Here is a 112929-nt window from a genome sequence, read left to right on the forward strand (position 1 = left end):
CGTTCGGCGGCGATCCGAACCGCGTGATGATCTTCGGCCAGTCGGGCGGCGGCGCCAAGGTGGTGACGCTGATGGCGATGGCGGAGGCCCGGCCGCTGTTCCACGCCGCCGCGACGATGAGCGGCCAGCACGTCACCGCCGCCGGCCCGAACCACGCCACCGCCCGTGCCCGCGCCTGGATGGCGAAGGCCGGCGCCCGCGACGCCGCCGAACTCGCGACGCTGCCGGTCGGCCGGCTGGTCGAGGCGATGGCGATGACCGACCCGCTGGAGGGCAAGGGCGAGATCAGCTTCACCTCGACGCTCGACCACCGGCTGCTCACCCGCCACCCCTTCTTTCCCGATGCCCCGCGCGAGGCGGCACATATCCCGCTGGTCATCGGCAACACGCATGACGAGACGGCGCTGTGGATCGAGCCGATCCTGAAGCGCGGCGACACGACATGGGCGAACCTGCCCGAACGGCTGCTGGCGCAGATGACCAAGGATGTCGGCGTCGACCATGTCATCGCGCGCTATCGCCAGCTGTACCCCGAACGGACGCCGGGCCAGATTCTGCTTGCCGCCTCCACCGCCGGCCGGTCGTGGCCCGGCCATCTCATCCAGGCGGAGGAGCGGGCGAAGATCGGCGCGCCGACGTGGATGTACCAGCTCGACTTCCCCGCGCCGGAAGCGGGCGGCGTGCTCGGCGCCTTCCATTCGCTCGATATCGGCCTCGTGTTCGACAACACCCGGCTGCCCGGCGCCCGCACCGGCAACGACGCCGGTGCGCAGGCGCTTGCCGGCCGGATGGCGGATGCCTTCATCCGCCTCGCCCGCACCGGCGATCCCAATGGCGGCACCCTTCCCGCCTGGCCGCATTACGACCTTGCCCGCCGCCCGACGATGATCTTCGATCGCCGCGTCCGCGTGGAGGACGATCCCCGCCGCGAGGAACGCCTGCTGTTCGCGGTCGCACCCTATATCAAGCCGGGCGGCTGACGATCTTGTCTACCTGACCCGGACGCCATATACTGACACAATTGTCAGTAAGGAATCGAGTCCGATGGCGAAGCTTCCTCCCTTTCCCGGCACCACCGGCAAGCGCGCCTGGCGCACCGCTTTCGGCGCGCTGCGCAAGCTGCTCGCCAATGGCGACGATACGACGCAGGTGTTCCGCATCATGCGCGCGCTCAACGTCGGCGATACCGCGCAAGCCTATGGCCGGCTGCTCGCGACCAGCGACGGCGGGCGCATCGCCTACGAGCGGCAGGAACTGGCGCAGCGTTTCTCCGACCGCGCCTGGGTCGACGGCTTCGCCCCCGGCACGGTCGGCGCCGCCTATCGCGACTTCCTCGACACCACGGGCTATTCCGCCGATGGCCTCGTCGAGGTGAGCCGCATCGACCCGAGCGATACCGACGTCGTCCACCCCTATGCCTGGATGGGCCGGCGGACGCGCGACGTGCACGATATCTGGCATGTCCTCACCGGCTACAAGGCGGACGAGACGATGGGCGAGGCCTGCCTCGTCGCATTTTCCTATGCGCAGACGCGCGGGCTCGGCTGGGCGTTCATCGCCGGCGGTGCGGCGCTGAAATCGCTGCGCGCGACCGGCGGCACGCTGTTCGCCAAGGCGGTGCGCGAAGGCTATCGCAACGGCAAGCGCGCGGCCTGGCTGCTCGGCGAGGATTACGAGGCGCTGATGCACGAACCGCTCGATGCCGCGCGCCGGCGGCTGCGGATCGCCGACCCCGTGCTCTACCGGCAGGCACAGGTCGCGCTCGGCGCGCAACTCGCCTCTTATGCCTCCGCGCAAAAGGAACAGGCGCAGGCGAAGGCGGCACTCGCCTAACCCCTTGCGATGCTGCTAGGCGGAGGCGCAATGCTGTCGCGCCTTCGCCTCACCGATTTCCGCAACCATGCGGGGCTGGTGCTGGCGCCCGGCCCCGGCTTCGTCGTGCTGACCGGCGAGAATGGCGCGGGCAAAACCAACGTGCTGGAGGCGGTGTCGCTGCTCGCGCCCGGCCGCGGGCTGCGCCGGGCGGCGCTGTCGGACATGCAACGGCAGGACGGCCCCGGCGGTTTCGGCATCGCCGCGACGCTGGCGGCGGCTGGCGGCGACGTGGAGATCGCCACCGGCACGCTCGCGGCCGCGCCCGAACGCCGCCAGTTGCGCATCCAGGGCGCGGCCGCCACCGCCAACACGCTCGGCGAATGGCTGACGGTGTTATGGCTGACCCCGGCGATGGATCGGCTGTTCGTCGAACCGGCGGGCGAGCGTCGCCGCTTCCTCGACCGGCTGACGCTGGCGCTGGTGCCGGCGCATGCCCATCATGCCGCCCGCTACGAAGCGGCGATGCGCGCACGCAACCGCCTGCTCGGCGCCGAGGACCCCGCCGACCCCGAATGGCTGACCGCGCTGGAGGCGCAGATGGCCGAGCATGGCGGCGCCATCGAGGCGGCACGGCGCGACACGGTGGCGGCGCTCTCCACCCGGCTCGCCGACCAGCCCGACGGCCCCTTCGCCCGCGCCGCGCTCGCACTGCAGGGATGGAGCGGCGATGCGGCGCGACTGTCCGCCGAACTGCGGCAGAACCGCGCCCGCGACGCCGCCGCCGGCCGCGCGCTCGCCGGACCGCATCGTGCCGATCTCGCCGTCACCCACCTCGGCAAGGGGCAGGCCGCCGCGCTCGCCTCGACCGGCGAACAGAAGGCGCTGCTGCTCGGCATCGTCCTCGCCCATGCCGAACTGGTCGCGGAGCGCACCGGCCACGCCCCCGTCCTGCTCCTCGACGAAGTCGCCGCCCACCTCGACCCGCTGCGCCGCGCCGCCCTGTTCGACCGCCTCGCCGGCCGCGGCCAGGTGTGGATGACCGGCACCGAACCCGCCCTGTTCGCCGCGATCGGCGACGATGCGACGCGGTTGGCGCTGGGCTGACGGTGTTGTAAGACGGCCTGGACAGGCTGCCCATTTCGCTTTCGTTACAGCGTGCCAATCCCTATATCGTGCGCCATGGCAGAACCCCAGAATGCGAACGAATACGGCGCCTCGTCGATCAAGGTGCTGAAGGGCCTCGACGCGGTGCGCAAGCGGCCGGGCATGTATATCGGCGACACCGACGACGGATCGGGCCTCCACCACATGGTGTTCGAGGTCAGCGACAATGCGATCGACGAAGCGCTCGCCGGCCATTGCGACCGGATCGACATCCAGCTGAACGCCGACGGATCGGTCAGCGTCACCGACAACGGCCGCGGCATCCCGACCGGCATCCACCCCGAAGAAGGCGTGTCGGCGGCCGAGGTCATCATGACCCAGCTCCACGCCGGCGGTAAGTTCGAGAACACCAGCGACGACAATGCCTACAAGGTGTCGGGCGGCCTGCACGGCGTCGGCGTGTCGGTGGTCAACGCGCTGTCGGAATTCCTCGACCTCACCATCTGGCGCGATGGCGAGGAGCATTACATGCGCTTCGCCCACGGCGATGCGGTCGCGCCGCTCAAGGTCGTCGGCCAGGCCGAAGGCAAGAAGGGGACGCGCGTCACCTTCCTCCCCTCGCCCGCGACCTTCAAGATCACCGAGTTCGATTTCGACAAGCTCGAACATCGCTATCGCGAGCTCGCCTTCCTCAATTCGGGCGTGCGCCTGTTCCTCACCGACGCGCGGCATGACGAGCCCAAGACGGTCGAACTCTATTACGAGGGCGGCATCGCCGCGTTCGTGAAGTGGCTCGACCGCGCCAAGACGCCGCTGTTCCCTGATCCGATCGCGATCATGGGCCAGCGTGACGAGGTCGGCATCGACGTCGCGCTCGAATGGAACGACAGCTATTACGAAAACGTCCTCGCCTTCACCAACAACATCCCCCAGCGTGACGGCGGCACCCATATCGCCGCGTTCCGCGCGGCGCTGACCCGCACGCTCAACAATTATGCGGAAAAGTCGGGCCTCCTCAAGAAGGAGAAGGTGACGCTGACCGGCGACGACATGCGCGAAGGCCTTACCGCCATCGTCTCGGTCAAGCTGCCCGATCCCAAGTTCAGCAGCCAGACCAAGGACAAATTGGTCAGCTCCGAGGTGCGCCAGCCCCTGGAATCGCTGATGGCGGACAAGCTCGCCGAATGGCTGGAAGAGAATCCGGCGCACGGCAAGGCGATCGTCGGCAAGGTGATCGACGCCGCCGCCGCGCGCGAGGCCGCCAAGAAGGCGCGCGAGCTGACCCGGCGCAAGGGCGTGATGGACATCGCCTCGCTGCCCGGCAAGCTCGCCGACTGCCAGGAAAAGGACCCGGCCAAGTCCGAACTGTTCCTGGTCGAGGGCGATTCGGCCGGCGGCTCGGCCAAGCAGGGCCGCGATCGCCATTTCCAGGCGATCCTTCCCCTGCGCGGCAAGATCCTCAACACCGAACGCGCGCGCTTCGACCGGATGATCTCCAGCCGCGAAATCGGCACGCTGATCCAGGCGATGGGCACCGGCATCGGCCGCGACGACTTCAACGCCGACAAATTGCGCTATCACAAGATCGTCATCATGACCGACGCCGACGTCGACGGCGCGCACATCCGCACGCTGCTGCTGACCTTCTTCTATCGCCAGATGCCCGAGCTGATCGAGCGCGGTCACCTCTTCATCGCCCAGCCGCCGCTCTACAAGGCGACGCGCGGCCGGTCGGAGGTGTATTTGAAGGACGATGCCGCGCTCGACGATTACCTCGTCGAAGCGGGCGTCGGCGCGATGGTGTTCGAGGCACCGGGCGGTCCGCGCTCCGGCGCCGACCTCAAGCACCTCGTCGATCACGCGCGGCGCATGCGCACGCTGATGCGCTACGTGCCGCGCCGCTACGATCCGGTCATCATCGAGGTGCTGGCGCTCGCCGGCGCGCTCGACCCGACCTTCACCCGCGAACAGCGCGCGGCGACGGTGGCGGAGGTGACGCGGCGGCTCGATTCGGGCGACGAGGAGGCACGCTGGACCGCGCGGCTGACCGAAGACGGCGGCATCCACTTCGAGCGGCTGTGGCGCGGCGTCACCGACCACCATATCGTCGAGGCCTCGTTCATCGCCAGCGCCGAGGCGCGCAAGCTGCACGGCCTCGCCGCCGAACAGGCGGACAGCTTCGCCCATGCCGGCAAGCTGATCCCTGCCAAGGGTGCGGCCGCCGAGCCCGACGCGACGCCGGAGGGCGATGGCGCGATCGGCAGCGTCGCCACCACCCCCTCAACTGCCGTCGCGCGCGGCGAGAGCTTGGTCGCACGGCCGTCCCAGCTGCTCGACGCGATCCTCGCCTCGGGCCGCAAGGGCCTCGCGATCCAGCGCTACAAGGGACTGGGCGAGATGAACGCCGAGCAATTGTGGGAAACCACGCTCGATCCCTCGAACCGCACGATGCTGCGCGTCACCAGCGACGACGTCTCGGCCGCCGACATGATCTTCACCCAGCTGATGGGCGAAGTCGTCGAACCGCGCCGCGAGTTCATCCAGGACAATGCGCTGAACGTCGCGAACCTGGACGTGTGATCTTCCTCGTCATCCCGGCGTGCACCGGGATGACGAAGGATTATAGAAACCGTTCCCGGTGCGTCTGCACCACCCCCGTCAGCCATTTCCGCAACGCCCGCACCCGCTGCGACCCGCGCGTGTCCTGGTGCGTCACCAGCCAGAACGAGCGGCGGATCGTCCGTTCGGGCAGCACCCGCCTGAGGCTGCTGTCGGCATCGCCGATGAAGCGCGGCAGCACCCCCAGCCCCGCCCCCGCCGCGATCAGCCGATATTGCGCGTTGATGCTGGAACTGCGGATGCGCGGGACCAGCCCCTCGTCGATCTCGGCGAGGTACCGCAATTCGGGCGCATAGAGCAGGTCGGGGACATAGCCGATCAGCGGATGGTCGCGCACCGCCGCCGCATCGCCCGGCAGCGGATGACGCGCGGCATACAGGTCGGACGCATAGAGGCCGAGCGCATAATCGGTCAGCTTGCTGCTCACCAGCGGCCCGGTCTGCGGCCGGGCGAGCAGCACCGCCACGTCGGCCTCCCGCTTCGACGGGCTCAGGAACCCGCTGCTCGCGACGAGGTCGACGGTGAGGTCGGGATGCGCCGCGGTGAAATCGCGCAGGTGGTGCGCGACGAACCAGGTCCCGAACCCCTCCGACACGCTGACCCGCAGCACGCCCGACAGCCGGTCGGGGTCGGCACCGATCGCGACGATGCCGGACGCCGCCTGCTGCATCGCTTCCGCTGCCGTCAGCAGCGCCTCGCCCGCCGCGGTCAGCGCCTGGCCCTCACGCGATTGCTCGAACAGCGTTTGGCCGAGCGTCGCCTCCAGCCGGCGCAGGTGCCGCGCCATCGTCGTCGGATCGACGCCCGCCGCCGCCGCCGCCCGTGCGATCTGCCCGGCGCGCGCGATGGCGAGGAAATCCTGAAGGTCGTCCCAGCGCAGCTGCATATATGCAGGCCAGCATGGCAATATACGCCCTTGCCTGCAATCCTGATGGCGCCGATCCTCCATATCAAACGGAGAGATTCATGCGCGACATCGACCATTACATCGTCGGCCATGCCGGCGGCGCCGCCGGCCGCTACGGCGACGTGTTCGATCCCAACAGCGGCACGGTGCAGGCGCGCGTCGCGCTCGGCACCGCTGCCGACCTCGATCGTGCGGTCGCCGCCGCGCAGGCCGCGCAGCCCGGCTGGGCCGCGACCAACCCGCAACGCCGCGCCCGCGTGATGTTCCGCTTCAAGGAACTGGTCGAGGCAAACATGGACGCGCTCGCCCACCTGCTCAGTTCCGAGCACGGCAAGGTGATCGCCGATGCCAAGGGCGACATCCAGCGCGGGCTGGAGGTGATCGAATTCTGCTGCGGCATCCCGCACGTGCTGAAGGGCGAATATACGCAGGGCGCCGGCCCCGGCATCGACGTCTATTCGATGCGCCAGCCACTCGGCATCGGCGCCGGCATCACGCCGTTCAACTTCCCCGGCATGATCCCGATGTGGATGTTCGGCGTCGCCATCGCCTGCGGCAACGCCTTCATCCTCAAGCCCTCCGAGCGTGATCCCTCGGTACCGGTCCGCCTCGCCGAGCTGATGCGAGAGGCCGGCGCGCCCGAAGGCATCCTGCAGGTCGTCCATGGCGACAAGGACATGGTCGATGCGATCCTCGATCATCCTGCGATTTCCGCGGTAAGCTTCGTCGGCAGCAGCGACATCGCGCATTACGTCTACCGCCGCGGCGTCGAGGCGGGCAAGCGCGTCCAGGCGATGGGCGGTGCCAAGAACCACGGCATCGTCATGCCCGACGCCGATCTCGACCAGGTCGTCGCCGACCTGTCCGGCGCCGCCTTCGGCTCGGCGGGCGAGCGCTGCATGGCGCTGCCTGTCGTCGTGCCGGTCGGGGACAAGACCGCCGATGCGCTGCGTGCCAAGCTGATCCCGGCGATCGAGGCCCTGCGCGTCGGCGTCTCCACCGATGCGGAGGCGCATTACGGCCCGGTGGTCAACGCCGCGCACAAGCAGCGCGTGGAAAACTGGATCCAGACCGGCGTCGACGAAGGCGCCGAGTTGGTCGTCGACGGCCGCGGCTTCACCCTGCAAGGCCATGAGAACGGCTTCTTCGTCGGCCCGACCCTGTTCGACCGCGTCACCACCGACATGAGCGCGTACAAGGAGGAGATCTTCGGCCCCGTCCTCCAGATCGTCCGCGCACCCGATTTCGAGACGGCGGTGCGCCTGCCGAGCGAGCATCAATATGGCAACGGCGTCGCGATCTTCACCCGCAACGGCCATGCCGCGCGCGAATTCGCCGCGCGCGTCAACGTCGGCATGGTCGGCATCAACGTGCCGATCCCGGTGCCGGTCGCTTATCACACCTTTGGCGGCTGGAAGCGTTCGGCATTCGGCGACACCAACCAGCACGGTATGGAGGGCGTCAAGTTCTGGACCAAGGTCAAGACGGTGACGCAGCGCTGGCCCGACGGCTCCGCCCTCCCCTCCGGCAGCGAGGATGGTGGACCCAGCCGCATCCAGGATGCGTTCGTCATCCCGACCATGGGATGATCTGGGGATATCTGCGATGCGAACGACCGTGACCCTTGCCGCCGCGCTCACCCTCGCCGCCTGTTCTGGCGGCGAGTCGGTCGACAATCAGAGCGGCGGCAGCGCCGCGGTCGAGCCGACGCCGAACAATCTGATGGACAATCCGCAGAATGCGGTGGTGCCGATCCCCGCGCCCAGCCCTTCGCCGATCACGGCGATCCCCGCCGCCTTCCAGGGACGCTGGGGCATGGTCGGCGCCGATTGCGATCCGGCACGCGCCGACAACAAGGGGCTGCTGACGATCGCCGGCGATCGCCTGTCCTTCTACGAATCGCGTGGGCAGGCCGGCAGCATCCGCCAGCTCCGGCCCGCTCAGATCGCCTTCGACCTGCCGATGAGCGGCGAAGGGATGACGTGGAGCGAGCCGACCACGCTCACCCTGCTCGACGACGGCAAGACGCTGGTGCGCGAAGCCAAGGGCTCGCCCGACCGCGCCGGCGCCTTCCGCTACAGCCGCTGCCCCGCCTGAGGACATGATGAACCAGTTCGACCTTACTGACGATCAGCGCGAGATCCAGGACCTCGCGCGCCGCTTCACCGCCGATCGGATCACGCCGTTCGCCGCCGAGTGGGATGAAAAGCACATCTTCCCGCGCGAGACGATCAAGGCGGCGGCCGAACTGGGCTTCGCCGCGATCTACGTGTCGGAAGAGAGCGGCGGCATTGCGCTCGGGCGGCTCGAGGCGGCGCTCATCATGGAGGCGATGGCCTATGGCTGCCCCTCGACCAGCGCGTTCATCTCGATCCACAACATGGCATCGTGGATGATCGACCGCTTCGGGTCGCAAGGGGTGAAGGATACATACCTCCCCAGCCTCGTCACCATGGATCGCCTCGCGAGCTACTGCCTGACCGAGCCCGGCTCCGGCTCGGACGCCGCCGCTCTGAAGACGCGTGCAGTGCGCGATGGCTATCATTACGTCGTCACCGGTTCCAAGCAGTTCATCTCCGGCGGCGGCGAGAACGAGGTGTACGTCACCATGGTCCGCACCGGCGAGGAGGGGCCGAAGGGCATATCCGCGCTGGTGATCGAAAAGGACATGCCCGGCGTGTCCTTCGGCGCCAACGAGCGCAAGCTCGGCTGGCATTCGCAGCCGACGCGGCAGGTGATGTTCGACAACGTCCGCGTGCCGGTGGAGAATCTGGTGGGTGCCGAGGGCGAGGGCTTCCGCATCGCGATGATGGGGTTGGACGGCGGTCGCCTCAACATCGGCGCATGCAGCCTCGGCGGGGCGCAGCGCTGCATCGACGAATCGGTCCGCTATACCAAGGATCGCAAGCAGTTCGGCAAGGCGATCGCCGACTTCCAGAACACGCAGTTCACGCTGGCCGATATGGCCACCGAGCTGGAGGCGGCACGCGCGCTCCTCTACATGGCGGCCGCCAAGGTGACGGCGAATGCGCCGGACAAGACGCGCTTCGCGGCGATGGCAAAGCGGCTCGCCACCGATACCGGATCGGCGGTGGTCGACCGCGCGCTGCAGCTGCACGGCGGCTACGGCTATCTGATGGACTATCCGATCGAGCGCTTCTGGCGCGACCTGCGCGTCCATTCGATCCTGGAGGGCACCAACCAGGTGATGCGGATGATCGTCGGCCGCGACCTGCTGCGGCAATAACAACGAGAGGATTGGGCATGGCACGCGCCGCCTTCATCGGACTGGGCAACATGGGCGGCGGCATGGCCGCGAACCTCGCGCAGAAGGGGCATGACGTCCGCGCCTTCGACCTCAATGCCGAGGCGCTGGACAAGGCGAAGGCGGCCGGCTGCCTGCCCGTTGCCAGTGCGGTGGAGGCGGTGGACGGTGCCGAGGCGATCGTCACCATGCTGCCCGCCGGCAGCCATGTCGAAAGCGTCTATGCCGACGCGGTATTCGGCCGCGCGCCGGCCGGCGCGATCCTGATCGACTGTTCGACGATCGACGTCGCCACCGCCCGCCGCGTTGCCGAGGCCGCCGCCGCACAGGGCCTGGCCGCCGTCGATGCGCCGGTGTCGGGCGGCATCGCCGCCGCCAACGCCGGCACGCTCACCTTCATGGTCGGCGGGCAGCAGGAGGCGTTCGAGCGCGCACAGCCGTTCCTCGCCGACATGGGCAAGGCGGTGATCCACGCCGGCGCCAGCGGCGCGGGCCAGGCGGCGAAGATGGCGAACAACATGCTGCTCGGTGCCACGATGATCGCGACCTGCGAAGCGTTCCGGCTGGCCGAGCGGCTCGGGCTGGATGCCCAGACCTTCTACGACATTTCCTCGGTCAGTTCGGGGCAGAGCTGGTCGATGACCAGCTATTGCCCGGTCCCCGGCGTCGGCCCGGAAACGCCCGCCGACCGCGACTATCAGGGCGGGTTCGCCGCGGCGCTGATGCTGAAGGACCTGCGCCTCGCCATGCAGGCGGCCAAGGATGCCGGCGCCGTCACCCCGCTCGGCCGCCACGCGACCGAGCTGTACGAGGCCTTCGTCGCAGAGGGGCAAGGCACGACGGACTTTTCGGGAATCATCCGGACGCTGTGATGAGCTGATTCGCCGTCTCTTCCTTCTCCCGATGGGAGAGGGAGGGGAGCGCCGCAGGCGCGGAAGGGTGAGGGTGGCCGCGGGCGGGCCGGCGCCCCTCAGGCAGCCCGCATCCGCCGCCGCACCGCCCCGACCGCGCCCGACCAGAGCAGCGTCTCCAGTCCCGCATAGCCGAGCCCCAGATGCGGCGGCCGCGCCGCAAGCACATCGCTCAACCCGACGCTGCCCGAGCGCAAGCCTGCCCGCCCGATCCGCGCCCAGCGCCGCGCGGTTTCCCAGCGGATCAGCTTGCGACTCTCGGCATCGGGTCGCTCCTGCTGCAGGAAAGCGGCCTGCAACGCCGCAATCCCCTCCCCCAGCCGCACCAGCGTCGCGCGATCGGGCACGGGCAGGCCACCCATGTTGTGCAGCACGAGCAGCATGGCGAGGTCGGCCGCGCCAGCCTCCCCCAGCAACGGCGCATGCCGCTCCGCCAGCACCCGCATCGCGGATGCGCGCATCGTATCGGTGAACCGCTTCGACGCGCCGCCCGCGTGCTGGCGGTAGAGCAGCAGCGGCGTGTCGATCCGCGCGATCCGGCCCAAGGGCCGGATGCGATGGTACAGGTCGAAATCCTCGGCGTAGAGGATGTCGGGTCGGGTGAAGGGGTGCAGCATCCGCGCAACGTCGGTGCGAACCATCACCGTCGACCAGACAAGGGGATTCTCGATCCAGCTGAGCCAGGCGATCAGGTCCGGCGTGGTGTGCGGCGCATAGTGCATCGCCGATACCTTGCGTCCGTGCAGCTGGTTCGCCTGCGCCCCCACCAGCACGACGCCGGGATGCGCATCCAGATAGGCGACCTGCCGCGCCAGCCGATCGGGCAGGCACAGGTCGTCCTGGTCGAGCCCCGCGATATAGCGCCCGCGCGCCGCCGCGACGCCGCGGTTGCGCGTCCGCACCGGCCCGCCGTTTTCGGCGTTCTCGATCAGCCGGACGCGGGGATCGCCCCAGCCGCGCACGATCGCCCGCGTATCGTCGGCCGAACAATCGTCGACGACGATCGCCTCCCAGTCGGCCAGCGTCTGCCGTTCGAGCGATCGGAGCGTTTCGCCGATGAAGCCCGCCCCGTTGTATCCGGGGATGACGACCGAGACGGTCGGCGCTGCGCTCATGCCGCCGCCTGTGCCTCCCGGTCGAGCAGCTGGTCGACGATCATCTGGCCGACGTCGTTCTGCCACAGCCACAGCCCATTCGCCTGGCCGCGGAAGCTCGCCTCGCCACCCAGCCGGCCCCAGGGCACGAAGCCCGCCGACAGGCCGATGCCATAGACGCCCGGCACCGGCCGGTCGGCGGCGTCGAGGATCCGGCAATGCCGGTCGACCATCGGCCGCCCGGCATGATGCGCCAGCGCGATGGGCGCGCCGTCCGCGCCGAGCAGCGGCACCGCGCGCGGGCGATAGCCCAGCGCGCCGATCACCAGATCCGCGCCCGCGATGATCCGCTGCGCCGCTTTGTCCACGTCGCCCGCGATCCGGTGCGTCGCAACGCGCGGATCGGGCGTGCGGCCGCCCAGCGCCAGCATCCGCAGCACCAGCTCGCGCGATTCCAGCCGCAGCCCGGCGAGCCGCAGCACGAAGCCGCTGACCGGGCAGATATCGTTCTCGTCGAAATCGTGGAAACCGTCGGCATGCGCGGCGGCGATGGTCGGGTAGAAGGGCTTGAGCGGCTGGCGGTGGAGAATGGTGATTGCCCCTGCCCCGAAGGCGAAGCCGGGCTGGTCCTTCAGCAGCAGCACCGCCGCGGCGATCGCGCTGGTCGATGCGCCGACGATCGCGATGCGGGGCGCCGGCACCGCGCGCAGCCGCGCGTGCACCGCCGCCATGCCGCCCAGCCGCAGCACCGCGTCCGACCGCATCAGCCGCTCGCCCGCCAGCGCGCCGAGCGTCGCACCCGCGACCTGCTTGGCGGCGACCTGTTCGTCGGTCTGGTGGCCGCCCGTCGCCACCACGACATTGGCCGACACCAGCTGGCGCGTCGCGCCGCCGGGGCCCTGCACGATCGTCCGCCAGCGCCCGTCGCCCGTCCGCTGCACGCTCGATGCCTCGTGCCCGGTCAGCACCTCGCCGCCGTGCGCGACGACGATGTCCTGCAACCGGTCGGCGGTCGCCGCGAGCAGCGGCGCGGTATCGACCAGCGGCGCGCCCAGTTCGCCGACATAGCGTTGCATCAGCCGCGCCGCGGGATGATCCTCCAATGCGGCGAGTTCAGGGTGCGGATTGTCCTTCACCGCCGACAGGAACGTCTCGGCCGTCGTATCGGAGCGGATCGCATATTGGCCGAGTTCGCCTGCGCCGAGGCGCGGCCGGCGCTCGACGATCGCCAGCCCCGCGGTCGCGAGCGGCACCAGCCGGCCCTGCTTGCTCGCCGCGGTCAGCATCGCGGTCCCGGCCGGGCCACCGCCGATCACCACCGTCGCCAGATCGTCGCGCACCCGTGCCGCCCCCACGCGCGCCAATGCGCCGTCCGCCACCGTCTCGATCGCGCGGACGAGGCGCCCGGCGATCACCGGCGCATCGGCGGCGGTCATCGCATCGGTGATCGGCAGGCTCAGCATCCGCGCGCCGATCGCATCGGCGACCGGCGTCGGCTCGATCACCGCGGTGTCGCGAAACAGGGGCTGTTCGCCGAGATGCGGGCTGAAATACTGACCCGCGCCCACTCCGTCGGCGGCGAGCGCGGCGATGATCGCCGGGCGATGCGCGGCGAGGTCGCGGGGCAGCAGCACCGGCATGAACTGCGTCGCCTGCCGCCGCCCCCGCACCGCCTGCGTCGTAAAGCCGGCCAGCGCCGTGCGATAGGCGGCGTCGATCGCGGCGCGTGCCTCGCACACCGGTTCGATCCCGCTGAGCTTGGCGCGCGCCATCAGCGCGATCACCTCGGGCAGCTTGGCGTTGATGCCGGGCAGCGTCGCGCTCCGCCCGGCCTCGAAGCCGAAATTGATCATGCCGCGCAAGCCATCGATCAGGCCGGGCTCGCCGCTATAGACGAAGCCGCCCTCCGCCACCGAGAAGGTCTTGGTCGCATGCATCGAATAGACGATCGTGAACGGCGCGCCGGTGCCGAAGCCGCGGCCCGCGTCGTCGATCGTCCCGAGCGAGGCGGCGGCGTCGATCACCACGCCGACGCCATAGTGGCTGGCAAGCCAGGCGTAGCGATCGAGGTCGATCGCCGTGCCGAACGTCGCATAGGGCACGATCACGCCGATGCGATCCCCGTAGCGGGCGAGCAGCGCCTCTTCCTGCGCCGGATCGGCCGTCCAGCCATCGGGCTCGATGTCGCAGACCAGCGGCGTCAATCCCGCCCATAACGCCGCCTGCGCCGTCGCGGCAAAGGTCAGTGCCGGCATCAGCGCCAGCGTCCCCGGCCGCGGATGCAGCCCCGCCGCCTGACGCAGCGCGACCATCAGCCCCAGCGTCGCGTTGCCCACGGCAAGCCCTGCGCCGACGCCGCCGAACATTCGCTCGACCATCTCGGCCTCCAGCGCGCGCACCTCCGGCCCGTTGTTGCTGAACACGCCCGACGCCTCGATGCGACGCAATCCGTCGGTCAGCGCGGACAGCCGCGGCGGATTGGGCGCGATCAGCGGATATTCCATGCAGCGGGCGTCCTGACGAAGTCCAGCCGCCCGCTTAGCCAGCCGCCCCTAAAAACCAGTTAGCGTCCCCCATCCGCCCGCCATCCTCCCCAACACGGGCAGGGCGACCAGCGAAGCTGGTGGAGTGGGCGTCTCCCCACGCACGACATGCGTCGTTTACCTCCCCCTGGCGGCGGCGCCCTTCGCTGGAGCCGATGGCTCAGCCAATATCAGCAACATACAGCAACAAACGATTGACTGCCTCGGCAACAGTTGCCATGGCAACCATATGTCCTTCTACTCCGACTCGAACTTCGACCCCGAGAATTCGATCGGCTATCTCATTCGCCGGTCCGAACAGCTCGGCAGCGCCGCGCTGGAGCCGGTGTTCGCCGCCGCTGATATCACCAAGACGCAATGGAGCGCGCTGGTCGCGCTGCACTTCAACCGCGCGACCACCTGTGCCGAGATCGCCCGCGACCTCGGCCACGACAAGGGCGCGACGACGCGGCTGGTCGACCAGCTGGAGGAGCGCGGCTGGATCACCCGGACTCGCGGCGAAGACGACCGCCGCCTTGTCCGGGTGGCGATCACCCCTGCCGGCAGTGCCATCGCCGCCGGCGTTCGCGACAGCGTGATCCGCGTGTGGAACCGCTGGCTCGACGACTGGAACGACAAGGACATCATCGAGCTGATCCGCCTGCTCGGGCGGCTGCGCGACACCCTGCAACAGGCCCCCGACGAAGGCACAACCGCGTGAAACCAGCCTCTCTTTCCCTGCTCGCCGCGCTGCTGGCGAGCGCCTGCGCCGTGCCGCACAGCCCGCCCGCGGTGGCGCCGGTCGCGCCCGCGACGCTGGGCCTTTCCGGCGCGGTGGCACCGGCGATCCGCGACGATTGGTGGACCGGCTTCGGCGATCCGCAGCTCGACCGCCTGGTCACCGATGCGACCGCGGGCAATCCGACGCTCGACGCCGCGCTCGCCCGTGTCGCCCAGGCGCAAGCGGTGCTCTCCAGCCGCCGCGCCGAGGACGGGCCGGACCTGACGCTCGACGGATCGGGCCAGGTGCAGCGCCTGTCCGGCCGCTACATCATCCCCCCGCCTTATGGGGGCACCGTCCGCTTCGTCGGTCAGGCGCAGGCGAACCTCGCCTGGAATCTCGACCTGTTCGGCCGGCAGAAGGCGGCGATCGCCGGCGCGCGGGCCTCGGCCGAGGCGGCGGGGCTGGACCTGGCGGCCGCGCGGCTCGCCATCGCCGGATCGGTGGTGCAGACCTATGTCGACCTCGCCCGTGCCGAGGCGGAGGCGGCGATCGCCCGCCGTACGATCGCGACGCGCGAGGAATCGCTGCGGCTGGTCAACGTGCGCATCCGCAACCGCCTCGCCAGCAATCTGCAGGCGACCGCCGCGGGCACGCTGCTCGCCCAGGCGCGCACCGCGCTGGTCCGTGCCGAGGGCGCCCGCGCGCTGGCGGTGAACGCACTCGCTGCGCTCGCGGCACGCGGACCGGATTATGCCGCCGGTATCCGGCCGGCGACGCTGCGGTTCGATGCCGCGCTGCCGCTGCCCGCCGCGGTGCCGGCCGACCTCCTCGCCCGCCGGCCGGACATCGCCGCGGCACAGGCGCGGATCGCCGCCGCCGCCGCGGGACGCCAGGTCGCACGCCGCGCCTTCTACCCCAACGTCAACCTGTCGGCGCTCGCCGGCTTCCAGGCGATCGGCCTCGGCAACCTGTTCAGCCTCGATGCCGGGACGGTCGGCGCCGGGCCGGCGATCCACCTGCCGCTGTTCGACAATGGCCGGCTGAAGGCGGATCTCGCCGGCGCCACCGCCGCGCTCGACCTCGCCACCGCCGATTACAACGACCGGGTGATCGGCGCGGTGCGCGAGGCGGCGGACGGCATCGCCCAGGTTCGCAACCTCGCCGACCAGCGCGCACGCACCGCCGAGGTGGTGCGCGGCTTTGCCGAGACCAACCGCCTGAACGCGATCCGAGTCCAGAGCGGCCTCGATAGCAAGCTCGACCTCGTCGACAATGACGTCCGCCTGCTCGACGCCGAGCTGGCGCAAGCCAATCTCGCCGCCGAAGCGGCCCGCCAGCGCGTCGCGCTGGTGCTGGCGCTCGGCGGCGGCTTCTCCTCGCAGGAACCCCGCCGATGACCGACACGCAAGCCCCGACCCCGCAGCCCGCATCGTCGGGGGGCAAGCCCCGGGCGCGCCGCCGCGCCTTCCTGATCCTGGGCGTGATCGTCTTGGTGGCGCTGATCGTGTGGGCGGTCTTCCACTTCCTGCTCGCCAAGCCCGAGCAGGAGACGGACGACGCCTATGTCGCCGGCGACGTCGTCGCGATCACCGCGCGCGACGCCGGGCAGGTCATCGCGATCCACGCCGACAACACCCAGACGGTGAAGGCCGGGCAGCCGCTGATCGATCTCGACCCCGTCACCGCCGATGTCGCGCTGGCATCGGCCGAAGCTGAGCTCGCCCGTGCGGTGCGTGCGACCCGCGCCGATTTCTCCAAGGTTTCCGAAAGCGGCGCCGCCGTCGTCCAGGCGCGCGCGCAACTGAACGCCGCCACCGCCGACTACGCCCGCCGCCAGGGTGCCGCGGCACAGGGCGCGATCTCGGGCGAGGAGCTAGCCCATGCCGCCGACGCGGTGAAGGTGGCACGCGCCAACCTCAACCTCGCGGTCAGCCAGCAGGCGCAGTCGCAATCGGCGGTGGAAGGCACCAGCACCAGCACCAATCCCGCCGTCATGGCCGCGATCGCCGCCTATCGCCGCGCCGCCATCACCCGCAGCCACATGCACATCATCGCCCCCATCGACGGCGTGGTGGCGCAGCGCACGGTGCAGATCGGCCAGCAGGTCGCGGCGGGCACCCCGCTGATGGCGGTGGTGCCGCTCACCCGCGTATGGGTCGACGCCAATTTCCGCGAAACGCAGCTGAAGGACCTGCGCATCGGCCAGCCCGTGCATATCACCGCCGACATGTATGGCGACGATGTGGTGTTTCACGGCCATGTCATGGGCGTCGGCGCCGGATCGGGCAACGCCTTCGCGCTGCTGCCGCCGCAGAACGCCAGCGGCAACTGGATCAAGATCGTCCAGCGCGTGCCGGTGCGTATCGGCCTCGACCCCAACGAACTGGCGAAGAACCCGCTGCGCGTCGGCCTGTCGGTCAACGCCACGGTGGATACGGCCAACCTGTCCGGCGCCCGCCTCGGCCGCCCGGCGGCATCCACCTATGCGCGTCAGCCGACCGACGGCACCGATCCCGCCGTCGAGGCGAAGATCCGCCAGATCATCGCCGCCAACCGCTGATGCTGTCCCCCTCGCCCTCACCCTTCGCCGGCTGCGCCGGAGGGGTGCGGGTGACATCCTGAAGGCATAAGATCATGCCCCCGCAACCTGCCCCCCTCACCGGCGGCAAGCTCGCGCTCATCGCCTTCGCGCTGGCGTTGGGCACGTTCATGATGGTGCTCGACAGCACGATCGCCAACGTGTCGCTGCCGACGATCGCCGGCAATCTCGGCGTCTCCAGCGACAATTCGACCTGGGTCATCACCGCCTTTGCGGTGGCGAATGGCGTCGCTGTGCCGCTGACCGGCTGGCTGATGGGCCGGTTCGGGGTGGTGCGCACCTTCTGCACCGCGGTGGCGGCGTTCACCGTCGCCTCGTTCCTGTGCGGCATCGCCTGGGACCTGCCGTCGCTGATCGTCTTCCGCATCCTCCAGGGCGCGTGTTCGGGGCCGATGATGCCGGGCAGCCAGGCGCTGCTGATCTCGATCTTCCCGCCCGACAAACGGTCGACCGCGCTCGGCGTCTGGTCGATGACGACGCTGGTCGGGCCGGTGATGGGGCCGATCCTGGGCGGCTATATCAGCGACAATTACCACTGGAGCTGGATCTTCCTCATCAACCTGCCCTTCGGCATCTTCACCACCCTCGTCTGCTGGAACGGCCTCAAGAGCCGCGAGACGCCGACGCGCAAGCTGCCGATCGACACCGTCGGGCTGATGCTGCTCGTGCTGTGGGTCGGATCGCTCCAGATCATGCTCGATCTCGGCAAGAATGCCGACTGGTTCAACGATCCGGCGATCTGCGTGCTGGCGGTGGTCGCCGCGGTCGGCTTCGTCGCATGGATCATCTGGGAACTGACCGACGCCAACCCCGCCGTCGACCTGTCGCTGTTCCGCAACCGCAATTTCGCGATCGGCACGCTCGCCTTCTGCCTCGGCTATGCGGTGTTCTTCGCCAACACGCTGATCCTGCCGTTGTGGCTGCAGACCCAGCTCGGCTACACCGCCACCTGGGCGGGGCTGATCGCCGCGCCGAGCGGCGTCGTCGCGGTGCTGATCTCGCCGCTCGCCGCGCGCCTGTCGGGCAAGATCGATGCGCGGCTGCTGGCGACGGTCGCCTTCCTCGCCTTTGCCGTCTCCTACTGGATGCGCTCCAACCTCGTCACCGGCGCCGCGGTGTTCGATTTCATGGCGCCGCTGCTCGTGCAGGGCATCGCGATGAGCATCTTTTTCCTCGCGATGGTCACCATCCTGCTCGACGGCGTGGCGCCACCCCGCATCCCGTCGGCGACGGGCATCTCCAACTTCGCCCGAATCGTGGCGGGCTCGTTCGCCGCGTCGATCATCACCACCGCCTGGGACCGGCGCGAGGCGCTGCACCAGACCCGCCTTGCCGAGGCGATCGGCCAGGGCGTGCCGCTCCAGATGGCGAGCGACACCCTGCAAAAGCTCGGCGCCACCTCGACGCAGGCCGCCGCCGCGATCACCCGGCAGATGGTCGGCCAGGCCTATCTGCTCGCCTCGACCGATCTTTTCCGCGTCTCGGCATGGCTATGCGGGGCGATGGTCGTCATCGTGTGGTTCACCCGCCGGCCCAAGGGTGGCGGCGGCCCGGTCGCCGCGGATTGATCGGCAGGGACCCCCTCCTGCCGGTCAAAGGATGAAGGGAGCCCCTGCCTTGCCGGGAACGACGCGCGAAGGGCGCGCGATGTTCCCGGTCCGGTCGTACCCAAGCCCCCCGCTCGGTTGACCGGCCGGGCGTCCTTGCCTACCCCATGCGGCCATGACCGCGCCCACCATCCTCCTGGTCGAGGACGATCCCGCTCTCCGCACCCTCACCACCCGCGCGCTGCAGGAGAACGGCTACCTCGTCCGCCCCGCCTCCGCCGCGCCCGAAATGTGGCTGGCGCTGGAGGCCGGGCCCGTCGACCTCATCCTGCTCGACATCATGCTGCCCGGCACCAGCGGCATCGACCTGTGCCGCGCGCTCCGGCAGAAGAGCGAGGTGCCGATCATCTTCATCAGCGCCAAGGGCAGCGAGACGGATCGCGTCGTCGGCCTGGAACTCGGCGCCGACGATTATATCGCCAAGCCCTTCGGCAGCCGCGAACTCATCGCCCGCATCCGCGCCGTGCTCCGCCGCGGCACGCTCGAACGCCGCCCGGGCGAGCGGGAGGAGGGCGTGCTGACCTTCGACGATTGGCAGATCACCCTGCCCCGCCGCGAACTCACCTCGCCGACCGGCGCGGTGGTCGACCTGACCGGCGCCGAATTCGACCTGCTGGTCAGCCTGGCCGAACACGCCGGGCGCGTGATCGCGCGCGAACGGCTGATCGAGCTGTCGCGCACGCGGCTGGGCGACAGCTCCGATCGCAGCATCGACGTGCTCATCAGCCGCCTGCGCCGCAAGCTGTCGAGCGCGGGCAAGGACGCGCCGATCATCACCGTGCGCGGCGTCGGCTACATGCTGAATACCGAGGTGACGCGGCGTTGACGCGCGGCCTCGTGCCCGCACATCACGCCGCTCGCCCCGAGCCTGTCGAAGGGCCGGTCGCCGCACGCATCGCCGCGCCGGTCACGACCCGTGCTTCGACACGCTCAGCACAAACGGCGGCGGGGAGGCCTGCGCCTCTCCGACCATGAAGCGCTTCGTCCAGCCCTCGATCGGCCTGCTCGGCCAGATCGTCGCCATCCTGCTCCTCACCATGGTGATCGAGTTCGGCGCCAGCACGCTGCTGTACGAGCGCGCCAGCCAGTTCGCGGTGCGCGACGACGAGGCACGGCGGCTCGCCGAGCATCTGGTCATCGCCCGCCGGCTGATCGCCGAACAGCCGCCCGAGCGGCGCGGCGACATGGCGAACGATCTTACCACCGAACGCTATGCGCTGCACTGGCAGCGCGACCTCGCCGCACCGCCGCCGATCGCGCCCGCGCTCGACAACATGCGCCATCAGGTGGTCGACTGGGAGCCGTCGCTCGGCACCACCGACCTCAGGCTGAAGCTCACCTCGCCCGGCCGCAGCTCGGTGGTCACCGGCGGGTTGCAGCTGACCGATGGCAGCTGGCTCTATTTCCGTACCCTGGAGCCGCTCCAGAACCTCAATCTCGCCACCGAGCGCATCTTCCTCGCGCTCGTGCCCGCCGTTGCGCTGATGGTGATCGGCGGCCTGCTCATCCGCCGCGCGCTGACGCCGATGCGCCAGCTGGCGGTCGCCGCCGATACGTTCGGCGATGCCGAGCACGATCCGGTGCCCGAAGCCGGCCCGCGCGAGGTGCGCCACGTCGTCGCCGCCTTCAACCGCATGGCGGCACGCATCCAGCGCCTGATCGCCGACCGGACGCAGGCGCTCGCCGCGGTCGGCCACGACCTGCGCACGCCGCTCGCCCGCCTGCGGCTGCGCGCCGACGGCGTCGACGATGCGCCGACCCGCGAAGCCATCCAGCGCGACATCGGCGAGATGGAGGCGATGGTCACCTCGCTGCTCGCCTTCCTCGGCGGCGGCAGCGATCCCGAACGCCCGGTGCTGAGCGACGTCGCCGTGCTGTGCGCGACACTGATCGACGATGTCGAGGACCGCGATCTCCCCGGCGTCTACGACGGACCGGCGCATTGCGAGGTCACCGTCCGCGTCTCCGCCCTCAAGCGCGCGCTCGGCAACCTCGTCGAAAATGCGCTGCATTACGCCGGCAACGTCGCCATCCGCCTGACCAGCGCGCAGGCCGGCGTCACCATCGCGGTGGAGGACGACGGCGCCGGCATTCCGGAGGACCAGTTGCGCCGCGTGCTCGAACCGTTCGTCCGGCTCGACACCGCGCGTCCGCGCGACACCGTCGGCTTCGGCTTGGGCCTGCCCATCGTCGCCCGCATCGTCGAGGCGGAGGGCGGCACCCTCACCCTGTCCAACCGCCCCAGCGGCGGCCTGCGCGCCGCCATCTTCCTGCCGCGCTGAACCGCGCCTCCGCGCGTGCCCGCAAAGGCGCGGCGCGGCGCCAGGTTCCTCGCGCCCGGCGCCAGACACACTTTAACACGAAACCGCGGCGCGCCGGCAAAAACGGGTCGGTACACGGGTCCGTTCCAATGCGGCGTCCGCCGCATCCCAGGAGTGTCGTGCCGTGAACGAACCGCTCTGCCTCGATCGCGTAGCCGACCGCTTCCGCCCGATCCGCGAAGGCGCAGCCTTCTCGATCGTCCTCACCGCCTCGTCGCGTCAGGCTGCTGACGTCGTCTTCGCTCAAGCCGCGGAGTAGTCCCCATGTCGGGCGCCTTCAAACTGCCATCGGTCCCGGTCCTCACCCGCGACCTCACCGCCTCGATCGTCGTCTTCCTGGTCGCGATGCCGCTCTGCATGGGCATCGCGGTGGCGTCCGGCGTTCCCCCGGAAAAGGGGCTCATCACCGGCATCATCGGAGGCATCATCGTCGGTGCGCTCGCCGGCTCGCCGTTGCAGGTCAGCGGCCCCGCCGCCGGCCTTGCGGTGGTCGTGTTCGAACTCGTCCGCGACCAGGGCCTCAGCGCGCTCGGCCCCATCCTGGTCCTTGCCGGCCTGATCCAGTTCGTCGCCGGCATCGCCCGGCTGGGCGGCTGGTTCCGCGCGATCAGCCCGGCGGTGGTCCACGGCATGCTCGCCGGCATCGGCGTGCTGATCGTCGTCGGCCAGTTCCACGTCCTGTTCGACGCCAAGCCGCTGCCCAGCGGCCTCCAGAACCTCGCCGCCGCGCCCGGCCGCCTGCTCGGCCTGTCGCCCGGCAACATCGCCGCGGCCGAACTCGCCTTCGGCATCGGCGTGCTGACCATCGCCGCGATGATCGGCTGGGAGAAGTTCCGCCCCGCCTCGCTGAAGCTGGTGCCCGGCGCGCTGATCGGCGTGCTCACCGGCACCGTGGTGGCGCTGGCGTTCGGCCTCGATGTCGCCCGCGTCAACGTGCCGCAGTCGATCACCGCTGCGGTCGCCTTCCCGGGGCCGGAGATGTTCGCCAAGTGGGTCGACCCGTCGATCATCGCCGCGGCGCTCGCCATTGCCTTCATCGCCAGCGCCGAGACGTTGCTGTCGGCGGCGGCGGTGGACCGGATGCACGATGGCGTCCGCACCAACTACAACAAGGAACTGCGCGCGCAGGGCGTCGGCAACTTCCTGTGCGGCCTCGCCGGCGCGCTGCCGATGACCGGCGTCATCGTCCGCTCCTCGGCCAACGTGCAGGCCGGCGCCAAGACGCGCGCGTCGACCATGTTCCACGGCATCTGGATCCTGTCGTTCGTCGCCCTGCTGCCCTGGCTGCTGCGCGAGATCCCGATGGCGGCGCTGGGTGCGATCCTGGTCGTCACCGGCTGGCGCCTCGTCAGCCTCAGCCACGCACGCCACCTGCTGTCGCATTACGGCCCGCTGCCCGCCTTCATCTGGCTGGCGACGCTGGTCACCGTGGTCGCCGAGGACCTGCTCACCGGCGTGCTGGTCGGCATCGGCCTTTCGATGCTGGAACTGGTGCCGCACCTGAAGCGCCTGGGCCTCAAGGTGCAGGAAGGCGAGCTGGCCGGCGCGCATGCGATCAACCTCTCGGGCGCCGCGACCTTCGTGTCGCTGCCCAAGCTGTCCGACACGCTGGAGCGCGCCCCCGCCGGCACGCCGGTGCGGCTCGACGTGAGCAACCTTGCCACCGTCGACCATACCTGCGCCGAGCTCATCAAGGACTGGTTCCAGCGCCGCCGTGCGGCCGGCGATGCCGTCGAGTTGTTCGGCGCGCGTGGCAAGACTGCCGCACTGGCGCACTGATCGACAACCGCCTCACGAAAACGGTTGTTCGGGGCGGAATGCTGCGATAGCGAAGAAGCGTCCGGGATAGATCGGTGCCCCTTCCTTGTGAAGCGAGCGCACCGGCGGCCCGGACGCAGGAGGGACCCTTCCCATTGTTTCGAAAGGGGTCCCATGAAGTATCTGAGCCTGGCCGCGGCGTCGCTCGCGGCATTCGTCGCCCTCCCCGCCTCTGCGCAGGAGACGGCGCCTCCCAAACCGATCACCGTGTCCGGCAGCGTCGCGCTCGTCTCCGACTATCGTCTGCGCGGCGTGTCGCAGACCGACAAGGAAATGGCGGTACAGGGCGGCCTCACCATCGCCCATTCCAGCGGCCTCTACGTCGGCACCTGGGCCTCCAACCTCGCCGGCTGGGGCACGTTCGGCGGGTCCAACATGGAACTCGACCTGATCGGCGGGTACAAGACGCCGATTGGCGGCGGCGCACTGGACGTCGGCCTCACCTGGTACATGTATCCGGGCGGCGCATCGAAGACCGATTTCGCCGAACCCTTTGCCAAGCTGTCCGGCACCGCCGGCCCCGTCTCGCTCCTCGCCGGCGTCGCCTATGCGCCCAAGCAGCAGGCGCTGGGCAAATGGTACAACAGCGGCGCGGCCTATGCGACGGGCGTTCCCAACAATCCCGGCAAGGGCAACGACAACCTCTATCTCTGGGGCGACTTCGCCGCCGCCGTGCCGAATACGCCGCTGACCGCCAAGGCGCATATCGGCCATTCGGACGGCAATTCCGGCCTCGGCCCCAACGGCACCTCCGCGGCACCGACGGGGCATTACTGGGACTGGCTGCTCGGCGCCGATTACGCGATCAAGGGCACCCCGCTGACGCTGAGCGCCTATTATGTCGACACCGACATCACCAAGCGCGAATCGGCCTACCTGCAGCCGAACTTCTCCTCGACCAAGAACGGCAGCTCGATCGCCGCGAGCCAGGTGGTGTTTTCGGTCAGCGCCGCCTTCTGATTCCCAGATCCTCCCCGGCACGGGGAGGGGGACCAGCAAAGCTGGTGGAGGGGGCTCGCCGCGAGCGGTTCGCTTGTGGAGAGCCCCCTCCGTCAGCGCTGGCGCGCTGCCACCTCCCCGTTCCGGGGAGGATTCCGGGGAACCACTGCGCCCCAGCGACGCTAACGCAGGATGCACGATGCGCTGATCTTCACCCCCGACGACGTCGACCTCACCCGTTCGCCGCTGCGCCGCGGGATCGCCGAGCCGACCTATGTCCTCGGCGCGTTCAATCCGGGCTTCACCCGCCTGCCCGGCGGCAACCTGCTGCTGATGGTCCGTATCGCCGAGGCATTGTCCGAGCCGGTGCGCGATGGCCACGTCCGCTCGATCCGCTGGACGCCGGCGGGTTACGTGCTCGACGCATGGCCGCTCGCCGACGTCGACATGACCGATCCGCGCCAGTTCGACCTGAAGGGCAGCCGCCACCGCGTCCTCGCCCTCACCTCCTTGTCCTGGCTGCTGCCGGTCGAACTCGATCCGGCGGGCGAACGGATCGTCGCGGTGCATTACGACGCGGCGATCGAGCCTGCCGCCACCTACCAGGATTATGGCGTCGAGGACGCGCGCATTACCCGCATCGGCGACAGCTGGTACATGACCACCTGCTCGGTCGGCGCGGAGCGGCATTGCACCACGCTCCATACCTCGCGCGATGGCCTCCATTACCGGCTGGAGGGGATCGTGCTCGATCACCAGAACAAGGACATGATCCTGTTCGAAGGTCATGTCGGCGACAAGTTCATAGCGCTCACCCGGCCCCTCGGCGAGGTCTATTTCGCCTATCCGCCCGGCAGCCCCTATCGCGCCGGCCCGTCGATCAACCTCGCCCAGAGCCCCGATGCGCTGCACTGGAAGCCGCTCGACGCCCCCGGCCTGCGCCCGCGCAAGGCGTCGACCTGCTCGGCGAAGATCGGCGGCGGCACCCAGCCGATCCTGACGCCCGAAGGCTGGCTGATGATCTATCACGGCGTCGAGGCGCGCGACACCGTCGGCATCTATCGCAGCTTCTGGGCGCTGCTAGACCGCGACGACCCGTCGCACATCCTGCGGCTGGAGGATGAGACGCCGCTGATGGAGGCGAACCCCGCACTCACGCAGCGGATCGCGCATCAGGTCTATCTGCCGACCCCGGTCGTCTTCTCCACCGGTCTCGTCGACACCGGCGACGACTATCTGGTCGCGAGCGGCGAGGCCGATCTCGCCTGCCGCATGACCCGCCTGCCCAAGGCGCGTTTCGCATGAACTGGTGGCAGACGGGATCGATCTATCAGGTCTATCCGCGCTCGTTCCAGGATAGCGACGGCGACGGCATCGGCGATCTCAAGGGGATCGAGGCGCGGCTCGATCATCTCGTCGCGCTCGGCGTCGATGCGCTGTGGATCTCGCCGATCTTCCCCTCGCCGATGCACGACTTCGGCTATGACGTCGCCGATTATTGCGGCATCGATCCGCGCTTCGGCACGCTTGCCGATTTCGACAGCCTGCTCGCCGCCGCGCACGCGCGCGGATTGAAGCTGCTGCTCGATTTCGTCCCCAACCACAGCTCCACCGACCATCCCTGGTTCCGCGAAAGCCGGTCGTCGCGCGACAATCCGAAGCGCGACTGGTACATCTGGCGCGATCCCGCCCCCGATGCCAACGGTTCTTGGGGCCCGCCCAACAACTGGATCAGCGACTTCGGTGGCTCCGCGTGGGAATATGATGCCACTACCGGCCAATATTACTACCACGCCTTCCTGAAGGAACAGGCCGACCTCAACTGGCGCAATCCCGACCTGCGGCGGGCGATGATGGACGTGCTGCGCTTCTGGTTCGATCGCGGCGTCGACGGATTCCGCATCGACGTGCTCTGGCACATGGTGAAGGACGCCGCGTTTCGCGACAACCCGCCCAACCCCGCTTACCGGCCGGGGATGGGCGAGATGCACAAGGTGCTCCAGCTCCACTCGACCGATCAGCCCGAGGTGCATGCCATCGCCGCCGAAATGCGCAGCATCGCCGACAGTTATCCCGGCGACCGCGTGCTGATCGGCGAGATCTACCTGCCGGTCGACCGGCTGATGCTGTATTACGGCACGGACGTGCCGGAGGTGCATCTGCCCTTCAACTTCCAGCTGATCGACGCGACCTGGGATGCGCGCCATCTTGCCCGGCTGATCGGCGACTATGAAGCGGCGCTGCCGCCGGGCGGCTGGCCCAATTGGGTGCTCGGCAATCATGATCGCCCGCGCATCGCCACCCGCGTCGGCGAGGATCAGGCGCGCGTCGCCGCGGTGCTGCTGCTGACCCTGCGCGGCACGCCGACGATCTATTACGGCGACGAGATCGGCCTGACCGACGTGGCGATCTCCGCCGATCGCGTGCAGGACCCGCGCGAGCTGCGCGAACCCGGCCTCGGCCTGGGCCGCGACCCGGTGCGCACCCCGATGCCGTGGAACGCGAGCGCCCATGCCGGCTTCTCCACCGCCGAGCCATGGCTGCCGCTCAACCCCGATTGGCCGACACGCAACGTCGCCGCGGAGGGCGAAGGGTCGATGCTGGCCTTGTACCGCGCGCTGCTCCACCTGCGCCGCAAGCATGCCGCGCTCGCCATCGGCGACGTCCGCCTGATCGAGGCGGAGGGCGACGTGCTCGCTTACGAACGCCGGCAAGGCGACGAGCGGATCGTCGTCGCGCTCAACATGGGAGCGAACGAGCAGCGCGTGCGGTTACCCGCAGGCGAAACGCTGCTGACCACGCACACGTCCTCTCACCCCAGAGGGGACAGCGAGTTCACCCTGATGCCGAACGAGGCTGTCATCCTGCTCGCCAGCCGCTAAGCCCGCACCCATGAAGATCGCGATGCTCGCCCCCATCTCGTGGCGCACCCCGCCGCGCCACTATGGCCCGTGGGAACTGGTCACCAGCCTGCTGACGGAGGCGCTGGTCGCCCGCGGCGTCGACGTGACGCTGTTCGCGACGCAGGACAGCCTCACCGCCGGCACGCTCGCTGGCGTCGTCCCCGCCCCCTATTCCGAAGATCCCGGCATCGATGCCAAGGTGTGGGAATACCGCCACCTCGCCCATGTCTTCGAACGCGCCGGAGAGTTCGACCTGATCCACAACCAGGCCGATTTCCCCGCCCACGCCTTTGCGCATCTGGTCGCCACGCCGATGGTGACGACGATCCACGGTTTCTCGTCGGACCGCATCCTGCCGATGTACCAGCCCTATCAGGACCGGGTGCATTACGTCGCGATCAGCGATGCCGACCGCTCGGCCCAGCTTCGCTATGCCGCGACGATCCACCACGGCATCGTGCTGGACGATTTCCCCTTCGATGCGCAAGGCAGCGACGACCTGCTGTTCTTCGGCCGCATGCACCCCGACAAGGGCGCGGCGGAAGCGATCGCGGTGGCCGAGGCGACCGGCCGCCGCCTCGCCATGTACGGCATCGTCCAGGACCAGGGCTATTACGAGCGCGCCGTCGCGCCGCACCTGTCGGCCACCATCACCCATCCCGGCGCGGTCGGCGGCGACGAACGGACGCGCGCGCTCGGCGCCGCCGCGGCGCTGCTCCACCTCATCAACTTCGACGAACCCTTCGGCCTGTCGGTGATCGAGGCGATGGCCTGCGGCACGCCGGTGATCGCGATCAACCGCGGCTCGATGCCCGAACTGATCGACGATGGCGTCACCGGCTTCCTGGTCGACAGCGTCGACGAAGCGGTCGCCGCGGTCGCCCGGCTGGGGGAGATCGATCGCGCCGCCTGCCGCCGCGCCGTCGCCGAGCGCTTCTCGGTCGAACGCATGGCCGATTCCTACATCGCGCTCTATCGCACCATCATCGGCGGCTGAACCGGCGGCAGATTTGCGCGTATAGCAGGAACCATGTTCGCCCGGCTCCGCCGCTTCCTGTCCGAAGAACGCTGGGAGTTCCTGCCGCATGAGGTTCCCGCCATCCCCGGCTCGCCGGGATCGGTGGAGCATGCCTTGCGCTACCGCATCGCTTATGGCGCGATTGCGGTGCTGCTCGGCCTCACCGGCGGCCTCGGCAACGCCCTCATCTCGGCCAACACCTATACGCTGCAGGGGGCGCTCGGCCTCGATCCGGCGGAGATTGCCTGGCTGCCGACGATCTATGTAATGACCAACGTCAGCATCAACCTGCTGCTCATCAAGTTCCGCGCGCAATTCGGCCTCAGGCCCTTTGCGCTGATCTTCCTGGGCCTCTACGCCGCCTTCACGCTCGGCCACCTGTTCGTGCGCGAATTCGACACCGCGCTGCTGGTCCGCGCGGCGAGCGGCATGGCGGGTGCCGCCGTCTCCAGCCTGTGCCTCTATTACATGATGCAGGCGCTGCCGCTCAAATGGCGGCTGAAGGCGGTGGTGGTCGGCATCGGCATCCCGCAATGCGCGACGCCGCTCGCCCGGCTGTTCTCGCCCGACCTGCTCGCCATGTCGCAGTGGCGCACCCTCTACCTGTTCGAACTCGGCCTCGCCCTGCTCAGCCTCGCCGCCGTCGCCCTCCTCCGCCTGCCGCCGACGACGCGGTCCAAGGCATTCGAACGGCTGGACTTCGTCACCTTCATCCTGTTCGCCGGATCGATGGCGCTGTTCGCCGCGGTGCTCGGGCTCGGCCGGATCGTCTGGTGGACCAATGCGCCCTGGATCGGCTGGGCGCTGGTCGCGGCGATCCCGATGCTCGCCGCGGCGCTGCTGATCGAGCATCACCGCGCCAACCCGCTGCTCAACACCCGCTGGCTGGGCAGCGCCGACATCGTCCGCTTCGCCGTGGTGACGATCATGGCGCGCATCCTGCTGTCGGAACAGACCTATGCCTCGGTCGGGCTGCTCACCGTGCTGGGGCAGAACAACGATCAGCTGGGGACGTTCTTCGCCATCATCTTCCTCGCCTCCGCGGCGGGCGTGACACTGAGCGCGATCACGCTGGACGTGAACCGGCTGGCGCATCCGATCATGCTGGCGGTCGGCCTCGTCGCGGTCGCCGCCTTCGCCGACAGCCACGCGACCAGCCTCACCCGCGCCCCGCAGATGTACTGGAGCCAGGCGCTGATCGCCTTTGCCGCGACCTATTTCCTCGGTCCTGCGCTCTTGTTCGGCATGACCCGCGCGTTGCAGCAGGGGTCGGGGCATATCATCAGCTTCGTCGCGCTGTTCGGCCTCATCAATTCGATCGGCGGCCTCGCCGGCACCGCGCTGCTCGGCAGCTATCAGGTGATCCGCGAAAAGGCGAACAGCGCCGCGCTGGTCCAGAATATCGACCCGACCGATCCGATCGTCGCGCAACGCCTGCAAGCGGGTGGCGCGGCGGTGTCGCGCGTCGTCGGCGATCCGGCGCTGCGCAGCGCGGAGGGCGGCGCCATTCTGTCGCAGGCCGCGACGCGAGAGGCCAACGTCCTTGCCTATGACGACGTGTTCCGGCTGGTGGCGGTGCTCGCCGCGCTCACCTTCTGCTACCTCGTCTTCCTCATCATCCGCCGTGCCCGCCGCGAACGGCGCGCCGCTTTAGCCGAGACGCCCGCATGACTGACGCCCGCAGCCCTGTCGATCCGGCGCCCGCCACCGAAGAGGCGCTGGCGGAAGCGGCAGCGGACACGCCGCCCGCCGCGCCGGCGAGTTCGGGCTGGCGACCGCAGCCGCCCGGCCGCACCGCGCTGATCGTCATCGTCCTCCTTGCGATCGGCGGCGTCCTCGCGGTGCTCGCCGCATGGCGGATGCCGCCCTTCGCCAACGCCTATCAGTCGACCGACAACGCCTATGTCCGCGGCCGCACCACCGTGATCGCGCCACAGGTATCGGGCTATGTCACGCAAGTGTTCGTCCGCGACTTCGACACGGTCGCTCCCGGTCAGCCGCTGGTGCGGATCGACGACCGCATCTACCGCCAGCGCGTCGACCAGGCGGCGGCGCAGGTCGCGGCGCAGGCGGCGACGCTCGCCAATGCCCAGCAATCGGAGCGCAGCCGCACCGCCAGCTTCGCGGCGCAAACCGCCGCCGTCGCCAATGCCGAGGCGCAGCTGATGCGCGCGCAGGCGGACATGAACCGGGTCAACGACCTCGTCACCGATGGCTCGGTCAGCTTGCGCGAGCGCGACCAGACGCTCGCCGCGCTGCGTCAGGCCCAAGCCGGCGTGCAGCAGGCGCGCGCCGCGCGCGAGATCGCGGCGCAGGATATCCGCACCGTGCAGGTCGGCCGCGGCGGCCAGCGTGCCGGTGTATCCGGCGCCGAAGCCGCCCGCCGCCTCGCCCAGATCGATCTCGCCAACACCGTCATCCGCGCGCCGGAGGGCGGCCGCCTCAGCGAAGTCGGCGTCCGCGTCGGTCAATACGTCACCGCCGGGTCGCAGCTGATGTTCCTCGTGCCGCCCGAAACCTGGGTGATCGCCAATTTCAAGGAGGCGCAGACCGCGCGCATGGCGGTCGGCCAACCGGCGAGCTTCACCGTCGACGGTCTCGCCAACGCGCGCCTCACCGGCCGCGTCGAGCGCATCTCGCCCGCGGCGGGATCGGAATTCGCGGTGCTGAAGGCGGACAACGCCACCGGCAACTTCACCAAGGTGCCGCAACGCATCGCGGTCCGCATCCGCATCGACCCCGGCCAGTCTCTCGCCACCCGCCTGCGCCCCGGCATGTCCGTCCAAGCCCGCATCGACACCGCCACCGGCCCGGTGGTGCGGTGATGACACGCGCAGAGACGCAGAGACACGGAAAGGCGAAGCCCGCGGCGCAGCCGCTCTCCCTCACCGTGTCCTCAACTGGAAGTCCGTCAGCCGCCGAGAGCGCCACACCTCCGCGCCTCCGCGCCTCCGCGCGAACCAAAATCATGCCGTCCTCCACTGCCACGCGAGAGATTCACGCGAAGACGCGAAGACGCGAAGTGGTCGCGCTCGACGCTGCTTTCTGTCACCGATCTCCAAATGATCCGCATCACGGCGGCTTCGCCACAGGCGCGCCCTCTTCGCGTCTTCGCGTCTTCGCGCGCACTCTCATCGCCATCGCCGCCAGTACCACCCTCGCCGCCTGCATTGGCCCCCGCCCCGCGCCGCCCGCCGCCAGTGCCGTCGTGCCGCCGCCGGCATGGCGCACGGCACTCGGCCAGGGGCAGCCGGTGCGGGCGGACTGGTGGAATGCGTTCGGCGATCCGGTGCTGACCGATCTCGTCGCCCGCGCGCTGGCGAACAACGTCGACCTCGCCGCCGCGGCGTCGCGCATCGAGGAGGCACGCGCCGCGCTGCGCCTCGCCCGCGCGCAGCAGACGCCGACGCTCGGCGGCGCGCTGCCCGGCACCACCGGCCAGACGGTCAGCCCGTTCGGCACGCCCAGCGACGCCTTCGGCGCGCAGCCGGCGATCACCGCCAGCTACGATCTCGACCTGTTCGGTCGTTTGCGCCAGGCGAGCCGCGCCGCACAGGCGCAGGCGCTCGCCAGCGAGGGCGCGCGCGACACCGTCCGCCTCGCCATCGCGAGCGGCGTCGCCAGCGGCTACATCACCTTGCGCGCGCTCGACCAGCGACTCGCCGTCGCGCGGCAGACGCTCGCCGCGCGTACAGAAGCGCTGCGCATCGCCCGCCGCCGTGCGGAGGCCGGCTACACCTCCAACCTCGAACTGCATCAGGCGGAGGCGGAATATCGCGCCACGCAGCAACTCGTCCCCGCCGCCGAGCTGGCGATCAGCCGGCAGGAAAATGCATTGAGCCTGCTGCTCGGTGCCAACCCCGGCCCGATCCCGCGCGGCGCATCGCTCGACCGGCTGGCGACGCCCGCCATTCCCGATGGCCTGCCGTCCGACCTCCTGCGCCGCCGGCCCGACCTGTTCCAGGCGGAACAGACGCTGGTCGCCGCCGACCGCACGCTCGACAGCGCGCGCGCGGCGATGTTGCCCAACCTTGCGCTGACCGGCTCGGCTGGCGTGGTGCTCTCGACCGCACTCGCCAATCCGATCGGCGTCTTCTCGATCGGCGCGAGCGTGCTGTCGCCGATCTTCGACGGCGGCCGCCTGCGTGCGCAGAACGATGTCGCGGTCGCCCGTCGCGATCAGGCCGCCTTCGCCTATCGCCGCACCGCGCTTACCGCCTTTCAGGAGGTCGACAATGCGCTCGCCGGCGTACAGCGCTCGGGCGAGCAGGCGACCGCGCTGGGGTTGCAGGTCGATGCGCTCGCCGCCGCGCTGCGCAACGCCAGCAACCGCTATCGCGCGGGCTACACCTCGTACATCGAACAGCTCGATGCGCAGCGCGGCCTGCTCACCGCCGAACTGGCGCTGGTGCAGGCGCGCGCCGACCGGCTGACCGCCTATGTATCGCTCTACCAGGCGATGGGGGGCGGCTGGACGCGCGAGGATGTGGCCGCGACGACACGCTGAACCTCGCTTCGTCGCAGGGGGCAGGATCACTTCGCCGGACGGGACGTTGGCCCTTCCCCGACCCTAATCCATGCTTGTCCCCGCCTCATGAACGACTATGCCCGCTGCCATGGCCGATGAAGACCTGCAGAGCTCCGGCGCGATCAGCGTCGGCAGCTGGGATTGGGACGTGGCGGCCGATCGCATCACCGCCGATCCCGCCTTCGCCGCCCTCTACGGCGTCGATCCGGCGGAGGCACGGGCCGGCACGCAGCTGGAGCGCTTCTTCGGCGCCATGCACCCCGACGACCTGCCGCGGGTGCGCGAGGAGATCGCCGCCGCGATCGCCAGCGGCGCCCCGTTCGAAAGCGACTATCGCCTGCTCCAGCCGGACGGCCGCGCGCGCTGGGTGGCGGCACGCGGCCGTGCGATGCTCGACAAACAGGGCCGCGCCGTCCGCTTCCCCGGCATCAGCTTCGACATCGACACGCGCAAATCGGCCGAGCTGCGCCTCCAGGCGCTGGTCCAGCTCAACGACCGGCTGCGCGATGCCGGCGACCCCGCCGATCTCGCTTATGCCGCGGTCGAGATCCTCGGCCGGCTGTTCGACGTCAGCCGCTGCGGCTATGGCACGATCGACCGCCATGCCGAGACGATCGTCACCGAGCGCCCCTGGTGCGCGCCCGGTATCGAACCGCTGCCCGCGATCCTGCATTTCCGCGACTATGGCTCGTATATCGAGGATCTGAAGCGCGGCGAGACGGTGGCGATCGGCGACGTCTACGACGATCCCCGCACCCGCGACACGGCAGAGGGGCTGAAGAGCCTCGCCGCGCTATCGTTCATCAACATGCCGGTGACCGAGCAGGGCGGCTTCGTCGCGCTTCTCTACCTCAACAACGCCGTTCCGCGCATCTGGCTGCCGGAGGAGGTCGCCTTCGTCCGCGACGTTGCCGAGCGCACCCGCGATGCGGTGGAGCGCCGCCGCGTCGAGCAGGAACTCAGCCAGCTGACCGCCAGCCTGGAACAGCAGGTCGAGGATCGCACCGCCGAGCTGATGATCGCCGAATCCCACTTGAGACAGGCGCAGAAGATGGAGGCGGTCGGCCAGCTCACCGGCGGACTGGCGCATGATTTCAACAACATGCTGACGGGCATCTCCGGCGCGATCGAGATGATGCAGGTCCGCATCCACCAGGGCCGCATCGGCGAGCTCGATCGCTACGCCAATGCTGCTTTGGGCGCCGCCCGCCGCGCGGCGGCGCTGACCCATCGCCTGCTCGCCTTCTCGCGCCGGCAGACGCTCGATCCCAAGCCCACCGACGTCAACCGGCTGATCGACGGCATGCGCGATCTCGTCCAGCGCACCGTCGGTCCGTCCGTCGCCATCGAGGTGGTCGGCGCGGGCGGCCTGTGGCCGGCGATGGTCGATCCCAACCAGCTCGAGAACGCGCTGCTCAACCTGTGCATCAACGCCCGCGACGCGATGCCCGACGGCGGCCGCATCACCATCGAAACGGCGAACCGCTGGCTCGACGCCCGCGCCGGGCGCGAACGCGACCTGGAACCGGGCCAGTATCTGTCGCTCTGCGTCACCGACACCGGCACCGGCATGACGCCGGAGGTGCAGGCCCGCGCCTTCGACCCCTTCTACACCACCAAGCCGATGGGTGAGGGCACCGGCCTCGGCCTGTCGATGATCTACGGCTTCGCGCGCCAGTCGGGTGGGCAGGTGCGCATCTATTCGGAACTCGGCCAGGGCACGACGATGTGCATCTACCTGCCGCGCTATTACGGCGATGCCGCGGATGACGTCGACGCCGATGCCGCCGTGCCCGCCGCCACCGCGGCGGAGGGGCGCCACACGGTGATGGTGGTCGACGACGAACCGACGATCCGCATGCTGGTCGTCGAAATCCTCGAAGAGATGGGCCACACCGTGTTGGAGGCGGGCGACGGCGCCGGCGCGCTGCGCCTGCTCAACACCGGTGCGCACGTCGATCTGCTCGTCACCGACGTCGGCCTGCCGGGGCAGATGAACGGCCGTCAGGTCGCCGACGCAGCGCTGGCCCTGCTGCCCCAGCTGAAGGTGCTGTTCATCACCGGCTATGCCGAGAATGCGGTGATCGGCAACGGCCCGCTCGGCCCCAACATGGCGCTGGTCACCAAACCCTTCGCGATGGACGTGATCGCGGACCGCATCCGCACCATCCTGGAAGGATAAGGCTACCCGGCCAGCGCCAGCAAGCGCTCCGCCTCGGCGAGGTGCAGCCGCTCCACCATCGCGCCGTCCAGCCGGATCGCTCCCAGCCCCGCCGCCTCCGGCGCGGCGAATGCGGCCACCACGCCCCGCGCCCAGGCCAGTTCCTCCGCGCTCGGGCCGAAGGCGGCATTGGCGGCATCGATCTGGCCGGGATGGATCAGCGTCTTGCCGTCGAAGCCCAGCATCGCGCCCTGAGCGCATTCCGCCGCCAGCCGCTCGGGCTCGCCGATGGCGTTGCACACGCCATCGAGCACGACGAGCCCCGCCGCCCGGCCGGCGATGACCAGCTGCGCCAAAGCCGGCACCAGCGGCATGCGATCCGCACCGGGGCGACAGCGCATCTCCTTGGCAAGGTCGTTGGTCCCCGCGATCAGCAGGGTGAGGCCCGTCTCCGCCGCCGCCTCGACGATCTCCGCCAGCCGCAGGACCGCGCCGCACGTCTCGATCATCGCCCAGATCGGCGGTCCATCGGCCCCGAGCAGCCCGCGCAGCGCGACGAGGTCGGCGGCGGCCGCCACCTTGGGCAGCACCACGGCATCGACACCCGGCGCATCGGCCAGCGCCGCCGCATCCGCCACGCCCCATGGCGTATCGAGCGCGTTGATCCGCACCGCGCACGCCCGCCCCCCGAAGCCCTGCGCCGCCGTTGCGACCGCCGCTGCCCGCGCGTCCGCCTTCGCCTCCGGCGCCACCGCATCCTCGAGGTCGAGGATCACCGCGTCGCAGCCGAGCCCCCGCGCCTTGGCCAGCGCGCGCGGGTTGGAGGCGGGCATGAACAGCACGCTGCGGCGGCGGGACGTGGGGCTCGGCTGGGGATCGTCGCTCATCGCTTCGCCTTACCGCGGCGATCAGGCGCTCACCAGCCGGGCCAGGTCGATCAGCGTCCGCGGCATCGCGGCGCCCGGCGGCGTCGCGACATAGCGAGACACCCACGCCGGCGCATATTTCGCCTTGAACGCGCGCAGGCCGGCAAAGCCGTACAGGCGCTCGCCATTGGCGAACACGGCATGGCCCAGCCGCGCCCATACCGGCGCCAGCCGCCCGCTCGGCATGCCGGATAGCGGCGCCATCCCGAGATTGAAGCGCTCGTAGCCCTCGGCACGCGCCCATTCCATCAGGCGCACCATCATCATCTCCATCGTGCCGTACGGCGCCTCGGGATGGTGGCGCATCAGGTCGACCGACGCCTCCTCGCCGTCGCCCGACGTCCAGATGTTGGCAAAGGCGACCACCCGCCCCTCCACCCGCACCAGCGCGATCGGGAAGCGGGACAGATAGGCGGCATCGAACGCCCCCAGGCTGAACCGTTTCTCGCGCCCCGCCTTGTCGGCCAGCCACGCCGCCGACACCGCCTCCAGCTCGGGGATCAGCGCCGGCACCGCCGCGGCGCCTTCGACCGAAAAGGTCGCACCCGCCGCCTCGCTGCGGCGTATCGCGTGGCGCAGCGACTTCGCCCGCGGTCCGCTCGTGCTGAAATCGGCGAGCGCGACATGCGCCTCCTCGCCGTATTTGATCGCCTGCAATCCCAGTTCGACGAACAGCGGCAGCATCCGCTCGCTCGCCTGGTAGAAGCACAGCCGGCCGGCCCGCGCATCGCAGGCGCGCCGGATGCTCCAGGCAAGCTCGCTCCAGGCGGCGACGGGACCGACCGGATCGCCCATCACCACCCAGCTCCTGCCCTGCACGCGGTACATCAGAAAGGCATCGCCCGCCGCCGACACGATGAAGCTCTTGTCGCCGGTGAAGGCCAGCGCCGCATCGGTGCGCGGGCTCGCCGCCAGTGCCGTGGCGATCACCGCCTCGGGCGGCAGCGCATCGGGCACCGATCGGGTGCGGCTGGCGGTGAGCAGCTGCCACGCCGATGCCGCGGTCAACAGCACGCCCGCCGCGAAGCTCGCCCGCAGGAAGCGCGGCGCATTGCCGTCGAGCGCGAACCGCCACCACAGATCGTCGCTGTACGGCGTCCGCTTGTAGGCGAAGAAGCCGGCCCAGATGCTCAGCGCAAGCGCCGCAGCGGCGGCGACCAGCCACGGCCAGCGCGGCCGGTCGGTCAGGATGCCGCCTTCGCGATAGAAGCTCGCCCGGCAATATTGCAGCACGGCGGCGACGATCAGCTGGAGCGAGGCCTCCTCGTAATCCAGCCCCTTCAGCAGCGAGAACACCGCACCGCCGACCAGCAGCAGCCGCGCCGCCGCGAAGCCGGACCGCAGCCGCGCGTTCAGCGCCGGCGCGACCAGCAGCATCGCGGTGCCGATCAGGCTGCCCGCCATGTGCGATCCCTCAATGAACGGCAGCGGCAGCATGTCGTCGAGGTCGGACAGACGGTCCTTCACCCCCGGCAGCGCGCCCGACACCAGCAGCACGAAACCGGCGACGAACACCAGCACCGTCACCGCGCTCGGCGCCAGCCACTGGCCGGCGCGATCGACGTAGGACAGGCCGCGGCGGATCGGATGGCGCAGGCGCCACCCCTCCGCCGCCGCGATGCCAATCGCCGCGACCAGCAGCGGCAACAGGTAATAGATCAGCCGGTACAGCAGCAGCGCCGCGAACAGCGCCGGCCGGTCGCCCGGCACCGTCGCCAGCACCACCGTCTCGAACACCCCCAGCCCGCCCGGCACATGCAGCAGCAACGCAACCACCACCGCCACCGCATAGGCGACGACGAACGCCGGAAAGGCGTGTGCCGACACGGCCGGCGTCAGCACGAACAACGCCGCCGATGCGGCCGTCAGGTCCGCCAGCGACAGCGCGGCGAGTGCGGTCATCCGCGGCAGGCTCGGCAGGGCGACGCGCAGCCGCTCCGGCCCCAGCGACCGGTAGCCGCAGGCACGCAGCACCGGCAGCACGGCGAGCAGCACCAGCAGGCCGACACCGACGGCGCGTGCGATGGCGGCATCGAGCACCACCGGCCCCAGCGCGACCGCGCCGCCCGTCACCAGGCCGATCCCCGCCGCCCCGGCGACCCCCGCCCAAAAGGCGAGGCCGCAGATCGCCGCCACCTGCGCCACCTCGCCAAAGCCGAGGCCGGCGGCACCGTAGAGCCGCAGCCGCGCCGATCCGCCGGTGAGCAGCGACAGGCCCAGATTGTGGCTCAGCGTATAGCTGGTGAACGACCCCGCCGCCGCGATCCGCCACGGCAGCGGCCGGCCGACGACCCGCAGCGCGACCCAGTCGAGCCCGGTCAGCAATAGATAGCTGGTGGCGGTGAGCCCCAGCGCCGCCGCGATCCGCGTCGCATCCACGGCATGCAGCGCCACGCGCACGTCGCGCAGGTGCACCTCGCGCAGCACCAGCCGCAGCGCCTCGAAGCCGATCGCGGCGACCAGCAGCACCGCCGCGACCGTCAGGCTGCGGCGACACCGCGCCGCCAGCATCAGCGCCGCATCGATCCGCCCCGTCGTCACGCTCGCCCCCTCGTGCCCGCAAAAGCGTCCGGTGCGTCCCGCTGGATCGCCGCCAATACCGTTGCGGCCAGTGCGTCGTAATCATCGTCGAGGAAATGTCCGCCGGGCATCGCGATCACCTGCGCGTGCGGCTGGTGGAGAGCGGGGCAGGCGCTGTCCATCTCCTGCCGGCCATAGATGCAGGTGAGCGGTGTCCATGTCAGCCGCGCGAGCGTCCGCGCGGCCAGGCTGTCCGGCGTGCCGCGATAGGCGATGCCGGACGGGTCGGCGCGAAAGAACACGGTGCGGCCCGGCACGATCAGCACCACGCCCGCGACATGCGCCCGCAATGCGGCCGGCAGCCCGGCGAGCCCCGTCTGCAGGACGTCGGCGCCATAGGATTGCCCGACCAGCACCAGCCGCTGCCGGTGCGTCCGTGCCAGCGCGTCGGCCACGCGCTCGGCGATGATCCGCTCTACCTCGGCCAGCGTCCGCTGCGTGCCGAACAGGCCGGGCGTGCTGACCGCGACCACCGGCAGCCCTGCCGCGGCCAGCGCACGCGGCGTGTGCGGATTGGGTCCGAAGCGCAGTCCCATATCGCCCGACAGGTACAGCACGCCCAGGTCGCGCGGCGGCGCGGTCGGCGCCACCATCTCCACAGGGTCCGTGGCGAAGAAGCCGGCCAGCGCGGCGACACCGGTGATCGCCAGCAGCACGCCGGCTGCGATGCCGCCGATCCACGCCAGCCGTCGCCGTGACAATCTGTGCGAATGCAATGCCATGGCTGACGCCATGCGCCGCCGCCTCTGTCCCGCGAATGGCGCAGCCATGAACTTTTCGTCACGCGGATGATTCCGCCGCGCCGCCTCTGCCGCCCTATCGCAACCCTCTTGTGTGTCGGGCATCTTGCGCCATGATACCGCTATCGATCCGCCAGCGATCGAATGGGGGGCCAATGACCGACGCAGAGCTTCATCGCATCGCCGACGATCCACGCTATCGGCACCTGGTGCGGGCGCGCGGGCGGTTCGGCTGGCTGCTGTCGGCGATCATGGTCGCGGCCTATGTCGGCTTCATCCTGCTGGTGGCGTTCGACAAGGCGTTCCTGGCGCAGCCGATCGCCGCGGGCGGTGTCACCTCGCTCGGCATCCTCATCGGCTTCGGGCTGATCCTGCTCGCGATCCTGCTCACCGGCCTCTACGTCCTGCGCGCCAATCGCGACTATGATGCCGCGCTCGCCACCCTGCGTGCGGAGCATGGCGCGTGAGGCGCTGGCTGCTCGCCGGCCCTTGCGCGCTGCTCGCCACCCCGGCCTTCGCCGATGCCATCGCCGGGCAGACCCGGCAGCAACCGACCAACTGGACCGCGATCGCGATGTTCGCCGCCTTCGCCCTGTTCACGCTCGGCATCACCCGCTGGGCGGCGCGGCGGACGCGCACCGCGGCCGATTTCTACACCGCGGGCGGCGGCATCAGCGGCTTTCAGAACGGGCTTGCCATCGCAGGCGACTACATGTCCGCCGCCAGCTTCCTCGGCATCTCGGCGCAGATCTTTGCCGATGGCTATGACGGGCTCATTTATTCGATCGGCTTTCTCGTCGGCTGGCCGATCATCCTGTTCCTGATGGCCGAACGGCTGCGCAACCTCGGCAAATACACCTTTGCCGACGTCGCCGCCTTCCGCTTCGCGCAAGGTCCGGTGCGCAGCTTCGCAGCGACCAGCACGCTCGTCGTCGTCCTCTTCTATCTCATCGCGCAGATGGTCGGGGCGGGGCAGCTCATCAAACTGCTGTTCGGCCTGCGCTACGAATATGCGGTCGGCATCGTCGGCGTGCTGATGACGCTCTACGTCCTGTTCGGCGGGATGACCGCGACCACCTGGGTGCAGATCGTCAAGGCGGTGCTGCTGCTCGGCAGCGCCACCTTCATGGCGCTGATGGTACTCGGCCAGTTCGGCTTCTCGCCCGAGGCGCTGTTCGCCCGCGCCGTGGCGGTCAAGACCGATCTTGCCGCCGCCTCCGGCCTCGCACCGGCGCAGGCGGCGGCCAAGGGCGGCTCGATCATGGGACCGGGCAATTTCATCAAGGACCCGGTGTCGGCGATCTCCTTCGGCCTTGCCCTGATGTTCGGCACCGCCGGGCTGCCGCACATCCTGATGCGCTTCTTCACCGTGCCCAACGCCAAGGCGGCGCGCACCTCCGTGCTGTGGGCGACCGGCTGGATCGGCTATTTCTACATCCTCACCTTCATCATCGGCTTCGGCGCGATCGTGCTGGTGGCGACCGATCCGGGCTATCTCGATGCCGGTGGCACGCTGGCCGGCGGCAGCAATATGGCCGCAATCCACCTCGCCCACGCAGTCGGCGGCAATCTCTTCCTAGGCTTCATCTCAGCAGTCGCCTTCGCGACGATCCTCGCCGTCGTCGCGGGGCTGACGCTGTCGGGCGCCTCCGCGGTCAGCCACGACCTCTACGCAACGGTGTTCCGCAAGGGCCAGGCGGACAGCGCAGCCGAACTCGCCGTGTCGCGGCGCACCGTACTGGTGCTGGCGGCGGTGGCGATCCTGCTCGGCATCGTGTTCGAAAAGCAGAACGTCGCCTTCATGGTCAGCCTCGCCTTTGCGATCGCCGCCTCGGGCAATTTCCCGGTGCTCATCCTGTCGCTGCTCTGGCCGGGCTGCACGACGCGCGGCGTCGTCGCGGGCGGCACCCTTGGCCTGGCGCTCGCGGTAGTGCTGACCGTGTTGTCGCCGGCGGTATGGGTGACCATCCTCGGCCACCCCGCCGCGATCTTCCCCTATTCCTCGCCGGCGATCGTCTCGATGCCGCTCGCCTTCCTGACCATCTGGCTGGTGTCGGTCCTCGACCGCTCGCCGCGCGCCGCGGTCGACCGGGGCGGCTATGCTGCGCAGCGTATCCGGGCGGAGACGGGGATCGGCGCATCGGGAGCGTCGGCGCACTGACGCTCCCTTCCGTCATCCTGAACGGCCGCTACCTGGGCAGTGCATAGGCGATCACCGAATCGCCCAGCTTGGTGCCCAGTGAGCCATGGCCGCCGGCGACGACGACCACGAACTGCCGCCCGCTCGCCGCCGACCGGTACGACATCGGCGTCGCCTGTCCGCCGGCCGGCAGCCGCGCACGCCACAGCACCTTGCCGGTCCGCGTGTCATAGGCGCGGACATAATTGTCGATCGCCGCCGCCATGAACGCGACGCCACCCGCCGTCGTCATCGGCCCGCCGAGCGAGGGGACGCCCAGCTTGAAGGGCAAGGGCAGGATCGTCTCGTCGCGGATGGTGCCGTTCTTGTGCTCCCACACCTTTTTGCCGGTCGTCAGGTCGATGCCCGCGACATAGCCCCAGGGCGGCTGCTGGCACGGCAATCCGGCGAACGACAGGAACGGGTTCATGTCCACCGCGAACGGGGCGCCGGTATTGGGATTGTAGCCCTGCTCGTCCGACCCGCGGCGATCCGATCCGCCCGCCGGGCCGCGTTCGTTCGCGCCGCCGGTATCGTCCTCGCGCGGCACCAGCCGGTCGACGAAGGCGACGTAGTTGGGATGCGCGAAGATCACCTGCCGCACGGGGTCGATCGAGATGCCGCCCCAGTCCATCACCCCGAAATTGCCGGGGAAGACCAGCGAGCCACGCAGCGACGGCGGCGTGAAGGCGCCTTTGTAATCCAACGAGCGGAAACGGATGCGGCACCACAATTGGTCGAGCATCGTCGTCCCCCACATGTCCTTCTCGCGCGCCGGCGCCGGCATCAGCGAGATGGCCGAGAACGGCTGGGTCGGCGCCGTACGATCGCCGGGGGCTGCGCCAGTCGGCACCGGCCGCTCGGGCGCAGGGAAGATCGGCTGTCCGGTGCGCCGGTCGAGCACGAACAGATTGCCGGTCTTGGTCGATTGCACCAGCGCCGGCACCCACCCGCGGCCCGGCAGGTTCAGGTCGACCAGCGCGGGCTGCGCCGGTACGTCCATGTCCCACAGGTCGTGGTGTACCGTCTGATAGACCCAGCGCGGCCGCCCGGTGGCGATGTCCAGCGCCAGCACCGATGTCGCAAAGCGCTCGGTCGTCGCGGGCCGGTTGCCACCCCATTGGTCGACAGCCCCCATCCCCATCGGCAGGTAGACGAGGCCGAGTGCCTCGTCCGCCGCGGGCGTCGACCAGCTGTTGGGCGACGACGGCGTATAATGCCGGCCTGCGCCCAGCGGCGCGGTGTCCGTCGGATTGCCGGGATCGAAATTCCACACCAGCCGCCCGGTCGCCGCGTCATAGCCGCGGATCACGCCCGAGGGCACCTTGGTGGCGATATTGTCGAACACCGCGCCGCCGGTGACGACCAGTCCGCGCGCGACCAGCGGGGCCGAGGTCACCTGATACCAGCCCTGGTTGTAATGCGGCTGGCCCGGCAGCAGGCTCACCGTCCCGCCCTGCCCGAAGCTGCGGCACAGCGCACCGGTACGCGGGTTCAGCGCGATGAGCCGCGAATCATTGGTGGCCAGGAAGATGCGCTGCGGACACTCGCCGAGCGGCGCACTGCCGCCCCGGCCATCCCAATAGGATACGCCGCGGCAGGTCAGGTGCTGCATGTTCTTGGACGAGGTCGCGATCCTGGGGTCGAACCGCCAGCGTTCGCGCCCGGTCTCGGCATCGACGGCGATCACCCAGTTATGCGGCGTGCACAGGTAGACGGTGTCGCCGACCTTGATCGGCGTCATCTCATAGGTCGTCTCGCCGGGATCGCCCTCGCGCTTCACGTCGCCGGTCTGCAACTGCCAGGCGACCTTCAGATTGCCTACATTGGCGGGCGTGATCTGCGCCAGCGGCGAGAATTTGTCGCCGCGCCAGCTGCGCGCATAGGCGTGCCAATCGTCATCGGGCACGCCGCCGGCATTGGCGACCAGCGCGTTGCGCGGCCCCGGCAGGGTGCCGTCGAGATTGTGCACGTCGCGCGCCAGTGACACCGCCCCGAACACCGCCGCCAGCGCCAGCGTAGCGGTCAGCGGCCCGGCGACCTGCGCCCAGCGCCCCCTCGGCACCAGGCGCCGCATCGTCCAGGGCAGTGCCAGCAGGGCGCCGAAGATGAAGATCAGGTCGCCGCGCGGCACCAGCGGCCACCAGTCCGCGCCGATCTCCACCCAGGCCCAGATCACCGTTCCCAGCACCAGCGCGGCGAACAGGTGCAGCGCCGCCGCCCGCCGCCGCCACAGCAGCACCGCCGTTGCCAGCATCACCAGTCCGGCCACCGCATAGAACAGGCTGCCGCCCAGCACCGCCAGCCACGCGCCACCGGCGAGGTTGAGGGCACCGACCGCCCCGATCACGACGGCGAGGATATGGGGCCATCGGGCCGGATGGCGAACGTGGGTCATGCAGCGGCTCCGACTTCGAACTGTCCGAATACCGCCGCGGCGCAGCAATGTTCCGTTACACTGATCCAGGATGGCGCATTTTCAGCGGGATGCGCTCCTCACTCGCCCAGCCATGCCTTGCGGAACGCCAGCTGTCGTGGCGTCACCGTCACCCCCGCCGTTTCGCTGCGCACGATCTCCACCGTCGGGTCGGCAGCGAAGCGCAGCGTCGCCTCGCGTTGGTTGCCCCGCTGCACCCAGCGCAGCGTGACGCGGTCGCCGGCCTTGTGGCCGTCCAGCGCCGCCGTGTCGCCGACCGGCTTGCCATCGACGCTCAGCAGCGTGTCGCCGCGCTCAAGCCCTGCGAGATACGCCGGCGTACCCGGCGCCGGCGCCTCGGCGACCGTCACCGCACCGCCCCCTGCCTGCAGGTTCAGCCCCAGCCAGCCGCTCGACGCATCCGCCGGACGCAGCGTCAGCCCCGCCTGCGCGAGCAGCGGCGCGTAATCGGGCAGGCCGCTCGCATGCACGCTGCCGTCGAAGAACGCCTTGGCGAAGGCAGGATCGCGCGTCACCTCGGCTAGGCCCCGCTCCAGGTCGGCGGGGGTGTAGGGCCGCTCGGTATCACCGCGCGTCTCCCACAGGTGGCGCATGTAGTTGTCGAGCGAGAGGCCGGGATACCGCTGCCGCAACTGCAGGTCGAGCGCCAGCGCCACCACCGCGCCATAGGGGTAATAAGATATGAAGATGTTGGCGTTGGTCTGATCGATCGCCTTGGCTGCATCCACGAACGGCGCGCGCAGGCTCATCTCCTCCGGCCCGCCATACCGCCGCCCGGCGCGGTTCAGAACATAGTCCAGCGTGCCGCCTAGGCTGGCCAGATAGGCATCCACGCTCATCTCGCCGGCGCGGCGGATCATCAGCGGCCCGTAATATTGCGTGAAGCCTTCGGCGAACCACAGGCTCGGGGTCGGATTGGCGCGGGTGAAATCAAACGGTTCTAGCTCGGCGGGGCGCAGCCGCTCGACATTCCAGCTGTGCACGAATTCATGGGACAGCGTGTTGATCTGCGCGAACTTGGCGTCGGCGAGGCTGCGTTTGTCGGTGATGATCGTGGAATTGCGATGCTCCATGCCATCGCCCGCGATCTGCGGCATGTAATCGGCGATGAAGGTATAGGTGCCGTAATCGTAGCGCGGCGCGCGGCCGAACAGGCGGTAATGCTGCGCGATGACCCGCTTTACCTTGGCCGTATAGGTATCGAGGTCCGCGTCCGTGCCGGTATGATGCACCGCCAGCCGCACCACGTAGCGCTTGCCGGTCGGATCGGTGACCGGCCATTCGCGCGTCGCGAAGTCGCTGATCTCCGTCGGGCTATCCATGAAATATTGCAGGTTGGGCGCCCAATAGGTGTCGGTCCCCTTCGCCGCCGGCAATTGCGTCGCGATCCGCCATTTCGGATCGTAGGGGCGGAAGCGGACGCGGATCGCCTTGTCGTCATACCCGGTCGCCCACAGGAAGGTCGCCGGCATGTTGAGATGCGCGTGGGTGGTGTCGATCTGCGCATAGGTGCCATCGCCCCAGTCGCCGAACAGCGTGTAGGTGACGACGACGGTGCCATCGTGCCCGGCGACGCTCCAGCCGTACGGATCGGTGCGGGTCGGCGCCAGCGGCCGCCCGCGCCCGTCCTTTGCCGACACCGCATAGACGTTCTTGGCGAATTCGTGGATCGCGTAGCGGCCGGGCGATGACCGCGCCATCTGCACCCGCAGCGGCCCCGCCGGCACGCCGCGGAACGTGGCGGTCACCTGCGCCTCGTGATGCACTGCGTTGGGGAAGGACACGTCATACTGCACCGGCGCCGCCGCGCCGGGGTCCTGCGCCCGCTGCGCCGCCTCCGCCTCGGCAAAGGTCTGCGCCTGTGCAAGGCCACCCCAGCCGCCCGCGAGCAGGCCCAACGCGATCATTCCGCTTACCATCCGCACGCCGTCATCCCCTGTAGCAAGGCGCGACGATGCCCTTCGCAATCGGCCGAGTGCAAGCGACACCCATAAAAAAAGGGAGGGTCCCGAACCGGAACCCTCCTCCGACACGACCGGCGATCGGCCGATCAGAAGCGGAACGACGCACCCGCGCGATACTGGCGCCCGATCAGCCCGGCGTAATGCCAGGTGGTCAGGAAGTTCGGCGCGCTCGAATAGGCGGCCGGGGCGACCGGAGCCTTGGCGTCGAACACGTTCTTGACGTTGAAGAAGAACGTGAACTTGTCGTTGACCTTCGCCGTCGCGTTGACGTCGACGTTGATGAAGCGGCGCACGTAGCAGAAGGCGAGATCCTGCGGCGAGGAGCGCGTGTAGAGGTTGCCGTTGTCGCAATCGAGCGGCAGTCCCTGATCCTCCGACACCGCCTTGATCCGGCTGACGTAATAAGCGGTCGCCGACAGCGAATAGGGGCCTGCCTCGATCGTGTTCTGCCAGTTGCCGCGCCACGCCGGCGTGCCGTTGCCCGACGACAGGTCGTACGGTCCCATCGTGCCGGCATAATGCTGCGTACCCGCCGAGGTGACAAGGTTGTACTTGATGACGTGGGTCGCCTCGATCCGGCTGGTGAACTTCACGCCGTCGCCGAGCGGCACGGTCGCCGTCGCCGAGAAATCGAGGCCCGAGGTTAGCGCATAGTTCGCGTTCACATACGGCACGTTGATGATGAGCACGCGCGGCAGGGCATTGGGGAACAGCGGATCGACCGCGTCGGTCGTATTGACCGAATAACCCGAGCCGACCGCAGCCACCGCCGCCTGCGCCGCGGCAAGGTTGGCGGCATTGTAATAGGCCGACACCGCCTTGCCGAAGTCGGGGCCGGTGACGATCAGGTTCTTCTTGCGGACGTTGTAATAATCGACCGTCAGGCTCAGCCAGCGCACAGGCTGGAAGATCACGCCGCCGGTAAAGCTGCGCGAGATCTCCGGCTGGAGGTCGGGGTTGCCGGCAAGGCCGCGACCCAGATTGTAGTTGAGGTTGTACGGATTGCCATTCGCCGAGCAGGTCGTCGTGCTGCCGGTGCCGCCGTGCTGCAGGATGAAGTTGCACGGCGGGGTCGTCGACACGAAGCCCGCATATTGGCTGCGCGGACCCGATTCCGCGAAGGTCGGCGCACGGAAGCCCTCGGCATAGGTGCCGCGGATCGCGAGCGCCTGGAACGGCGTGAACTTGACGCCGACCTTCGGCGAGAAGTGGCTGAACCCTTCCGAATAATGGTCGTACCGGCCGGAGACGTTGACGTCGACCTGGTCGAGGATCGGCGCGTCGGCCTCGAAATAGGCGGCCGACACGGTGTGCGCGCCGAATGCCGAGGCGGTGCTGAGGCCGTAGGTGTCGAGCGCGGCGTTCTGGTTGTTGTTCTCCAGCGTTTCGCGCCGCACCTGGCCGCCGACCGCGAATTGCAGCGGGCCGCCGGGCAGGTCGAACAGCCGCGCCGACAGTGAGGCGTCGAGTGCCGCCTGGGTCGAATGCGACGGCGTCGTCTTGTCGGGCGCGATCGCGCTGCGCACGGCGGCCGTGTTCAGCGACGGATTGACGAAATTGTACGCACCCGTGTTGATCGCGCGGGCGAGGCCGGCGATGTTGAGCAGGCCGTGCTGCGTCAGCTCCAGCTCGTCGCGGGCATAGACGCCCTCAACGCGCCAGTCGAAGCGGCCGTCACCGAAATTGCCGTTGAGGCCCGCGGTCGCACGATACACTTCGTTCTTGCGATCGCTGCCGGCCGGAATGTCGCCGAACAGGTAATAGATGCGCGCGGCATTGGCGGCGGCGATCGCCGGCGTCGCTGCGGCGTTGGTCGCATAGGGGTTGTTCGGATTGAGGCGACGATCCGTCGCCGTGGCGCAATTGGTGCCGGCCGAGCAGACGAAATAGGGCAGCACGATGCCCGGGTTGTTCGACGCGACCGCCGGGGCGCCGCCGAACGGCTGCGTATTGCGGATCGCCGACGGCGTGCCGTTGATGCTCACGTCGCTGCGGCTGTAGCTGCCGCTGATATACCCCTCGACATTGTCGGCGATGCGCACGCTGATGCGGCCCTGCAGCGAATAGCGCTCCTGCAGCGGCTGGATCTGGCGGTACAGGTCGACCAGGTCGTACTTGCAGCCCGTACCCTGAGCGGCGCCCGTGGTCACCGCAAAGGTGCCCCCCGCGCAATTGGCGAGGCCCAGCGCGTCGTAGCGCGTGGTCAGCGGGGCGCCGACCTGACCCGACAGCGGGTTGTTGAGGTCAGTCTGGTTGACGCGCGTGACATAGGCGGTCGGCACGTTGACGGTCAGCGACTGGTCGGACGCATTGTTGTCCAGGCCGCCGATCGGGGTCAGGTCCTGCGTGTTGTAGGGAAAGCCGCGGCTGTGATTGGAAACGCGGCCATCACGCTGGTATTCGCCGTTCAGGTAGACGTTGAAGCCCCTGGCCGCATAATCGCCCCAGCCGACGGTCAGCTGCGCGCGCTGGTGGCTCGCATCGCCGCGCTCGGCGACGCCGCCTTCGACCAGGCCGTCGATGCCGACGAACTGCTTCTTGAGGATGACGTTGACCACGCCGCCGATCGCGTCGGCACCGTAGGTGGAGGACGCACCGTCCTTCAGCACCTCGATCCGGTCGACGAGGCTGAAGGGGATCGAGTTGAGGTCGACATAGGCGTTATGGCCGTCGTCGTTCAGCGGGAAGTTCGCCGAACGCAGTCCGTCGATCAGCACCAGCGTGGAGGACACGCCGAGGCCGCGCAGCGACACCGCCGAACCGCCGGCCGAGAAGCCCGACTGGAAGCCGGTGCCGATCGAACCCGCGCTGTCGGCGCTGATCGAGCGGATCGCGTCCGATGCGGTGGTGATGCCGGCCTTGGCCAGCGTGTCGCTGGTCAGCACGGTGACCGGCGACGGCGTCTCGGTGTCGGTGCGGCGGAACAGCGAGCCGGTGACGACGATGTCGCTGCCCTGGGCGCTCTCGCCCTGATCGGACTGGCCCTGTGTCGTGGTCGGCGCGACAGCCTGCTTGTCGATTTCCAGCTGCGCCGGCGACTTGGTCTGCTCGGGCGCGGTCTGCGCGAGCGCCGGCAGCGCGGTCAATGCCATGGCAAACGGCGTGGCAGCAGCCAGAAGCGCAGCCTTGCGCGTCGAACGAAGCGTCTTGGTCACCTGATCTTTTCCCCCGTGACGACCGCCCCCTGCGGCCGCTCACGTCGAACGGCACATGCCGTCCGACCGAGCCAGGGTGTATATTCTGACCAATCCTGTAAAGAGTTGGCGGTGACGCTTACGTCATTTCAGCAAGATTGCGTTGTAATTCAGACACAATGTGGTGTCATCATTGTCCTATATTTTACGGCAGCAGGTCATACCTTCTTTGCGCCGAATAACCGCCCCAGCATCGCTTCGGCGGCCTTGCCCACCGCTTCGGCGATCGCCTGCGGATCGGGTTGCGTCTGCGTGCCCTGCGGCGGCACCGGAGCGTCCGGAGCGTCCGGAGCCCGCGGTGCCTCGGGTGGTTCGGCGGCCGCTGCCGGTTCGCGCTTCGTGCGGCCCTTCGCCACGGCGGCGGTGGCTGCCGCCGCCGCCATCGTCAGCCCGGCCGCCAGCATCTCGCGCCCCTGCGGGCTATTCGCCTTTTCGAGCAGCGCGCCGCCCACTTCGCGCACCTCCTTGGGCAGCTTCACGCCCAGCACTTCCTTGGGGAGTTTCGCCTTCTTGTGCTTCTTGCCCACGCCATCGCCTCCACGCTGTGTAGCAGCAAGGTAAGACACCACCCGGAAGCTTTCAATGTGCCTCGGGCGTTCCTACTTGCCAGGACTAGCCTCCGTTACAGAACAGAAGTAGAACCAGCCCCATGCTGACCAAGATAAGCGTCCGCGGCGCGCGCGAGCACAACCTCAAGGATGTCGACGTCGACATCCCCCGCGACACGCTGACGGTCATCACCGGCCTGTCCGGCTCGGGCAAGTCGTCCCTCGCCTTCGACACCATCTATGCCGAGGGGCAGCGCCGCTATGTCGAATCGCTGTCGGCCTATGCGCGCCAGTTCCTGGAGCTGATGCAGAAGCCGGACGTTGATCATATCGAGGGCCTGTCCCCGGCGATCTCGATCGAGCAGAAGACGACGAGCCGCAACCCGCGATCGACGGTCGCGACGGTCACCGAGATCTACGATTACATGCGCCTGCTCTGGGCGCGCGTCGGCATCCCCTATTCGCCGACCACGGGCGAGCCGATCGCCGCGCAGACCGTCAGCCAGATGGTCGACCGCGTCATGGCGCTGCCCGAGGGCACGCGCCTCTACCTGCTCGCCCCCGTCGTGCGCGGTCGCAAGGGCGAATATCGCAAGGAACTGGCCGAATGGCAGAAGGCGGGCTTCACCCGCGTCCGCATCGACGGCGAGATCCACGAGATTGACGAGGCGCCGGCGCTCGACAAGAAGTTCAAGCACGACATCGAAGTGGTGGTCGACCGCCTGGTGGTGCGTGAGGATATCGCGACGCGCCTCGCCGAAAGCTTCGAGACCGCATTGAAGCTTGCCGAGGGCCTCGCCTATGTCGACCCGGCGGATCCGGTCGAGCCGCACACCCCCAAATCGGAGGTACTCGGCGACAACGCGCCCGCCGGCCGCATCGTCTTTTCGGAAAAATTCGCCTGTCCGATCAGCGGCTTCACCATCGCCGAGATCGAGCCGCGGCTGTTCAGCTTCAACGCGCCGCAGGGCGCCTGCCCGGCCTGCGATGGCCTGGGCGAGAAATTGCTGTTCGACGAGGACCTCGTCGTCCCCAACCACGAACTCAGCATCAAGAAGGGCGCGGTCGTGCCCTGGGCCAAGTCCAATCCGCCCAGCCCCTATTACATGCAGGTGCTGGGCAGTCTCGCGCGCGAATTCGGCTTCAGCCTCGACACCGCCTGGGGATCGCTCGATGCCAAGGTGCAGGAGACGATCCTCCACGGCACCAAGGGCAAGGCCGTCACCCTCACCTTCGTCGACGGCAAGAAGAGCTACGACGTCAAGAAGCCGTTCGAGGGCGTGATCGGCAACCTCAACCGCCGCCTGCTCCAGACCGAGAGCGCCTGGATGCGCGAGGAATTGGGCAAATACCAGTCGTCGCGCCCCTGTGAGGTCTGCCACGGCGCGCGCCTCAAGCCGGAGGCGCTGGCGGTGAAGGTGGCGATGCGCGACATCGCCTATGCGACGCACCTGTCGGTGGTCGATGCGCTCGCCTTCTTCACCGATCTTCCCAACCACCTGGGCGACCAGCAGCGCGCGATCGCCGAGCGGATCCTCAAGGAGATCGTCGAGCGGCTGGGCTTCCTCAACAACGTCGGCCTCGATTACCTCAACCTCGACCGGACCAGCGGCACGCTGTCGGGCGGCGAGAGCCAGCGCATCCGTTTGGCGAGCCAGATCGGCAGCGGCCTGTCGGGCGTCCTGTACGTGCTCGACGAACCCTCGATCGGCCTGCACCAGCGCGACAACGACATGCTGCTCGCCACGCTCCGCCGCCTGCGCGACCTCGGCAACACCGTGCTGGTCGTCGAGCATGACGAGGATGCGATTCGCACCGCCGATTACGTCATCGACATGGGGCCGGGCGCCGGCGTCCACGGTGGCCAGATCGTCGCGCAGGGCACGCTCAAGCAATTGCTCAAGAGCAAGACCAGCATCACCGCCGACTATCTCAACGGCACGCGCGAGGTGCCGGTGCCCGCCAAGCGCCGCAAGGGCAACGGCAAGCAGCTGACCGTCCACAACGCGCGCGCCAACAACCTGACCGGCGTCACCGCGTCGATCCCGCTCGGCACCTTCACCTGCATCACCGGCGTGTCGGGCTCGGGCAAATCGAGCTTCACCATCGACACGCTCTACGCCGCCGCCGCGCGCACGCTGAACGGCGCACGCATCCTCGCTGGCAAGCACGACAAGGTCACCGGGCTGCAGCATCTCGACAAGGTGATCGACATCGACCAGTCGCCGATCGGCCGCACCCCGCGGTCGAACCCGGCGACCTATACCGGCAGCTTCACCCAGATCCGCGACTGGTTCGCCGGCCTGCCGGAGGCGCAGGCGCGCGGCTACAAGCCCGGGCGCTTCAGCTTCAACGTCAAGGGCGGCCGCTGCGAGGCGTGCCAGGGCGACGGCGTGCTCAAGATCGAGATGCACTTCCTCCCCGACGTCTACGTCACCTGCGACGTCTGCCATGGCGCCCGCTACAATCGCGAGACGCTGGAGGTGAAGTTCAAGGGCAAGAGCATCGCCGACGTGCTCGACATGACGGTCGAGGATGCCGCGGAGTTCTTCAAGGCCGTGCCGCCGATCCGCGACAAGATGGAGATGCTGGTCGAGGTCGGCCTCGGCTACGTCAAGGTCGGCCAGCAGGCGACCACCCTGTCGGGCGGCGAGGCGCAGCGCGTCAAGCTCGCCAAGGAACTCTCCCGCCGCGCCACCGGCAACACGCTCTACATCCTCGACGAGCCGACCACCGGCCTGCACTTCGAGGACGTGCGCAAATTGCTCGAAGTGCTGCATGCGCTGGTCGAACAGGGCAACACCGTGGTGGTGATCGAACACAATCTCGACGTCATCAAGACCGCCGACTGGATCGTCGACCTGGGGCCGGAAGGCGGCGTGAAGGGCGGCGAGATCGTCGCGACCGGCACGCCCGAGACGGTGGTGCAGGAACCGCGCAGCTTCACCGGCCGGTATCTCGCCCCGCTGCTCGACAAGGGCGCGTCGGCCCAGGCGGCGGAATAGCGGGTCCCCGGCAGCGCCGGGGACTCACAGCCAGCCGCAATCCTTGCCCCGCGCCTTGTCCTCGACGCGCGCGGTCTGGGCATCGCCAGCCTCGCGCAATTGCCGTGCGAGGTGGCGACGGGCGATCGCATCCGGCGCGATGCGTCGCCGCCGCGCGGTCAGCGCGGCGAGGCTCTCGTTGGTCGGCGTGATGCCGACGCTGCGCATGATGCCCTGCAATCCCGATCGCGCCATCGTGCCGCGCGGGCTGGGTTTGCCGTCGGGCAGCGGCGGCGCCTGGATCTCGCGCCAGAACGCATCGTACATCCACCGCTCGCCGCTGCCGCAGGCGTAGAGATACGCCAGCGCGAACCGCAACGCGAAGGTCGGCCGCACCGGCCCGGCATCGGCCTCCTCCGCCGCTTCGTCCACGGCGCAGAGCGCTTTCCACAGCAGCTGTTCGCGAACCTTGCTCATGATTCGCCAGAACGTATAGAGAACAAAGGGAATTGCCCAGTCCCGCTGTGCACCGTCTCACCGGACGAAAGGCCGCCAGGCCGGTATCGGAAGCTGCCCGCCCCACGCTTCCAACCACCGGTCGAACACGCTACCTTGTGTGCATGGTCGAGCTAACCCCCATCGAGTCGGAATTCGCCACCAGCGAAGATGCCGCCGCCTATGATGCCTGGTTCCGCGCCAAGGTCGAACGCGCGCTGGCATCCACCGCCCCCTGCATCCCGCACGATCAGGTCATGGCGGAGGCTCGCAGGATCATCGATCGGCACCGCGCTCGATGACACTCGCGGTCGTCTGGCATGCCGATGCGACGACCGATTTCCTCGACATCCTCGACTATATCGCCGCCCGCAACGTTTCAGCGGCGGATCGTCTCGAGGCGCTGATCCAGCATGCCGCCGATCGCCTGCCCGATCATCCCTATATCCACCGGCCGGGCCGCGTGCCCGGCACGCGCGAGGCGATCGTGCACCCCAATTACATTCTCGTCTATCGGGTCGCCGCCGATGTGATCGAGATCCTGACGGTGCTCCACGCCCGCCAGCGATATCCCTGACCTCCACCGCGGCCGCCTCGCCCGCGCCGGCAGCGCTCACTCATACCGATAGGTCAGGCTCGCCGTGTCGCCCGGTGCGACGCGCACCTGCCATGTCTGCACGCCATCCACTTCGGTCAGGGCATCGCCGGGCGCCGTCACCTTCTGCCCCGCCCGGCCGATCGGCAATTCCACCGCCACCGCAAAGGGATTGGCGTTGCTGACCGTCAGCACCATCCCCTTGGCGCCTTCGCTGCGCTGGTCGACCAGCACCTGGCTGCTCGTGCCGGCGCCGATCCGCACCCGCTGGCCGATCGCATGATCGGTCATCGTGCCGGTGCCGAGCAGCAGCCCGTCGCCGATCGCCGGCGTATGCCCGCTGCGCCCCGCATAGAGCGCGGTCGTCCCCGCCGGCAGCGGCAGGCCGAGCCCGGCATCCTTGACGTTGCGCAGCACCAGCACCACGCCCGTCGGCACCGCCGTCATCGTCTGCCCGGGATAGACCGGGCGCCGATACCGCCGCTCGAACGGCACGCCATCCGCCATCAGCAGCGCCACCTGCTTCTGCGCATTCGGCGCCACCGTCACCGCGCGCGGCACCGAATAGAGCTTCAGGTCGCCCAGATCCTCCGGCGGCGGCGGAGGTGGTGGTGGAGCCGGTGGCGGCGGCGGCGGTGGCGCGAAAGCCATCGACGCCATCACCCGCGATCCCGTGACGACGATCTCGTCCGCCATCTCGAACGCCTCGTCGCGCAGGTCCGATGTCGTCGTGCCCAGCGGATAGCAGCGCAGCGACAGCGCGCCCGCCCGCCGCATCCAGTCATAGGTCGCCTGCCGGTTGAGCCGCCCTGCCACCGCCTTCACATTCGCCCTGGCGAATGTTTCGGGATTGGCGTTGGCGAGCGTCAGCCAGGCGAACAGGTCGAGCTTGCCCTGCCCGCCATCCGCCCCCGGTCGCACCGTCGCCACATAGCTTGCCGCCCAGTCGAACCCGTTGGCGAGGTAGGACAGGGTCACCGTCACCGTCCGGGCCGACGGCGTATCGGTGGTGACGCTCAGCACCGGCTTTGCCGACAGGTCGGCGGGCACGCCGCGATAGCCGAGCGCTTCCGGCAGGCCCGAACAGCGCAACGCCTCGATGCCCGCCGCCGTCTTCAGCACCACGCCCGGCTGCGGCCCCGCAACGATGGTCGCCGTCTCGCTCGTTCGCTTGCCGGTGGCGCGATCGGTGCGGGTCAGCGTCACCTGCCGCCCGAGGGTGCCGTCGACCAGCGACGCGGGCGACAGCAGCCGCGCATCGCGGTTCTTTTCCACCGTGCCGCCGGGCAGCCCCCCGATGATCGCGCTGACCGGCACGATCCCTTCCGCCACGCCCTCGAACCGCAGGGTCGCCCGCCCCTTGGGTAGGCGCACGATGCGGGTTTCGGTGACCAGCGCAAAGCCGCGCAGCCAGCGCAGGTCCATCGCCTCGTAGCGGCCGCGGGCGGGGTTGCGATACACCGTCACCGCCACGTCGCGCGGTTTCGGCGAGGTCACCACCACCGCCTCCTGCGCGCGGACCGGCAGCGCGGCCGGAGCGGCGGCGAGCACCAGCGCCGCCGCCAGCTGCCCCAGCCGGCGCATCAGTAGCGCGTGTCGAAGGTCGCCGTGACGATCGCCGAGCCGTTGGCCGGCACCGGCACCTGCCACACCGCGCGCCCCGCCTCCGGCCGATCGCTCTTGCGGCTTTCGTCGACCACGCGCGTATCGGCCCAGTCCAGGCCGCCCTGCACCAATTCCACCGTCACCGGCACCGCGCGGGCGTTGGTGAGCGTATAGCGCATCGCGGTCCGCCAGCGGTCGCCGCTCATCCGCGTGCGGCTGACGACCACCGGCTGCACCTTCACGTCGAAGGCATCGCCGGTGGCGAGCGCGATTTCCGATCCCTGCGGCGTATGGTCGATGCGGTTCTCGCCGGTGAACTGCGGCTGGCCGCGCGCATCGCGAACGTAGACGCGCACCGTGCCGGCGGGCAGCGCGTCCCCCAGCCCCGCCGCGCCCGAGTTTGAAAAGCGCAGCACGCTCGCCGCGCTGCGCGGTTCGTCGGCGGTGCCGAGCCAGCCGTTTTCGAACCGGTAACCGGATCGGGCGGCCGTGCCCTTCACGTCGAGGAAGCTCACCTGCTTGGTCTGCTTGTCGGCGATCGTCGTGCGGCCGGGAAGCGCGTAGAGGTAGAAATCGCCCAGTTGCTCGCGATTGGCGCTTTCGGTGCCGGCACGTACCGTCCGCCCCAGCCGACGCGGCGGCCGCGGCCGATAGCCGGTCTGTTCGCCGTCGTCGCTCGCCACCTCGCCCGCGACCAACAGGGTACGCGCGTTGTCGAAGGTCGTGCCGCTGGTGTTCTTGAGCGTTACCCAGCCCTGTACGTCCACCTTGCCGCTCTTGTCGTCGAACAGCGCGACGTAGTCCGCGCTCCAGCCGAGGCCGCGGCTGAGATAGGACAGAGTCGCGGGCCGCGTGCCGGCGCGGCTGCTGTCGAGCGTCACCGACAATGTCGGCCGCGCCCGCAACGAGGCGGGCACGCGATCGAAGATCGCACGCACCGGCAGGCCGTCGTCGCGCAGCACCTCGATCCGGTCGCCGATCTGCAGCACCACGCCGCCGTTCACCGCCAGCACCTTGGCCCGTTCGCGCGTCTCGGCGCCCGTCGCAGGGTTGGTGCGCAGCAGGGTGATCGTCTCCCCCACCGCCTTTTCCATCAGGCTCGACGGGCTGAGCAGGTCGTAATCGAAATTCTGTTCGACGATCGCGGCGTCCGCCACTCCGAGCGACACGGTTTCGGGGCGGATGCTCGCGCTGACATCGGGAAAGTCCTGCCGCACCTGCCCGCGGCCGAGCGTGAGCTGGCGCACGTCCTGGATCAGCGCGATGTCGTTGGTGTAGATCGTCGCCGAGACGTCACCCTGCGCGCTGCGTCCGGCGGGGACCCCTGCTTGCGGCAGCGCATCCTGCGCCGGTGCTGCGCCCGACAGGCCGAGTGCCGCCAGTCCGATGATCGCCGTCCGCATGCTGCCTCTCCCCCGTTATGCCGTCGGTTGTGCCGGTCGTCCGCCCGCTTGGCAACGCCGCATTACCCCTCGATGACGTGCGGCACGAAGCGCGCGGTATTGCCGGTGATGAGCCCGTCTTCGCGGATGCCGATCCCGGCGGGCGCGCCATCGACGATCCAGCTGCCGATCACCGGGAAGCATCCCGGTGCCGCCTCCGGCAACGGATAGATCGCCTGATAGACATAACCTTCCTCGCCATAGTCGCCCGGCGTTTCGACGACGATCTCGCCCGCCCGCCGGATCGAGACGTTGGCGCCCTCGCGCGACAGCAGCGGCTTGGCGACGGCATCGCCGTCCGGGATCGCAAAGCTTGCCGGCAGCAGATTGGGGTGATCGGGAAACAGGTCCCACAACACGGCGAGCACGCCCTTGTTGCTCCAGATCATCTTCCATACCGGCTCCAGCCACAAGGTGCCGCGCGACAGGCTTTCGAGCAGCACGTCGGCGAACGCCTCGTTGGCCAGCCATTCCCACGGGTAGAGCTTGAAGATCGCCGCGATCGCCGCATCCTCGCCATCGACGAAGCACCGCCGCTGGTGATGCCAGCCGATCGCATCGATCAGCACCGGCGCAGTGGCGATGCCGGCAGCCTCCGCCGTATCGCGCAGATAGGCGGTGGTGACCGCATCCTCGCCCGCCTCCTCCGCGGCATGGGCGAAGTGCAGCGTCGCGGGCAGGTGCGGCGCCAGGTCGCGCCACTTGGCGACCAGCGCGTCGTGCAGGCCGTTATATTGATCGAGATGCGGGAAGCATTGCTCCTTCCAGCTCCACTGGATCACCGCCGCCTCCAGCAGGGCGGTCGGCGTGTCGCAGTTGAATTCGAACAGCTTGGGCGGCCCCGCACCGTCATAGCCCAGATCGAACCGGCCGAAGTTGAGCGCAGGCGGCTCCGCGTCCCAGGCGGTGCGGATCGCGTCGTCAAACGGGCGCGGGATGCCGAACCGGCGCAGCAGCCCCGCGTCGGCGACGATCGCCTCGCCGGCCGCGAGGAACAGGCGATAGAGTTCGGCCGTCGCCGCCTCGATCTCGCGGATCTCGGCGGCGGTGAAGCGGTAGCAGGCGGCCTCGTTCCAATAAGGCGTGCCATCGGCGGTATGCCAGATCAGGCCTTCGCGCTCGACGATACCCTGCCAGTCCGGGCGCGGCACCATCGGCGTGCGGATCATGCGCGCGCTCCGCCGAAGCTGCGCGCCGACGCACCGAAGCCGCCGCGGCTGATCGCGCCCGCCCGCGTGACGTTGGTGGCACGCGGCGCGAAGCCATAGCTGCGCCCCGGCGCCCGGGTGTAGGATCCGCCCGCGACCCGCTCGCCATAAGGCGGGATGATCGCGCTGCGCGCGAGGAAGTACCACAGGAACGGGCTGGCGCCGGCATGGCCGCCGGCATGCGCCTGGCGCCGGCACTGATCGTCGGCGACGCGGTTGCCCGCGCGATCGGTGCACACTGCGGTGTCGCGCTGCGCCGTCCAGCCATCCGCCTGCGGACGATCGCACCCGCTCGCCAGCAGCGCGGCGGCCAGCCCGGTCGTCAGTCTCAGATCCCGCTTCATGTCCACTCCCTGCTGCCGTGGCGCGGCACCGGTCCGGTGACCTTACGCCGGGTCGCGGTTGCGACAAAGGACTATCGCAGGATGATGTCGGACCAATCCAGCTCTTGGCGAAACGACATCCTTGCGTTCCTAAGCTAGGTTATTTCTTTGGCACATCGCCAATTCTTGGCGTTCGCAGGGTTGACGTCTGCTTGATCGTGATTACGGCGGGATTTGGTCAAAGGAGCAAACTATGTCTGATGAAACATCCGAACTGAACGCGGTCGAACTCGCCACCGAACTGACGATTGCTTGGCTCGGCAACCCCAACACCCGGACTTCGGCCGATGAGGTTCCCGGCTTTCTGGGCAAGATGCACGACACCGTGTCTGCACTGCTTGGCGCGACCGGCCCGACGGTGGAAGCACCGGCAGCGACCGAATATACGCCCGCCGTCTCGGCCCGCAAATCGCTGTCGTCGAAGGATCACATCATCTCGCTGATCGACGGCAAGCCGTACAAGACCTTGCGCCGCCACCTCGCGACTCATGGCCTCACCCCGGCGGAATATCGCGAACGCTATGGCTTGAAGGCCGATTACCCGATGGTCGCCGAAAACTATTCGGAAAGCCGCCGCGCGATGGCGAAGAAGATCGGCCTCGGCCGCAAGCCCGGCGCGCGCAAGGGCGACGGCGGCAACGCTCCCGCCCGCCGCGGCCGCAAGGCGGAAACCGCGGAGGCATAAGCAGGGGGCAAGCGGGGCCGGCGTCGCACGGCCCCGCCCGCCCACGGCACGAAAGTCGCGCGGATGGTCATCATCCGTGCGACCTTTCGTTGGGCTATTGGCCGAAGATGCCCTTGCGATACAGCAGGGTGATCGCGACGCGGCGGTTGCGCGGATCGCCCGGATCGTCGGCGATGATCGGTTCGCGATCGGCCACGCCCTCGATCCGCTCGAACCGGCTTTCGGGAATGCCGCCCAGCGCCAGCCGGCGACGCGTCGCCTCGGCCCGCCCCGACGACAGCATCCAGTTGTTCATCGCTCGCGGATCGCCATAGGGCACGCTGTCGGTATGGCCGCGGATCATGATCGTGTTGGGCGTGCCCGCGATCGTGCCGGCGATCATGCCGATCAGTTCGGATGCCTTGGCATCCAGCGCGGTCGTGCCGAGCGCGAACATCGAATAATCGGCATCGTCGACCAGGTCGATCCGCAGGCCGTCCTGCGTGGGAACGAAGCGGACGTGGCTGGCGAGCTTGGCCAGCCGCGCCGATCCGCTGATCTGCTTTTCCAGCTGCCGCCGGATCGCGTCGAACGCCTGCTTGTCCGCCGCGATCGCATTGGGATTGCGCAACGAGCCCTTGTCGCCGGTGCCGCTACGCTGCCCGCCCGACTGGCTCATCGGGATACCGATCGAGGCGATCGGGGCGGAGGCCGCCTTCGGCCCCAGCTTGTTGTTGCTGAGGATCGATTCGCCGCCCAGCACGCCGCTGCCGCCGAGGCCGGTCACCTTCTTGTCGAGCAGCGTCGGCGCGAAATAATCGGCGATGCCCTTGCGCTGCTTCTCCGTCGTCGCGCCGAGCAGCCAGAGCAGCAGGAAGAAGGCCATCATCGCCGTCACGAAATCGGCATAGGCGACCTTCCACGCGCCGCCGTGATGGCCGCCGTGCCCGCCGTCGATGATCTTCTTGACGATGACGATCTTGGGCGGCTGGTTGTTGCCGTGCGGGGCTGCGCGGGCCATTTATGCGGCTCCCTTCGGTCGCAAGGCCGGTTCGGCGCAAGCCGAACCCTGACGAAAAGACGTCATCACTTGCCGCGCAAGCCGTCGAAGACTTCGGCGAAGCCCGGCTGGTTCTTGTGCGCGATGCCGCTGCGCGCCGCCTCGATCACCAGCGGCTGCGGATGGCCGTGCAGCGAGGCGATGATGATCTGCTTCACCACGTCGTAGATCGCGGCATCGGCATCGATCACCTGCTTCAGGCGCCCGGCGAGCGGCGACACCACGCCATAGGCGAGCAGCACGCCCATGAACGTGCCGACCAGCGCCGAACCGATCATGCCGCCGAGCACCGAAGGCGGCTTGTCGATCGAGCCCATCGTCTTGACGATGCCGAGCACCGCGGCGACGATGCCGAGCGCGGGCAGCGAATCGGCGAGGCTGGTCAGCGTCGTGTGCGGCCCCTCCACCTCGTGGTGGTGGGTCTTGATCGAATGATCCATCACCTCTTCCACCGCATGCACGTCGAGCGTGCCGGACGAGACGACGACCAGCCGCAGCGTGTCGGCGATCAGGTTGACGAGGGTGTGGTCGGCGAGCAGGCGCGGATATTCGCTGAACACCGCCGACGACTTCGGGTCCTCGACATGCGGCTCGAGTGCGATCGGCCCGTCCATGCGCAGCATCTTCATCAGCTTGCTGACGAGGAAGATGACGTCGAGATAGTCCTGCTTCTTGTACTTCGGCCCCTTGAACACCTTGGCGAGGCCGCCGCCCATCGCCTTCAGCTCGGAGCCCGAATTGCCGATGATGAGCGCGCCGGCGGCGGCGCCGCCGATGATGAGCATCTCGTGCGGGATCGCCTCCATCACCGGGCCAAGCGCGCCGCCGGTGATGGCGAAACCGCCGAACACCATGGCGAGAAGGACGACGAGACCGATGGCTGGAAACACTGTGGGACACCCCGCTTGCGCGCCGGCACCGCCGGCAATCCGATCATGCCGGATTAACCGGATTTCCTAGACAAGTGGTTACCAAGCCGGCGGTTTGTTGAGAGGAGTTCCTCCCCGGCACGGGGAGGGGGACCGCTCGGCGCTGCCGAGTGGTGGAGGGGCAACCCCAGGCGACAGCCCTGCTTGGCTGCCCCTCCGTCAGCCTGCGGCTGCCACCTCCCCGTTCCGGAGAGGAGCGTTTACTTCAGGTAATCGAACAGCGAGAGCTGCGACAGCTTCGTGAAGCTCGCCTGCGATGCCGACAATGCGGTCATCATCTGCTGGAGCTGGACCACCGCATCGGTGATATCCACCTGTTCCAGCTTGCCGCGCAATTCGCTGCGGTCGGTGTTGGCGGTGGTCAGCAGCTGCTGCTGCAGGTCGATGCGCGCGCCACGGGCGCCGACCGAGGCGGTGACGTCGGCGACCTGATCGACCGCCTTGCTGATCGAATCCAGCGAACTCGACATGGTGGCCGAGATATCGCCGCCCGTGGACAGGGCCGTGGCCAGTCGGCTCAGCATGGCCAGCGTGTTGTCGCCGCCGCCTAGGTCGAAGATGCGCTTGGCGCTTTCCGTCGCCTGCACGCTCTGCCCGTCGCTGATCGGCACTTCCGATACCGGCGCATCGTCGGGGATGGTGAAGGTGCCGTCCTTGTTGTCGGTCACCGCAAGGCCGCCGGTGGCCGACCCGAACAGCGGCTGCCCGCGCACGTTGCGCGTGTTGGCCAGGCCGACCAGCGAATCGACGATGGATTTCAGCTCGGTGCCGATCACCTTGCGCGTCGCATCGGTCTGCGTGCCGTTCGCCGCCTGCGTCGCCAGCGTCGTCGCCTGGATCAGCTGGTTGTTGATCTGGCTGAGCACGCTGCTCGCCTGGTCGAGCAGCGATCCCGCCAGGGTCATGTTGCTGCCGTAGACGGCGGCGTCGGCATCGCGCCGGTCGAGTTCGGCGAGCTGCTGCGCGGCGGCGGGATCGTCCGACGGCTTCAGGATCTTCTTGCCGGTGGAGATCTGCGTCTGCAGTTCGGATGCGCGCGCGCCCATCTGCGACAGGCGGTTCGACGCGGTGCTGTAGAACAGATTGGTGGAGATCTGCATGGCGCGCCCTAGCGGATATCGAGGATGGTCTGCATCGTCTCGCGCGCGATCTGGATCACGCGGCCGGACGCGGCATAGGCCTGCTGGAAGCGGATCAGGTCGACGGCTTCCGAATCGAGATTGACCCCGGTCGACGCCGACAGCGCCGCGGCGGCGCCGTCGCGGATCGCGGTCTGCGCATCGGCGATCGTGTTCTTCTGCTTGTAGGCGGTGGCATTGTCGGTGACGAGCGTGGTCAACGTCGCCTCGAAGCCTTTGCCGACGCGAGTCGCCTCCAGCGCGGTGAGGTTCGACGCATCACGCACGCCGCCGCCCTTGCCTGCGGCGATCTGGCTGCCGGCGGTGAAGTTCGCCGCGATGCCGATGTCAGTCGGCGATCCTTGCGGATCGACTGCGAACAGTGCGATGCCGGGCTTGCTGTTCTGGTCGACACCTGCCGTCTGGTTGTCGTTCACCGCCTTGACGAAGGCGGTGGCGACCGCGTTCAGTTCCTGCCGGTTGGCGGCGACGCGTTCGGCGCCGTCGGTGATCGCGGCCAGCGTGCCGCCGTTGGGCGTGATCTGCGTCGTCGTGCCGCGCACCGTGACCGAGAAGGCGATCTTGCCGTTTTCGTCGCGGCCGTAGGATACGGTGCCGGTCGTCGCGCCCTGGACGAAGGCGGCGCCGGACGATCCGCCGAGACTGACCGTCGCGCGGCCGATCGAGTCCATCTTGACGTCGATGTCGCTGATGTCGCTCATCTGCGACAGGATGGAGTCGCGCTGGTCCATCAGCTGCGCGGCGGTGGTGCTGCCCGGCTGGGCGCGGCTGATCCCCTCGTTGACCTTGGTCAGCGAATTGCCCAGCGAGGTCAGCGTCTGCGCCGCCTGATTGCCGGCGGTGTCGATGTCCGCATCGACCTGGTCGAACGCCTTGCCGGTCGCGGTGAAGGCGATGCCGGCGGAGGTGGCGGCACTCAGCATGCCGGTGCGCAGCGCCGTCGAATCGGGTTCGGCGGCGAGGCTTTGCGCCGCGGCGAAGAAGGACGTGACGCGGGTCGTCAGCGCATTGCCGGTAAGCGCGCCCTGGATACGATCGAGCCAGTTCGCACCCTGGGTGGTGCGCGACAGATCGCTGGTCGAGGCACGCAGCGCGGTGCTGGAATAGACGTCGGTGGAGCGGTTGACGCCGGTCAGCGTCACGCCGTTGCCGGCACCATAGCCGTTGGTCGAGCCGCTGCCGCCCGGCACCTCGTTGAGGGTGACGGCACGGCGCGTATAGCCGGTCGCGCCCACATTGGCGATGTTCTCGCCAACGGTCGCAAGCGCGGTCTGGTACGCGCGGACGCCGGACGCGCCGATCGACAGCATATCGCTCATTTGGGCGGATCTGCCGTGGAGTCGTTAAGATCGGATTGCGACTTCGCCAGGAACGCCGTCATCGCCTTGCCGATGCCGAGCGGCGTCGCCTCCGCCATGGTCTGCGCGACGCGGGCGTCCTGCATCTCGGTGAAGGTATCGAGCGCCTTCGAATCGAACAGCGGATCGGCGAGCTTCGCCTGACGCATGCTCTTCAGCATCATGCCGGTGAACACCGCCTCGAACTGCTCGCCGGCCTTCTTGAGGTTGTCGGCGGATTTCAAGCGCGAGGTGTCGGCGGAAATCCCGCCCGTGCTGCCGATCGGGAGCGTCGTCATAGCACGATCAGCTCGGCCTTGAGGCTGCCCGCTTCCTTCAACGCCTCCAGGATCGCGACGAGATCGGCGGGCGATGCACCGATGGCGTTCACCGCCTTCACCACATCGGCCAGCTTCGGGCCGGGGTTGATGAGGAACATGGGCTTCTTCTCCTCCTCGACCGACACGTTGGACTTGCGCTCCAACGCCGTCTGACCCTGGCTGAACGGACCGGGCTGGCTGATCCGCTGGTTCTCGTCGATGCGCACGGTCAGCTTGCCGTGCGTCACCGCGGCAGGACCCACCCTGACCGCAGAGGATATAACGACCGTTCCGGTGCGCGCATTTACAACAACTTTTGCGGGCGGCTCGGCGGAGGTCACGTCGAGGTTCTCGATCATCGACATCAGCGTCGCGCGCGTGTCCGCCCCCGGCGGCGCGCGCACCGCGACCGACACGCCGTCGACGGCCTGCGCGGTGCCGAAGCCAAGCTTCGCATTGATCGCCTGCGCGACGTTCTGCGCCGTGGTGAAATCGGCGCGCGCGAGGTTGAAGGTCAGCATCGGCGACGAATCGAACCCGGTGGACACCGCGCGTTCCACCGTCGCCCCTTCCGGGATACGGCCGGTGGAGGGCACGTTGACGACGATCCGCGATCCGTCGGCGCCTTCCGCGCCGAGGCCGCCGACCGCGAGGTTGCCCTGCGCCATCGCATAGATCTGGTTGTCCGCACCGAGCAGCGGCGTCAGCACCAGGCTGCCGCCGCGCAGGGACTTGGCCTTGCCCATCGAGGCGACGGTGATGTCGAGCCGCTGACCCGGCTTGGCGAAGGGCGGCAGTTCGGCGGTGACCATCACCACCGCGGCATTCTTCATGCCCGGATTGGCACCGGGCGGCACCTGCAAGCCGAAGCGCGAGGCGACGGCCTTCAGCGACTGCACGGTGTACTCGAGGTTGTCGTCGCCCGTGCCGGGCAGGCCGACGACAACGCCATAGCCGGTCAGCTGGTTGGAGCGGATGCCCTGAAAGCCGCCGAGGTCCTTGATCCGGTCGGCGCCCGCAGGCGCGGCGACCGCCAGAGCGGCGAGAAGCGTGGCGAAGAGAAAGCGGATCATGGCAGCGAGCCTGCGCAGAATGTGGTTAACAGCGCGTCAAAACGGGCTGATGACGGAGAAGAAGCGGCTGAGCCAGCCCTGCCGCGCCGCGCGGGCGACGTCGCCCTTGCCGGTGTAGGCGATCTGCGCGTCGGCGACGCGGGTCGAGAGCACGCGATTGTCGGCGCTGACGTCGGCGGTGCGCACCAGCCCCTTGATCCGGACGAATTCGTCGCCGCGGTTGAGCGTCACGCGCTTCTGCCCCTGCACCATCATCGTGCCGTTGGGATAGACTTCGGCGACCGTCACGGTGATCTCGCCCGACAGCGAATTGGCCTGGTTCGCCTGCCCTTGGCCTGCGAAGTTGCGCGCGCCGCTGGCCGAGGCGTCGGTGGTGCCGAACAGCCCGAGCGGCCCCGTGGCGGGCGGCGTGATGCTGCCCGATCCGCTCGAATCGAGCTTAGAGCCCGACGACTTGGACGCGGCGGTGTTCTCGACCAGCACGATGGTCAGCGCATCGCCGACGCGGCGGGCACGCCAACCTTCGTACAAGGCGGCATAGCCGTCGTTCGCCTGGAAGATCGCACCGTTCGCAGGGGCAGGGGCAGACGCCACCGGCGCGCGGATGACGGTGAAGTCCTCCGGCGGCTTCTTCTTGCCGAAGATGCTGGCATCGGCCGGTGCCGGCGCGAAGGCGGCGAGCACGAGCAAGCCAGACGCCGCGGCGAGCGCGATCTCGGCCCAATGGCCTACGACGAAGGCGCCAGTGCGGGACGGCGCGCGGAAGGGGTTAGGTAGGGAGGCCATTACAGGTTCTGGTTCACGTATTTCAGCATCTCGTCGGACGACGAGATCATCTTGGAATTGACCTCGTAGGCGCGCTGCGTCTCGATCATGTCGACGAGTTCCTCGACGACGTTGACGTTCGATGCCTCGAGATTGCCCTGGCGGATGCGGCCGCGGCCGTCCTGCCCGGCGATGCCGAGGTTGGCGGCGCCCGAGGATGCGGTTTCCTTCAGGTAATTGTCGCCGGTCGATTGCAGGCCGGTGGGGTTGGGGAAGCCCGCGACCTGGATCTGGCCGAGGTTGGTGCCCTCCGTCTGCCCCGGCACCTGCGCGGTGACGGTGCCGTCGGTGCCGATCGTCACCTGCGTTGCGTTCGCCGGCACGGTGATGCCGGGCATCACCTGATAGCCTTCGGAGGTGACGAGCAACCCTTCGGGGCTGCGATTGAAATTGCCGGCGCGGGTATAGCCCAGTTCGCCGCCGGGCAGCTGCACCTGAAAATAGCCGTCGCCGTCCAGCGCCAGGTCGAAGCTGTTGCCGGTCTGCTGCATCGACCCCTGCGTGTCGATGCGGGCGGTGCCCTGCACGCGCACGCCGGTGCCGAGATTGAGGCCGGTCGCGTATTTCGTCTCCGCCGTGGACGCCGCGCCGGGCGCGGTGATCGTCTGATAGGCGAGCGTTTCGAACGCGGCGCGATCCTTCTTGAACCCCGTCGTGTTGACGTTGGCGAGGTTGTTCGAGATGACCCGCATGCGCGTATCCTGGGCATCGAGCCCGGTGCGCGCGATATGCATGGCTGAGGATGACATGCTCTTCTTCCCTTAGCTCGGCAGGCGCATCACGGATGTGCTGCTCTCGTCCATGTCCTTGGCCGATTTCATGAGGTTGGCCTGTACCTCGTAGCTGCGCTGGTTCTCGATCATGTCGACCAGCGCCTGCGTCATGTTGACGTTGGAGCCTTCCAGCGCGCCGCCCTGCACCTTGGCGTCGAGGTTCGCGGGCAACGCGCCGCCGCCCTTGACGCGCAGCAGGTTGTCGAGGCCCTTCAGCGTCTGCGTGCCCTTGGTGTCGACCAGCTTCAGCCGGTCGACCACCTGCGGGTTCTTGGCATCGCCACCCTGCGGCACGATGCTGATCGTGCCATCGGGGGCGATCGTCAGGCTGTCGTGCGGCGGAATGGTGATCGGCCCCGACTGACCCTGCACGATGAAGCCGTCGCCGGTCTGAAGCACACCGCTCGCCGCGACCTCCAGGTCGCCGCGACGGGTATAGGCCTCGCTGCCATCGCCCGCCTGCACCGCCAGCCAGTCGGTAGGGCCGGTGATCGCGACGTCGAGCGCGCGGCCCGTCGCCTGGATCGAACCGGGGGCGCGATCGGCATCGGTCACCTCTTCGCTGGTCGGCATGCGAGCCTCCAGCCGCGCACCGCCACCCTTCAGCTCGATCCGGTCGAAGACGACGCGGTCGGCGCGGAAGCCGGTGGTGGACGCGTTCGCCATGTTGTTGGCGATCGCCGCCTGCGCCTGCATGTGCGCACGCAGGCCGGTCGCCGCCGTGTAGACCAACTTGTCCATCTAACCTCTCCGCGCCGCCGGTTGGATCAGTTGCGGATCTGGATGATCGTCTGCGACACCTGGTTCGCGGTATCGAGCGCCTTCGAGTTCGCCTGGAAGTTGCGCTGGGCCGAGATCAGGTTGACCAGTTCTTCGGTGATGTCGACGTTCGATCCCTCGATCTGCCCCGACATCAGCGAACCGAAACCGTCTGCGCTCGCCGAACCCATGGTGGCGACGCCCGACAGGCCGGTCGCCGACCAATAGCTGTTGCCGATCTGGCGCAGGCCGGTCGGCGTCGAGAATTTGGCGAGCGCGACCTTGCCGAGCGGCACGATGTCGCCGTTCGAGAAGCTCGCCTGGATCAGGCCTTCCGAATTGACGGTGACGCCGGACAGCTGGCCGACGGCGACGCCGTCCTGGCTCTTGCTGTTGACCGCGAATGCCGAGGACAGCTGCGTCGAATTGGCGAGGCTGAGCGTGACGTCCTGTGGCGCGGCGCCCGACAGCGGGATGAACTGGTCGTACTTGATCGGCGCCGCCGGCGTGGCGATCGCGCCGGTCGAGCTGAACGTGATGCTGACCGGATCGGTCTTGCCGCCGACCTCGAGCTGCTTGTCGCCGATGAAGGTATAGACCTTCCACGTGCTGGGCGTCGCCGGGGTGGTGGTCGCGTCCGGCAGCTTGTCGCGGACGTAGTAATTGGTCATCGTCATCGGATTGCCGTTGGCATCGTAGATGCGGGTCGCGACCGAGTTGTTGTAGGTGGTCGTGTCGGTCCGGTCGAAGGCGACGGTCTTGACCGTCGAGGTCGCCGACAGGTTGACCGCGGTCGCGATGTCCTTCGTCGCGACGGGGGTACCGCTGGTCTGCTGGAGCTGCAGGTTGGTGAGGCCGTCGACGCCCGTCGCGGTGACGTTGCCGTCGCCGTCGACCGGATAGACCATCAGGAAGCTGCCCTGCGCATCGACGACGTTGCGGCTCGAATCGACCGAGAAGGCGCCGTTACGGGTGTAGGCGATCGCATCGCTGGCCCCGGTGGTGCGCACGGTGAAGAAGCCTTCGCCCATCACGGCGAGATCGAGCGCGTTGGTGGTGCCCTGCAGATTGCCCTCGGCGAACTGCTGCTGCGTCGCCTTCACGACCACGCCCGACCCGACCATCTTGCGCGGATCGGTCGACACGCTGGAGGCGATGACGTCCGAGAATTCGACGCGGCTCTTCTTGAAGCCGGTGGTCGAGACGTTCGCCAGGTTGTGCGAGATGGTGTTCATGTCGGTCTGCGAGGCCTGGAGACCGGAAAGCGAGGTGTAGAAGGACATCGGGTGACTCCTGGAAAATGCGAAAAAGCGGTGGCGGGATCAGGCGGCGGAACGGACGTCGGAGGGCTGGACGTCGCCGACCCCCACGACCTTGAGGACGGGCGTGCCGCTCGACGGCAGCGACACCGATTCGACCGGCGCCCAGACGAGCGTGCGGCTGGTGACGGCGCTGTCGCCGTTGGTGGCGAGTGCGGTGATCGTGAACGGGCCGGAACCGACGCTGTTGCCGGCGCTGTCCTTGCCGTCCCATTCGAAGCTGGCGGTGCCCTTCTTCTGGGCGCCGAGTTGCAGCTGGCGCAGCGTGCCGCCATTGGCATCGGAGATCGAGACGGTGACCTGCGTCGCCACATCGTCCAGCTCCACCGCGGCATCGAGCCCGCCGGAGGATTTCGGATAGGCGGTCGACCCTTCGGTCAGCACCGTCTTGCCGACGTAGCTCATCGCATCGCTGGCCGTGGTCGAACCGAGCTTGGTCGCGACGGTCGACAGCGTCTTGTTCATCTCGCTGATGCCGGCGACCGACGAGAATTGCGCCATCTGGGCGACCATCTGCGTGTTGTCCATCGGCGCCAGCGGGTCCTGGTTCTTGAGCTGCGTGGTCAGCAGCGTCAGGAAATCGGACTGGTCGAGCGTCGTCTTGTTGGTCTTGGCCGTCGTCGATGCGCCGCTGGCAGTCGTGGTGCCGGTGGTCGACTTGGCCCGCGTAATACCGAGGCCGGCGAGGGTGTTGTCGAAGGTGGAGGAGGTTGTTGTTACCATGGTCAGCGGCCCAGTTTGAGGGTATCGATGGTGAGCTGCTTGGCAGTGTTCATCACCTCGACGTTGTTCTGGTAGGAACGGGCCGTCTCCATCATGTCGACGAGCTCGCGGCTTTCATCGACGGCGGCCTGGTAGATATTGCCGTCCTTGTCGGCGAGCGGGTTGTTCGGATCGTAGACCTTGGTCGGCGATTCGCCGGCGGTGACGATCTTTTCCACGTCGACGGTGGCAAGGCCGGTCGCAGCATCGAAGCTGGTGCGGAACACCGGCTTCATCGTCTTGTACGCCGTCTCCGCCGATCCGGTCGTCCCGCCGACGTTGGCGAGGTTCGACGCGGTGGTGTTCATGCGCACCAGCTGCGCGCTCATCGCGCGGCCCGCCACCTGGAATATGTTCATCGGGTCGGCCATCGGCTCACTCCCCCTTCAGCGCGCGGGTGATCTGGCCGATGCGACCGTTCAGGAACGACAGCGTCGTCTGATACTGGACGGCATTCTCGGCAAAGGCGGTCTGCTCTTCGTTGAGCTCCACCGTGTTGCCGTCCATCGAGGTCTGCAGCGGCACGCGATACTTGGTCGCCGCGGCGATGCTGCCGTTGCCCGCGTCATTCTCCATCGACGCGAGCGCCGACTTGAAATCCACGTCCTTGGCCTTGAAGCCCGGCGTCGAGGCATTGGCGATGTTCGACGCGAGCACACCCATGCGCTGCGCGCGCACTTCCAGGGCGGCCCCGTGAACTCCGAACAGACTGTCTGCGGCCATCGGCCCACATCTCCCGCGCACCATTGCGCTGCCGAGGTGATAAGCAACCGGCGTGCCAGTTTTCGATTCCGGCGGTTCGGGATGCGATTTTTCGCCGTTTGGAGGGGCCTGCCGGGCGGGCGGCAAGCCGGACGGCAACCGCTTGCCGCCCGTTGCCGCCGCTTGCCGGGAAGCGGCAAGGAACCGGTCCCCTGCACCAGTCGGTCATCCCGGCGAACGCCGGGACCCATGGAAGCACGCGGCCAGCGGGGCAGGCCATCAGCAGCCGGGTGCGTCCATAGATCCCGGCATCCGCCGGGATGACGGAACAGAGAGAGCGGCGCGCGCTCGGCGAAACTGGCCCGCGCCTTGCAGAGCATTCGCGCATGATGCTCGCCCAGCTCTTCGATCCCGTCGCGTGCGCCATCGTCGGTGGCGGCACGCTGCTTGCCACGATGCTGCGCGCACCGGCACGCGATGCCGTGCGGGCGGTGTCGGCGCTGCGGGTGCTCGTCCGCCGGCGCTTCACCGCGGACGCGCTGCTCGAACAGATCGCCGCCCAGTCGCGGATCGCCAAGCGCCACGGCATCGTCGCGCTCGACCGGTCGGTGATCGCCGATCCCGATGTCGCCGCTGCGATCGCCGCCATCGTCGACGGCGCCATCCCGCGCGAGGTCGAGGCGCTGCTCCGCTACCGCCGCCAGGCGCGGATCGAACGCCACGTCGCCGCCGCCGACGTCTGGTCGGGCGCGGCGGATGCCGCCCCGGCGATGGGCATGGTCGGGACGCTGGTCGGGCTTGCCGGCATGTTCGCCAATCTGACCGACCCCAAGGCGATCGGCGGCGCGATGGCGATCGCGCTGCTCGCCACCCTATATGGCGCGCTGCTCGCCAACCTCATACTGATGCCGATCTGCCACCGCCTGCGCGCCGCCGGCCGGGCCGAGGCGTTCGAGCGCATCCGCCTGGAGGCGCCGCTGGTCGCGCTCGCGCTGCGCGAGACGCCGCGCCACCAATTGCAGAGCGTCGCATGACCGACGCCGCGATCTGGCCCGATCCCGCACCGTCCAAGCCGCTGTGGCTGATGACGCTCGCCGATCTCGCGCTGCTGCTGGTCGGCTTCTTCGTGCTCCTCCAGGCGAGCGAACGTCCGCGCGCGGTCACCGACGCGCTGCGCCAGAGCTTCGGCGGCGCTGCCGCGCCCGCGCCGCAGGCGCTGCCGGTGATGGCCGCCGGCCTGCTCGACTTCGCGCCGGGGTCGGCCGTGCTGCCCGACAGTCCGGCGGCCGCCGTCGCCTGGGCGCGTGAAGCCGTCCGCGACCCCCGCGTCGCGCTGACCGTGACCGGCTCCACCGACGGCAGCGCCGCCGACGTCGACCCGGCGACCGGCAGCGCCCCGATCCTCGCCGCCGACCGCGCCCGTGCCCTCGCCGCGGCGCTGGCGCCGGTCAGCCGCCGCATCACCGTCACCACCGCCACCCATCCCGGCCGCCGTGCCGCCATCGTCACCCTCGCCTTCGCCGGCGAGGCCGCATCCCCCAAGGGACACCTGCCATGATCCTCCTGCCCCTGCTCCTTGCCGCCGGTGGCGCCACCGCCTTTCAAGATACCGCCGGCCTCGACCGCGCCGTCGCCGCCTTCACCAGCCGCCCGATCGGCGCCGAGGGCGGGGCGCGGACCGCGATCGATACGCGGCTGCGACTGGCGCAATGTTCGACGGTGGCGCTCGCCTGGCGCACCGAGGCGCATGACGCGGTCGTCGTGTCCTGCTCCGGCCCCGACTGGCGCATCTTCGTGCCGGTGATCCGCCCGGCCGGTGCGCCGCTGCCGACCGCCGCCGCACGGCCCGCGGTGTTGGCGCCGACCAAGGCCGAACCGGTGATCCGCCGCGGCGACCCCGTGGTGATCGAGGCGGGATCGTCCGGCTTTTCGATCAGCCGCGAAGGGGTGGCGATGAGCGATGCCCCGCCGGGCGGCCGCTTCATGGTGAAGGTGGACGATGCCAAGACGCCCGTACAGGCGATCGCGCTGGAAACCGGCCGCGCCACCCTGCCCGGCTGGGACTGATCGCGCGGCCGCAGCCACGAGGAATCTTTTTTTGCTAAACCTGCGTCGCAAGCGGCCGTTTATCCCCCTGTCAGGCAACACGGACAGGTGCGGACATGGTGGACTCGATCGGCGCAACGCCGCCGCAGGCAAGTGGAAGCGTCTCGCGCGTCGCCGCACCCGCGGCGACGCCGACGGTACAACCCGCGCTGCAACAGGCCGCGCAACAGGCACCCGCTCCGGCCGCGACGACGCAGCTGAGCGGCCTGGCCAAGGCGCTGGCCGCCGAACCGCCGGTCGACAGCGACCGCGTCGGCGAAATCCGCAAGGCGATCGCCAGCGGCACCTTCCCCATCCTGCCGGCGACCATCGCCGACCGGCTCCTCGCCCTCAAGATGAATTGGGACGGCCATGACGCGGCGTGATGCCCTGATCCGCGTCATCGACGCGCTGCATGCCGAGATCGCCGCGCTGAAGGCGAACGACTGCGCCGCGCTGGAACGCGCGACGCAGGACAAGCTCGCCGGCATCGAACAGGTGGCGGCGCTCGGCACCGGCCCCGCGGGCGACGAGATCCGCGAACTGGCGGACGAAGCCAACCGGCTGAACGAAACCTGCCGGATCTACGTCAACCTGATGGCGGCAAATGTTCGCCGCCGCCTGCAAATCCTGACCGGCGATGCCGGCCACGGCTTCCGCCCGACGCTGGTACAGGCCTACGCGTAAGGGCCGGGACGCACTGCCTTTCCATCCGTCATCCCGGCGAACGCCGGGATCCATGGAGGCACGCGGCATCTGACGGCGCATCCTCGCTGCACATATCCCCTCCATGGGTCCCGGCGTTCGCCGGGATGACGATCAGAATTTGGCACGGCTCTTGCTGACCGCACACCGACAACAGGGGTGTGTTTTCGTCGCAATGACCGTCAATCCGATTTCAGCCGGACGGGTGCAATCCGCCATCCAGCTTGCGAGCAGCAAGACGGGAGTGGATTTCGACTATCTGCTCGGCCAGGCCAAGATCGAGAGCGGGCTCAACGCCAATGCGCGCGCCGGCACCTCTTCGGCGTCGGGCCTCTACCAGTTCGTCGAACAGAGCTGGCTCGCCGTCGTCAAGAAGCATGGCGCCGAACATGGCATGGCCTGGGCCGCGGACAGCATCGGCCAGACCGCCGGCGGCCGCTACACCGTCACCGACGGCGCGACGCGTTCGGCGATCCTCAACCTGCGCAACGATCCCACTGCCGCCTCGCTGATGGCGGCGGAGCACGCTTCCGATAACGCCGATGCGCTGCAGAGCACGCTCGGCCGCGCCGCCAACGGCACCGACCTCTACATGGCGCATTTCCTGGGGATCGGCGGCGCCAAGAAATTCCTGTCGGCCATGCAGACCAATCCCGGTGCGGCGGGTGCCGCGCTGTTCCCGCAGGCGGCGGGGTCGAACCGCTCGATCTTCTACGCCTCCAACGGCCAGCCGCGCTCGCTGTCGGCGATCTACCAGCGCTTCGCCGACAAGCTCGGCGCCGCCGCGGACAGCGCGGTCGAAACCCGCAACGCCAACCTCGCCTTCGCCGCGCAGGCGCTCAGCATGGGCGATGCCACCGTCGTCACCGGTGCCAACCAGAGCGCCACCGACGCGCTCGCCTGGGCACGGCAGGCGATGACCGGCACGATGTCCTCGGCCAACAGCCTGTTGCGCCCGTCGCCGCAGAATGCGCAGCTCGCCTATATGATGCTCGCCAGCATGGGGGGCCGCTGAGATGGGCAAGCTGCTCAGCCAGGGTCGCGGCGCGGCGCTGCCGCTCGCCATCCTGCTGCTCGTCGTCGTGATGGTGGTGCCGATCCCGGCGTTCCTGCTCGACATCTTCTTCGTCGCTAACATCGCGATCAGCCTTGCCGTGCTGATGGTGTCGCTGAACGCGCAGAAGCCGCTCGATTTCTCCGCCTTCCCTACCGTCCTCCTGTTCGCGACCCTCTTCCGCCTGGGCCTCAACGTCGCCTCGACCCGCATCGTGCTGGTCCACGGGCATGAGGGCGAGAGCGCGGCGGGTCACGTCATCGAAGCGTTCGGCAGCTTCCTGATTGGCGGCGATTATGTCGTCGGCATCTTCGTTTTCGCGATCCTGATGATTATCAACCTGATCGTCGTCACCAAGGGCGCGGGCCGCGTGTCGGAAGTCTCGGCGCGCTTCACCCTCGATGCGTTGCCCGGCAAGCAGATGGCGATCGACGCCGATCTCAACGCCGGCCTCATCACTCCCGACGACGCCAAGAAGCGCCGCGTCGAGGTGGCGACCGAAGCCGACTTCTACGGATCGATGGACGGTTCGTCCAAGTTCGTGAAGGGCGACGCCGTCGCCGCCATGCTGATCCTTGCCGCCAACGTCATCGGCGGCTTGATTCTCGGCCCGGTCAGCCACGGCATGACGATCGCCGCGGCGGCCAAGAGCTACATCCTGCTCGCGATCGGCGACGCGCTGGTAGCGCAGCTGCCGGCGCTGATGCTGTCGATCGCCGCCGCCGCGATCGTCACGCGCGTCAATTCGGACAAGGATCTCGCCGGCCAGATCGGCAGCCAGTTCGGGTCCCCCCGCACCTGGACTCCGGTCGCCGTCATCCTGGGGCTGCTCGGCGTCTTCCCGGGCATGCCGCATCTCATCATGCTGCCGGCTGCCGGCATCGCCGGCTTCACCGCGTGGAAGCTGCGCCAGATCGAGAAGCGCCCGGTCGCCGTCGCCGCCCCCGTCGCCGCTGCCGAACCCGCCGACCCATCCAAGATCGGCTGGGACGAGGTGACCGACGGCATGCAGGTCAATTTCGACATCGGCTACGGCCTGGTGCCGCTGGTCGATCCGCGCCGCGGTGCGCCGCTGATGGGGCGGATCACCGGCGTGCGCCGCCAGCTGTCCCGCGACCTCGGCTTCGTCATCCCGCAATGCCGGGTGCGCGACGACATCAACCTTGCGCCCTATACCTATCGCATCCTCGTCAACGGCGTCGTCATGGGCGAGGATCAGGTGTCGCCGGACGAGATGCTCGCGCTCGACACCGGCCAGGCCTATGGCGAATTGCACGGCAAGAAGGCGAAGGATCCGACCTTCGGCCTCGACGCGACGTGGATCCCCGCCGGCGATGCCGATGCGGCGACCGGCGCGGGATTCCTCGTCGTCGACGCCGGCACGGTCATGGCGACGCACCTCAACCACGTGCTCGGCGCACACGCCACCGAGCTGCTCGGCCCGGACGAAGTCCAGGCGCTGCTCGACGGCCTGAAGGAGCGTGCGGCGCAGCTCGTCGCCAGCCTGACGCCGCATCCGCTGCCGCTCACCACCCTCACCCAGGTCCTGAAGGGCCTGCTCGCGGAGAACATCCCCTTGAAGGAGTTCCGTCGGATCGCGCAGGCGATCGCCGTCGCCGCCACGCGCAGCGCCGATGCCGAGGAGATCATCGAACTGATCCGCCCCGAACTCGGCCCGCTCATCATCCAGAAGCTGTGTGGCGTGCGCGAGCCGCTGCGCGTGATGACGCTGGAGGGGCAGCTGGAAGGGCTGCTCGGCCAGGCCGCGCGTGCCGACCAATCGCGCCGCCACGTCATCGAGCCCGATCTCGGCCGTCGCATCGTCGATGCGCTGCAACAGGCGGCGCAGCCGCTGATCGCCGAGGCCAAGCCCTTCGCGCTCGTCGTCCAGCCCGCGATCCGCATCGCGATCCGCAAGCTGGTGCGCACCGTGCTGCCCGACACGCCGGTCCTCTCCTTCTTCGAGGTCCCCGAGGAAAAGGCGGTCGAGGTCGTCGCGGTGATCGGCGCCAACCAGCAGCAGGCGCTCGCGGCATGAGCGCCGAACCGATGAAGCTGGCGTTCGCCGACGCGCAGCCTGCGCCCGCGGGCATGATCCCCAATGCCCCCCTCACCTATTCGCCGCGGCAGCGGCCGGGCGGGGATGGCGAGGCGCTGGTCCGCCAGTATCTGCCGCTCGTCCGCCGCATCGCCTGGCACGTCCATGGATCGATGAGCACGATCGTCGAGGTCGAGGATCTGGTGCAGATCGGCCTCGTCGCCCTGGTCGAGGCAGTCGGGCAGGCAGCGGAACAGGGGGCGCAGTTCCGCGCCTATCTGACGACGCGGCTGCGCGGCGCGATGATCGACGAGCTCCGCCGGCAGGCGACCAGCACGCGCGGTGCGATGCGGCGGCGGCGGCAATATCATGCCGCGCTCACCGCGCTGACGGCAAGGACCGGCCGCGCGCCCGACGAGGCGGCCATCGCTGCGGAACTCGGCGTGACGGTGGAGAAGCTGCGCGCCGATTACGAGACCGCCGACGCGATCCGCTTCGAATCGATGGATGAGGTCTATGCGGACGACCTGCCTTGGTTCGCCGACGACACGCCCGACGCGTTCGAGCAGCTGGCGGACAGCGACCTGCGCGATACGTTGATCGCGGCGATCACTGCGCTGCCCGAACGCGAGGCGCAGGTGATCCAGCTCTATTACGTCGAGGAACTGAACCTCGAGGAAATCGGGCAGGTGCTGGGCGTGGGGTCGGCGCGGGTATGCCAGATCAAGGCCGCAGCGCATGCGAAGCTGAAGAAGGCACTGGCGCGTAAATTATAGGTCGTCCCGGCACGGGGGACCGCCCGGCACAGCCGGGTGGTGGAGGGGCAGTCACGGGCGAGATCGCTTGGGGCTGCCCCTCCACCATTCGCTGCGCGAACGGTCCCCCTCCCCTGCGAAAGCAGGGGAGGATTGACAACCTCAGGCCGCCGTCTTTGATCGCGCGGCGAAGCTCTTCCTCAGCTTCTGCAGCTTGGGCGGGATCACCGCCATGCAATAGGGGTTCGACCGACCCGAGGTTTCCCAATAATCCTGATGGTAATCCTCCGCCGGATACCATTCCGCCATCGGCTCCACCGTGGTCACGATCGGCTTGGCCGAATCCGCCTGCGCCCGCTCGATCGCGGCGCGCATCTCGGCCTCCTGCGCATCGTCCGCCGGGAACACCGCCGAGCGATATTGCGTTCCCACATCGTTGCCCTGCCGGTTCAGCTGCGTCGGATCGTGCGTCGCGAAGAAGATGTCGAGCAGGTCGCCCAGCGCCAGCTGCTCCGGATCATAGCCGATCCGGATCGCCTCGGCATGGCCGGTGTCGCCGCCGCAGACCTGCTTGTAGGTCGGGTTGGGTACCGATCCGCCGATATAGCCGCTCTCGACGCTTTCCACGCCGATCACATCCTTGAACACCGCCTCGGTGCACCAGAAGCAGCCGCCGGCGACCGTCACATAGTCCGTCATCATGATCTCCTTTGCCCCCATGTAGGAAGGCGCTAGGGCGGGCAAAAGGCGGGAGCAGAGCGATGGCATTCGACGGTACGGTGATGGTCACGGGCGGGGCCGGCTATATCGGCAGCCATGCCGTGTTGGCCTTGCTCGATGCGGGCTACCGCGTGGTGGTGGTCGACAATCTCGTCACCGGGTTCGACTGGGCGGTCGATCCGCGCGCGCAGCTGGTGGTCGCCAATGTCGCCGACGACGATGCGGTGCGCGCCGCGATCCGCGAGCACCGCGTGCGCGCGATCATGCACTTCGCCGGTTCGGTGGTGGTGCCGGAATCGGTCAGCGACCCGCTCAAATACTACCGCAACAACACCGCCGCGACCCGCGCGCTGATCGAGAGCGCGGTGGTGGAGGGCGTCCCGCACTTCATCTTCTCCTCCACCGCCGCGACCTACGGCACCCCGGTCAAGGTACCGGTGCAGGAGGGCGATCCGACCGTGCCGATCAATCCCTATGGCATGTCGAAGCTGATGACCGAGGCGATGTTGCGCGACGTCGCAGCCGCGCATCCGATCAACTATTGCGCGCTTCGCTATTTCAACGTCGCCGGTGCCGATCCGCAGGGCCGCTCGGGCCAGTCGACGGTCGGCGCGACGCACCTCATCAAGATCGCGGTCGAAGCGGCGATCGGCAAGCGCGACGCGGTGTCGGTCTTCGGCACCGACTTCGACACGCCCGACGGCACCGGGGTGCGTGACTACATCCACGTCCACGACCTCGCCGCCGCGCATGTCGCCGCGCTGGAACTGCTCGTTGCCGAACCGGCGCGGAGCCATACGCTCAACGCCGGCTACAACCGCGGCTTTTCGGTCAACGAGGTGCTCGACGCCGTCGATCGCGTCACCAACCTGACCATCCAGCGCCGCTACGAAGGCCGCCGCGCCGGCGACCCCGCCGCGCTGGTCGCGGACAATAGCGCGATCCTCGCCACCCTCCCCTGGCGCCCTCAGCGCGACGATCTCGACACGATCGTCCAGGATGCGCTCGCCTGGGAACGCAAGCTCGCCGAGCGGGGCTAACGCTCGCCGCCGATCGCCTGCCGTGCGCCGGCAGTCGCGGTCCACCAGCCGAGCGCCCAGAGCGTGCCGAAGCTCCAGCCGGCGAGCACGTCGCTCGGCCAGTGCACGCCCAGGTAGACGCGGCTGCACCCGATCGCGCCGACCAGGAGCACCGCGACGACGAGCAGGTAGCGGCGGCTCGCCCGGTCGCGCGTCACCTGCCCGGCGAGCGCGGCCAGCGTCAGGTAGACGATCGCACTGGACGTCGCGTGGCCGCTCGGAAAGCTGTACCCGCTCGCATCGACCAGATGGGGGACGAGGTCGGGCCGCGCCCGCAGCACCATCCCCTTGATCAGGTCCACCGCCCAACCGCCGGTCAGGCTGGCCAGCGCCACCGCCAGCGCGGTCAGCCACAGCCGCTGCACGATCAGGAAACCGGCCGCCACGACGACGACGATGGTCAGCACCACCCCGCCGCCGAGCGCGGTGACGTCGCCCGCCACCTTGGGCAGCCACGCCGGACCGCCCCATTGCCGCAACCCGACGATGATCGCGCGGTCGAAGGCGAAGGGGTAGCGGCTCGTCGCGAACGCGCCGACCAGCAGCACCGCGAGTCCGGCCGCGATCAGCGCGAGGCCGGCGAGCAGCGGCGGCAGGCGCCGCCTGCCGACATGCGCATCGGCGGGAGGCACCGTCATCGCATCACGGCTGTCAGCCGGCGGAAGCGGTGGCGGGCCGGCGGCCTGCCGTATGCGATCTGGTCCATGGCGGCAGTGTCCCGACAGTGATGCACGCGCCAACGGGACCTGCCCGTCATTGCGCCGTCCCTGCCACTACATCGCCCGTCGGGCCGAGGCCAGCATGGCCGCCTGCGTCCGGGTGCGCCGTTCAGCCGATCGCGGCGGCACGCGCCCGGCGCCGGCCGCCGGGATGGTCCGCCTTCGCCCGCGCCCGCTTCGCCTCGTAGAGCGCTGCGTCGGCCCCGGCGAGCAGCGCCGCGGTCTCGCCCGCCGCCAGCACGCCCGACGCCACGCCGATGCTGACGCCGACGCCGACCGCGATCTGCTGGCCACAGATACGCACCGGCTGCGCCACCGCATCGCAGACGGCGGTGACGACCTGGTCGACCAATTCGGCCTCGTCGCCGAACAGGATGGCGACGAATTCGTCGCCGCCGAGTCGCGCGATCGGCTGCGTGCCGAAGATCAGGCGCAGCCGGCCGGCGATCGCGACGAGCACTTCGTCACCCGCCGCATGGCCGTAGCGATCGTTCACCGCCTTGAACCGGTCCATATCCAGGAACAGCAGCGACACGGCGCGGCCGGCATGCCGATCCAGCGCCGTCTCCAGACCGGACCGGTTCAGCAGGCCGGTCAGCACGTCCGTTTCGGCGAGCCGCAGGGCGCGGCGTTCCGCCGCCAGCAGCGCCAGCAGCGTCTTGTTGTTCTGCAGGGTCAACACCGCCGTGCCCACCACCAGCACCAGGAACAATGCGGCCAGGAAGCCGCTCAGCAGACCGATCGCCACCGCCATGGGTGCCGAGACGACCACGATCATGGCGGTCGCGAGGCGCGGCAGGGCAGCCCAGCGCGTCGCCAGCCCGGCGAGCAGTCCCATCGTCGCCAGCGCCGATGCGATCCGCAGTTCCTCCAATCCGGTCAGGAAACTCGCCGCGCAGCCCAGACCGAAGGTCGCGAACATCGCGCAGGCGGCGAGCAGGATCGCACAGGCCGTGCGCCGGGGCACACGGCGCTGCGATCGCCACGCACGCAGCGCGGGAACGAAGCGCGCGGTCAGCAGCAGGATATCGATCGAAAGCCACACCGCCGCCCAGTGCGCGCGGGTGAACCACACGGCGGCCGCACTCATCATGAGGAAGCCCATGCTGGCGGTCAGCACGCCGAGCGGGCGCAGCATCGCCGTATCGAGCAGATCGGTGCGCAAGCCGGGATCATCCCGGGGGATGCCCGCCAGCCGTTCGAAGCCATCGAAGAAAGCGCGCACCAAGGCCATGGCCGAACCGGTAACCCCCCTGTTCAATGGGGTAATGATCCTGATCCATTAAGAATTGGTGGCATTCGGCGGACGTTGCACCCGGGGTGGCGAAAAGTCAGATGGTCTTACGTTCCATCGCGCAGGAAGCGTGGCTCCGCCTGTCCTCTCCCATTGGCTCCAGTGCTTTTCCCGCCCCGATCGTTCATTAACTATATCAGTACGTTGGCTTACCCCCAAAATGGGGCGACATTGGCGTGCATGAACACCAATCTCACGCCGGAACGGGTCGAGCGCTGGATCGCGGATCAGACGCAGCTTGCAACGCTCGCCACCTGTCCGGAGGTGAGAGCGATGCACCTCGACCTTGCGAGCCTCTACCGTGCGCAGCTGGGGTATCTGATCGCGGCACACCAGCTGAACCATGCGCGAGCCCTGCCGATGGCGGCCTGAACACATGGAGCGACGGCCTCGTCAGTGGCACATCCACTGACCCGCTGCACGATGGCGAAGCAATGCTCGGCAACCTCAAAGCTTGACGGCATGGCCGCTGCGGCCGCAACCCGGTCGGCGTCTGCCGTTCACCGGAGGGAACAACGGCGGCGGCCGATCGATGGGATGGGCGCAACAGGACCGTTTATGACGCACGAGCCGCTGAGTTCCGCCGCCCATGTCATCCAGCTCGCCCTTACCCCCATTTTCCTGCTGACCGCGGTCGGATCGTTGCTCAACGTCTTCGCCACGCGCCTGGGCCGGATCAGCGACCGAATCCATGTGCTGAAGAAGGACGGGCGGCGAAGCGGCGCGGAGATGCAGCGCCTGCGGGTCCGTTCCAAGATTCTCGATGTCGCGGTGACGCTCGCCGCAGCAGCAGGCGCAATGACGTGCTGCGCCGCGATCACGCTGTTCCTCGGCACCCTGCGGGATTCGGGTCACGTCGTCACCCTCTTCACCTTCTTCGGCGGCGGGCTGGTCTGTGCCGCCGCCGGCCTTGCCTGCTTCGTCGCCGAGATCACGCTCGCCGGCCGCACGTTGCGCGACGAAGACGAACCGGACTGACTGGCCCGCAGGGAGGCGGTCGCATCGCCGCCGCCCGCGACCATCATGGGATAGCACGATCGTCAGGGCCCATTCCCGACGGGCATTCGTTGGGGCCGGACACGATGAAGGACAGCACCATGACCGACGATCGAGCGAACGCCGACGAGGGATCGGACCCGACCGGCGACATCAAGCGCCAGAACCCCGGCGAAACCACGACCGGCGATATCACCGGCGGCGGTGAAGATCGGGCCGGCGCCGGCGAAGGCCCCGACGCGGACGATAGCGCAGGCGACCACACGACGCAGGACGCGGCAAAGGCCGGGCGCCGCGACTTCGATCCCAACGCCGGCCAGGAATAGCCGGGCGCCCTTCCCCGGTCGGCGTCGTGGCAGCGGAACGACGCCTCGCGCCTGCCGTTGACATGACGAGGAGACGATGATGACCGACGCACCGCCAAGCACCACCCCCGACATGTCACCGCGCACGGGCGGAGATAGCAGCGAACCTTCCGTCACGACGCGTTCCGGCGGCGGCGGCGCTGCAGCAGCCGTGACCGGCGACAATGCCGACGCCGGCGCATGGCCGGACGACATCTCGCCCGACCGCGGCGGCGCGGCGGACGGTGGCGCCGTTGCGCCGCCTACGTCCCCCCAGCCCGAACAGGCGCCGATGGACGATGATGCCGGCGGCCCGACCGTGCCTTCGCCGGAGGAAGACGAGGCGGCGAAGCTCGGCGACTTCGCCTGACGCGCGACTCAGCTGGAGACGATCCAGTTGAGTTCGTCGGCGGCCGCTTCGGCGGTCTTGCCCAGATGCTCGACGTAGGACTGGAAGATCGGCACGGTGAACGTGACCAGCACCGGGTCGGTGTCGGGCTGTTTGAACGTCAGCACGACGAACCGGGTGCCGGTCTCATCGATCATGAGCCCGGTTTCCATCGCGCCGGGTCCGCTGGGGCTGATGACGATTTCGGCCATCGCTCAGCTCGGGTGCGCTTCGCTCTCGGCCGCGGCTTCACCGCCCTCGGTCGGCACGGCCACTTGTTGCGCCGGGCCGTCGCTGCCCACGGCGGCACCGTCCTTTGATGCGGCTTCGGCCGCTGTATCGCTGTCCGGTTCGGCCATGTCAGCCTCCTGCCACTGTCGGATGCTCATGTGGATGGCCCGCTCAGGCGGCGAGCGCATCCTTGCGCATCATCGCTTCCGCGGCGGCGCGCTCGACCGGGGTCAGCCCGGACAGATGCTCCTGGCGATAGGCGTCCATGACGCTGTTGTCGTTCGTACGATCGTCGGCGGCCGATTGGCGCGCGGCGCCGAACAGGCCCAACTTGATGCGGCTCATAATGTCCTCAGGCAGCAGCCGGGTGGATCCCTGCGCTGTTGCTGCATCAATTCCGTGGGCTGCCTGCGGTTCCCTGCGCGGTGTGCGGATCGGTCGGGAAACGTCGATGGTGGGTCCGCCGGGGCTCGAACCCGGGACCTCTCGATTAAAAGTCGCTTGCTCTACCGACTGAGCTACGGACCCCCGCCATCGATGGGGCGCACCTAGGGGCGGGCGCGTGCCCGGTCAACCATGTGCGCCAATTGACGGATCGTGCGGCCCTGTCTGGGTACGCGCCAGCCCGGCGCGATGGCGGCGAGCGGGGTGAGCACGAACGCCCGCTGCGCCAGCGCGGCATGCGGCACGACCAGCCGCCGCGTCCGCCACGTGCCCCCCGACCACAGCAGGATATCGAGGTCGATCACCCGCGCCCCCCAGCGCCGCCCACGCCGACGGCCGAAGGCGGCCTCGATGCTCTTGAGGCGGGCAAGCACATCCGGCGGCGCCGCATCGCTCGCGATCAGCACCGCGGCATTGGCGAAGCGGCGGATCGAGGGGCCGAGCGGCGCCGAGGCGATGATCGGCGAGGCCGCGATCACGCCGCCCAGCGCCGCGATCGCCGCACGAACCTCATCGGCGGGGCCGCCATGCCGACCTCGCCGGTTCGATCCGATGCCGATCGCGTAGATTGTCTGCGCCATGGCAGCGCTCTAGGCGATTGCGATGACCTTCGCACCCAGCGCGCTGCCCGCCACCGAACCGCCCCACGATTGCCCCCGCTGCCCCCGCCTCGTCGCTGCGCGCCTCGCCTTGCGGGAACAGAACCCGACGTGGTGGAACGCGCCCGTCCCCGCCTTCGGCGACCCTGAAGCCTGGCTGGCGATCGTAGGCCTCGCGCCCGGCCTGCACGGCGGCAACCGCACCGGGCGCGCCTTCACCGGCGATCATTCCGGGGCATTGCTCTACACCACGCTGGCGACGTTCGGCCTTGCCACCGGCACCTTCGCCAACCGGGTCGGCGACGATCTGGCGCTGAGCGGCGCCATCATCCTCAATGCGGTGAAATGCCTGCCGCCCGCCAACAAGCCGACGCCCGAGGAGATCCGCACCTGCCGCCCGTTCCTGGACGATCAGATCGCGGCGCTGCCCAACCTGCGCGTCGTCGTCGCGCTCGGCCAGATCGCCCATCAGTCGGCGGTCAAGGTGCTGGGCGGCCGCCTGCCCAAGGCGCAGTTCGCGCATGGCGCCGAACATCGCATGCCCGACGGCCGCATCCTGATCGATAGCTACCACCCGTCACGCTACAACCAGAACACCGGCCGCATCACCGATACGATGTTCGAAGAGGTTTTCGCGCAGGCGATGGCGCTGCGTCAGACGTCCTGAACCAGCCGGCCGTACAGCTCCGGCCGGCGATCGCGGAAGAAGCCGAAGGCGGCGCGATGGCGCCTGATGCGGGCGAGGTCGAGCGTCGCGACGATCACGCCTTCCTCATCGCGGCCGAGTTCGGCAACGATGTCACCGCGCTCGTCGGCGATGAAGCTGGTGCCGTAGAAGGTCTGGTCGTGCTCGGTACCGATGCGATTCGCGGCGATGACGGGGACGACGTTGCTGACCGCATGCCCGACCATCGCCCGCCGCCAGAGCCGCGCGGTGTCGAGGCTGGTGTCGTGCGGCTCGCTGCCGATCGCGGTGGGATAGAAGAGCAGTTCCGCCCCCATCAGCATCATCGCGCGCGCCGTCTCGGGATACCATTGGTCCCAGCAGACGCCGACGCCGAGCGTCCAGCCCGGCGCCTGCGGCGGCGCCGGCCACACCTTGAAGCCGGTGTTGCCGGGGCGGAAATAGAATTTCTCCTCATAGCCAGGCCCATCGGGGATGTGGCTCTTGCGATAGACGCCCTGCACCTCGCCATCTGGGCCGATCATCGCCAGGCTGTTGTAGTAATGCGGCCCGTCCGCCTCGAAGAAGCTGGTCGGGATCGTCACCTTCAGCGCCTCGGCGAGGGCCTGCATCGCCAGCACCGCCTTGTGCTCGCCGACCGGCGCGGCATTGGCGAACAGCCCCTCATCCTCGACGCGGCAGAAATATTCGCCCTCGAACAGTTCGGGCGGCAGGATCACCTGCGCGCCCCGCCCCGCCGCCTCGCGCACCAGGCGCGACACGTTGGCGATGTTCGCATCGATGTCGTTCGAAAAGGCGAGCTGGAGCGCGGCGACGGTGATCTGGGTCATGCGCGCGCATGTAATGGCGACGGGGCGGATCGTCACCCCTCGGCGGATGGAGTGGCTCCGGTTCGCTAGGCCGGAATCTGCTGGCTGATGCAGTGGAAGCTGCCGCCGCCGGTCAGGATATGATCCGCCCGCAGGCCGATGGCCTCGCGATCCGGGAACAGCGCCTGGATCGCCGCGACCGCCGCGGCATCGTTGTCGGTGCCGTACACCGGCACCACCACCGCGGCATTGCCGATGTAGAAGTTCATGTAGCTTGCCGGCACCACCTCTTCATCGCGCAACACGCGACCGGGCGACGGGATCGTCACCACGTCCAGCCCCGCGGCGCGGGCGGCGCGCTCGGCGTTCTGATAGACCTGCCAGTTGGGATCGTTCTCCGCCGCCGTGGGCAAGGCGACGCGGTTTTCGCCGACGAAGCGAGCAAGGTTGTCGACATGGCCGTCGGTATGGTCGTTGAGCAGCCCGTCGCCCAGCCACACCACGCGGGTGAAGCCCAGGTCCTCGCGCAGCCGCGCCTCGATATCGGCCCTAGTCAGCGTCGGATTGCGGTTCGGGTTGAGCAGGCATTGCTCGGTGGTCACCACCGTGCCGGCCCCGTCGCCGTCGATCGCGCCGCCCTCCAGCACCCAGTTGCAATAGCCGACGCGCGCACCGATTGACTGGCCCAGGCGCAGCCCGATCGTGTCATCGCCGGGCAGGTCGTACTTGCCGCCCCAGCCGTTGAAGTCGAAGTCGCGCGCCTCGCCATCGGCAAGCAGGATCGGCGCGGTGTCGCGTAGCCAGATATCGCCGAACGGCTCGACCACCACCTCAGCGAACGGCGCCAGCCGTTCGGCGGCGAGCCTCGCCTCGGCATCGGCGGCGACCAGGATCACGCGCTCGCCGCGGCCATCGGCGTGGACGGCGCGGGCAAAGGCGACCACCTCGTCGCGGGCGGGATCGAGATCCTCCTGCCACAGGTCGGCATGGCTCGGAAAACCGATCCACACCGCCGCGTGCGGTGCCCATTCGGCGGGAGGGGTCATGCGGGTCATCGGGCGGCTCCCGTCACGGTGGCACGGCTCTTGTCGCGGATGGCACGGAATTCGTCGCCGGCCACCCAGTTCGGCCACGCACGCCCATCGGCGAGGTCGCGCGCGATCATGTAATAGAGCTGGACGTCCTGCTGCACACCGCGCCAATCCCATTTGGGATCATATTCGTCGGACGGCGCGTGGTAGCGGTGCTCCTCGTAATCCTTCGCTGCCGCCTGCCCTGCGGCAAGGCCGCCCGTCACCAGATCCTGCCCCGTTTCGAAATACACCATCGGCACGCCGTGCTTGGCGAGGCTGAAATGGTCCGAACGATAGTAGAAGCCCTTTTCCGGCGTCGGCTCGGGGGTGGCGTGGCGTCCCTGCCGCTTCAGCGCGGCGGTGAGATAGCCGTCGAGGTCCGACTTGCCCGGACCGATCACGATCACGTCCTTGGACGGACCGTACATGGCGAGGGCGTCCATGTTGGCGCCACCCACCGTCTGCGCCAGCGGGTAGATCGGATTCGCGCCATAATAAGCGGAACCAAGCAGCCCGGACTCCTCCGCGGTCAGCGCCACGAACACCATCGAGCGGCGCGCCGCCCCCGCCTTGGCATTCGCCTGCGCCAGCGCCACCAGCGCGGCGACACCATCGGCATTGTCGACGGCACCATTGCAGATGTCATCGCCGTTCACCGGCGTGCAGCGGCCCAGGTGATCCCAATGCGCCGACAGCAGGACATATTCGTCCGGCGCCTCGCGCCCCGGCAGGATGCCGACGACATTGTGCGACACCTGCTTGGTGATGGCATTGTCGAAGCTGACCGACGCCTTCACGCCCAGCGGCACCGCCTTGAAGCCCTTGACCTTGGCGGCGGCGGCGAGGCTGTCGAAGTCCTTGCCCGCGCTGGCGAACAGCGCGCGGGCCTTGTCGAGCTGCATCCAGCCGTGCGCGGCGGTATCGTCCATATGGCCGTTGGCGGCGTCGGCGACATGCGCGGCGCCGGTGTTGCTCGACTGGACGACGTTCCAGCCATACGCCGCCGGCTCCGTCTGGTGGACGATGATGACCGCGGCGGCGCCCTGCCGCGCCGCTTCCTCGTATTTGTACGTCCAGCGGCCGTAATAGGTCATCGCCCGACCGCCGAAATCGCCGGTGAGGCCCTGCGTCTGCCAATCGGGATCGTTGATGAGGACGATCACCGTCTTGCCCTTCACGTCGAGACCGGCATAGTCGTTCCAGCCCTTTTCGGGCGCGACGATGCCATAGCCGGCGAAGACGACATCGCTGTCCTTCACATCGATGTGCGACGTGACGCGATAGGTGCCGATGACCATGTCAGGTCCGTAGGCGAGGCTGACCGGCGTCCTGCCGCCGGTGAAGGTAAGCGGCGTCACGTGCTTCGCGGTGATCTCGACCAGCGGCACGTCCTGCAGCCACTTGCCATGATTGCCGGGCTTGAGGCCGGCCTGCTCGAACTGCTGCTGCAAATAGGCGAGCGTCTTGGTTTCGCCCGCGCTGCCCGGCGCACGCCCTTCGAACGCGTCGGACGAGAGGGTCTTCGTCACCGCCTTCAGCGTATCGACGGAGATCGGCGGGGCGGCGGTTTGCGCCGCGGCCATGGCAGGCGCGGCGAGCAGGGCGGCAAGGAGGAAGCGGCGCATGGAAACTCCGTAAGGACGGCTGCCGCGCCTTGTGGCGCGCGGTCGGGCGCTTGTCCACGGGGGCGGAAGGTCTGTGCGGGGCAGATGCGGAGGAACTGGCCGCTTGGGCACGCGGCGCATCACCTCCAACCGTTCGTGCTGAGCCTGTCGAAGCACAGGTGAGACTTGAGGCGCTTCGACCGGCTGCCGACAGATGGGGGACGGCTTACCGCTTTGTCGGCCAACCGGTCCGAAGATCGCCATACCCGAACGAAGTCCGCCTCTGCCGAATCAAAAAGGGCGGCCCCGCAGGACCGCCCTTTTCAAAACCTTCGGACCCGACGCGGGAGTAAATCCCGCGTCGTCGGACGGCGCTGGTGCGCCGCCGGCCGTCCGGTGGTGTTCTTCCTCGCGCTTAGCGCGAGTAGAATTCCACCACCAGATTCGGCTCCATCTTCACCGGATAGGGCACCTCGTCCAGCGTCGGAACGCGGACGAAGGTCACCTTGGCGTTGCCGTCCTGCGCGACATAGTCGGGAACGTCACGCTCGGCGAGGTTCTGCGCCTCGAGCACCAGCGCCATTTCCTTGGCCTTGTTGCCCAGCGTGATCTCGTCACCGACGAAGCAGCGGCGCGAGGCGATGTTGCACTTCACGCCGTTGACGCGGATGTGGCCGTGGCTGACGATCTGGCGCGCGGCGAAGATCGTCGGCGCGAACTTGGCGCGATAGACGATCATGTCGAGGCGCTGCTCGAGCAGGCCGATCAGGTTCTGGCTGGTGTCGCCCTTCATGCGTGCCGCCTCGGTGTAGCAGGCCTTGAACTGCTTTTCCGTGACGTCGCCGTAATAGCCCTTGAGCTTCTGCTTGGCGCGCAGCTGGATGCCGAAGTCCGACACCTTGCCCTTGCGGCGCTGGCCATGCTGGCCCGGACCGTATTCGCGCTTGTTGACCGGCGACTTCGGACGGCCCCAGATGTTCTCGCCGAGACGACGGTCGAGCTTGTGCTTGGCGCTATGGCGCTTCGACATTCCAAATTCCTTGCAACGGTAACGACGTAATCCCATCCCGCGGACAGGCCGCGGGGCGGGGTTGGCCCCGGTATCGCTCTGCTGGTCTCGAAAGAGGCAGGCCCACCGCTTCACCGGGATGCGGGGGCTGTTGCGAAGGCGCGCGCCTAGCGGGCACGCGACCGGCTGTCAATCAGTTCGACGGCATCGCATTGGAATGCGCGGCGTTCGAGCGGCGGGCGCTTTCGGCGGCATCGTTGTTCGCCCGGTCGATCATCGCCCATTCCGCCTTCGAATGACAGGTGCGGACCGGCATGATCGAACCCACCGGGATTTCGCGGCGACAGATCGGCTTTTCCTTAACCGGCGGCGGCGGCGGCGGCGGTGCCGCCTCGGTCGTCTGAACGGCGGGCGCGGTCAACATGGCAAGTGCGAGCAAGATCATCATGGTCATCCTGTTGAGACAGTGAGGATGACGTATTCACACGGGCAAGGGAAGAGCGGATCGGCAACGCTCGACATCACCCGCCGCCCCGCTAAGGAAGCGCGATGACGACGATCCTGCCCGGCCCCGAATGCACCACCATGACCGAGGTCCGCGCCGGCGTCGATCAGGTCGACCGTGAACTGGTGGCGCTGCTGGCGCGGCGTTTCGCCTATATGGACGCTGCCGCCCGCATCAAGCCGGAGCGCGGCCATGTCCGCGACGAGGCGCGCAAGGCACAGGTCATCGCCAACGCCCGCGCCGCCGCCGAGGCCGCCGGCCTGCCGGGCGCGGTGATCGCCGACCTGTGGGAACGGCTGGTCGAAGCCTCGATCGCCTACGAACTGGCGGCGTTCGACCGCCGCTGACCGCCGGTCAGTTCTGCTGGCTGTTGCGCAGGCTGGTGGCGCCGTCGACGCTGCGCGCATTGGCGCTGTCGATATCCTGCCATTCGCTGGCGGTATGACACTCGCGTTTCGGCGCCATGCGGCTGCCGGTCTGTTCGGTCCGCCTGCAGATTTTCGTCGCGTCCTTGGTCGGCGCCGGCGCGGGCGTGGTCGTCGCGCTGCCCGGCTGGGGCTGCACCTGGGTCCGGGCCATTCCCGGCGTCGCGATCAGCACCGCCATCACCCCGGTCCATACGATACGCATCACGCTCTCCCAACCATCGACCGGACGAGGTAGATCAGCTTTCCCGTCCCGCTTCAAGCGTTTCGGCCGCGGCGCTCCTTCGCCCCGTCCAGCGCCGACAGCACGCCGCGCAGCGTCCGCACCTCCTGCGCCGACCAGCCGGGCTTGGTCAGCAAGGTGCGCAGCGTGCGCCGCGTCGCCGGCACCCGATCGGGCGGGAAGAAGAAGTTGGCGCGCTCCAGCATGTCGTCCAGCTGCGCGATCATGCCGTCGAGGTCGCCCTGCGACGCCGGCGGATCGATCTCGGTCAGCGACGGCTGGGCGAGCGCCTGCCCCTTCGACCATTCATAGGCGACGAGGATCACCGCCTGCGCGAGGTTGAGGCTGCCGAACTCCGGGTTGATCGGCACGGTGATGATCGTGCGGGCGAGCGCGACATCGTCGGTTTCCAGCCCCGAACGCTCCGGTCCGAACAGGATCGCCGAACGTTCGGCGGCGGCATGGATGCCGCGGGCGGCGACCTCCGGCGTTTCCACCGGCTTGGTGATGCCGCGCTTGCGCACCGTGGTCGCATAGACGTGCGCGCAGTCCGCCACCGCCTCGGCGACGCTGTCGAACACCTGCGCACGCTCCAGCACCACATCCGCGCCGCTCGCCGCCGGCCCCGCCTGCGGATTGGGCCAGCCGTCGCGAGGCGCGACGAGGCGCATGTCGGTCAGGCCGAAATTGAGCATGGCGCGCGCCGCCTTGCCGATATTCTCGCCCAATTGCGGGCGGACCAGGACGATGACCGGATTCATTCGACGCGCCCTGCCTGTTCGACCGTACCGGCGAATTCCTCGAAATCGCGCGCCTCGCTGAAATCGCGATAGACGCTGGCGAAGCGGATATAGGCGACCGAATCGAGGCCTTTCAGGCCATCCATCACCATTTCGCCGATCCGCTTCGACGAAACTTCGCTCTCCCCCTGCGTTTCGAGCTGGCGCTGGATGCCGCTCACCAGCTTTTCGATTCGCACCGGCTCGATCGGCCGCTTGCGCGTCGCGATCGACACCGAGCGGAGGAGCTTCTCGCGATCGAACGCCTCGCGGCGGATCCCGCCGGCGGCGTTGCTCTTCAGCACCCACAGGTCGCGCAACTGGATGCGTTCGAACGTCGTGAAGCGCGCCGCACAGCCTTCGCACTGGCGCCGACGGCGAATGGCCGCCCCGTCTTCGGTGGGGCGGCTATCCTTTACCTGACTGTCTTCATGGCCACAAAAGGGGCAGCGCATTCAGCCGATCAATCGTTGCGCTTGGCGTAGGCGACGCTGGCGCCGACGATCGCACCCAGCACCGGGCCGACGAAGGGCACGGGGATCGCGATCACCGCGCCGATCGCGCCGTACTTCGCCATCTTCTTGCCGAGGCCGGGCGTGTTCTTGACGTTGGACTGGACCTCTTCGATCTTCGACATGACTTATCCTTCGTAGATGGGGAAGCGTGCGCACAGCGTGCGTACCCGCTGCCGAACGTTCGCCTCGACCTCCGGGTCCCCGTGCTCGCCTTTCCGGGCGAGGCCGTCGAGCACGTCGGCGACCATGTTGCCGATCTCGCGGAACTCCGCCGGGCCGAAACCGCGGGTGGTGCCGGCGGGCGAGCCGACGCGGATGCCGCTGGTCTTCACCGGCGGCAACGGATCGTTGGGGATGCCGTTCTTGTTGCAGGTGATGCCGGCGCGCTCCAGCGCCTCGTCGGCATCCTTGCCGGTGATGCCGAGCGGCGTGAGGTCGATCAGCGCCAGATGCGTGTCGGTGCCGCCCGACACGACGTTGGAGCCGCGCTCCTTCAGCGTGGCGGCCAGCACCTTGGCGTTTTCCACCACCGCGGCGATGTAGCTCTTGTAGCCGGGCTGCAGCGCCTCGCCGAACGCCACCGCCTTGGCCGCGACGACGTGCATCAGCGGGCCGCCCTGCAGGCCGGGGAACACCGCCGAGTTGATCTTCTTGGCGATCGCCTCGTCATCGGTCAGGATCATGCCGCCGCGCGGCCCGCGCAGCGTCTTGTGCGTGGTGGTGGTGACGACATGGGCGTGGCCGAACGGCGTCGGGTGCAGGCCGGCGGCGACGATGCCGGCGAAATGCGCCATGTCGACCATGAAATACGCGCCGACCTTGTCCGCAATCGCGCGGAAGCGCTCGAAGTCGATCACCCGCGGATAGGCCGAGCCGCCTGCGATGATGAGCTTGGGGCTATGCTCGACCGCCAGGCGTTCGACCTGGTCGTAGTCGATCAGGTGCGTTTCCGGGTCGACGCCATATTGCACCGCGTTGAACCACTTGCCGCTCATCGCCGCGCGCGCGCCGTGGGTCAGGTGGCCGCCGGCGTCGAGGCTCATGCCGAGGATCGTCTCGCCCGGCTTGACCAGCGCCAGCATCACCGCACCGTTCGCCTGCGCGCCCGAATGCGGCTGCACGTTGGCGAATCCGCAGCCGAAGATCTGCTTGGCGCGATCGATCGCGAGGCTCTCGACCTCGTCCGACGGCGCGCAGCCCTGGTAATAGCGCTTGCCGGGATACCCCTCGGCATATTTGTTGGTGAAGACCGAGCCCTGCGCCTCCAGCACAGCCTTCGACACGATGTTCTCGCTGGCGATCAGTTCGATCTGCGTCTGCTCGCGCGTCAGTTCATGCGTGATGCCGGCGAACACCGCGGGATCGGCGTCGGCGAGGCCGCGGTTGAAGAAGCCGTCGGGGCGGATGTCACCAAGGTTGGCGGGCTGGGTGCTCATGGGTCAGTCCTTCTGCGACAGTTTGTCGACACGGTGCTGGTGGCGGCCGCCTTCGAAAGCGGCGGCGAGAAAGGCGTCGAGGCACGCCTTGGCGAGATCGGGACCGATCAGCCGCGCGCCCATCGCCACGACATTGGCATCGTTGTGCTGGCGGGCGAGCGCGGCGGCGAGCGGTTCGGTGACGAGCGCGCAGCGGCACGCGGGATTGCGGTTGACCGCGATCGAGATGCCGATCCCCGATCCGCACAGGGCGACGCCCAGGTCCGCCTCGCCAGCGGCGATCACGGCGGCAAGCCTGTAGCCGTAATCGGGATAGTCGACCCGCGCGTCGCCCTGCGGCCCCAGATCGATTGTCTCGTGCCCCTGCCCCCCGGCGTGCTCGATCAACAGCGCCTTCAGCGCGACGGCGGCATGATCGGAGGCGAAGGCGATGCGCAAGCGTAGCGTCCCGTGGGCTGATGGGCGGGTCGGCTGCGCCTTAGCGGGGGCGGCGGCAGAATGCCACACTTGTGACGGATGTGACGGAACGTTGCGCGCCGTTCGCGCGCTTCTGCCCGGACCATCTACAAACCTGAGGCAAAAACATGGCTCAAGAAACGCAATTCCGTTCCGCGCCGTGACGGATTCCGCCAGCCTCTACGGCCGTGGCAGCGTCGGCGAATCGCCGCTGATCCTGGGCTATGCCGGCCTGCTGCCGCAGGTGGCGGCGACGGCGACCTGCCTGTTCGGCGGCAGCGGTGATCTCGGCCCGATGTTCGCCTTCGGCTATGCGACGCTGATCCTCAGCTTCCTGGGCGGGATCTGGTGGGGTTTCGCCATGCGCACGTCGGAGGGCCAGGGTCGGATCGCCACATGGGCGGTGCTGCCCTCGCTGTTCGGTGCCGGGCTGATCCTGCTGTCGATCGCGCATATCCTCACGCTGTCATGGGCGCTGGTGCTGCTGGGATCGGCGGTGATGATGACGCTGCTGATCGATCGCCGTCTGGTGGAGCGCCACATGGCGCCGACCGGATGGATGGCGTTGCGGATACCGCTGTCGGTCGGGCTCGGCGTGCTGACGATCCTGTGCGGCATTGTCGGCGAAGCCGTGGGCCACTAAGCCTCAGGCGGCCTTGCGCAATTCCAGCCGGCTCCAGATCTCGACCAGCGCGTCGGTCAATTCGCGCATCATCTCGGGGCTGTGGCTCGGTCCGGGTGTGAAACGCAACCGCTCGGTGCCGCGCGGCACGGTCGGATAGTTGATCGGCTGCACGTAGACGCCGTATTCGGCGAGCAGGATGTCGCTGATCCGCTTGGCCTTCACCGGATCGCCGACCAGCACCGGCACGATATGCGTCTCGCCGAGCATCACCGGCAGTCCGGCCTCGTCGAGCATCGTCTTGAGCAGGGCCGCAGACGCCTGCTGCCCTTCGCGCTCCTCGTTCGATTGCTTCAGATGACGCACGCTCGCCAGCACGCCCGCGACCAGCACCGGCGACAGCGAGGTGGTGAAGATGAAGCCGGGCGCATAGGAGCGGATCACGTCGATGATCGTCTGGTCCGCGGCGATATAGCCGCCCATGACGCCGAACGCCTTGCCGAGCGTCCCTTCGATGATCGTCAGCCGATGCGCCACGCCGTCGCGCTCCGAAATGCCGCCGCCGCGCGCGCCGTACATGCCGACCGCATGCACCTCGTCGAGATAGGTCAGCGCATTGTAGCGATCGGCGAGGTCGCAGATCGCCGCGATCGGCGCGACGTCCGCCTCCATCGAATAGACGCTCTCGAACGCGATCAGCTTGGGCACCGAGGGATCCTCGGCGGCGAGCAGTTCCTCGAGGTGCGCAAGGTCGTTGTGGCGGAAGATGCGCTTCTCGCATCCCGCATTGCGGATGCCGGCGATCATCGAGGCATGGTTGAGCTCGTCCGAAAAGATCACGCAGCCGGGCAGGATCTTGGCGAGCGTCGACAGCGTCGCCTCGTTCGACACATAGCCGCTGGTGAACAGCAGTGCGCCTTCCTTGCCGTGCAGGTCGGCGAGTTCATGCTCCAGATCGACGTGGTAATGGGTGTTGCCGCCGATGTTGCGCGTGCCGCCCGACCCGGCGCCGACGTCGTGCAGCGCTTCCTCCATCGCCGCGATCACCTTGGGATGCTGGCCCATCGCGAGATAGTCGTTGGAACACCATACGGTGATCGGCTTCGGCCCGTTGTGCCCGGCGAAGCAGCGCGCATTGGGGAACATCCCCTTGTTGCGGAGGATGTCGATGAAGACCCGGTATCGGCCTTCGGCATGGAGGCGATCGATCGCCTGGGTGAAGACACGCGAATAATCCACACGCGCGTCCGTGCCGTCGCTGCTCATGGCTGTGCCGTGTACCTGCGCGCGCGGCGGGTTGCCAGTGGGTAAAAGCGCTCAGGGTGATCGAAGGGGTTGGGCATTTTGTCCCACCCGCGCGATAGCGGAAGCGGTTCCCGTGCGTGGAAGGGCTTACAGGGCCTCGACCGCCTCGATCCCATAGCCGGCGAGCGCCGGTGCCAGATCCCGTTCGGCGTCGCCCAGCCGCGTGAACACCGCACGATGCACGGGTCGCGCAGGCCAGGCCTGTCCCTGCGTCAATGCCGCGATGCGCCGGGCGATGCCCGGCCCGCCATCGACGAAGCGCACGCCCGGCGCCGCCCGCGCCAGTTCGGCCTCGACCAGCGGGAAATGCGTGCAGGCATTGACGATCACGTCGATCGCCGCGCCGCCCGGCTGGCCGAACAGCCCGTCCAGCACCGCCGCGATTCGCGCCGGGTCGGGCGCCGCGCCGGCCAGCTTCGCCTCGGCCAGCCGCACCAGCTCCGCCGATCCATGGCGCAGCACCGTGCAATCCCCCGCGAACCGCGCGGCGAGATCGTCGACATAGGCCTGGCGCACCGTCGCTTCGGTGCCGAGCACGCCGATGACGCGGCTGCGCGTGAGGGCCGCGGCAGGCTTGATCGCCGGCACGGTGCCGACCACCGCCACGTCCAGCGCCGCACGCACCGCCGGCAGGGCGATCGTCGAGGCGGTGTTGCACGCGATCACCACCAGCCGCGGCCGATAGCGTTCCACCAGCCGGCCGAGCAGCGCCGGCACCCGCGCCGCAATCTCCGCCTCGCTCTTGATGCCATAGGGAAAGCCGGCGGAATCGGCCGCGTAGACGATCGGCGCGTGCGGCAGCAGCGCCTGCGTCGGCGCGACGACGGACAGGCCGCCGACACCGGAATCGAAGAACAGGATCGGCGCGTCGTGCATGGTAGCGCTCATAATAGCGCCGCTGCGTTCCGCAAACGCCACGTTCTCGCGCCGCGTGCGCCAAGTCGGCACGGAGGCATTGGCGTCTTCGCGATAAAGACGCTATGGGTCGTGGCAAGACGAAGGGGGCGGCTTGCACACCGAAGTTCTTTGGATCGCACCGGCATGCGCGCTCGTGCTCGGCTATCTGCTGGGTTCGATCCCGTTTGGCGTCATCCTGACGCGTCTCGGCGGTGCGGGTGATCTGCGCGCCGTCGGCTCGGGCAACATCGGCGCCACCAACGTGCTGCGCACCGGGCGCAAGGGCCTGGCCGCGGCGACGCTGCTGCTCGATCTCGGCAAGGGCGCGGCGGCGGTGTGGCTCGCCGAATGGCTGTTCCCCGGCGACGGGGCGGTCGCCGCGGCGGCGGCCTTCGTCGGCCATTGCTATCCCGTCTGGCTGCGCTTCCGGGGCGGCAAGGGCGTCGCGACGCTGATGGGCATCGTGCTGGCACTGCATTGGCCGATGGGCCTCGTCTATGCGGTGGTATGGCTCGGCCTGCTCGCGGCGGCGCGCATCTCGTCGGTCGCCGGCATGGCGGCGGCGGTGAGTGCGCCGGTCAGCGGCGCGCTGTTCGGCCGGTTCGATCTCGTCATGCTGCTGCTCGCGCTCGCCGCCATCGTGCTGTGGAAGCATCGCGAGAATATCGAACGGCTGGCGAACGGCACCGAACCGCGTATCGGCCGCAAGGGGGATGCCGAGGCCGGCGCGCTGCAGGATGGCTGAGCGGGACGCCGCGCGCCTCCGCCTGATCCGCACCGCCGGCATCGGTCCGGTCACTTATCGCCAGCTCATCGCGCGCTTCGGCGCCGCCGATGCCGCGCTGGATATGCTGCCGACGCTGGCCCGCCGTGGCGGCGGCGGCACCCCCAGGATCGCCGATCACGCCACCGTGGAGCGCGAGATGGCGACGACGGCACGGCTCGGCGCACGCTATCTGTTCCTCGGCGATCCCGATTATCCGGCGTTGCTGGCGGAGATCGACACCGCCCCGCCGGCGTTGATCGTCCGCGGTGACGCGTCCCTCGCCGGCGGCGTGACGATCGCCATCGTCGGCGCGCGCAACGCCTCGGCCGCCGCCTGCCGCTTCGCCCGCACGCTGGGGCATGCGCTGGCCGGCGAAGGCGTGACGGTGGTGTCGGGCCTCGCCCGCGGCATCGACACCGCGGCGCATGTCGGCGCCCTGCCGCGCACCATCGGCGTGATCGCCAGCGGCATCGACGTCGTCTTCCCGCCCGAAAATGCCGCCTTGCAGGACCAGGTGGCGGAACAGGGCCTGCTGATCGCCGAACAGCCCCCCGGCACGCAGCCGCTGGCGCGGCATTTCCCGTCGCGCAACCGCATCATCGCCGGCCTCGCGCTCGGTACGGTGGTGGTGGAGGCGGCGCCGCGATCAGGTTCGCTCATCACCGCGCGGCTGGCGACGGAGGCGGGGCGCGAGGTGATGGCGGTGCCCGGCAGCCCGCTCGATCCGCGCGCCCAAGGCTGCAACCTGCTGATCCGCGACGGCGCCACCCTGGTCCAGACAGCGGCCGACGTGCTGGAACAGGTCCGCCCGATCGACTCGCGGGCCGTCCGCGCGCCGACGCAGGGCTATGGTGCCCCGCCGCCTGCCGACGCCAGCGACGCCGAGCGTGCCCGGATCGTCGGCCTGCTCGGCCCGGTTCCCGTGCCCGTCGACGAACTGATCCGCCAGAGCGGCATCGCCCCCGCCATCCTGCAGACCGTGCTGCTCGAACTCGAACTCGCCGGTCGGCTGGAGCGGCATGCGGGCGGGCGGGTGAGTCTCACATTCTAGCGACCCGCTCTACCTGAAATGAGGTTCAGCCGTCCGTGACCGAGGTCACATGCTCGCGCGAACAGCGCGGCGGCTGATGACGATGCTGATGATCGGGCTCACCACCACCAGCACCACCAGCGCCGCCACCCAAGTCACCATGCCGGCGGCGAAGGCGCAGACGCCGATGAGGATGGGGATCCAGCTGCGATGCAGCAGCGGCGCGACATCGTGCCGGCCGATGTCATCCTCCAGCAGCTGCGGCGCGCCCGCCACCACCCGGATCACGTGCCGGTTGAGCACCCCGAGAAGGATCAGCCAGCCCGTGTAGAACCCGATGCCGACACGCAGGTTGACGTATTCGCTGATGATCGCGGTCGGAAACGGCATGAACGCGACGCCGAGCAACAACAGCAGATTCGCCATCACGAGCCGCGCGTTGGCCGCCTTCAACAGCCCCATCACATCGTGATGGATGATCCAGAAACGCCCCAGCACCAGGAAGCTGACCAGGAAACCGACGTAATTGGGCATCAGCTGCCACAATGCCTGCCCGAGTTCCGGGCCTGTCGCATGATGTAGTCGGGGCAGCTTCACCTCGACCACCAGCAGGGTCATCGCGATCGCGAAGATCGCATCGGAAAAGAAGGTCATCCGTTCGAGCTGCACGCGGGCGCGGTGCGCGCGTCGTTCGACGGCGTCCGCAGCGCTCACGCCTTGTCCTCGTGGCCGGTCGATCCCCACATCGGTTCATCCCCCTGTTGACAGTCACCCGCCGGGCTTTCCACCCTCGCGCGTACACGTAAGGACCCTAGTCGATCCCCATGCAGCTCGTCATCGTCGAATCGCCGGCCAAGGCCAAGACCATCGAAAAGTACCTCGGCGGGGACTATCGCGTCCTCGCCTCCTACGGCCATGTCCGCGACCTGCCGGCGCGTGACGGGTCGGTGAACCCCGACGAGGGGTTCGCGATGGAATGGGAGAATTACGCCGACAAGTCGAAGCAGCTCAAGGCGATCGCCGACCTCTCCAAGACCGCCGACCGCCTGATCCTCGCCACCGACCCCGATCGCGAGGGAGAGGCGATCAGCTGGCACGTGCAGGAGGTGCTGCGCGGGCGCAAGGCGCTGCCCAAGGACGTGGCGCGCGTCACCTTCAACGCGATCACCAAGGCGGCGGTGACGACCGCGATGGCGAACCCGCGCGAACTCGATACCGACCTGATCGACGCCTACCGCGCCCGCCGCGCGCTCGACTATCTGGTCGGCTTCACCCTGTCGCCGGTGCTGTGGCGCAAGCTGCCCGGCGCCAAGTCGGCAGGCCGCGTCCAGTCGGTGGCGCTGCGCCTGATCGTCGGCCGCGAGCGCGAGATCGAGGCGTTCAAGGCGCAGGAATATTGGTCCGTCACCGCCGCCCTCGAACAGGACGGCACGCCCTTCGTCGCGCGGCTGGTGCAATGGGAGGGCAACAAGCTCGACCGGTTGTCGATCGGCAACCAGGGCGATGCGGAACGCGCCAGGGCGGCCGTCGAGGCGGGGCGCTTCTCGGTCCAGTCGGTCGAGACGAAGCCCGCGACGCGCAACCCGCCGCCGCCCTTCACCACCTCGACGTTGCAGCAGGAGGCGGCGCGCAAGCTGGGCTTCTCCGCCGATCATACGATGCGGATCGCGCAGGGGCTCTACGAGGACGGCGCGATCACCTACATGCGCACCGACGGCGTGCAGATGGACGGCAGTGCGATCTCCGCGGCACGCAAGGCGGTGGCGAGCCGCTACGACGCCAGCTACGTCCCTGATTCGCCGCGCCAATACCAGACCAAGGCCAAGAACGCGCAGGAAGCGCACGAGGCGATCCGCCCGACCGACTTCAGCAAGGACCGCGTCGGCGGCGGCGATCACGCGCGCCTCTACGACCTGATCTGGAAGCGCGCGCTCGCCAGCCAGATGGCGTCGGCGCGGATGGAGCGCACCACCGTCGAACTCGCCGACGGCACCGGCCGCAACGTGCTGCGTGCGACCGGTCAGGTCGTGCTCTTCCCCGGCTTCCTCGCGCTCTACGAGGAAGGATCGGACGACACGCAGGATGAAGAGGCGCGCCGCCTCCCCCGCCTGCGCGAGGGCGATGCGCCCGCCAAGAAGGGCGTCGAGGCGGAGCAGCATTTCACCCAGCCGCCGCCGCGCTTTTCCGAAGCCTCGCTGGTCAAGCGGATGGAGGAACTCGGCATCGGCCGCCCCTCCACCTATGCCTCGATCATAAAGACGCTGAAGGATCGCGCCTACGTCCACGTCGAGAAGAACCGTTTCTTCGCCGAGGAATCGGGGCGGCTGGTGACGGCGTTCCTCGAACGCTTCTTCGAAAAGTACGTCGGCTTCGATTACACCGCCGAGCTGGAGGAGGAGCTGGACGACGTGTCCGGCGGCCGCGCGCAGTGGCAGGCGGTGCTCGACGCCTTCTGGCGCGACTTCAAGCCGCGCACCGCGGAGGTGATGGAGCAGCAGCCCAGCGCCATCACCGCGGAGCTGGACCAGTTCCTCGCCCCCTATCTCTTCCCCGACAAGGCGGACGGGTCCGACCCGCGGCTGTGCCCCAAGTGCGAGGCGGGCAAGCTTGCCTTGCGCGGCGGCAAGTTCGGCGCGTTCATCGCCTGCTCCAACTATCCCGAATGCAAATACACCCGCCGCTTCGCGCAGCCGGGCGGCGAGGCCGGTGAGGACAGCGGGCCGGAGGGCCTCGGCAAGGACCCGGCGACCGGCCTGGAGGTCGAGCGCAAATCCGGGCGGTTCGGCCCCTATATCCAGCTGGGCGAGGGCAAGGAGGCGAAGCGCGCCTCGATCCCCAAGGACCTGCCGGGCGAACTCGACCTCGAATGGGCGCTGAAGCTCCTCAGCCTGCCGCGCACGATCGGCAACCACCCCGAAACGGGCGAACCGATCACCGCCTCGATCGGCCGCTATGGCCCGTATCTGGCGCACAGCGGCAAATATGCCCGGCTGCAATCGACCGCCGACGTGTTCGAGACGGGGATGAACGCGGCAGTGGTGAAGCTCGCCGAGGCGGCGGCCGGCGGCGGCCGGCCGGCCCGCGGTGCGCCACGCGCGCCCTTGCGCGAACTCGGCAAGCATCCGCGGACCGAGGCGGAGATCAAGCTGATGGAGGGTCGCTACGGCCCCTATGTCACCGATGGCGAGACCAATGCGACGCTGCCCAAGTCGGTGACCCCCGAAGCGCTGACGCTGGAGGAAGCGGCACAACTGATCGACGCGCGCGCGGCCGCCGCACCGGCCAAGGGCAAGAAGAAGGCACCGGCCAAGAAGTCGGCCGCGAAGAAGCCGGCGGCGAAAACGGCCGCGAAGCCTGCGGCGAAGAAGGCGCCGGTAAAGAAGAAGGCGGACTGACGCGCGTCACCCGCCGGCGTCATCATCCCGCTTCACGCCGTCATCCGGCGTACGCCGGGATCCTTGGATGCGATCGGCTGGTGGGTCGCGATCCGGCAACGACGCCCCGTCCGTGGATCCCGGCATGCGCCGGGATGACGGGTAGGACGTGGAGAACCTTCAGCCGGCAGTTACGCCGCGCGGCGCTGCGTCATGCCCAGCCAGGCGCGGGCCTGGCGCTGTGCTTCGGCGATCTCGCGGGCGGTCATGTCCTCGGCGACTTCGGCGCGGGCATCGGCGGCTTGCAACAGCCCGGCCACCGCGGCGAGGTTGAACCATTTGTGCGCTTCGATCAGATCGATTCCCGCCCCCGCGGTGCCGGTCTGGTAGCAGACGCCGAGATCGAACAGCGCTTCCGGCCGTCCGCGCATCGCATCGGCGATCCGGCTGTCTAGAAGAAACTGCGTACTCTTGAAACTATTACCCATGTTCTGCCCCCATATATCATGGGAACAGCTTGCCGCGATTCGTACTACGAAATGGTTAACGCAAATAAAACCAATCTGCTCAGGAATTTGACCCGATAGCGACATTGTCGATCAACCGTGTCGCACCCATCCGCGCCGCCGCCAGCAGCCGCCGCGGGCGGTCTGCGGGTGGCGAGGCGGCCAGCGTCTCGGCGTCGGCGAGCGCCACGTAATCCACCTCGAACCCCGCGGCGACCAGCGCGACGCGCGCCTCCGCCAGCGCCGTCTCCGGATCGTCGCCACGCCCGATCGCTCGCGCCGCCACACCGAGCGCGCGCGGCAGTGCCGTCGCCTTCGCCCGCTGTTCCTGATCGAGGTAGATGTTGCGCGACGACAGCGCGAGGCCGTCGTCGTCGCGTTGCGTCGGCACGCCGACGATCGCGATCGGCATGTCGAGATCCGCGACGAAGCGGCGGATCACCGCAAGCTGCTGATAATCCTTTTCACCGAAATAGGCGGTGTCGGCGCCGGTCTGGTTGAACAGCTTGGTCACCACGGTGGCGACTCCGTCGAAATGCCCCGGCCGCGCCGCGCCGTCGAACCCTTCGCTGACGCCGCCGACGCTGATGTTGGTGGCGAATCCCTGCGGGTACATCACCTCGACCGGCGGCATCCAGAGGAGGTCGCAGCCCCCTTCGGCGAGCAGGCGCGCATCCGCCGCCTCGCGGCGCGGATAGCGGGCAAGGTCCTCGTTCGGGCCGAACTGCCTGGGATTGACGAAGATCGAGGCGATCACCTTCGTGCCTGGCCGCCGCGCCGCCTCGACCAGCGCCATATGGCCGGCGTGCAACGCGCCCATCGTCGGCACGAGGGCGATCGAGGCGCCGTCCGCCCGGAACGCGGCCACCGCCTCGCGCAAGGCCTGCAAATCCCGAACTGTCAGCACCGTTTACCCCCTCGAACAATGAGCGCGCGGCTTCTATGAAGAGGGGGAGAACGGGGCAACCCGGTACAACGGATTAAGGAACACGCCGTGCCCGCAGGGCCACACGTCATTGTCTTCGCCAACGAAAAAGGCGGCACCGGCAAGTCGACGACCGCCGTGCACGTCGCCATCGCGCTCGCCGCCAAGGGTGCGAAGGTCGCCTGCTTCGATCTCGACCACCGCCAGCGCACCGTCGGCCGCTACCTCGACAATCGCGCCGCGACGATCAAGCGCACCGGCAGCGATCTGCCGATGCCCGTCCACGACACTCATGACGGGGTGAACGAGGACGTGTTCGAGGACAAGTGGCAGCGGCTGAGCGACGGCGCCGACTTCCTGATCGTCGACACGCCCGGCCGCGACGATCATTTCGCGCGCACCGCGGCGGCGCTGTCGAACACGTTGGTCACGCCGATGAACGACAGCTTCGTCGATTTCGACCTGATCGGCCAGGTCGATCCCGAAACCTTCAACGTCACCCGGCCGAGCTTCTATTCCGAACTGATCTGGGACGCGCGAAAGCAGCGCGCTCGCGCCGACGGGACGCAGATCGACTGGGTCGTCCTGCGCAACCGCCTGCAGCATATCGAGGCGCGCAACATGCGCCGCGTGTCGGATGCGCTGGGCCAGTTGGCGAAACGGGTCGGCTTTCGTATCATTCCTGGGCTCGGCGAGCGCGTGATCTATCGCGAGTTGTTTCCCGCCGGTCTCACCATGATCGATTCCAAGGAATTCGGCGCGATGGGGCTCGGCCACGTCGCCTCGCGGCAGGAATTGCGCGAGATGATGAGCGCGCTGCAGCTGCCCGAGACCGCCCTGCCCCAGTTCGCCGCATGACGCGGTTTCGCGCATGAAGTGGCTCGTCGCGATCGCGCTGATCTGGTTCGCCTGGCATTACCTGCGGCCCAAGCCCAAGCCGCCGAAGCCGAATGCGGAACAGCGTGCCCGCACCGTGCTGGGCGTGGGGCGCGATGCCGACGAAGGCGATATCCGCGCGGCGCACCGCCGGCTGCTCGCCGATCTGCATCCCGATCGCGGCGGATCGGGGGCGGCGGCGACGGAGATCAACGCCGCGCGCGACCTGCTGCTCGCGACGCTGCGGCACGAGGGATGACGCACAGCTTCGCCCCCGCGATCCTGCGCGAATACGACATCCGCGGCACGATCGGGCGCAACCTGTCGGTTGCCGATGCCATCGCCGTCGGACGCAGCTTCGCCACCCGCGTCTGCGCGGCCGGCGGCACCCGCGTCGCGGTAGGGCGTGACGGGCGATTGTCCTCCCCCGACCTCGAAGCCGGATTGGTCGAGGGTTTGGCCGCCGGCGGCGTCGACGTGGTGCGGATCGGCATCGGGCCGACGCCGATGCTCTATTATGCCGAGGCGACGCTGGAGGTGGATGCCGGCGTGCACGTCACCGGCAGCCACAACCCGCGCGACGACAACGGCTTCAAGATGGTGCTCGGCCATCGCGCCTTCTACGGCACCGACGTCCTCGACCTCGCCCGCATCGCCGCCGATGGCGCGTGGAGCGAAGGACGGGGCAGCGTGTCGGAGGTGGAGGTGCTGGACGCCTATGTCGGGCGGCTGCTGGCGGGCTATGCCGGTGGCAGCTTCCGGATCGCCTGGGATTGCGGCAACGGCGCCGCCGGCCCTGCGGTCGAGCGACTGGTCGCGCAGCTGCCCGGCGAGCATCACCTGCTCCACACCGCGGTCGACGGCCGCTTCCCCAACCATCATCCCGACCCGACCGAGGAGGCCAATCTCGCCGATCTCCAGGCGCTGGTTCGGGCGAAGGGCCTCGATTTTGGCATCGCTTTCGACGGCGATGGCGACCGGATCGGCGCCGTCGATGGCGAAGGCCGGGTGCTGTGGGGCGACCAGCTGCTCAGCGTGCTGATGGTGCCCGTACTGGCCGAGTTGCGCGGCGCAACCGTCGTCGCCGACGTCAAATCCTCGCAATTCGTCTTCGACCGCATCGTCGAGCTCGGCGGCAAGGCGGTGATGGGCGCCACCGGCCACAGCCTGATGAAGGAGGCGATGCTGGCGCACGATGCCCCGATCGCCGGCGAACTCAGCGGCCACATCTTCTTCGGGGCGGGGGCGAACGGCGGCTGGTATGGCTTCGACGATGCGCTGCATGCCGCGGTACAGCTGATCCGCGCGGTGCACCTGTCGGGCCGCTCGCTCACGGCGCTGCGCAGCGCGATGCCGCCGCTGGTCAACACCCCGGACCTGCGCTTTCCCGTCGACCCCGCCCGCAAGTTCGCGGTGATCGACGAGGTGCGGGCGCGGCTGGAGGCACGCGGGGTGCCGGTGGTGGCGATCGACGGCGTTCGCGTCACGACGGCGGAGGGCTGGTGGCTGCTGCGCGCGTCCAACACGCAGGACGTGCTGACCGCGCGCGCCGAGGCGGGCAGCGAGGCCGAACTTGCCGCGTTGCTGGCCGCGATCGACGCCGAACTCGCGCTCAGCGGCATCGCACGCGATTGACAGCGCGGCGCTGCCGGATAGGGTCGGGCCATGGTGGGGACCTATAGCGCCGAACGGCAGGTGGACAGCTTCCGCTCCAGCACCAACCGCTGGCTGCTCGGCAGCTTCGCCGGCTGGCTGACGATCCTCGCCTGCGCGATCGGCGTCGGCCTCGTCATCATCGCCATCCGCTGGCTGCAGAACATGTCGGCCGCCTATGAGGTCACCGACCAGCGGCTGATCGTACGGCGCGGCCTGGTGATGAAGTCGATCGACGAGATCGAGCTTTATCGTATCAAGGACGTGCGCGTCGATTTCTCTGTCATCAACCAGATCGCCGATATCGGGACGATCACGATCACCTCGTCCGATCGCACCACCCGCAATGCCAGTTTCGTGCTGCGCGACGTGCCGGCGGCGCGCGAGCGGCGCGAAGGCCTGCGCAAGCTGGTCGACCGCGCGCGCCAGCGCCGCGGCGTGCGCGAGCTGGATGTGGACGACGAGGACGATTACCGCTGATCCCCCTCACCCGCGAGGGAAGATCGGGACGCTGGCATAAATCCCCGCGCTACCCCATCTAGGGCGCAATGCGTCCCCAGCCCCAGATCATCCGCGTCATCGACCTCGAAACCACCGGCAGTGCGCCGCCCGCCCATGGCGTGTGCGAGATCGGCTGGCAGGATGTCGCGCTCAAGGCCGACGGGCGCTGGGAACTGGAAGGCGAAGGGGGCGCGATCCTGGTCAACCCGGGCCGGCCGATCCCGCCCGTCACTCAGGCGATCCACCATATCCTCGACGAGGATGTCGCCGAGGCGCCCTGGTGGCACGATGTCGCGCGCCGGGTGCTCGATCCGTGGCCGCGCCGCGTGGCGCTCGCCGCGCATCGTGCCGATTTCGAGCAGCAATTCTGCACGGCCAGTCTCACCCATGGCGCGGAATGGATCTGCACCTGGAAATGCGCGCTGCGGCTGTGGCCCGATTCGCCGAGCTTTTCCAATCAGGTGCTGCGCTACTGGCGCAAGCCCGAAGGGCTCGACCAGCAGCGTGGCCTGCCCGTCCACCGCGCCTTCCCCGATGCCTATGTCACCGCGCATCATCTGCGCGACCAGCTGAACGAGGCGGGTGTCCAGCAGCTGCTGGAATGGTCGCGCGATCCGGGCCTCATCCCCCGCGTCCGCTACGGCCCGCACCGCGGCAAGACGTGGAGCGAGCTCGACCACGACAGCCTGATGGCGTTCCTCACCGATCGCGATCCCGATATCCGCTTCACCGCCAATGCCGAGATGGACCGGCGCAGCGGCGGCGGCCCAATCGTGCGCAGCAACAAGCAGGAATTGCTGCTGTAGACAAGTAAGTCAGCCTGTCTGGTGTATCTGCGCGCACTCGCCTAAGGCAGCGGCCGTGCTCGCCACCATTCGCAACCGGTTCGTCGTTTCGGAAGGCCGCTTCGGCCGTGTCCTGATCGCCTTCATGGCGGTCGGCTTCCTGGCGCTCGTCGCCGCCGGCGTCGCCGCCGCATTCGCGACGATGCGCAACCAGGATCATACCGCTGCGGTCAACCACACCTACGAGGTCGAACTGGCGGTCAGCAACGCCCGCCGCCTGATCGAACAGGGCGAGGCGTCGCGGCGCGGCTATCTGCTCACCGGCAACGTTGAATATCGCGATGCCTATCGTCGCTGGGCGGCGGCGCTGCCCGGAGCGATCGGCAGCCTGGACCGGCTGACCCACGACAATCCTCGCCAGATCGCGACGCTGGCGCTGCTGCACCGGGAAATCCGCGCGTTGCTCCAGCAGCGCGCGCGCACCATCACGCTGATCGACGCCGGCCAGATCGGCCGCGCCGTCACCTCGTTCCAGGGCGAGGCGAGCGTGCGGCGGCTGTCGGTCATCCGCGACGCCTTCGGCCGCATGGCCGCCGAGGAGCGCCGCCTGCTCGCCACGCGCGATGCCGCACAGCGCGACAGCGTCCGCGCCTTCTATGCCATCCTGGCGCTCGCGGGCGTGCTGCTGGTGCTGGTCGCCATCGCCTCGCTGCTGACGGTGATGCGCTACACCCGCGATCTCGCCACCTCGCGCGATACCCTGCGCGACTTCAACGAGCGGCTGGAGGAAACCGTCAACGAGCGCACCGCCGACCTCAGCCGGGCGAACGAAGAGATCCAGCGCTTCGCCTACATCGTCAGCCACGACCTGCGCTCGCCGCTGGTCAACGTGATGGGCTTCACCGCCGAACTGTCCGCCGCCACCGCACCGCTCGCCGACCTGATCGACAAGGCTGAGGCGGAATGCCCCGCCATCGTCACCGACGATGCGCGACTCGCCGTGCGCGAGGACCTGCCCGAGGCGATCGGTTTCATCCGCACCTCGACGCAGAAGATGGACCGGCTCATCAACGCCATCCTCAAGCTGTCGCGAGAGGGCCGCCGCGTCATCACGCCCGAACCGATCGATCCCGCGGCGGTGGTCGACACGATCGCCGGATCGATCCGCCATCTGCTCGACGATCGCGGCGTCACCCTCACCGTCGCGCGGCCGATGCCGGCGCTCTCCACCGACCGGGTGGCGATCGAACAGATCCTGTCGAACCTGATCGAGAATGCGACCAAATACCTGCAACCCGGCCGACCGGGCGCGATCGCGGTGTCGGGCGAAACGCGCCGCGACCGCGTGATCCTGTCGGTCGCCGACAACGGCCGCGGCATCGACCCGCGCGATCACCAGCGCATCTTCGACCTGTTCCGCCGTTCGGGGCAGCAGGACCAGCCGGGCGAGGGCATCGGGCTGGCGCACGTGCGTGCGCTGGCCTATCGCCTGGGCGGCACGATCGACGTCGACAGCGAACTCGGCCGCGGCTCCACCTTCCGCATCAACCTTCCCAAGACCTATCAGGACGGTAACCCATGAACGCCCATCAATCCGTCGGCATCGTGATGATCGAGGATGACGAGGGCCATGCGCGGCTGATCGAAAAGAACATCCGCCGCGCCGGCATCCTCAACGACATCAGGCATTTCACCGACGGCGGCCAGGCCCTGCACCATCTGTTCGAGGCCGCGGACGGCCCGGCGAAGAACGGCCCGGCGCTGGTGCTGCTCGATCTCAACCTGCCCGACATGAGCGGCACCGACATCCTCGCCCGGATCAAGGCGGAGGACAGCCCGCTGAAGCGCACGCCCGTCGTCGTGCTGACCACCACCGACGACAAGATCGAGATCCAGCGCTGCTACGATCTCGGCTGCAACGTCTACATCACCAAGCCGGTGAATTACGAAAGCTTCGCCCAGGCGATCCGCCAGCTCGGCCTGTTCCTGTCGGTGATCCAGGTCCCCGAGGTCGAGGAACACTGATCCTGTCCGATCCTGCCGCCCCCAGCGTCCTGTATATCGACGATGATGCCGGCATCCGCCGGCTGGCGGCGCGCGCGCTGGAGCGACGCGGCTATCGCGTGACGCTGGCCGAAGGGGGCGCGGAGGGGGCGATGCTCGCCGCATCGCAGGCATTCGATCTGGTCGCGGTCGACCATTACATGCCCGGCATGGACGGGCTGGAGACGCTGGAGCAGCTTAACGCCCTGCCCGCGCCGCCGCCGGTCGTCTACGTCACCGGATCCGACGAAGGCCGCATCGCCGTCGCCGCGCTCAAGGCCGGCGCCGCGGATTACGTGGTGAAGACGGTCGGCGACGACTTCTTCGACCTGCTTGCCGCCAGCTTCGTCCAGGTGCTCGATCGCGCCCGCCTGTCGCGCGAGAAGGCGGCGGCGGAGGAAGACCTGCGCGCCAGCAACGCCCGGCTGGAGGCGCTGCTGGGCGAGGTCAACCACCGCGTCGCCAATTCCTTGCAGCTCGTGTCGGCGATGGTGCGCCTGCAGGCGAGCGCGCTGGCCGATCCGACCGCACGCGCCGCGCTGGACGATACCCAGCGGCGCATCGGCGCCATCGCGCAGGTGCATCGCCGTCTCTATTCGGCGAACGACGTCGAGAGCGTCGACATGCGCGACTATCTCGGCTCGCTGATCGAGGAACTGACCGAGACGCTGACCTGCGACACCGCGCCGCATGCCTTGCGCCTCGCCGCCGAGCCGATCCGGCTGCCGACCGACAAGGCGGTGTCGCTGGGCGTCATCGTCACCGAACTCGTCACCAACGCGTGCAAATACGCCTATCCGACCGGCGCGGGCGGCGAAATCCGCGTGCTGCTGGCGGCCGAGGGCGCGGACGTGTTCCTGCTCGCGGTGGAGGACGACGGCTGCGGCATGCCGGCCGAAGCGACGCCCAAGGGCACCGGGCTCGGCACCAAGCTGATCCGCGCCATGGCGCAGAGCCTGCAGAGCATCGTCGAATATGAACCGTGCGAACGCGGCGTCCGCGCGACGCTGCGCGCGTCGCTGCAATAGTTCAGGCGAGCGCCGCCAGCACACCGCGGCGCGTGCCCTCCAGCGCCAGGCCGAACACGGCGTGGCTGGCGAGGCCATAGGCATGCGTCGATGCCGGCGTTTCAGTCGGCGACGGCCCCCAGCCCAATGCCGGTACCGCCGCATCGTCCAGCACCGTCGCGACGCCGATGCCATAGGCGAGGCCGAACCCCGCCGTGCTCTCCGGCCAGCGTCGCGCCGCCAGCGCATAGCCGACGCCGAGCGCCGCGCCCGTCGCATAATGGACGAGGTTGCCGGCCGCCTTGCGATGGTCGTCCGCGACGGGGGCATCGGCCACCAGCTGCTTGGCGCTGTCCGCCGCCTTCACCGTTGCCGGCTCGTCGTCGCTGTCGCCATCCTGACCGAAGGCGGACGCCGCGGCCGACTGGAACAGGTTCATCGCCAGGCTGGCGGCGAGCCCGCCGGCGAGGCCGGCGACGAGGGTCTTGGCGAGTGACGACACGAGGGCTTCTCCCGTTGATCCGCCCGTAACGCGCCGGGCGGGCCGACGGGCGCACCGCGCCCGCGTCCGGAAACGTACATCCGGTGCGGCCGTGCGCCTGCCCTATGGCTTGCGGAACTTCAGCACGAACTGGTCGGTCCGGCCGCGGATCGCGGGGTCGAACACGTTCCTGGTGTGATCGTCCGCCGGATTGGCCAGCGCGTTGCTCGCCCCGACATAGCGGAAGCCGGCGGCCTCCACCTGCCGCCGCACCGCCGCCGGATCGATACGATGCCGGGTCTCGGTGCCCGTCATCTCGCTGCCCGGCGCATCGGCATGGTCGATCACCACATAGGTGCCGCCCTTCTTGAGCAGCTTGAACACCGCGGCGTCGAACGCACGCAATGCCGGCTCTCCCGCTCCCTTGTTGGGGATGTCGTGATAGTTCTGCACGGTCCAGAACAGGTCGGCGGGCTGCGACAGCGTCGGCAGGTTGGTCGACTGCACCTCGGCGACGACATTGGCGAGGCCGCGCGCCTTCAACGCCGGCAGCGTCTTCTCGGCATATTTGGCGCCGGCCGCGGGCCACAGCGCATAGACCTTGCCCTTCGGCCCGACGACCTGGGTGAAGATGCGGGTCCAATAGCCGGCGCCCGGCAGGTAATCGACCACCACGTCGCCGGGCTTCACCCCGGCAAAGGCGAGCACCGCCGCCGCCTGCCGCCGCGCATCGTCGCCGGCCTGGTCGGCGCGGGCGGGATCAGCGAGCGCACGGGTGATGGCGGGACCGGCCTTTTCCTGCGCCACGACGGCGGTGGTCATCGCCGCCGCTGCGATCATCGACACCATCAGGCGCATGCGTCTTCTCCCTCATGTTTCGGCGGAACGCCGCACTATATCAGCAGCATGACCGATCTACGCGATACGATCCAGACCGAGGTTCACCGTTTGGTCGGTTTCGGGGACGGGGCGGTCGACCTCACCCGGCCGCCGGGCGACGACGGCCTATTCGGCCCCGGCTCCGCCGCATGGGTGGTGCATGGCGACTTCACCGCGATGATGGCGGGCGGCGTCGCCGCGCTGCTGCTCCAGATGCTGCATCCCGGCGCGCTGGCGGGCGTGTGGGACCATTCCAACTTCCGCCGCGACATGCTCGGCCGCCTGCGCCGCACCGCGCAGTTCATCTCCGGCACCACCTACGGTGCCACCGCCACCGCCGAGGCGCTGATCGCCCGCGTGCGCACGATCCACGATTCCGTCGCCGGCACCCTGCCCGACGGCACGCCCTATAGCGCCAACGATCCCGACCTGCTGACCTGGGTGCATGTCGCCGAGGTAGCGAGCTTCCTTGCCGGCCATCGCCGCTATCGCGACCCCGCCTACCCTGCCGCGGACCGTGACCGCTACCTCGGCGAATATGCCATCGTCGCCGAAAAGCTCGGCGCCACCGGCGTGCCGCGGACGGAGGCGGAGGTTGCCGCCTATTTCGCCCGCGTCCGCCCGCAGCTGCGCGCCGACCACCGCACGCGCGAAGTGGCGCGCGCGCTGCTGCGCCAACAACCCGCCAGCCTCGCCATGGCACCGGCGCAGGCGCTGCTGATGCAGGGCGGCATCGACCTGCTGCCCGATTGGGCCGCCGGCATGCACGGCTTCGCCACGCTGCCGATGCGTCGCCCGGCGGTGCGCGCCGGCATGGCGGGTGTCGGTTCGGTGCTGCGCTGGGCGTTGCGCGACGGTTCGGCGACCCGCGCCAAGCGCCAGGGCTGATCTGCACGGGATCTGCACGAAAGCCGGACCGCACCACCACCGCTTGCCCCGTCGCTCCGGCATCCTGCGGGTCCATCACGCTCCGACCTGATGGAAGGAGCGATCCGATGACCAACCCTGCCGCCCGCGCGCGCCGACCGATGCCGCTCTTCGCCAAGCTGGCGGCGACCGCGATCGTCATCCTGGTGGCGGAGGTGATCTTCGACACCGGCAGCGAGATCGGCAGCACGTTGGGCGGCCTCGCTCTTGCCTGGCTTGCCGCGCTGCTCCTCACCCGCCCGCTCGTCCGACGCGATCCGGCGGCGCGCATCGCGGCGGCGCTCGCCTGTGCCTATGCGCTGATGCTGATCCACGATCCCGGTCCGCTGGCGCTGCTGCTGTTCGTGATCGCCGTATCGCTCGCCGCGCTGCTGCCGCGCGCCCGCTTCGGCCATGCGCTCGCCTGGGTGCCGCGCCTCGCCTGGCACGGCGTGACCGGCCTTGCGACACCGCTGCGCGATCTCGCCCACTCCGCCGCCGCCCGGCAGGCGCGCGGCGGTACGCAGGGCCTGCGCGCGATGCTGGGCGTGCTGGCGATTCCGGTCATCGGCGGCGCGCTGTTCGTGATGCTGTTCGCCGCCGCCAATCCGCTGATCGGCAATGCGGTCGACCGCATCGTCCTGCCCGACTGGACGACGATCGCCTGGCGCCTGCTGCTGGGGGTCGCCGTGTTGCTGCCGGTCTGGGCCTCGCTCCGCCCGCGCGGGCTGGGCAGGCGGGATCGGCACGACACCGGCCGGCGCATCGAACTCGGCCTCACCACGCTGGTGCTGTCGCTGGCGACGTTCAATCTGATCTTCGCCGCCCAGAACGCGCTCGACATCCTGTTCCTGTGGAGCGGCGCGCCACTGCCCGGCGGCGTCACCATGGCGGATTACGCGCATCGCGGTGCCTATACGTTGATCGCGACCGCGCTGCTTGCCGCGCTGTTCGTGCTGGTGACGCTGCGTCCCGGCAGCGCCGCGGCGGCCAGCCCGGCTGCGCGCCGGCTGGTGACGGCATGGATCCTCCAGAACCTGCTGCTCGTCGCCTCCAGCGCGCTGCGCCTGTTCGATTATATCAAGGCGTTCGGCATGACCGAGCTGCGCCTCGCCGCCCTGCTCTGGATGGCGCTGGTCGCTACGGGCCTTGCGCTGATCCTGTGGCGGTTGCTGCGTGGGCGATCGGCGGCGTGGCTCATCAACGCCAATGCGCTGGCCCTCACCACGGTGCTGAGCGTCACGGGCGTGGTCGATCTCGCTAGCATCGCTGCGACGTGGAACATGCGCCACCGGCCCAGCCCGGACCTCTGCTACCTCGAGCAGATCGGCCCCTCCGGCCTCGTCACCTTGGCGCGCATCGAGCGGCAGACGCGCGATCCGGCAGCTCGGGAGGCCGCCGCCGCCCTGCGCTGGCAGGCGCAAACGGCTCTCGCGGCGCGGCAGGACGACTGGCGCAGCTGGACATGGCGCGGTGCGGATCGCCTCGCGCAGGTCGCCGCGCTCGTCGGCTCACAGGCACCACGCCTCCGCCCCGCGCCCGCCGGGCGAGCCTGCGGACGGATCATGCCCGCGCCCACCCCCTTGACCGAGGCGCCGCAACGATG

112 protein-coding genes, 1 tRNA gene and 1 pseudogene (2 of these 114 running past the window's edge) are annotated in these 112929 nt (G+C 68.9%); 60 read left to right on the forward strand and 54 right to left on the reverse strand.

Annotation, left to right across the window (positions count from 1 at the left end):
* The 4 genes from AC4GY7_RS11655 to gyrB all read left to right on the forward strand — a co-directional run.
* Positions 1-980 carry the 3' portion of a carboxylesterase/lipase family protein gene (locus tag AC4GY7_RS11655; RefSeq protein ID WP_491114145.1) on the forward strand. 565 nt of this gene lie to the left of the window's left edge, so only the last 980 of its 1545 coding nucleotides appear in the window; its start codon lies beyond the left edge, outside the window; its stop codon occupies positions 978-980.
* A gap of 64 nt (positions 981-1044) precedes the next feature.
* The gene (locus AC4GY7_RS11660; protein WP_491114148.1) at positions 1045-1833 is read left to right on the forward strand and encodes a Coq4 family protein; all 789 of its coding nucleotides are present in this window, start codon (positions 1045-1047) and stop codon (positions 1831-1833) included.
* A gap of 30 nt (positions 1834-1863) precedes the next feature.
* A complete protein-coding gene (gene recF, locus AC4GY7_RS11665; RefSeq protein ID WP_491114151.1) occupies positions 1864-2919 on the forward strand; it encodes a DNA replication/repair protein RecF in 1056 nt (351 codons plus the stop codon).
* A gap of 75 nt (positions 2920-2994) precedes the next feature.
* The gene (gene gyrB / locus AC4GY7_RS11670) at positions 2995-5499 is read left to right on the forward strand and encodes a DNA topoisomerase (ATP-hydrolyzing) subunit B (protein WP_491114153.1); all 2505 of its coding nucleotides are present in this window, start codon (positions 2995-2997) and stop codon (positions 5497-5499) included.
* 40 nt (positions 5500-5539) lie between these two features.
* Here gyrB and AC4GY7_RS11675 read toward each other — a convergent pair whose 3' ends face one another.
* Positions 5540-6424: a LysR family transcriptional regulator gene (locus tag AC4GY7_RS11675; protein WP_491114156.1), complete on the reverse strand. Its 885-nt coding sequence runs from the start codon at positions 6422-6424 to the stop codon at positions 5540-5542.
* An 80-nt stretch (positions 6425-6504) separates the two neighbouring features.
* Between AC4GY7_RS11675 and AC4GY7_RS11680 the strand changes: the two genes are divergently transcribed.
* The 4 genes from AC4GY7_RS11680 to mmsB are packed head-to-tail and all read left to right on the forward strand — an operon-like array spanning position 6505 to position 10582.
* A complete protein-coding gene (locus AC4GY7_RS11680; protein WP_491114159.1) occupies positions 6505-8034 on the forward strand; it encodes a CoA-acylating methylmalonate-semialdehyde dehydrogenase in 1530 nt (509 codons plus the stop codon).
* 16 nt (positions 8035-8050) lie between these two features.
* Positions 8051-8542, forward strand: a complete 492-nt coding sequence (locus tag AC4GY7_RS11685; RefSeq protein WP_491114162.1) for a hypothetical protein — start codon at positions 8051-8053, stop codon at positions 8540-8542.
* Positions 8543-8549: 7 nt separating this feature from the next.
* Positions 8550-9692 carry an acyl-CoA dehydrogenase family protein gene (locus AC4GY7_RS11690; RefSeq protein WP_491114165.1) on the forward strand — a complete coding sequence of 381 codons (1143 nt, stop codon included), beginning with the start codon at positions 8550-8552 and terminating at the stop codon, positions 9690-9692.
* A 17-nt stretch (positions 9693-9709) separates the two neighbouring features.
* A complete protein-coding gene (mmsB, locus tag AC4GY7_RS11695) occupies positions 9710-10582 on the forward strand; it encodes a 3-hydroxyisobutyrate dehydrogenase (RefSeq protein WP_491114168.1) in 873 nt (290 codons plus the stop codon).
* A 98-nt stretch (positions 10583-10680) separates the two neighbouring features.
* Here mmsB and AC4GY7_RS11700 read toward each other — a convergent pair whose 3' ends face one another.
* Positions 10681-11736, reverse strand: coding sequence for a glycosyltransferase family 2 protein (locus AC4GY7_RS11700; protein ID WP_491114170.1), 1056 nt, complete (start codon positions 11734-11736; stop codon positions 10681-10683).
* Entirely contained in the window at positions 11733-14219 is a 2487-nt protein-coding gene (locus AC4GY7_RS11705; protein ID WP_491114173.1) for a DegT/DnrJ/EryC1/StrS family aminotransferase, read from the reverse strand. Before AC4GY7_RS11705 ends, AC4GY7_RS11700 begins: the two co-directional genes overlap by 4 nt.
* Positions 14220-14487: 268 nt before the next feature.
* Here AC4GY7_RS11705 and AC4GY7_RS11710 point away from each other — a divergent pair, with 268 nt between their 5' ends.
* The 17 genes and pseudogenes from AC4GY7_RS11710 to AC4GY7_RS11790 all read left to right on the forward strand — a co-directional run bounded on the left by AC4GY7_RS11710 (position 14488) and on the right by AC4GY7_RS11790 (position 34876).
* Positions 14488-14958 carry a MarR family winged helix-turn-helix transcriptional regulator gene (locus tag AC4GY7_RS11710; RefSeq protein ID WP_491114176.1) on the forward strand — a complete coding sequence of 157 codons (471 nt, stop codon included), beginning with the start codon at positions 14488-14490 and terminating at the stop codon, positions 14956-14958.
* On the forward strand, positions 14955-16358 hold the full coding sequence (locus AC4GY7_RS11715) for an efflux transporter outer membrane subunit (RefSeq protein WP_491114179.1): 1404 nt from the start codon (positions 14955-14957) through the stop codon (positions 16356-16358). The genes AC4GY7_RS11710 and AC4GY7_RS11715 overlap by 4 nt, the downstream gene beginning before the upstream one ends.
* Complete coding sequence (locus AC4GY7_RS11720) at positions 16355-17521, forward strand: HlyD family secretion protein (RefSeq protein WP_491114182.1); 1167 nt, start codon at positions 16355-16357, stop codon at positions 17519-17521. Before AC4GY7_RS11715 ends, AC4GY7_RS11720 begins: the two co-directional genes overlap by 4 nt.
* Positions 17522-17595: 74 nt before the next feature.
* Entirely contained in the window at positions 17596-19128 is a 1533-nt protein-coding gene (locus AC4GY7_RS11725; RefSeq protein ID WP_491114185.1) for a DHA2 family efflux MFS transporter permease subunit, read from the forward strand.
* A gap of 154 nt (positions 19129-19282) precedes the next feature.
* Positions 19283-19993, forward strand: a complete 711-nt coding sequence (locus AC4GY7_RS11730; RefSeq protein WP_443583389.1) for a response regulator — start codon at positions 19283-19285, stop codon at positions 19991-19993.
* Between the two features lie 145 nt (positions 19994-20138).
* Positions 20139-21449: an ATP-binding protein gene (locus tag AC4GY7_RS11735; protein ID WP_491114188.1), complete on the forward strand. Its 1311-nt coding sequence runs from the start codon at positions 20139-20141 to the stop codon at positions 21447-21449.
* Between the two features lie 163 nt (positions 21450-21612).
* The gene (locus tag AC4GY7_RS11740; protein ID WP_491114191.1) at positions 21613-21747 is read left to right on the forward strand and encodes a hypothetical protein; all 135 of its coding nucleotides are present in this window, start codon (positions 21613-21615) and stop codon (positions 21745-21747) included.
* A gap of 5 nt (positions 21748-21752) precedes the next feature.
* Entirely contained in the window at positions 21753-23267 is a 1515-nt protein-coding gene (locus AC4GY7_RS11745) for a SulP family inorganic anion transporter (protein WP_443583392.1), read from the forward strand.
* A 153-nt stretch (positions 23268-23420) separates the two neighbouring features.
* Positions 23421-24266: a TorF family putative porin gene (locus AC4GY7_RS11750; protein ID WP_491114194.1), complete on the forward strand. Its 846-nt coding sequence runs from the start codon at positions 23421-23423 to the stop codon at positions 24264-24266.
* A gap of 171 nt (positions 24267-24437) precedes the next feature.
* Positions 24438-25550, forward strand: coding sequence for a glycoside hydrolase family 130 protein (locus AC4GY7_RS11755; RefSeq protein ID WP_491114196.1), 1113 nt, complete (start codon positions 24438-24440; stop codon positions 25548-25550).
* Positions 25547-27127, forward strand: a complete 1581-nt coding sequence (locus AC4GY7_RS11760) for an alpha-amylase family glycosyl hydrolase (RefSeq protein WP_491114199.1) — start codon at positions 25547-25549, stop codon at positions 27125-27127. The genes AC4GY7_RS11755 and AC4GY7_RS11760 overlap by 4 nt, the downstream gene beginning before the upstream one ends.
* 10 nt (positions 27128-27137) lie before the next feature.
* Positions 27138-28145: a glycosyltransferase family 4 protein gene (locus AC4GY7_RS11765; protein WP_491114202.1), complete on the forward strand. Its 1008-nt coding sequence runs from the start codon at positions 27138-27140 to the stop codon at positions 28143-28145.
* Between the two features lie 33 nt (positions 28146-28178).
* Complete coding sequence (locus AC4GY7_RS11770) at positions 28179-29837, forward strand: MFS transporter (protein ID WP_443583397.1); 1659 nt, start codon at positions 28179-28181, stop codon at positions 29835-29837.
* On the forward strand, positions 29834-30991 hold the full coding sequence (locus AC4GY7_RS11775) for an HlyD family secretion protein (protein ID WP_491114206.1): 1158 nt from the start codon (positions 29834-29836) through the stop codon (positions 30989-30991). The genes AC4GY7_RS11770 and AC4GY7_RS11775 overlap by 4 nt, the downstream gene beginning before the upstream one ends.
* Positions 30992-31305: 314 nt before the next feature.
* Positions 31306-32673 (forward strand): efflux transporter outer membrane subunit, encoded by a 1368-nt coding sequence (locus AC4GY7_RS11780; RefSeq protein WP_491114673.1) that lies wholly within the window; start codon positions 31306-31308, stop codon positions 32671-32673.
* 109 nt (positions 32674-32782) lie between these two features.
* Positions 32783-33154: pseudogene (locus tag AC4GY7_RS11785) on the forward strand (PAS domain-containing protein); the annotation flags it as partial.
* A gap of 39 nt (positions 33155-33193) precedes the next feature.
* Entirely contained in the window at positions 33194-34876 is a 1683-nt protein-coding gene (locus AC4GY7_RS11790) for a GAF domain-containing hybrid sensor histidine kinase/response regulator (RefSeq protein ID WP_491114676.1), read from the forward strand.
* 2 nt (positions 34877-34878) lie between these two features.
* Here the strand turns inward: AC4GY7_RS11790 and AC4GY7_RS11795 are convergent, their stop codons facing one another.
* Genes AC4GY7_RS11795 through AC4GY7_RS11805 form a run of 3 tightly spaced genes read right to left on the reverse strand, consistent with a single transcriptional unit; the run spans position 34879 to position 39083 of the window.
* A complete protein-coding gene (locus tag AC4GY7_RS11795) occupies positions 34879-35742 on the reverse strand; it encodes an HpcH/HpaI aldolase/citrate lyase family protein (RefSeq protein ID WP_491114209.1) in 864 nt (287 codons plus the stop codon).
* Positions 35743-35763: 21 nt separating this feature from the next.
* Positions 35764-38322, reverse strand: a complete 2559-nt coding sequence (gene mprF, locus AC4GY7_RS11800; protein ID WP_491114212.1) for a bifunctional lysylphosphatidylglycerol flippase/synthetase MprF — start codon at positions 38320-38322, stop codon at positions 35764-35766.
* A complete protein-coding gene (locus tag AC4GY7_RS11805) occupies positions 38319-39083 on the reverse strand; it encodes an AcvB/VirJ family lysyl-phosphatidylglycerol hydrolase (protein ID WP_491114215.1) in 765 nt (254 codons plus the stop codon). The genes mprF and AC4GY7_RS11805 overlap by 4 nt, the downstream gene beginning before the upstream one ends.
* A gap of 173 nt (positions 39084-39256) precedes the next feature.
* On the opposite strand from AC4GY7_RS11805, the gene AC4GY7_RS11810 reads away from it, so the two are divergent.
* Both AC4GY7_RS11810 and AC4GY7_RS11815 read left to right on the forward strand, forming a co-directional pair.
* Positions 39257-39568, forward strand: a complete 312-nt coding sequence (locus tag AC4GY7_RS11810) for a DUF485 domain-containing protein (RefSeq protein WP_491114218.1) — start codon at positions 39257-39259, stop codon at positions 39566-39568.
* Positions 39565-41262 carry a cation acetate symporter gene (locus AC4GY7_RS11815; protein ID WP_491114221.1) on the forward strand — a complete coding sequence of 566 codons (1698 nt, stop codon included), beginning with the start codon at positions 39565-39567 and terminating at the stop codon, positions 41260-41262. Before AC4GY7_RS11810 ends, AC4GY7_RS11815 begins: the two co-directional genes overlap by 4 nt.
* A 28-nt stretch (positions 41263-41290) precedes the next feature.
* Here AC4GY7_RS11815 and AC4GY7_RS11820 read toward each other — a convergent pair whose 3' ends face one another.
* From AC4GY7_RS11820 to AC4GY7_RS11835, 4 genes are all read right to left on the reverse strand, one after another.
* Positions 41291-43678 carry a membrane-bound PQQ-dependent dehydrogenase, glucose/quinate/shikimate family gene (locus tag AC4GY7_RS11820; RefSeq protein WP_491114224.1) on the reverse strand — a complete coding sequence of 796 codons (2388 nt, stop codon included), beginning with the start codon at positions 43676-43678 and terminating at the stop codon, positions 41291-41293.
* A gap of 98 nt (positions 43679-43776) precedes the next feature.
* Entirely contained in the window at positions 43777-45624 is a 1848-nt protein-coding gene (locus AC4GY7_RS11825; protein WP_491114227.1) for a M61 family metallopeptidase, read from the reverse strand.
* A gap of 143 nt (positions 45625-45767) precedes the next feature.
* Complete coding sequence (locus AC4GY7_RS11830) at positions 45768-48773, reverse strand: TonB-dependent receptor domain-containing protein (RefSeq protein ID WP_491114679.1); 3006 nt, start codon at positions 48771-48773, stop codon at positions 45768-45770.
* Between the two features lie 260 nt (positions 48774-49033).
* A complete protein-coding gene (locus AC4GY7_RS11835) occupies positions 49034-49402 on the reverse strand; it encodes a hypothetical protein (RefSeq protein WP_491114230.1) in 369 nt (122 codons plus the stop codon).
* A 122-nt stretch (positions 49403-49524) separates the two neighbouring features.
* On the opposite strand from AC4GY7_RS11835, the gene uvrA reads away from it, so the two are divergent.
* Entirely contained in the window at positions 49525-52428 is a 2904-nt protein-coding gene (uvrA, locus tag AC4GY7_RS11840) for an excinuclease ABC subunit UvrA (RefSeq protein ID WP_491114233.1), read from the forward strand.
* Positions 52429-52452: 24 nt separating this feature from the next.
* Here uvrA and AC4GY7_RS11845 read toward each other — a convergent pair whose 3' ends face one another.
* Positions 52453-52884 carry a hypothetical protein gene (locus tag AC4GY7_RS11845; protein ID WP_491114236.1) on the reverse strand — a complete coding sequence of 144 codons (432 nt, stop codon included), beginning with the start codon at positions 52882-52884 and terminating at the stop codon, positions 52453-52455.
* Positions 52885-53027: 143 nt separating this feature from the next.
* Between AC4GY7_RS11845 and relB the strand changes: the two genes are divergently transcribed.
* Together relB and AC4GY7_RS11855 are read left to right on the forward strand one after the other, a co-directional pair.
* Entirely contained in the window at positions 53028-53204 is a 177-nt protein-coding gene (gene relB, locus AC4GY7_RS11850; protein ID WP_491114239.1) for a type II toxin-antitoxin system RelB family antitoxin, read from the forward strand.
* Positions 53201-53479 (forward strand): type II toxin-antitoxin system RelE/ParE family toxin, encoded by a 279-nt coding sequence (locus AC4GY7_RS11855; RefSeq protein WP_491114242.1) that lies wholly within the window; start codon positions 53201-53203, stop codon positions 53477-53479. Before relB ends, AC4GY7_RS11855 begins: the two co-directional genes overlap by 4 nt.
* A gap of 36 nt (positions 53480-53515) precedes the next feature.
* Here the strand turns inward: AC4GY7_RS11855 and AC4GY7_RS11860 are convergent, their stop codons facing one another.
* From AC4GY7_RS11860 to AC4GY7_RS11875, 4 genes are all read right to left on the reverse strand, one after another.
* Complete coding sequence (locus tag AC4GY7_RS11860) at positions 53516-55081, reverse strand: DUF4139 domain-containing protein (RefSeq protein ID WP_491114245.1); 1566 nt, start codon at positions 55079-55081, stop codon at positions 53516-53518.
* Entirely contained in the window at positions 55081-56505 is a 1425-nt protein-coding gene (locus AC4GY7_RS11865; RefSeq protein WP_491114248.1) for a DUF4139 domain-containing protein, read from the reverse strand. Before AC4GY7_RS11865 ends, AC4GY7_RS11860 begins: the two co-directional genes overlap by 1 nt.
* A 62-nt stretch (positions 56506-56567) precedes the next feature.
* Complete coding sequence (locus tag AC4GY7_RS11870) at positions 56568-57713, reverse strand: glutathionylspermidine synthase family protein (RefSeq protein ID WP_491114251.1); 1146 nt, start codon at positions 57711-57713, stop codon at positions 56568-56570.
* Positions 57710-58096: a hypothetical protein gene (locus AC4GY7_RS11875; protein WP_491114254.1), complete on the reverse strand. Its 387-nt coding sequence runs from the start codon at positions 58094-58096 to the stop codon at positions 57710-57712. The genes AC4GY7_RS11870 and AC4GY7_RS11875 overlap by 4 nt, the downstream gene beginning before the upstream one ends.
* Before the next feature lie 232 nt (positions 58097-58328).
* On the opposite strand from AC4GY7_RS11875, the gene AC4GY7_RS11880 reads away from it, so the two are divergent.
* Positions 58329-58820 (forward strand): Ros/MucR family transcriptional regulator, encoded by a 492-nt coding sequence (locus AC4GY7_RS11880; RefSeq protein WP_491114257.1) that lies wholly within the window; start codon positions 58329-58331, stop codon positions 58818-58820.
* A gap of 94 nt (positions 58821-58914) precedes the next feature.
* On the opposite strand, the gene AC4GY7_RS11885 is transcribed toward AC4GY7_RS11880, so the two are convergent.
* From AC4GY7_RS11885 to flgB, 13 genes are all read right to left on the reverse strand, one after another.
* Positions 58915-59820, reverse strand: coding sequence for a flagellar motor protein MotB (locus AC4GY7_RS11885; RefSeq protein ID WP_491114260.1), 906 nt, complete (start codon positions 59818-59820; stop codon positions 58915-58917).
* Positions 59821-59885: 65 nt separating this feature from the next.
* Positions 59886-60749, reverse strand: a complete 864-nt coding sequence (gene motA / locus AC4GY7_RS11890; RefSeq protein ID WP_443583420.1) for a flagellar motor stator protein MotA — start codon at positions 60747-60749, stop codon at positions 59886-59888.
* Between the two features lie 239 nt (positions 60750-60988).
* The gene (gene flgL / locus AC4GY7_RS11895) at positions 60989-61888 is read right to left on the reverse strand and encodes a flagellar hook-associated protein FlgL (RefSeq protein ID WP_491114263.1); all 900 of its coding nucleotides are present in this window, start codon (positions 61886-61888) and stop codon (positions 60989-60991) included.
* Between the two features lie 8 nt (positions 61889-61896).
* Positions 61897-63246, reverse strand: coding sequence for a flagellar hook-associated protein FlgK (gene flgK, locus AC4GY7_RS11900; RefSeq protein ID WP_491114266.1), 1350 nt, complete (start codon positions 63244-63246; stop codon positions 61897-61899).
* Positions 63243-63563: a rod-binding protein gene (locus tag AC4GY7_RS11905; protein ID WP_491114269.1), complete on the reverse strand. Its 321-nt coding sequence runs from the start codon at positions 63561-63563 to the stop codon at positions 63243-63245. Before AC4GY7_RS11905 ends, flgK begins: the two co-directional genes overlap by 4 nt.
* On the reverse strand, positions 63560-64657 hold the full coding sequence (locus AC4GY7_RS11910) for a flagellar basal body P-ring protein FlgI (protein WP_491114272.1): 1098 nt from the start codon (positions 64655-64657) through the stop codon (positions 63560-63562). The genes AC4GY7_RS11905 and AC4GY7_RS11910 overlap by 4 nt, the downstream gene beginning before the upstream one ends.
* 36 nt (positions 64658-64693) lie before the next feature.
* Positions 64694-65443: a flagellar basal body L-ring protein FlgH gene (locus tag AC4GY7_RS11915; RefSeq protein ID WP_491114274.1), complete on the reverse strand. Its 750-nt coding sequence runs from the start codon at positions 65441-65443 to the stop codon at positions 64694-64696.
* Entirely contained in the window at positions 65443-66231 is a 789-nt protein-coding gene (gene flgG / locus AC4GY7_RS11920) for a flagellar basal-body rod protein FlgG (protein WP_443583426.1), read from the reverse strand. Before flgG ends, AC4GY7_RS11915 begins: the two co-directional genes overlap by 1 nt.
* Positions 66232-66243: 12 nt before the next feature.
* Positions 66244-66996: a flagellar basal-body rod protein FlgF gene (gene flgF / locus AC4GY7_RS11925; RefSeq protein WP_491114278.1), complete on the reverse strand. Its 753-nt coding sequence runs from the start codon at positions 66994-66996 to the stop codon at positions 66244-66246.
* 26 nt (positions 66997-67022) lie between these two features.
* Complete coding sequence (locus AC4GY7_RS11930) at positions 67023-68297, reverse strand: flagellar hook protein FlgE (protein WP_491114281.1); 1275 nt, start codon at positions 68295-68297, stop codon at positions 67023-67025.
* Positions 68298-68336: 39 nt separating this feature from the next.
* Entirely contained in the window at positions 68337-69056 is a 720-nt protein-coding gene (locus tag AC4GY7_RS11935) for a flagellar hook assembly protein FlgD (protein WP_491114284.1), read from the reverse strand.
* A gap of 2 nt (positions 69057-69058) precedes the next feature.
* Positions 69059-69466, reverse strand: a complete 408-nt coding sequence (flgC, locus tag AC4GY7_RS11940; RefSeq protein ID WP_443583430.1) for a flagellar basal body rod protein FlgC — start codon at positions 69464-69466, stop codon at positions 69059-69061.
* Positions 69467-69470: 4 nt separating this feature from the next.
* Positions 69471-69818, reverse strand: a complete 348-nt coding sequence (flgB, locus tag AC4GY7_RS11945; RefSeq protein ID WP_491114287.1) for a flagellar basal body rod protein FlgB — start codon at positions 69816-69818, stop codon at positions 69471-69473.
* Positions 69819-70186: 368 nt separating this feature from the next.
* On the opposite strand from flgB, the gene AC4GY7_RS11950 reads away from it, so the two are divergent.
* The 8 genes from AC4GY7_RS11950 to AC4GY7_RS11985 all read left to right on the forward strand — a co-directional run bounded on the left by AC4GY7_RS11950 (position 70187) and on the right by AC4GY7_RS11985 (position 76455).
* The gene (locus tag AC4GY7_RS11950; RefSeq protein WP_443583698.1) at positions 70187-70831 is read left to right on the forward strand and encodes a motility protein A; all 645 of its coding nucleotides are present in this window, start codon (positions 70187-70189) and stop codon (positions 70829-70831) included.
* Positions 70828-71355, forward strand: a complete 528-nt coding sequence (locus tag AC4GY7_RS11955) for a hypothetical protein (protein WP_491114289.1) — start codon at positions 70828-70830, stop codon at positions 71353-71355. Before AC4GY7_RS11950 ends, AC4GY7_RS11955 begins: the two co-directional genes overlap by 4 nt.
* On the forward strand, positions 71352-71864 hold the full coding sequence (locus tag AC4GY7_RS11960) for a flagella basal body P-ring formation protein FlgA (protein ID WP_491114292.1): 513 nt from the start codon (positions 71352-71354) through the stop codon (positions 71862-71864). Before AC4GY7_RS11955 ends, AC4GY7_RS11960 begins: the two co-directional genes overlap by 4 nt.
* 95 nt (positions 71865-71959) lie before the next feature.
* Positions 71960-72268, forward strand: coding sequence for a flagellar biosynthesis anti-sigma factor FlgM (gene flgM, locus AC4GY7_RS11965; RefSeq protein ID WP_491114295.1), 309 nt, complete (start codon positions 71960-71962; stop codon positions 72266-72268).
* Positions 72255-72569 carry a flagellar protein FlgN gene (locus tag AC4GY7_RS11970; protein ID WP_443583435.1) on the forward strand — a complete coding sequence of 105 codons (315 nt, stop codon included), beginning with the start codon at positions 72255-72257 and terminating at the stop codon, positions 72567-72569. The genes flgM and AC4GY7_RS11970 overlap by 14 nt, the downstream gene beginning before the upstream one ends.
* A gap of 193 nt (positions 72570-72762) precedes the next feature.
* Positions 72763-73602 (forward strand): lytic transglycosylase domain-containing protein, encoded by an 840-nt coding sequence (locus tag AC4GY7_RS11975; protein WP_491114298.1) that lies wholly within the window; start codon positions 72763-72765, stop codon positions 73600-73602.
* A gap of 1 nt (position 73603) precedes the next feature.
* On the forward strand, positions 73604-75679 hold the full coding sequence (gene flhA, locus AC4GY7_RS11980; protein ID WP_491114300.1) for a flagellar biosynthesis protein FlhA: 2076 nt from the start codon (positions 73604-73606) through the stop codon (positions 75677-75679).
* Entirely contained in the window at positions 75676-76455 is a 780-nt protein-coding gene (locus AC4GY7_RS11985; RefSeq protein WP_491114303.1) for a FliA/WhiG family RNA polymerase sigma factor, read from the forward strand. Before flhA ends, AC4GY7_RS11985 begins: the two co-directional genes overlap by 4 nt.
* A gap of 141 nt (positions 76456-76596) precedes the next feature.
* On the opposite strand, the gene msrA is transcribed toward AC4GY7_RS11985, so the two are convergent.
* Positions 76597-77133, reverse strand: coding sequence for a peptide-methionine (S)-S-oxide reductase MsrA (gene msrA, locus AC4GY7_RS11990; protein ID WP_491114682.1), 537 nt, complete (start codon positions 77131-77133; stop codon positions 76597-76599).
* A 62-nt stretch (positions 77134-77195) separates the two neighbouring features.
* On the opposite strand from msrA, the gene galE reads away from it, so the two are divergent.
* Positions 77196-78194, forward strand: coding sequence for a UDP-glucose 4-epimerase GalE (gene galE / locus AC4GY7_RS11995; protein WP_491114306.1), 999 nt, complete (start codon positions 77196-77198; stop codon positions 78192-78194).
* Here the strand turns inward: galE and AC4GY7_RS12000 are convergent.
* Positions 78191-78871, reverse strand: a complete 681-nt coding sequence (locus AC4GY7_RS12000) for a phosphatase PAP2 family protein (RefSeq protein WP_491114308.1) — start codon at positions 78869-78871, stop codon at positions 78191-78193. The genes galE and AC4GY7_RS12000 overlap by 4 nt on opposite strands.
* Before the next feature lie 190 nt (positions 78872-79061).
* Positions 79062-80186 (reverse strand): diguanylate cyclase, encoded by a 1125-nt coding sequence (locus AC4GY7_RS12005; protein ID WP_491114310.1) that lies wholly within the window; start codon positions 80184-80186, stop codon positions 79062-79064.
* A gap of 240 nt (positions 80187-80426) precedes the next feature.
* Between AC4GY7_RS12005 and AC4GY7_RS12010 the strand changes: the two genes are divergently transcribed.
* From AC4GY7_RS12010 to AC4GY7_RS12025, 4 genes are all read left to right on the forward strand, one after another.
* Positions 80427-80618, forward strand: coding sequence for a hypothetical protein (locus tag AC4GY7_RS12010; protein ID WP_491114313.1), 192 nt, complete (start codon positions 80427-80429; stop codon positions 80616-80618).
* Between the two features lie 186 nt (positions 80619-80804).
* Positions 80805-81224, forward strand: a complete 420-nt coding sequence (locus AC4GY7_RS12015) for a DUF2721 domain-containing protein (RefSeq protein ID WP_443583444.1) — start codon at positions 80805-80807, stop codon at positions 81222-81224.
* 119 nt (positions 81225-81343) lie between these two features.
* The gene (locus AC4GY7_RS12020) at positions 81344-81568 is read left to right on the forward strand and encodes a hypothetical protein (protein ID WP_443583445.1); all 225 of its coding nucleotides are present in this window, start codon (positions 81344-81346) and stop codon (positions 81566-81568) included.
* Positions 81569-81647: 79 nt separating this feature from the next.
* Entirely contained in the window at positions 81648-81956 is a 309-nt protein-coding gene (locus AC4GY7_RS12025; protein WP_491114317.1) for a hypothetical protein, read from the forward strand.
* Positions 81957-81964: 8 nt separating this feature from the next.
* On the opposite strand, the gene AC4GY7_RS12030 is transcribed toward AC4GY7_RS12025, so the two are convergent.
* From AC4GY7_RS12030 to folK, 5 genes are all read right to left on the reverse strand, one after another.
* The gene (locus AC4GY7_RS12030) at positions 81965-82186 is read right to left on the reverse strand and encodes a hypothetical protein (RefSeq protein WP_491114320.1); all 222 of its coding nucleotides are present in this window, start codon (positions 82184-82186) and stop codon (positions 81965-81967) included.
* A gap of 3 nt (positions 82187-82189) precedes the next feature.
* Positions 82190-82333 (reverse strand): hypothetical protein, encoded by a 144-nt coding sequence (locus AC4GY7_RS12035; protein WP_491114322.1) that lies wholly within the window; start codon positions 82331-82333, stop codon positions 82190-82192.
* A 43-nt stretch (positions 82334-82376) separates the two neighbouring features.
* Entirely contained in the window at positions 82377-82550 is a 174-nt protein-coding gene (locus AC4GY7_RS12040) for a hypothetical protein (RefSeq protein WP_491114325.1), read from the reverse strand.
* A gap of 107 nt (positions 82551-82657) precedes the next feature.
* Positions 82658-82733: transfer RNA gene (locus tag AC4GY7_RS12045), tRNA-Lys, on the reverse strand.
* A gap of 20 nt (positions 82734-82753) precedes the next feature.
* Positions 82754-83230 carry a 2-amino-4-hydroxy-6-hydroxymethyldihydropteridine diphosphokinase gene (gene folK / locus AC4GY7_RS12050; RefSeq protein ID WP_491114328.1) on the reverse strand — a complete coding sequence of 159 codons (477 nt, stop codon included), beginning with the start codon at positions 83228-83230 and terminating at the stop codon, positions 82754-82756.
* A 22-nt stretch (positions 83231-83252) separates the two neighbouring features.
* Here folK and AC4GY7_RS12055 point away from each other — a divergent pair, with 22 nt between their 5' ends.
* Positions 83253-83915 (forward strand): uracil-DNA glycosylase, encoded by a 663-nt coding sequence (locus tag AC4GY7_RS12055; RefSeq protein WP_491114331.1) that lies wholly within the window; start codon positions 83253-83255, stop codon positions 83913-83915.
* Here AC4GY7_RS12055 and aguB read toward each other — a convergent pair.
* From aguB to AC4GY7_RS12080, 5 genes are all read right to left on the reverse strand, one after another.
* On the reverse strand, positions 83903-84763 hold the full coding sequence (aguB, locus tag AC4GY7_RS12060; RefSeq protein WP_491114334.1) for an N-carbamoylputrescine amidase: 861 nt from the start codon (positions 84761-84763) through the stop codon (positions 83903-83905). The two genes, AC4GY7_RS12055 and aguB, sit on opposite strands and share 13 nt — an antisense overlap.
* 65 nt (positions 84764-84828) lie before the next feature.
* Positions 84829-85797 carry an agmatine deiminase family protein gene (locus tag AC4GY7_RS12065; protein WP_491114337.1) on the reverse strand — a complete coding sequence of 323 codons (969 nt, stop codon included), beginning with the start codon at positions 85795-85797 and terminating at the stop codon, positions 84829-84831.
* Complete coding sequence (locus AC4GY7_RS12070) at positions 85794-87440, reverse strand: M28 family metallopeptidase (protein ID WP_491114340.1); 1647 nt, start codon at positions 87438-87440, stop codon at positions 85794-85796. The genes AC4GY7_RS12065 and AC4GY7_RS12070 overlap by 4 nt, the downstream gene beginning before the upstream one ends.
* A gap of 394 nt (positions 87441-87834) precedes the next feature.
* On the reverse strand, positions 87835-88449 hold the full coding sequence (rpsD, locus tag AC4GY7_RS12075; RefSeq protein WP_443583455.1) for a 30S ribosomal protein S4: 615 nt from the start codon (positions 88447-88449) through the stop codon (positions 87835-87837).
* Positions 88450-88621: 172 nt separating this feature from the next.
* Entirely contained in the window at positions 88622-88876 is a 255-nt protein-coding gene (locus AC4GY7_RS12080; protein ID WP_491114343.1) for a hypothetical protein, read from the reverse strand.
* A 101-nt stretch (positions 88877-88977) separates the two neighbouring features.
* Between AC4GY7_RS12080 and AC4GY7_RS12085 the strand changes: the two genes are divergently transcribed.
* Entirely contained in the window at positions 88978-89280 is a 303-nt protein-coding gene (locus tag AC4GY7_RS12085; RefSeq protein ID WP_491114346.1) for a chorismate mutase, read from the forward strand.
* A gap of 7 nt (positions 89281-89287) precedes the next feature.
* Here the strand turns inward: AC4GY7_RS12085 and AC4GY7_RS12090 are convergent, their stop codons facing one another.
* Genes AC4GY7_RS12090 through rpiB form a run of 6 tightly spaced genes read right to left on the reverse strand, consistent with a single transcriptional unit; the run spans position 89288 to position 92749 of the window.
* Complete coding sequence (locus AC4GY7_RS12090; RefSeq protein WP_491114349.1) at positions 89288-89563, reverse strand: hypothetical protein; 276 nt, start codon at positions 89561-89563, stop codon at positions 89288-89290.
* A 53-nt stretch (positions 89564-89616) separates the two neighbouring features.
* Positions 89617-90342: an RNA methyltransferase gene (locus tag AC4GY7_RS12095; protein WP_491114352.1), complete on the reverse strand. Its 726-nt coding sequence runs from the start codon at positions 90340-90342 to the stop codon at positions 89617-89619.
* Positions 90339-90815: a transcriptional regulator NrdR gene (gene nrdR, locus AC4GY7_RS12100; protein ID WP_443583459.1), complete on the reverse strand. Its 477-nt coding sequence runs from the start codon at positions 90813-90815 to the stop codon at positions 90339-90341. The genes AC4GY7_RS12095 and nrdR overlap by 4 nt, the downstream gene beginning before the upstream one ends.
* Before the next feature lie 8 nt (positions 90816-90823).
* Positions 90824-90997, reverse strand: coding sequence for a hypothetical protein (locus AC4GY7_RS12105; protein WP_443583460.1), 174 nt, complete (start codon positions 90995-90997; stop codon positions 90824-90826).
* Positions 90998-91000: 3 nt separating this feature from the next.
* Positions 91001-92311, reverse strand: coding sequence for a serine hydroxymethyltransferase (glyA, locus tag AC4GY7_RS12110; protein WP_491114357.1), 1311 nt, complete (start codon positions 92309-92311; stop codon positions 91001-91003).
* Positions 92312-92314: 3 nt separating this feature from the next.
* The gene (gene rpiB, locus AC4GY7_RS12115; RefSeq protein WP_491114360.1) at positions 92315-92749 is read right to left on the reverse strand and encodes a ribose 5-phosphate isomerase B; all 435 of its coding nucleotides are present in this window, start codon (positions 92747-92749) and stop codon (positions 92315-92317) included.
* Positions 92750-92927: 178 nt separating this feature from the next.
* On the opposite strand from rpiB, the gene AC4GY7_RS12120 reads away from it, so the two are divergent.
* Positions 92928-93410 carry a DUF3429 domain-containing protein gene (locus AC4GY7_RS12120; RefSeq protein WP_491114363.1) on the forward strand — a complete coding sequence of 161 codons (483 nt, stop codon included), beginning with the start codon at positions 92928-92930 and terminating at the stop codon, positions 93408-93410.
* Between the two features lie 3 nt (positions 93411-93413).
* Here the strand turns inward: AC4GY7_RS12120 and hemA are convergent, their stop codons facing one another.
* Both hemA and murI read right to left on the reverse strand, forming a co-directional pair.
* Positions 93414-94655 carry a 5-aminolevulinate synthase gene (hemA, locus tag AC4GY7_RS12125; protein WP_491114366.1) on the reverse strand — a complete coding sequence of 414 codons (1242 nt, stop codon included), beginning with the start codon at positions 94653-94655 and terminating at the stop codon, positions 93414-93416.
* A gap of 126 nt (positions 94656-94781) precedes the next feature.
* Positions 94782-95582: a glutamate racemase gene (gene murI / locus AC4GY7_RS12130; RefSeq protein WP_491114369.1), complete on the reverse strand. Its 801-nt coding sequence runs from the start codon at positions 95580-95582 to the stop codon at positions 94782-94784.
* Positions 95583-95724: 142 nt separating this feature from the next.
* Between murI and plsY the strand changes: the two genes are divergently transcribed.
* Both plsY and dprA read left to right on the forward strand, forming a co-directional pair.
* Positions 95725-96336, forward strand: coding sequence for a glycerol-3-phosphate 1-O-acyltransferase PlsY (plsY, locus tag AC4GY7_RS12135; protein WP_491114685.1), 612 nt, complete (start codon positions 95725-95727; stop codon positions 96334-96336).
* Positions 96329-97408 carry a DNA-processing protein DprA gene (gene dprA, locus AC4GY7_RS12140; protein ID WP_491114372.1) on the forward strand — a complete coding sequence of 360 codons (1080 nt, stop codon included), beginning with the start codon at positions 96329-96331 and terminating at the stop codon, positions 97406-97408. The genes plsY and dprA overlap by 8 nt, the downstream gene beginning before the upstream one ends.
* A gap of 45 nt (positions 97409-97453) precedes the next feature.
* Here dprA and AC4GY7_RS12145 read toward each other — a convergent pair whose 3' ends face one another.
* Positions 97454-98101: a TMEM175 family protein gene (locus AC4GY7_RS12145; RefSeq protein WP_491114375.1), complete on the reverse strand. Its 648-nt coding sequence runs from the start codon at positions 98099-98101 to the stop codon at positions 97454-97456.
* A 110-nt stretch (positions 98102-98211) separates the two neighbouring features.
* On the opposite strand from AC4GY7_RS12145, the gene topA reads away from it, so the two are divergent.
* Positions 98212-100782, forward strand: coding sequence for a type I DNA topoisomerase (topA, locus tag AC4GY7_RS12150; RefSeq protein WP_491114378.1), 2571 nt, complete (start codon positions 98212-98214; stop codon positions 100780-100782).
* A gap of 170 nt (positions 100783-100952) precedes the next feature.
* Here topA and AC4GY7_RS12155 read toward each other — a convergent pair whose 3' ends face one another.
* Together AC4GY7_RS12155 and panC are read right to left on the reverse strand one after the other, a co-directional pair.
* Positions 100953-101249: an SEL1-like repeat protein gene (locus AC4GY7_RS12155; protein ID WP_491114381.1), complete on the reverse strand. Its 297-nt coding sequence runs from the start codon at positions 101247-101249 to the stop codon at positions 100953-100955.
* Positions 101250-101328: 79 nt separating this feature from the next.
* Positions 101329-102174, reverse strand: coding sequence for a pantoate--beta-alanine ligase (gene panC / locus AC4GY7_RS12160; RefSeq protein ID WP_491114384.1), 846 nt, complete (start codon positions 102172-102174; stop codon positions 101329-101331).
* An 87-nt stretch (positions 102175-102261) separates the two neighbouring features.
* Here panC and AC4GY7_RS12165 point away from each other — a divergent pair, with 87 nt between their 5' ends.
* From AC4GY7_RS12165 to AC4GY7_RS12200, 8 genes are all read left to right on the forward strand, one after another.
* Positions 102262-103050, forward strand: a complete 789-nt coding sequence (locus AC4GY7_RS12165; RefSeq protein ID WP_491114387.1) for a division plane positioning ATPase MipZ — start codon at positions 102262-102264, stop codon at positions 103048-103050.
* Between the two features lie 13 nt (positions 103051-103063).
* On the forward strand, positions 103064-103327 hold the full coding sequence (locus tag AC4GY7_RS12170; protein ID WP_491114390.1) for a J domain-containing protein: 264 nt from the start codon (positions 103064-103066) through the stop codon (positions 103325-103327).
* Positions 103324-104703: a phosphoglucomutase/phosphomannomutase PgmG gene (gene pgmG, locus AC4GY7_RS12175; RefSeq protein WP_491114393.1), complete on the forward strand. Its 1380-nt coding sequence runs from the start codon at positions 103324-103326 to the stop codon at positions 104701-104703. The genes AC4GY7_RS12170 and pgmG overlap by 4 nt, the downstream gene beginning before the upstream one ends.
* Before the next feature lie 30 nt (positions 104704-104733).
* Positions 104734-105201, forward strand: a complete 468-nt coding sequence (locus tag AC4GY7_RS12180; protein ID WP_491114395.1) for a PH domain-containing protein — start codon at positions 104734-104736, stop codon at positions 105199-105201.
* Positions 105202-105269: 68 nt separating this feature from the next.
* Positions 105270-106028, forward strand: coding sequence for an exonuclease domain-containing protein (locus tag AC4GY7_RS12185; RefSeq protein ID WP_491114398.1), 759 nt, complete (start codon positions 105270-105272; stop codon positions 106026-106028).
* A gap of 55 nt (positions 106029-106083) precedes the next feature.
* Complete coding sequence (locus AC4GY7_RS12190; protein ID WP_491114400.1) at positions 106084-107589, forward strand: sensor histidine kinase; 1506 nt, start codon at positions 106084-106086, stop codon at positions 107587-107589.
* Positions 107586-108032 (forward strand): response regulator, encoded by a 447-nt coding sequence (locus tag AC4GY7_RS12195; protein WP_491114402.1) that lies wholly within the window; start codon positions 107586-107588, stop codon positions 108030-108032. The genes AC4GY7_RS12190 and AC4GY7_RS12195 overlap by 4 nt, the downstream gene beginning before the upstream one ends.
* A 2-nt stretch (positions 108033-108034) precedes the next feature.
* Positions 108035-109078, forward strand: coding sequence for a sensor histidine kinase (locus AC4GY7_RS12200; RefSeq protein WP_491114687.1), 1044 nt, complete (start codon positions 108035-108037; stop codon positions 109076-109078).
* 1 nt (position 109079) lies between these two features.
* On the opposite strand, the gene AC4GY7_RS12205 is transcribed toward AC4GY7_RS12200, so the two are convergent.
* Both AC4GY7_RS12205 and AC4GY7_RS12210 read right to left on the reverse strand, forming a co-directional pair.
* Positions 109080-109559, reverse strand: coding sequence for a DUF1440 domain-containing protein (locus tag AC4GY7_RS12205; RefSeq protein WP_491114405.1), 480 nt, complete (start codon positions 109557-109559; stop codon positions 109080-109082).
* A 102-nt stretch (positions 109560-109661) separates the two neighbouring features.
* Positions 109662-110396, reverse strand: coding sequence for a class I SAM-dependent methyltransferase (locus AC4GY7_RS12210; RefSeq protein WP_491114408.1), 735 nt, complete (start codon positions 110394-110396; stop codon positions 109662-109664).
* Positions 110397-110444: 48 nt separating this feature from the next.
* On the opposite strand from AC4GY7_RS12210, the gene AC4GY7_RS12215 reads away from it, so the two are divergent.
* Positions 110445-111305, forward strand: a complete 861-nt coding sequence (locus AC4GY7_RS12215) for an oxygenase MpaB family protein (protein WP_491114410.1) — start codon at positions 110445-110447, stop codon at positions 111303-111305.
* 107 nt (positions 111306-111412) lie between these two features.
* Positions 111413-112929, forward strand: partial view of a DUF4153 domain-containing protein gene (locus tag AC4GY7_RS12220; RefSeq protein ID WP_491114412.1) — the 5' portion only. 1 nt of this gene lie beyond the right edge of the window; the window shows 1517 of its 1518 coding nt (coding positions 1-1517); it begins with the start codon at positions 111413-111415; the stop codon is cut by the window's right edge — 2 of its three bases fall inside, at positions 112928-112929.

This window comes from Sphingomonas sp. SP5 (assembly GCF_058313455.1).

Coding starts and splice junctions, on each gene's coding strand:
- AC4GY7_RS11660 (WP_491114148.1), top strand. CDS start 1,045: ATGGCGAAGCTTCCTCCCTTTCCCGGCACCACCGGCAAGCGCGCCTGG.
- recF (WP_491114151.1), top strand. CDS start 1,864: ATGCTGTCGCGCCTTCGCCTCACCGATTTCCGCAACCATGCGGGGCTG.
- gyrB (WP_491114153.1), top strand. CDS start 2,995: ATGGCAGAACCCCAGAATGCGAACGAATACGGCGCCTCGTCGATCAAG.
- AC4GY7_RS11675 (WP_491114156.1), bottom strand. CDS start 6,424: ATGCAGCTGCGCTGGGACGACCTTCAGGATTTCCTCGCCATCGCGCGC.
- AC4GY7_RS11680 (WP_491114159.1), top strand. CDS start 6,505: ATGCGCGACATCGACCATTACATCGTCGGCCATGCCGGCGGCGCCGCC.
- AC4GY7_RS11685 (WP_491114162.1), top strand. CDS start 8,051: ATGCGAACGACCGTGACCCTTGCCGCCGCGCTCACCCTCGCCGCCTGT.
- AC4GY7_RS11690 (WP_491114165.1), top strand. CDS start 8,550: ATGAACCAGTTCGACCTTACTGACGATCAGCGCGAGATCCAGGACCTC.
- mmsB (WP_491114168.1), top strand. CDS start 9,710: ATGGCACGCGCCGCCTTCATCGGACTGGGCAACATGGGCGGCGGCATG.
- AC4GY7_RS11700 (WP_491114170.1), bottom strand. CDS start 11,736: ATGAGCGCAGCGCCGACCGTCTCGGTCGTCATCCCCGGATACAACGGG.
- AC4GY7_RS11705 (WP_491114173.1), bottom strand. CDS start 14,219: ATGGAATATCCGCTGATCGCGCCCAATCCGCCGCGGCTGTCCGCGCTG.
- AC4GY7_RS11710 (WP_491114176.1), top strand. CDS start 14,488: ATGTCCTTCTACTCCGACTCGAACTTCGACCCCGAGAATTCGATCGGC.
- AC4GY7_RS11720 (WP_491114182.1), top strand. CDS start 16,355: ATGACCGACACGCAAGCCCCGACCCCGCAGCCCGCATCGTCGGGGGGC.
- AC4GY7_RS11725 (WP_491114185.1), top strand. CDS start 17,596: ATGCCCCCGCAACCTGCCCCCCTCACCGGCGGCAAGCTCGCGCTCATC.
- AC4GY7_RS11730 (WP_443583389.1), top strand. CDS start 19,283: ATGACCGCGCCCACCATCCTCCTGGTCGAGGACGATCCCGCTCTCCGC.
- AC4GY7_RS11735 (WP_491114188.1), top strand. CDS start 20,139: ATGAAGCGCTTCGTCCAGCCCTCGATCGGCCTGCTCGGCCAGATCGTC.
- AC4GY7_RS11745 (WP_443583392.1), top strand. CDS start 21,753: ATGTCGGGCGCCTTCAAACTGCCATCGGTCCCGGTCCTCACCCGCGAC.
- AC4GY7_RS11750 (WP_491114194.1), top strand. CDS start 23,421: ATGAAGTATCTGAGCCTGGCCGCGGCGTCGCTCGCGGCATTCGTCGCC.
- AC4GY7_RS11755 (WP_491114196.1), top strand. CDS start 24,438: ATGCACGATGCGCTGATCTTCACCCCCGACGACGTCGACCTCACCCGT.
- AC4GY7_RS11760 (WP_491114199.1), top strand. CDS start 25,547: ATGAACTGGTGGCAGACGGGATCGATCTATCAGGTCTATCCGCGCTCG.
- AC4GY7_RS11765 (WP_491114202.1), top strand. CDS start 27,138: ATGAAGATCGCGATGCTCGCCCCCATCTCGTGGCGCACCCCGCCGCGC.
- AC4GY7_RS11770 (WP_443583397.1), top strand. CDS start 28,179: ATGTTCGCCCGGCTCCGCCGCTTCCTGTCCGAAGAACGCTGGGAGTTC.
- AC4GY7_RS11775 (WP_491114206.1), top strand. CDS start 29,834: ATGACTGACGCCCGCAGCCCTGTCGATCCGGCGCCCGCCACCGAAGAG.
- AC4GY7_RS11795 (WP_491114209.1), bottom strand. CDS start 35,742: ATGAGCGACGATCCCCAGCCGAGCCCCACGTCCCGCCGCCGCAGCGTG.
- AC4GY7_RS11805 (WP_491114215.1), bottom strand. CDS start 39,083: ATGGCATTGCATTCGCACAGATTGTCACGGCGACGGCTGGCGTGGATC.
- AC4GY7_RS11810 (WP_491114218.1), top strand. CDS start 39,257: ATGACCGACGCAGAGCTTCATCGCATCGCCGACGATCCACGCTATCGG.
- AC4GY7_RS11820 (WP_491114224.1), bottom strand. CDS start 43,678: ATGACCCACGTTCGCCATCCGGCCCGATGGCCCCATATCCTCGCCGTC.
- AC4GY7_RS11825 (WP_491114227.1), bottom strand. CDS start 45,624: ATGATCGCGTTGGGCCTGCTCGCGGGCGGCTGGGGTGGCCTTGCACAG.
- AC4GY7_RS11830 (WP_491114679.1), bottom strand. CDS start 48,773: ATGGCATTGACCGCGCTGCCGGCGCTCGCGCAGACCGCGCCCGAGCAG.
- uvrA (WP_491114233.1), top strand. CDS start 49,525: ATGCTGACCAAGATAAGCGTCCGCGGCGCGCGCGAGCACAACCTCAAG.
- AC4GY7_RS11845 (WP_491114236.1), bottom strand. CDS start 52,884: ATGAGCAAGGTTCGCGAACAGCTGCTGTGGAAAGCGCTCTGCGCCGTG.
- relB (WP_491114239.1), top strand. CDS start 53,028: ATGGTCGAGCTAACCCCCATCGAGTCGGAATTCGCCACCAGCGAAGAT.
- AC4GY7_RS11855 (WP_491114242.1), top strand. CDS start 53,201: ATGACACTCGCGGTCGTCTGGCATGCCGATGCGACGACCGATTTCCTC.
- AC4GY7_RS11860 (WP_491114245.1), bottom strand. CDS start 55,081: ATGCGCCGGCTGGGGCAGCTGGCGGCGGCGCTGGTGCTCGCCGCCGCT.
- AC4GY7_RS11865 (WP_491114248.1), bottom strand. CDS start 56,505: ATGCGGACGGCGATCATCGGACTGGCGGCACTCGGCCTGTCGGGCGCA.
- AC4GY7_RS11870 (WP_491114251.1), bottom strand. CDS start 57,713: ATGATCCGCACGCCGATGGTGCCGCGCCCGGACTGGCAGGGTATCGTC.
- AC4GY7_RS11875 (WP_491114254.1), bottom strand. CDS start 58,096: ATGAAGCGGGATCTGAGACTGACGACCGGGCTGGCCGCCGCGCTGCTG.
- AC4GY7_RS11880 (WP_491114257.1), top strand. CDS start 58,329: ATGTCTGATGAAACATCCGAACTGAACGCGGTCGAACTCGCCACCGAA.
- AC4GY7_RS11885 (WP_491114260.1), bottom strand. CDS start 59,820: ATGGCCCGCGCAGCCCCGCACGGCAACAACCAGCCGCCCAAGATCGTC.
- flgL (WP_491114263.1), bottom strand. CDS start 61,888: ATGCAGATCTCCACCAATCTGTTCTACAGCACCGCGTCGAACCGCCTG.
- flgK (WP_491114266.1), bottom strand. CDS start 63,246: ATGAGCGATATGCTGTCGATCGGCGCGTCCGGCGTCCGCGCGTACCAG.
- AC4GY7_RS11905 (WP_491114269.1), bottom strand. CDS start 63,563: ATGACGACGCTCCCGATCGGCAGCACGGGCGGGATTTCCGCCGACACC.
- AC4GY7_RS11910 (WP_491114272.1), bottom strand. CDS start 64,657: ATGATCCGCTTTCTCTTCGCCACGCTTCTCGCCGCTCTGGCGGTCGCC.
- AC4GY7_RS11915 (WP_491114274.1), bottom strand. CDS start 65,443: ATGGCCTCCCTACCTAACCCCTTCCGCGCGCCGTCCCGCACTGGCGCC.
- flgG (WP_443583426.1), bottom strand. CDS start 66,231: ATGTCATCCTCAGCCATGCATATCGCGCGCACCGGGCTCGATGCCCAG.
- flgF (WP_491114278.1), bottom strand. CDS start 66,996: ATGGACAAGTTGGTCTACACGGCGGCGACCGGCCTGCGTGCGCACATG.
- AC4GY7_RS11930 (WP_491114281.1), bottom strand. CDS start 68,297: ATGTCCTTCTACACCTCGCTTTCCGGTCTCCAGGCCTCGCAGACCGAC.
- AC4GY7_RS11935 (WP_491114284.1), bottom strand. CDS start 69,056: ATGGTAACAACAACCTCCTCCACCTTCGACAACACCCTCGCCGGCCTC.
- flgC (WP_443583430.1), bottom strand. CDS start 69,466: ATGGCCGACCCGATGAACATATTCCAGGTGGCGGGCCGCGCGATGAGC.
- flgB (WP_491114287.1), bottom strand. CDS start 69,818: ATGGCCGCAGACAGTCTGTTCGGAGTTCACGGGGCCGCCCTGGAAGTG.
- AC4GY7_RS11950 (WP_443583698.1), top strand. CDS start 70,187: ATGCTCGCCCAGCTCTTCGATCCCGTCGCGTGCGCCATCGTCGGTGGC.
- AC4GY7_RS11955 (WP_491114289.1), top strand. CDS start 70,828: ATGACCGACGCCGCGATCTGGCCCGATCCCGCACCGTCCAAGCCGCTG.
- AC4GY7_RS11960 (WP_491114292.1), top strand. CDS start 71,352: ATGATCCTCCTGCCCCTGCTCCTTGCCGCCGGTGGCGCCACCGCCTTT.
- flgM (WP_491114295.1), top strand. CDS start 71,960: ATGGTGGACTCGATCGGCGCAACGCCGCCGCAGGCAAGTGGAAGCGTC.
- AC4GY7_RS11970 (WP_443583435.1), top strand. CDS start 72,255: ATGACGCGGCGTGATGCCCTGATCCGCGTCATCGACGCGCTGCATGCC.
- AC4GY7_RS11975 (WP_491114298.1), top strand. CDS start 72,763: ATGACCGTCAATCCGATTTCAGCCGGACGGGTGCAATCCGCCATCCAG.
- flhA (WP_491114300.1), top strand. CDS start 73,604: ATGGGCAAGCTGCTCAGCCAGGGTCGCGGCGCGGCGCTGCCGCTCGCC.
- AC4GY7_RS11985 (WP_491114303.1), top strand. CDS start 75,676: ATGAGCGCCGAACCGATGAAGCTGGCGTTCGCCGACGCGCAGCCTGCG.
- msrA (WP_491114682.1), bottom strand. CDS start 77,133: ATGACGGACTATGTGACGGTCGCCGGCGGCTGCTTCTGGTGCACCGAG.
- galE (WP_491114306.1), top strand. CDS start 77,196: ATGGCATTCGACGGTACGGTGATGGTCACGGGCGGGGCCGGCTATATC.
- AC4GY7_RS12000 (WP_491114308.1), bottom strand. CDS start 78,871: ATGACGGTGCCTCCCGCCGATGCGCATGTCGGCAGGCGGCGCCTGCCG.
- AC4GY7_RS12005 (WP_491114310.1), bottom strand. CDS start 80,186: ATGGCCTTGGTGCGCGCTTTCTTCGATGGCTTCGAACGGCTGGCGGGC.
- AC4GY7_RS12010 (WP_491114313.1), top strand. CDS start 80,427: ATGAACACCAATCTCACGCCGGAACGGGTCGAGCGCTGGATCGCGGAT.
- AC4GY7_RS12015 (WP_443583444.1), top strand. CDS start 80,805: ATGACGCACGAGCCGCTGAGTTCCGCCGCCCATGTCATCCAGCTCGCC.
- AC4GY7_RS12020 (WP_443583445.1), top strand. CDS start 81,344: ATGACCGACGATCGAGCGAACGCCGACGAGGGATCGGACCCGACCGGC.
- AC4GY7_RS12025 (WP_491114317.1), top strand. CDS start 81,648: ATGACCGACGCACCGCCAAGCACCACCCCCGACATGTCACCGCGCACG.
- AC4GY7_RS12030 (WP_491114320.1), bottom strand. CDS start 82,186: ATGGCCGAAATCGTCATCAGCCCCAGCGGACCCGGCGCGATGGAAACC.
- AC4GY7_RS12035 (WP_491114322.1), bottom strand. CDS start 82,333: ATGGCCGAACCGGACAGCGATACAGCGGCCGAAGCCGCATCAAAGGAC.
- AC4GY7_RS12040 (WP_491114325.1), bottom strand. CDS start 82,550: ATGAGCCGCATCAAGTTGGGCCTGTTCGGCGCCGCGCGCCAATCGGCC.
- folK (WP_491114328.1), bottom strand. CDS start 83,230: ATGGCGCAGACAATCTACGCGATCGGCATCGGATCGAACCGGCGAGGT.
- AC4GY7_RS12055 (WP_491114331.1), top strand. CDS start 83,253: ATGACCTTCGCACCCAGCGCGCTGCCCGCCACCGAACCGCCCCACGAT.
- aguB (WP_491114334.1), bottom strand. CDS start 84,763: ATGACCCAGATCACCGTCGCCGCGCTCCAGCTCGCCTTTTCGAACGAC.
- AC4GY7_RS12065 (WP_491114337.1), bottom strand. CDS start 85,797: ATGACCCGCATGACCCCTCCCGCCGAATGGGCACCGCACGCGGCGGTG.
- AC4GY7_RS12070 (WP_491114340.1), bottom strand. CDS start 87,440: ATGCGCCGCTTCCTCCTTGCCGCCCTGCTCGCCGCGCCTGCCATGGCC.
- rpsD (WP_443583455.1), bottom strand. CDS start 88,449: ATGTCGAAGCGCCATAGCGCCAAGCACAAGCTCGACCGTCGTCTCGGC.
- AC4GY7_RS12080 (WP_491114343.1), bottom strand. CDS start 88,876: ATGATGATCTTGCTCGCACTTGCCATGTTGACCGCGCCCGCCGTTCAG.
- AC4GY7_RS12085 (WP_491114346.1), top strand. CDS start 88,978: ATGACGACGATCCTGCCCGGCCCCGAATGCACCACCATGACCGAGGTC.
- AC4GY7_RS12090 (WP_491114349.1), bottom strand. CDS start 89,563: ATGCGTATCGTATGGACCGGGGTGATGGCGGTGCTGATCGCGACGCCG.
- AC4GY7_RS12095 (WP_491114352.1), bottom strand. CDS start 90,342: ATGAATCCGGTCATCGTCCTGGTCCGCCCGCAATTGGGCGAGAATATC.
- nrdR (WP_443583459.1), bottom strand. CDS start 90,815: ATGCGCTGCCCCTTTTGTGGCCATGAAGACAGTCAGGTAAAGGATAGC.
- AC4GY7_RS12105 (WP_443583460.1), bottom strand. CDS start 90,997: ATGTCGAAGATCGAAGAGGTCCAGTCCAACGTCAAGAACACGCCCGGC.
- glyA (WP_491114357.1), bottom strand. CDS start 92,311: ATGAGCACCCAGCCCGCCAACCTTGGTGACATCCGCCCCGACGGCTTC.
- hemA (WP_491114366.1), bottom strand. CDS start 94,655: ATGAGCAGCGACGGCACGGACGCGCGTGTGGATTATTCGCGTGTCTTC.
- murI (WP_491114369.1), bottom strand. CDS start 95,582: ATGAGCGCTACCATGCACGACGCGCCGATCCTGTTCTTCGATTCCGGT.
- dprA (WP_491114372.1), top strand. CDS start 96,329: ATGGCTGAGCGGGACGCCGCGCGCCTCCGCCTGATCCGCACCGCCGGC.
- topA (WP_491114378.1), top strand. CDS start 98,212: ATGCAGCTCGTCATCGTCGAATCGCCGGCCAAGGCCAAGACCATCGAA.
- AC4GY7_RS12155 (WP_491114381.1), bottom strand. CDS start 101,249: ATGGGTAATAGTTTCAAGAGTACGCAGTTTCTTCTAGACAGCCGGATC.
- AC4GY7_RS12170 (WP_491114390.1), top strand. CDS start 103,064: ATGAAGTGGCTCGTCGCGATCGCGCTGATCTGGTTCGCCTGGCATTAC.
- pgmG (WP_491114393.1), top strand. CDS start 103,324: ATGACGCACAGCTTCGCCCCCGCGATCCTGCGCGAATACGACATCCGC.
- AC4GY7_RS12180 (WP_491114395.1), top strand. CDS start 104,734: ATGGTGGGGACCTATAGCGCCGAACGGCAGGTGGACAGCTTCCGCTCC.
- AC4GY7_RS12185 (WP_491114398.1), top strand. CDS start 105,270: ATGCGTCCCCAGCCCCAGATCATCCGCGTCATCGACCTCGAAACCACC.
- AC4GY7_RS12195 (WP_491114402.1), top strand. CDS start 107,586: ATGAACGCCCATCAATCCGTCGGCATCGTGATGATCGAGGATGACGAG.
- AC4GY7_RS12210 (WP_491114408.1), bottom strand. CDS start 110,396: ATGCGCCTGATGGTGTCGATGATCGCAGCGGCGGCGATGACCACCGCC.
- AC4GY7_RS12215 (WP_491114410.1), top strand. CDS start 110,445: ATGACCGATCTACGCGATACGATCCAGACCGAGGTTCACCGTTTGGTC.